Raw genomic sequence first — 115,343 nt, forward strand, 5'->3', positions numbered from 1 at the left:
CTTCTAAAATTACCGGAAAACCTCAAAGAGAAGACACGTTGAGCTATCCTAAAGTGGCGATTAGAGAAGCAGTTGTTAATGCAGTTGTGCATAGATCATATTTTAGTAAGTCCCCTATTCAAATTGAAATTTTTGATGATAGATTAACTATAATGTCACCAGGATCTCTACCCGGTGGTATTCAAATTAAGGCGGTTCTTGATGGACAAACGTTGCCTAGAAATTCTCAAGTGATAAAGATTCTTCATAGATTAAATTATATAGAGGATTACGGAACTGGAATTAGAAGGATAATTGGAAGCTACTCTTTGGAAGACAAACAACCTAGTTTTAATGCTCAAGAGGACTTTGTAAAAGTCAGTATGCCCGACTTAAATTATGAAGGTCACCTTGTTGAACAGAAATTCGTAAATGTTATTCCTGAAAATGAAGTTGATTCAGAATGGTCTGTTAAAATATTGGAATATTTAAATGAACATTCATATATAACAAGACCCGTTGTTGAATTGTTATTGAGTGTAAAAAAGACTCAAGCTAGTGATTATTTAAAAAATATGGCTAGTGATGGAATTCTTAAAAAAATAGGTTCTGGACCGTCAACCAGATATATTCGAATATAACCGGAAGATATCGGAAGATACCGGAAGATACCGGAAGATACCGGAAGATACCGGAAGATACCGGAAGATACCGGAAGATACCGGAAGATACCGGAAGATACCGGAAGATACCGGAAGATACCGGAAGATACCAAAAAAGGCTGTAATCTTATCGATTACTAGCCTTTTTTAGTTTAATGATTTAATTTGAAATTTTTCCGTCTGATTCTTGTACTGTTGAACGTCCATCAGCACGGGCATTCTTGATTGCTCTGATGATTTCACTATCACTCCAAGCTGGTACGTCTTTAACACCAGAATCGGTTAATTGTTGACGAGCTTTGGCGATATCTGCGTCGGTGATTGTTCCACCTTCTGCTTTTCTACTTTCTTTGTCAAAGTCTCCGTTGGCGGCTGGGTTGTCGCTATCGCTTGTGTCAGTAGATGCATCGTTATTTGTGGCAGTGGAATCTGAACTATTACTACTATTATTAGTATCTGCTGTCGTTTCAGATTTGGCCGTGCTCTTTGGCATGTCTTTTAAGAGCTTCTTAGCTTGTTTATAGATATCTGAGTAATACTTGCCTTTGATACCTTTAAAGCTTGTTATTTGCTTCAATAGGGTGGTTGCCTGATCAGTGTTATCTGACTTGATCAAATCTTTGGCTGTTTTGATATTGATCTTGAAGTTGGCACGATTTTTCATGATTACTTTAACTTGCTTCAAAAGTGTCTTAGCACGTTTGGTCATCTTTGCGTTGCCATTTTCTTGTTTCTTAGCTTTATTCAATGATGACTTAGCGTCTGAAAATTCACGTTTATTCATTTGTTTCTTTGCATTTACAAGGTTTTGAGCTTGTTTTTTGTATGCAGAAGATTTAGTGGTGCTTTTAGCTTCATTGGCTGACTTGTAGTAAGTCAATGCTTTGGAATAGTCTTTATCGTTTACGGCTTTGTTACCTTTAGACATATCCGTCTTGTAGTCGTTACTGTTATTGTTACTACTTGATGAATTAGAACAACCTACTACTAGAAAAGCAGCGATGGTTGCCATCATAAGCGTTAGTATTTTCTTCATAACTTAATTCCTCCATATTAATACTGCCAAGATTATAACATGTTAAAAGAAATTGAAAAAAGTATTTCCGTTTTTGGCATCCTCACTCGTTATTATTTATGTAAGTTACTTAAGTCGGCCGGCAAAGTTCCTTACCAAAAAAGAAAACGAGGTAGTTTTGATGGACTGGGAAAAAACATCTATTAATTTAACAATGACAAACGATAAGTATGCTAAAGGCAAGATGGTTAGAAGTTTTAACAATATTGTCGCTGATCCAACTAAAGAACAGATCGGCCTTTTAATAGAAGGTTTGATCATGTTGTCTGATGGGGATGCATTCCTGAAAGCTGAAGTTATCAAGCATGATGCGATGGTTACTGAATAAATATAAAAGGGGAATAGAATATGAAAAAATTACAATTAAGTTTTAAAACAGCAGCGGGTAAGAGACGTGATCTTGTATTGAACTATGTTAAAGATGATCTTGATCCGGTGTTGGTGAAAAGTGCCATGGAAAAGATCACTGCCAGTAAGATTTTTGAAAAAGATACTGTACAACTTTTTTCAGAAGTTGTTAGTGCCAAGTATGTACAACGTACTGAAAAGGAAATTTTCAAAAATAGCCTTCAGTAGCAATTTATTTAGCACTTTAGTGAAAATAATTAAAATTTTTGTATGATATTGCTTGAGCCTAATCCCGGAATCGTCTATTATGGGATTAGGCTCTTTTGAGGAACAATTATTTTGAGTTACTGTCATAAACGCATATATTGGTTAGAAATATTACAAATGTATTATTTTTAATACAGGAATGTTACAAATGGTGGTAATTCAGATTTAGGAGTTGATTCAAAAGCCGGAGTTTCATATAATGATTGTCAGTGGGATAGCCCACTAACAAATTAAAAAAATAAATTCTTGTAGTCCAGGGGAGGATTCACATTGAAAAAATCAATTAAATACGCTGGCGTAGCTGCTGCTACATTACTAGCTGTTGCACCCGTTGCAGCACCAGTTCTAACAAACGTTACTACAGTTCAAGCTGCTGATGTAGTATATCCAACAGCAGACCAAGCAACTGGTTGGGCAAACCAATTCCAAAATAAAGTTTTAGGTACAAAAGAAAATGCCGCAACAATGACATCAACAAACTATGGTACTGATCTTGATATTTCAGCATCAACTTTTGCTTCTGATCCATTGTTCGCATCAGTAATGGCAAATACAGTTAATGATACAACATTTGCTGATAACACTGATTCAAAAGTTACATCTGTACAAGCAACTGCTATTAATGGAGAAAACAAAGATACATTATCAGCAAATGATGTAAACAAGATTCTTTCTGGCAAATTGTTTGATGGTGTTACATTTACTGTTAACTATTCATATAAGACAGATGCTAACACAACAAAGACAGGAACAATTAACTTTAATGTAACATATGCTCCTACAACAGATACTACAACAGTTACAAAGGCTGCTGCTAAGTATACAACACCTATTAGTGTTGATTACAACTCACCAGTTGCTGCTACACAACTTGATAGTTCAGTTTCAGATGTTACATTGACAGATCAAGATGGTAACAATCTTGTTGGTAATTCTGATCAAGTAGCTTCAGTTTCTGCTGGTGATAACTACTATACTAACTTGAAGAATGCTATCACTAATGATGGTAAAACTGGTCTTGCTACTGACTTAACATCAGGTAAGTTTGCTACTGGAGATGCTACATATTATCAAGTAGTTACACTTACAGCTACACCTGGTAGTGCTTTGGATACATATTTGAAGACAGAACCTTCAGATGGTACATATACTATTAATGGCGTTTCATATGCAAACACAAATAATGGTACAATTGTTGCTGGTGATGATACTACAGGTGCAACAATTTCATTAGTACGTGAAATTAACGTTGGTTCTAAAGAAGCAGCTTCATGGACAACAACTGACGAAACAGGCGTTGTTACAACAAAGACTGATAAGACATATTACACAATGAAGAATGATGACAACGACACTATTACTAACCGTGCCCTTGCTGCAAATACTTCATGGAAATATGATCAAGTACGTACAAACGCTAACGGCGATGTTCAATATCGTGTATCAACACACGAATGGGTTCCTGCTGAAAGTGTTACTGTAAACGACGATAACAACAGTGGTTCAGAAACTCCAGAAGGCGCATTGACAGTTACAAACCTTGATACAAAGGGTGTTGTTAGCTTGGCTACACCAGGTATGACATACTTCGTATACAACAAGGAAGGCGTAATGTCAACAACACGTGCTCTTGCTGGTGGTTCATCATGGTTAGTTGATAAGACTGCTACTGATGCTAACGGCAACACTTACTACGGTGTTTCAACAGACGAATTTGTTAAAGCCGGTGAAGGTGTTTCATTTACTGCTTAATTAGTAAATGCTTAAATTAAGACTTGCGAAAGCAAGTCTTTTTTTTATGCACTTTTTTAAAATTAATTTATTTATTTATATATTTATAAGTATTAAAATAAAAGTAATTGGAGGGATTACTATGCAACTTAAACATATCTCGAATAAAAAACTATTCGCAATCTCCTTACTTTCTTTTTCTAGTGGTTTGGCTCTATTTGGAAGTGTCAATGTCGCCAACGCTGATACGGTAGGCGATGAATCTAATCAATCGTCCGTTTCTGAAGTGGGTCAAACTAATAATGCGGCTACAAAGGTACAGTCTAATCCTAGTACTTCTAATAAAACAGACGATAATGTCGATACTAATAATGAATCAAATGTAAATCAGGGTACAAAAGTAAATAACAATTCCGATTCAACTGAAACTAGTGCTCCGGTTCAAACTAGTGCTAATAGCAGAGCATCTATATCGCAAGCTGTTGCCCAAGCTCCAGTTTCAAATAATAATGCAACGACAGCATCAGATGCGACTGCACAAGCACCGGTTCAATCTGATGCTACTAATAGTACAAATTTTGAAATTCCAGAAGGTACTCCAGCAGATCAGCAAGGTACTTTACAAGGTGAAAATGGTGAAGTTGGTAGTTCTTGGTATTTAGCTGATGATGGAATAACTGATGATGATGTAGATAATGGTAAGGTCTTAAATATTGGCCCTGGTATAGTTGGTAATCCCATTTTTGACGATACTACTAAAGCCACTGAACCTGATTCTGATGGGGTTTGGGCAAATTATAAGTATGCCGGTGATATAACTAGCATAGACTTTCAAAAAGGTGCAATTGCAGGAACATCCTTGGCAAAATATTTTGGAGATCTGCAATCTTTGATAAATATTAATACCGCGGACCTAGACGTTTCCAATACTACTGATTTTTCTAGTATGTTTTTATATGACAAAAGTCTTAAAAGTTTAGATATTTCAAATTGGACAAATAATAAAGGGGCTACATTTAATTCATTTGCACAATATTGTGGATTTGAAAATGTTAATTTGTCTGGTGTATCTCTGACTAATATTAGTGCCTTAAGAATGTTTGCAGGTGACGGTAATTTAACAAATATTGATTTTGATGGTGCTTCGATAAGTGTGGCTAATGCTGGTAGTATGTTTTCTGAAGATGAAAACCTCAAGAGTGTTGATTTGACTGTATTTACAATTCCCTTTGGTACTGATGTTGATGGAATGTTAGGTGATTTATCTGGATTAAGATTTATTAAAGTTAATAAAGATACAATTATAGATAGTACTTTACTAGATGTAGACGAGATGAGCCCTTCTGAAGATCCAAATTGGACTAGTTGGACTGGTTGGACCAATGAAGGCGGTTTTAATTTGTTTGTTACAGATAAGGAATTATTTGCAGCTTATGATGGTACTGGTACAAATCCTGAGGCTACAACGACGACTTTGAGGCTTACGTCTGATCCGGCTGTTAGTTACACCGTAAACTATTATGATGATTCAACTAAAAAATTATTGGGTAAATTGGAAGGTACCGGGATTGAAGGCGGAGTTTTACCATTAAATCCTGATTATGAAGGCTATGAAACTACTGTAACTGATGGTTCTACTTCTGTTACATTATCCCCAGAAGATGGAACTTCTAACATTATTCGTGATTTTTACTTAAAGCCAATTCCTACTAATAATGGTGGAGGCTCAAATTCTTCAGGAAGTTCAACTTCAACAACGTTAAAAGATCAAGATATCAATACAACTACTAACGTTGTTAACTTATATGACGCTAATGGTAAATTGGTTACTAATCGTGGTTTGAGTATTAATTCATCATGGAAGAGTGATGTTGAATATTATTCCAATGGCGTACTTTACTATCGTGTTTCAAGTGATGAGTATGTTAAAGCAAGTGATGTTTATGTTTATACTGATAATCTTGCCAACATAAAAGTCAACGCTGATCAAAAGGGTGATTTGGTAGATTATTTAGGAGCAGAACTAGATCGTAAACTTGGTTCCGGTAGTGAGTGGAAGACTGACAAAATTGCTCTTATTAACGGTAAAAAGTATTATCGAGTTTCAACTGATGAATTTATTTTGGCTGATGAGGTTGCTGAATATTAATGAATCTCTTTAAGACTTACGAAAGTAAGTCTTTTTTTTAATATTTTATTTTGTATTCAGAATATAGTATTTATATTTTTATATTTTGCTTATATAGGAGTATGATAATAAGAATTAAGGAGGAGTCAAATATGAAACTTCAACCTATATCAAATAAAAAAGTGCTTTTAATATCATTATTATCTTTTACAGGTGGGCTAGCTTTGGTCAGTAATGCTAATATAGTTCATGCTGATACAACCAATGACTCTACAACTTCAGAAATAACCGCTAATTCAGCGGATAACATGGCTTCAAGTGAAACGAATGCTGATACTACTCAAATTAATTCTCCAACTGTCAAAAGTGAAGATACGACAAATTCCGAGTCGAACAATGTAACTTCAAATAATACAACTCAAAATAATTCTGGTAGTGATACCCAGAATTATTCTGCGACAACGACGACTGTACAACCAAATACTGAATCAACTACTGCTAATACTTCTTTAACTGTTCCAACCGATACGGCTGCTGATCATCAGGGTCAATTGTCTGGTGATGATGGCAGTTCTTGGTATCTTGGTACTGATGGAACTTTACATATTGGCTCTGGTACTGTTAGTGACCCAACCTTTGATGATACTACCGAAACTTCTGAACCTGTTAGTGATGGAGTTTGGAATAATTATAAGTATGCTGATGATATAACTAGTGTGTCCTTTGAAGATGGGGCAGTTGCTGGTTCTAGTTTGGCAAATTATTTTAGTGGTCTAAGCAATCTAAAGACGGCAGATGTTAGTAATCTAGATGTTTCTAACACTTTGAATTTTTCCAAGATGTTTTTTAATACAGTTAGTTTGGATAGTTTAGATATTTCAAATTGGAAATTTACTGATGGGGTTAATTTAAGTCAATTTGTTAGTGGTAGTGGGGTTAAGAATTTAAATCTATCCGGTATAACATTGACCAATCCTAATATGTATTTCTCATTTGGATATGATACTAATTTGGAAAGTATAAATTTAACGGATTTTTCTGCTACTAATGTTACTAATGCAACGGATTTATTTTATAGTGATTCTAATTTGACAGATTTAGATTTATCCGGATTTCACACAATAGCTATTAATAATTCTATGCTTGCTGGATTGACTTCTTTAAAGAGTTTGAAAGTTAATAGTGACACGGTTTTATATGGTAGTAATTTATTAAATCCCACTGGATACAAAGGTTGGACAGACGGGACTAATTTATACACGGCTTCTGATTTATCGGCTGTTTATGGTGACAATTCTAGTACCAATGAATCTGCTAGAACTTCAACTACTTGGACTGCTACTAGTTCGACTAGTGTTAACTACACAATAAATTACTACAATGATTCAACTAATGAATTAATTGATACGATAAATGGTACGGGAACGCAAGGTGATACGATAAAATTAACACCTAATTATCCTGGATATAGTGCAGTTACAGATGAGGGAACTACGTCTGTCACATTACCTACATCAGAACTTGGACAAACGGTTGCTGATCAAGTCTATAATTTTCACTTAGCACCTTTAGCAGCAAATGTTCTTACAGTTACTGAAAGTGACAAGAATTCGACTAATACTTTGTCTAGTCAAACAAAAAATTTGATCGATGGTGATACTGAAGCCAATTTAGCGGCAATTGCCGAAATTAACAGTAACTTAGATTCGGGTAGAACTTTAGATCTAGACGATACTTCAGTTGATTTTACTATTAATGGCGTAAATGTAAGTGGCAAAATGACTGATGAATCACTTCAAGGACTTACCGTGAGTCAAGTAATATTTTCATTAGCTAATAATGGTCAAACAAATCCTGATGGAACTTATCCAGAGTTACCATCTGATACGACTGCCGAGCAGCTAGTTTATTATTTAGCTGATATTCTACTTAGCTTTAATGGTTCTGGTTCGATAAATCTTGTGTATGAACCAGAGGTAAGTACTGGAGATAATTCAAATTCTTCGGGCAGTTCAACTTCAACAACGTTAAAAGATCAAAATATCAATACAACTACTAATGTTGTAAATTTATACGACGCTAATGGTAAATTGGTTACTAATCGTGGTTTGAGTATTAATTCATCATGGAAGAGTGATGCTGAATATTACTCTAATGGTGTACTTTACTATCGTGTTTCAAGTGATGAGTATGTTAAAGCTAGTGATGTTTATGTTTATACGGATAATCTTGCCAACATAAAAGTCAACGCTGATCAAAAGGGTGATTTGGTAGATTATTTAGGAGCAGAATTGGATCGTAAACTTGGTTCCGGCAGTGAGTGGAAAACTGACAAGATCGCTCTTATTAACGGTAAAAAGTATTATCGAGTTTCGACTGATGAGTTTATTTTGGCTGATGAGGTTGCTGAATATTAAAAATAATATCGCTCTCGTAATCTTTTATAAGGAACGTATGTGCGATATACTTAATTAAGGATACAATTACTTTTTGGGAGTGATACTTATGTACACTAAAGAGCAAATACTGAGGGCTGCAAAGGAAATTGGTTTGTCTGCTGAATTAATGCCTGAAGGGACCAAGGCCACATTTATTTCACCAGATGGTAGTATTTGTAGCAAACTAGAAGATAATCCTATTGAGGAATTCTTTTCAAGTGATGAGTATTCGTTAAATAATATTAAATTAGATGAACTAAATAAATAATTTAAAATTTAATCAATATCTATTAGAAACATATATTGTTAGTTTCTAATAGATATTTTTTGTTATTTAAGAAATTCTTTAGTATCTCGTTCTTCATTGATTAGAAAATTTATGACCAATATAATGTAATTAGTGGAAGTAGGCCTACCCTAGATTCCACTAATTTTTATATCTCGAGGGGGATACACATGAAAAAATCTATTAAATATGCTGGAATTGCAGCTGCCACCTTATTGACGGTTGCTCCAATTGCTGCACCTGTTGTTAATTCAGTGACAACAGTTCAGGCTGCTACTGATGCTTCAGCTGATGCGGACGCTTATGCTGCTGCTTTCAAGAGTTCAGCAACTTACAATAAAACTCAAGCTGGACAATTTTCAGAGGACTTCTTCTCCAAAGATAAAATCGGTGCAGCTGATTTTCTAAGTGATTCATTCTTCAGTAATTTTTTGAGTGATAAATATACTGGTAGTCTTAATAATTCAAATGCTAGTGTAAAATTATCTGCAACTGATGCCAATGACGCAGCTCTTGATGCTGCCGGTGTAACTTCTGCTTTAAAAGATGCTAAAGCGGTTAACTTTAAGGTTGTTTTAACTTACTTTACTGATAGTAACAACACTACAGCAACTAAAAAATTTACGATTGCTTTGACACCATCAAGTGATCAAACTTCGACTGTGACTTCTTTGAATGCTAAGTTCACAACGCCTTACAAAGTAAACTACGGTTCAAATACAGCCGACGCTAAAGCACAAAAATCAACTGATCTTTCTTTAACAGATCAAGATGACAATGCTTTATTATCAGATACTAATGAAGTAAGCAGTTATTCATTGGGTGGATTCTTTAACTCATATTCAGATGCTTTAAACGGTGGTTCAGCTGCTTCTGTTGGTTCAACTTTTACAACAACTGATGGCTCTGCTACTACATACTATTAACCAATTACAGTTACTGTTAGTGCTGATTCCGCATTGGCAGACTATCTAACAAATAATGCCAACAGTTCAAGCTACACTGTAAATGGTGATTCAAAAGCAACAACTGACAATGGTAAAGTTGGCACAGATGCTGACGGTAATAAGACGATCACTTTTGTACGTACTATAAATGTGGGTGCACAAAATGATTCTGACTGGACTGTTAAAGAAGTCTCAGGTGTTGTTAATACTAAGAGCGACAAAGCATTTTACACTTTGCACAATGATGATGATGAATTAGTTTCAAACCGTGCTTTGGATAAGAATTCTTCATGGCAGACTGACCAAGTTCGTACAAATGCTGCTGGTGAAAAACAATATCGTGTTTCAACACACGAATGGATTCCTGAAAGTGATGTTACTTTTGAAGGAACTGAAACAGATACTGATACTGGTTCAACAACTGATCCAGAGGGTGGTTTGACTGTTACTAAGTTGGCTAAGAATAAGATCGTTGCTGTTTCAACAGAAGGTATGGTTTATTACTTGTACAATTCTAAGGGTGTAAGATCAGATACACGTGCTCTTGGTGGCGGTACTACATGGCAAGTTGATAAGACTGCTGTTGATGCTGATGGTAATATTTATTATGGAGTTTCAACTGACGAATTCGTTAAAGGTGGAGAAGGCGTTGGTCTGATTGACTAGAGAGTGGAGAGGGCACGGTTATACCTTGAGCATTACCTAGATCAATGAGTATGGCGGTTTGTGCCATAGTCATTGATCTTAGCAAGCACAGAGGTATGTGTCCTCGTAACTAGTTTCAACTAAATATTCCGTCTCCGGTCAAAAATGACAAAATCCGCTGTGGGAACGCTTGGAGCCGTGGTCTCCAAGCTCGATTTTAAGCTTCGCAAGGTACGCGAATCTTAAAATGCGTCCTTTTTCACAGCGGGATTTTGTCATTTTTGATCTCCGACTAGTTTAATGGATAAAAAATAGAGCTACTATGAGAAATATTTTAGTTTCTCATAGTAGCTTTTTTGAAAACGGATCATATTTTGTCCTTTTTTAAGAAATTCTTTAGTATTTTAAACAATATTGTATTAAAAATTAAAGACTAATATACTTTTAAGCAGTGGGGTAGGCCTACTTAAAATCTTTTATATCTCAAGGGGGATATTATGAAAAAATCTATCAAATATGCTGGAATTACAGCTGCTACTTTGTTGGCTGTTGCTCCAGTTGCTGCTCCTGTTGTTAGTTCGGTTACAACAGTGCAAGCTGCAGATGTTGTATATCCAACAGCAACAGATGCTGGAAAATATAAGGACCAATTTCTGAAATCAGATACATATACACCAGCTCAAGCTAAGAGCTTTACGGCTGCTGACTATAATGCCGATAATTCAGATAAATTATCAACTCCAATTGGAGCAAAAGTTTTTCTAACTGATAATACATTTTTTAAACAATTCTTAGATAACAATTCCATTACATCTAAAATTGACGATACAAATGGTAAAATTACAGCCATTTCTGCATTTGAAAATGGTGATTCTACAAATGCATTAAGTTTTTCAGACGCACAAAGTATTTTGAATAATGCAAATGGTAAGGGTGTAACTTTCAATATCACTCTTACTTATAATAATGGTGCTGCAACAACTGATGATGAGATTATCAGCATTAGTTTAACACCTGCTAAGGAAGAAGCTGCAAAGACTGTTAGTGCCTTGAAAGCTACATTTACTACACCTTACAAGGTTGCTTATAACTCAAGTACATCAGATGCTAAGTTACAAAAATCTACTGATTTGGCATTAGCTGACCAAGATGGTAACAATTTGTTAACTGATTCAAGTGAAGTAACAAGTTACTCATTAGGTAACTTTTATGGATCATATGCATCAGCATTAAATAACGGTACAGCTGCTTCAGTTGGTTCAACTTTCACAACAACAGATGGTTCAGCTGCTACATATTACCAACCAATTACAGTTACAGTTGCTAAAGATTCATTGTTGGCAACTTACTTAACAAGTAACTCAAATAGTTCATCATATACTATTAATGGTGCTTCAAAGACAGAAAGCGATAATGGTAAAGTTAGTGGTTCAACAATTACTTTTGTACGTACAGTAAAAGTTGGCGCTGAAAATGAATCCGACTGGACTGTAAAAGACGCTAGTGGTGTTGTAAACACAAAGACTGACAAAGAATTCTATACACTACACAACGACAATGACGAACTCGTTTCAAACCGTGCTCTTGCAAAGGGTTCATCATGGCAAACTGATAAGGTTCGTACAAATGCTGCGGGCGAAAAACAATATCGTGTTTCAACACACGAATGGATCCCTGCTGAAAATGTTAACTTTACTGGTTCAGAATCAGGTACTGATACAGGTTCAACAACTGATCCAGAAGGTGCATTAACTGTTACTAAGTTAGACAAAAACAAGATCGTCAACATTTCAACATCAGGTATGGTTTACTTCTTGTATAACTCAAAGGGTGTAAGATCAGATACACGTGCCCTTGGTGGTGGTACTTCATGGCAAGTAGATAAGACAGCTACAGATGCTGCGGGTAATACTTATTACGGAGTTTCAACAGATGAATTTGTTAAAGCTGGCGAAGGTGTTTCATTAGCTAACTAAAATAAAGAGAGGTTATGATTTTTTCATACCTCTCTTTATTTTTGTCTTGATTTTTCTTTCAACCATTCAGCAATAGAAATCATAACAGTTTCACTATCCTCATTATTAGTTATAGTAAGGATAAGAGATTCTATTTCTTGTTCAGTGAATATCAGCTCATAACCATTAAGCTCAAGGAAAACACTTCCAGCCACCAATGCAGTTCTTTTGTTTCCATCATTAAAAATATGTTTTTTGGTAATCTTTTGTATGATAAATGCTGCTTTCAACCAAATATTTGGATATAGCTCTTTTCCAAATACCACTTGTTTAGGTTGTTCAATTACTAAATCCAACCCTTGAGTATATTGTACTCCAACATAATGACTACCAATTCTTGAAAGAATAAGTTTATTCATTGCAATCAATTCTTGTTTGGTCAAATATTTCATAGTTTAGCTAATCTTTTCATCAGTTCTTCATTTTTATCGTAAAAGTCATTTGTCATTTTTAGAACCTCTGGTCTAACTTTTTCGATTTTTTTGAAGGTAACTTCTTTACCATCCGGTGAAATTATTTTTTCAAATATAGTGTTTTCATCAACATTTAAAAATTCTCGATCATTTTTAGATATTCTGAAGGCGTAAGAATTACCGTTCTTGAACATTTTAACTTCTTTATTTAAATTTTCTGGATTAATCATATGCTTTCTCCTTTGTGAGTACATATTACAGTAAAGTATGTACATAGTACAATTTCAAGATGGCTTTATAAATAAAACTATTAAATATGCTGGAATTGCAGGCGCAACATTATTGGCTTTATCACCAATGATTACACCAATATTTACAATTACGAATACGGTTAAAGCTGATGTTGTCGCACCAGATAAAACTACCGTTGAGAATTTAGCAAAAGGAATGGGCGAAAATTTATCTGGTCAAGCATTGATGTATGACTTTGCGAATAATCCTACACTTCAAAGTAGTTTGGATGCTGGATTTCAAACGGCAATAGACAAAAATGAAACTGATGGATCGATTTTTGTGTCTGGAGTTGCTGGTATTTCTATTAAAGAGCTTGGCAATTCTACACCTTGGAATCGCGATCAACGAATGGAAGCTTATCAAATGGGCTCTGGCATTTATTCTACCGTTAAAATATATGATCCAGATGGTAATCAAGTTAAAACTGCAGCTGAATTAGATGCTGCAATCAGTAGTGATAGTACTTTAAAGGGTTATACGGCTGATATCGGTTTAGCTTATGCAAATGATGCATCGGGGAATAGTTATACTGAAGTTGACGCGGCTAAAGGACTTAAGATTATTGATTTAAATGCTATTAAGTCGGCTAGCATCAATTGGGATGCTCCGGATATAACGGTTCAACAAGGTAGTAAAGTTTCTGATATCGATACTTCCAATATGAAATTTACTGTTGTAGATGGAAATGGAGTTCAGTTTGGTAAATCAGTTCAATTTATTCCAAGATCACCGGATGGATCTGAATCCGAGTATTATGAAAATCTAGATGATGCAAGAACCGCATTATCACCTATTTCTTCAGATGTCAGTGGAGATACTTCTGATACTTTTGATAAGGTAGGAACTTTTTATGTGCTAGTTGATATTTACACTAGTAGCATGGCTGAAAATTATATTGAAGATTATAGAAATCCATCTATTGAAGCAAACGTATCATTAGATGTAAATGGAGAAGTTGTTTCAAAAAATCAGGTGGCCCAGGCTAGTCAAAACATTAAAATTGGTGGAGAAAGTTCTGGTGATGTGCTTCTTCAAAAGATTATTGTAACCCCTAAACCAAGTAGTAATTCCAACACTGGAAATGGTAACACCAGTATTTCCGGAATAGTCACGACCCATACGGATAAAGGCAGTTACTCTCTATACAATGACGACAATCAAAAAGTAGATAATCGTGCTCTAGTAAAGTCATCTTCATGGAAAGTTGATGGAATTAGAACGGTTGATGGTGTAAAACAATATCGAGTTTCTACACATGAGTGGGTCAACGCTTCTGATGTGGACTTCACTGCCAATGGTGAAGTTACAGAAGGGATGACGATTCAAAATTTGGATACTCCAAAAGAGATCACTTTATCTAATCGTCACGTTCGTTACAATTTACAAGATTCCAATAAAGTAGTTTCCACAACACGTGCTTTAGCAGGTGGAACAAGTTGGCTGGTAGACAAAATTGGAACTGACATGCATGGTGGAATTTACTATGGTGTCTCAACTAATGAGTTCGTTAAGGCTGATGATGGTGTATCGGTTGTTAAATAATTTAGTAATAATTTCAGCTTTCAATCATATCGCAGCAATCCAAAATTGGATTGCTGTTTTTGTTCACCTTAAGTTGTTTAGTCTATACAAACCTATTATAATTATTATTATGAAAGCCATTACAAATTAAGGAGTATGACATGAAAAAATCAATGAAATATGCAAGTATTTTATTTTCAGCCTCATTACTTTTAGCTCCAATATTTGCACCAGGATTAAACTATATAAATGTGGTTGAAGCGAGCGATACTGATACTGGTATTGATACGGAAAGATTACAAAGTATTGCTGACGAGATTAAATCAAATATTGGTCAGCCGACTTTTAAAAATTTTGGTGTTAGTTATACAAGTTTACCTGTATTTTTCGATAGTGGATTTGACACAGCTAAAGAAAATGGATTTCCTGGATCCGTATTTATGCAATATTACCATGCAAATGGTTTAGGATTTGTAGATACAGGTGTTTTTGACGATAATGACTATCTTTCTTCTGAAGATGCAAAGTATTTGCAGGATAATAATATTTACTTTCAAATGATATTTTATGATGCTAATAATAAGAAAATAACCGATGCAGGATACTACATTTCACAAGATGCCGTTACTATGGATTTAAATATGAAATATAAGGTTGATGGGCAGTCTTATTCTGGGAATATTCCTATTTTGGAAAAATCTAAAATGACTTATCTTGACCTAGATTTGGAAAGTGCTAAGTTACAATACCCAAAAGAAGTTACAGTTAAAACTGGCACGACCGAAAATGATATTCAAAACATTAAATATATGAATACAAAGTTAATAGATACTACTTCTGGATCAAATATGGCAATTGTTGGTGGTACAAAAGAAGCTTCTTCAGATGGATTACTTTTTGGTAATAAATCAGATGCGATTGCCAATTTAAATTCTGATACAACTGCTGGCGTGGTTGATGCGGGTGATCCTTTAGAAGATGGCATTTATTATCGAGTAGTCAGTGCTTATCTAACTCTTTCGGCTGTGAATTATATGGTGATTGCCAGCTATGGTGATGTTGATATTGATGTTGGAGCGGAGCCAGATGAATATATTTTACCGGAATATGATGATGCTCCCTTTAAATTTGTTCAAAAAATCACTGTAAAAACTCCATCTAATAATAACGGTGGTAATTCAGATGTTTTAAACGGAATCGTAACAACTCATACAGACAAAGATAGCTATTCTCTATACAACGATGATAATCAAAAAGTAGACAATCGTGCTCTGGCTGCTAATTCATCATGGCAGGTTGATAAAATTAGAACTATTAATGGTATAAAGCAATATCGAGTTTCCACACATGAGTGGGTCAATGCTTCTGATGTCGATTTCATCGATGGTGGACAAGTGACAGAAGGTATGACGGTTACTAATTTAGATATACCCAAAAAAGTAGATCTATCTTCAACGCATAACATCTATAATTTGCATAATTCCAATAAAGAAGTATCCACAACGCGTGCTTTAGCAGGTGGGACAAGCTGGTTGGTAGATAAAATTGGAACTGACATGCATGGTGGGATTTACTATGGGGTTTCATCTAACGAGTTCGTTAAGGCTGATGATGGTGTAAATTTAGTTAAATAATACTAAAAATGTTTGTTTAATAGCAGGTATCTTTTGGATTTTTAGGCGTATACTTAAATCATTAAGACTAATGGGTTACGGGGGATAAACATGAAAAAATCAATTAAATATGCAGGGATTATGTCGGCTGCCTTGATGGTTTTATCACCAATTGCAGTTCCAACTATTCATGAGGTTAAAGCAGATTCTACTGAGCAAATACCTTCTGCTTCTGGATCATTAGATATTACGATTCAAACAACAGATTATATTTCTACAGCTAGTACGTTTTTAGATGTTATGGGTCAAGTAGATTCCAGTACTTCAACTTTAAAGGATATAGTTTATTCAATAAAAGATAATAAGGGTAATTCATTGAATTCATATTCGGTTATTTCAAAAGATAATTCTGCTTTGTATGAAACAGAAGATGACGCTTTAAATGGTACTAAGCCCATGATTTTTTCTGATTTGGATGATTATTTAAAAAATGTAGAAGATGGTAAAACTTATTATTTGCCAATGACCATAGCCATACCTGGTGGGAATAATGAATTGATTCAAACCTTAAGTAATTGGGAAAATGATCCTTCAACAGTTTCGGTTACGTTAAATGGTAAAAAAATAGAAAAGCCTAATAGTTCAGATGAATTTGGGAAGGTATTCCCATATATTGACAAAACAGCAATTTCGTATATTCGTAAAGTAGTTGTAGGCACTCCACCTGCACCTGATACTGGCAATACGGGCAACCACACCACTAAACCAGCAGCTCCCAAAAAAGGGATCGTAACAACACATACCGATCAGAGTAGTTACAGTCTATACGACGAAAACAACGAAAAGATAGATAATCGTGCTTTAGTAGCCAATTCATCATGGAAGATGGATGGTACCAGAACTGTCGATGGGATTAAGCAATATCGTGTTTCAACTGATGAGTGGGTCAATGCTTCTGATGTTGATTTTGTGGAGAACGGCAAAGTAACTGAAGGAATGACTGTTCAAAATTTGGATACTCCAAAAGAGATCACTTTATCCACTCGTCACGTTCGTTACAATCTACAAGATTCAAATAAAGTAGTTTCCACAACACGTGCTTTAGCAGGTGGAACGAGTTGGTTAGTAGATAAAATTGGAACTGATATGCATGGTGGAATTTACTACGGTGTCTCCACTAATGAGTTTGTTAAAGCGGATGATGGTGTTATCATAAGTAAATAATTAACAGGACTCATGCAAGTGAGCCTGTTTTTTTTTGTATTTAGGGTATAATTAAACTAAAGCTTAAAAAGGTGGTAATACAATGCTAGAAAACGTAAACGGTATTGTTAAGGTAAACCAAGATGACCGCTACGTGGTCTTTTTATTCGATACATATGAAATGGATCGTAAAATGTTACAGGACAAGTTTGTCAAAGGACAAACAGCATGGTATACAGATGCCCGTGGAATCGGTGATGATGGTAAAGCCTTTTATCGTATTGCTAAAGATGGTGAATGGATCGAAGCAGAATACGTCGAGTATATTGACCGTAATGAATAAGCACCTCGAAATCTTAGTTGATTTTGAGATGTTTTTTTTGTCCAAAAAATACGGAGCATAGATTTGTTTCAGTTATGTTAATTTTTTTGCTCAAATGTTTAGAATTTATTACGGTTTAGTTGATTTTATTGAACAGAAAACCGTTACATAGTAGTCTGATATTAGACAAGAAATTTTTAAAAACAGGGGAAATTTAGACATGAACAAAAAATGGGTAGCATCAACCGCGCTAGCTAGTGTTCTGGCTGCAGTTGGTATTTCATCAAATACGTCCCACGTAAGAGCATCAGTTTCAGCTGATGACAAAAGTAACGATAATGACGCAGAAAAAATTGGTTCAAACGGTAAAGATAACAGTGTTGCTAGTGTTATGGATGAACAAGGAGCACCGGTTTCTGACTCAACTGACACACCTTCAGAAGGATCAGATGTTTCTGATGCCAAAGCAGCAAAGAGCAGTTTGTTAAAGGCACAATCTTCTGCTTTAACACAAGCAACGACCACGTCTGGTGCAACAAGTGCACAGCAGCAGGCATTTTTAGCTATGGCTGTTCCTATGGCTCAAAAAGCTTCATCTCAATATGGTGTTTATACATCTGTAATGTTGGCACAGGCTATTTTGGAGAGCGGTTGGGGAACCTCTGATTTAGCTACGGAAGGAAATAATCTTTTCGGTATCAAAGGTGACTACAATGGCTCATATATTACTATGAAAACTGCTGAATGGAATGCCTCACAGGGGTGGTATTACATTTACGCTAATTTCTGTAAGTATCCTACTTATTTTGAATCATTTGCGGATAACGGAAATAAGATCCGCAATGGTGTGTCATGGGATGCTAAGTATTATAGTGGTGCTTGGAAAGAAAATGCGGCTACTTATAAAGATGCTACGGCGGCTTTACAAGGTAAATATGCTACAGCACCAACTTATGCTGCTTCATTAAATAATATGATCGAATCTTATAACTTAACTAAATATGACGAAAAAAGCGAAACTGATGGTGGAGCTGAAGATAATAACGACAATAATAGTGGTGTTCAACAAGTGAATGGTACACAAACAGCAATGGATGATGTTGCTACTGTAACTAAAAAAGGAGCAGCACCGCTTTATACTGATGCCTATCCTGATCAACAAGTAGGTACTCGTGCTTTGGCTGAAGGAACTCCTTGGAAAGTAATTTCTAAAGTTGTGACTCCTGAAGGCGAAACTTACTATCAAGTTTCAACACATGAATTTGTTAAGGCTTCTGATGTTCAACTAAAATCTGAAGAAACTTCAACAACACAACCTCCAGTGGCAATTAGTGATACGGCAACAGTTTCAAATACAAATGGTGCGGTAGTTTATTCATCAGGTGATGCAAACTCTGCAACTGATCGTACTTTACCTTACAAGTCTTCATGGGTCACGACCGCCTATGTTCTTGGTGATGATGGTGCAAAGTATTATTTGGTCGGAACTGATTCTTATGTTAAAGATTCAGATATTCAACTAGCATCAGAAACTAATACTGATGAATCAGATCAAGATGTTGTGATCGACTATCCTGATGTGGTCCATGTAATTGCGACACCAAGTGCTAGATTATACAATTCTAAACATCAAGTAAGTACATATAGAGCTTTAGCATCTAATACCGATTGGAAAGTTGATAAGAAGTCAACTCATTCTGATGGATCGATTTGGTATCGTGTGTCTTCTGACGAATGGGTCAGTGCTAATGATGTTCAAGCTACTGGTTCAAATTATGTAACTTCAGTAAATGGGACCGTTAAGATCAACTATATTCCTGGATATGGTGTCAATGTTTACAATAGTCCAGCCTCAAATCATAAATTTACTGGTAAACGTTTAGCCGATGGAACTACTTGGAAAGTAACATCTAAACAAATCGTTGACGGAACCACTTGGTATCAAGTTGTTGGTGGTTGGGTCGATGGTAAATACTGTATTTATACTGCAGTTTAAGACGCTTAGGCGTCTTTTTTTTGTGGGAGCGGTTTCTCGTGTTTGGACCACAAAAAATATAAAACGGAGCTGTAAAGCATGCATAATATTTACCAGTTTTCAAACCAAGTGATCAATAAAGAATGGTTATTGAATCAAGGAATAAGACTCTTATATATTAATGATAATTTTATAGTTGATAATGATATTGTTGCTTTATTTGATATCAAAGATCATGGAGTGACTTACGGAAATTCGATTGTAGTTCATAAGAACAAAGGAGTTTTCTTTGTCGAAAGAACGACTAAACAATTGATGAACGAATTCCACCAAACTAATCGTGTTGGTTTTATGGTTTCCAGAGTTTTATCTAATTATTTTAAGTTCAAACATTATTTGCCAATGGTCCATGGGAACGTCGGGTACATGCCAATGACTGGTGGAAGTCGTAGTAATGCTGACTGGATCGGTTTACATTTCGTTGTTGGCTTTAGTCAGACGAATCAAACCGCAAACTTTGAATCTATCCAAGGTTACAATATCGAAATGGATTTTCCCAAAGGCAATCTTAGTACGAGAGTTCATGATGTAAGTGTCATGGCAGAATACTTTGTATCGTCGGCAAAAATTTACATGAAGTCGATGAATTTACAAATATCGGTTCTAAATGATGAATGTATTTTGACGGCGTTTTCCACTTGTATTTGTTCTAAGCATCTTAAGATCCCTCAAAAATATCAAGAAGTAGAGCATGGAGTTGATCAATTAGTAGATTCCGTCTTTTTAAAAATGTGTCGTGGCGAATTAGGGTATTTAGAAAGTGTGATCATCTATAAACAAAAAATAAGTAAAATTAAACGCAATTATTAAGACAAGTATCCGCTATGGATGCTTTTTTATTTTGGATGGGATAGTTCAAGCCGGAGAATACGATTTTAAATCTAGGAATGGCGACTAATATTACAAAAACATTATCGTTATTATTAGTACATTCACAGGCCTGTGAGTAAAAAACATTAGGAGCTTACTCACAATGAATGAACAAGGATTTATTTCAGCAATCGAGAATGAGAGATTGATTTACGGTGCTTTAAAGAGAGTTCATATTTATCCTACAAGGATTGATTATGAAGACTACTTTCAAGAAGCTGTAATTATCTATGCTTTAGGATATGAAAAAGCACAAGAGCAAAATAATCCCCAAGTTTACCTTTATCAAAGCTTAGTTTGGAAGCTAACTGACTTATTACGTAAGGAAAAAGTCTATAAGGAATTTCATTCGTTAGAGGAATTTGATTTTCAAAGAGTCGAATCTAAAGAAATACTCAATTTGATCAAGGATGTTGATTTAAATAATTTTACTAAAATAGAAATTATTTTATTGCAGGAACATTTCATAAATCAAGAATCTTTAGTAATATTGGCGAAGCGTTACAACTGTTCGACACGCAACCTCAGGTATTGGCGCAGTAAGCTTCGTGATAAATTGAGAATGATGGTAGCGTCATGAAGTTTACTATCTGATTACAGCTTTATTACTTTTGTCAATTTGACAAAAAATGTTGTTATAATTTAGTGGTTAAGAAATTTAACGTTGGGAAGGATAATTTATATGGTATCTAAAAAGAGATTAATGGCTACTTTAGCAACTTCAGTTGCTCTAGCCGGTGCGGGATATGTAACGGTGAACCAAGTGGTTCCCCAAGCATCAATTCAACAAACAGTAAAAGCTTCAGCAATTAATGACTATATTGCAGCAAATAATATTAAACCTGTTTCAATTCAAAATGAAGAAGGTACATTTAGCCAATGGTTTGGTTACGCTAATGGTGTTGGTAAGCCTATCGGTGTTGTTGTTCATGAGACAGCTACTCCAGGAGCTACAGCTCGTAACGAAGTAACTTACTTTAACCGTGAATGGCAAACAGCTCAAACTTACGTTCATGCCTTCGTTGATGCAAATGAGATCATCAATATTCACAATACTGACTATGGTGTCTGGGGTGCAGGACACACAGCCAATAACAACTATGTTCAAGTAGAGCTTTGTGAAGTTAACACAACTGACGAATTTGCTAGATCAGTTGCCAATGACGCTTATTATGTGGCTTCTAAGTTGATCCAATACAACTTGCCATTTACACCAGGCGTTACAGTTGTATCACATAATGATATTTCTCATATGTATGGTGAAACAACTCATACTGATCCTGTTGGCTACTTTGCTAACTGGGGTTACAGTATGTCACAATTCGACGACCTTGTTGGTCAATACTATAACAACCTAAAGAACAACGGTTCTACTGATGGCGGTGATAGTACAACTAACGGTGGCGGCGATGACGCAACTAACAATACTGGTGACTCAAGTGTTATCGGTGTAACACAAGTTAATAATCCTGATGGTTCATACGTTCCAATCTATATGTTCAATGAAGATACTGGAATGCCTGAAAAACAAACGGTTCGTGCTTTAGCTAATAACACCCCATGGGCTGTCGCTGAAACAAAGACATTCAATGGTCATGTTTACTATCGTGTATCAGTTAAAGAATGGGTAATGGATACTTATTCACAATATTCAGCGTTTTAGAGAGTAATTTTTAAGGAATCCCGTAAGGGATTCTTTTTTTATACTTTCAAACGGGCGTCACGTTGTATAATGTTTTTATATATATGAAAGGTTTTTAGGATATGAGGAAAAAACTTTTATCTATTTTAGCCGTGTTGGCTTTTTTTATCGTAATTTTTGGATGTAGCAAAAAAAACAATACGGTAGTTACTGCTACAAATCACACTTGGTATTTATATCAGGATCAGGGCGAAAACGACGTTGTGTCGGTTAAATTTTCCGATAAACGGGCGATTGTGAATGATATGTCCGCAATTGGCGATAAGGTCGGTATTCAAAGACTCAATATTCATAATAAGAGGCCTACTTTCACATTAGATAATAATGGTAAGACCATCACTATCAATAGTTCAAATAAATTGTCATTTACACTGGGGAAAGCTTATAAAGAAAACGTTTATGGGCGTCATATGAAAGGTTATTACGTAAACTATAAAGGCGATACTTATAAGTTTGCTTATATAACAAAAACAGATAAAAAATCTAAAGCAGTTCAGGAAAATAAGAGTCGTGCGCAAAAAATTAGTTATAAACAAATGAAAAATCATATTGTAGATATTGAATACGGAGCAGAAAACCTTAAAAACACCAATTTTGTTGGGACTTATGATTTTAAGACGATCATTGATTATCGACGTACGGATGGTAATTTAACTATCAATAATAATGGTACTTATCAGATGACTTTGACAGAACATGCTGCACAATCTTTGAGTGATACGACTGATAATCCAACGGTTATGACCACTTTAGTCTTATCAGGACAAGTAAAGAGTTTGTACGGTAAATATTATTTAGTGCCAAAAAATCTTTTGACGATCGAATATTATTTCCACGGTCAAAATCAAGATCATTTATTGCCAAAAAGTGTCAATCTGAAAGTTAATTCAAAATCGACCGGAAATCAGATCAATTTGGCTAGAACAAGAATCGAGCAGGATTCAGATCAACTGTATTTATTTTCAAGTGATTATACCGTTAGACAACAAGAGGGACAGTCTAATAGTAAGGGAAATCTTTTGACGAAATCCAATTCTAATCAGACTAAATTAAAAGATGCGATTACTCAAACGAATAATTATTACCTATCTTATTTAGCCGATCCGGTTCAGTCTAATGCTGATTTCATGCAATTAGTTGCAGCTATTTCTGATAATAATGATAAAAAAATTGGCAGTGTCGAAGTTGATTTTGGCGGAAAATACAGCACCAATCAAGATGTTAACGATTACAAAGGCGTTGATGTTGATGGGAATAGTCAGCCGGATATGCAATATGTATTCTTAGTTACAGCTGCTCAAAATGGGGATAATAGTCCAACTGTTACAACAAGTAAAGGGAAGTTCTTGGTTTATGGGATGCTCAATAATAAATTATATTTGTTGAGACAACCAGATAAAGATTCCACAACTATTACTTGGACTTTAGTTAAGAATATTTCCTTAAAAGTTCCAGCCTTGAAATTTACCGTAAATTAGCTTTTGGAGGGGATTTATGTTCTATTTTTTAGGAACAGTTGGTATTTTTGTTATAGAATTTTTTCTGATCAATCATGCGCGAGCGATATTCAGCCGCTTTCCAACTATATATATAATTTTGGATGGAGCCTTTTTAATAGCCCTAGGCTGGATGATCTTTTTTAGTGGCAATAAAGTATTTAGTAGTTTTGTAGCGATGATCTTTGGTATAAATTTAGTGTTCTTTATTTTGATGATCAACTATCTTATTAAAGTTTGGCTCTTTAAGGATTCAGCTATAAAAGATGTTGATTATATTGTTGTTTTGGGAACGCGCATAATGAGTTATCGTATCCCACCTAATCTTAAAGGCCGATTAGATAAAACGATTGAAACCTATCGTATTTTGAAATGTCGGCCTAAGATTATTGTTAGTGGTGGATATAGTTCTTCTAATCCGCAATCAGAAGCTAAGATGATGCGGGATTACTTGATTCAAAATGGGATTGAACCTGAAATTATTTTGACTGAGGATCGTTCTTTGAATACAATGCAAAATTTAGAATTTTCATCAGTAAAGATTCAAGCTGACTGGCAAAATAGTTATTTTCCACAGATTATGATCATAACTAGTGAGTATCATGTGCCTCGGGTAAACCGGTATTCTAAAGATTTATGCCTGCGTCCAAACTTTGTTCAAGCAAAAACCTTAGACTTATTTAAATATCCTGCTATGTTTCGAGAATTCACGGCGATTCTCTGGTATCATAGGTACACTCTAATGACGACATTTATAATGATGTTTGTTATTCTAGTTAGTACATTAGTAAGTTAGGGAGATTTTTATGTTTTCATATGATAAGTTCGTTGCCAATTTGAGGCTGAGACGAGTAACTTTGTTACTTGCGGTTATTTTAGTATTTTATCTTTTCCGCAGTATGATGAGTTTATTTCTTCTGACCTTTACTTTTACATTTTTATCCGTTCAATTTGTTAGATTTGTACAAAAGAAAATTAAGGTTAAGCCGGTTTGGATCATTGTGCCAGTCTATTTACTGATAATAGCTATGCTGGTTTTTGCGGTAACTAATTATGTTCCACAATTAGTTAGTCAGACTGTTAAAATGTTTGCATCCTTACAGACTTTCTATCAAAGTAAAGAAATGCGTTCAAATACGTATTTGAAAGTGATTTATGATTATTTGCAGCAGATAAATTTGGATAATCAAATAAAAGTCGCTGTTACGCAATTAGTCAACTATATTACTAGTGTTGGTGCCGTTGGTTTGAATATTCTTTTGTCATTCTTGCTTAGTTTCTTCTATACTAGTCAAGTAGAGCAAATGAATGATTTTGGACGTCAATTTTTAAATAGTAAGTATGGCTGGTTGTTTGATGACCTTCGTTACTATGGTCAAAAATTTGTTAATACATTTGGAGTCGTCATTGAGGCTCAATTGATGATTGCTATTGTTAATACGACTTTAACTACTATTACATTGATTTTTATGAAGATGCCTGGTGTTATTGCTTTAGCCGTTATGGTATTTATCTTGTCGCTTATTCCAGTGGCGGGTGTTATTATTTCCTTGATACCGTTGAGTTTTGTGGCATTTTCAGTTGGTGGGATCAAATATGTTATTTACATTATTATTATGATCATCGTTATTCATATGATCGAAACGTATTTCTTGAACCCACAATTTATGTCTAGCATGACTCATTTACCGATCTTCTTTACCTTTGTTGTATTATTAGTATCAGAGGAATTGATTGGAACATGGGGATTGATCATCGGTATTCCAATTTTCGTCTTCTTCTTAGATATACTAGGAGTTCATTCAATTGGTGGAAATAAGAAGAGGAAAAAAATCAAACTAAAAAATTATCGTAAAACTAAATAGAATTTATTGTTTATCGTATATTATAATTAGGTTATTGAGTATAGAGGAGACGCGCATATGTCATTTTTTGATAGGAAGAAAAAAGATAGTCCAGATACTGGCAACAATTATGAGCAGAATAATATGGAGCCTTATCAAGGATCACAATTTCAGCCAGAATTTAATAATGATCCTCAACAACAATTTCAGGCTCAATCACAAGAACAGCCTTATCCTCAAGGTCCGGAAATGCCCGGTTACTATTATGAGGAACAACCTGTCCCAGAAGCTGATAATGCCGATGACTGGCAATACACTGAACAAAATTTAGAAGACGTCTTAACACAAACTGATTCTTTAAAGAGTAAGTTGCGTCACGAATTATTGGCTGAAAGAAGTTATAGCAATCATATTTTGCGTAGCGCTGGGGTCGATGATAATGATCTTCGTGAAAATGCGGCTGCTAAAATCAAAACTATCAATGATTCATTACGTAAATGGTTTGATACTGATGAAATGGCAAATGAGATTTTCTTAGATCCTAATCGTAACTATTTCATTTTTACAGATCACTTGGAATCTGATCCAGGTCACCATGCAACCCAAATGTGGAAACAGATCAATCAAACTTTGGCAGAGAAAAATTTGATAGCCAATGCAATTTCTGTTTCTTATGATGATCACGCTAATGAGACTTGGATGGATTATCAAAATCAAGATATGGCTAGCAACAATGCCTACTTATTAAATATGTATAATGATCTTCAAGATAGAAATAATAACGTTCCGATCACACCAGCTGAAGTCCCATTTGAAGAAGACTATCATGTTGAACATTTAGATGATAATAAGGATAAAATTATTAATTCTAACAATGAAATGATAATGGAAGTTTCCAGAGATAGTGATCAGAATTTACAAGTTATTCGTCATTATAAGAGCGGTAAACTTTTGAGTCGTGATATTTTTGATGTTAACGGAGTTATTTCAGCCACTCAATTTTATGATCATCATGACCCTAATAAAGTTGTTCGTGAAAACTTCTATCGTCAAGATGGAACTTTAGTTTTGATCAAGAGTTATACAGATGAAGAACCACTGATTCAATTATTTACACCGGGAAATGTATTGATCAATACATTTGAATCAGATGATGAACTTATTGTTTGGTGGTTGAAGCATCAAGCACTACGCCAAGTTGCAGCAACTATTTTTGTATCGATCGATTCTAAGTATTATAAAGAATTGCTTGATTTAAGAACAGCTGGATTTGAAATTATTCCTGTAATTATGACACAAGATCAAAATGCTAAATCAATTTCTGAATTATTGAACGGAACTGATAAAATCACAGCCGTCTTTGCCGGAAGTGATAAAGTAAATGGCTATTTGAATAAGAATGCCAAGATCAAGATGGATATTTCAACATTGTCTGATGTTGAAACACCTGTTTATAAGCAATAACTATAAGAGTGCTATAAAATATGTTCAGCTTTCGAGCACTAAGGCTAAAGGGGCAGTAATCCGATTTTGGATTACTGCCCCTTTAGTTTTAAGCGGAAAAAGCTATATTTTATAGCACGTTTACGCTGCAAGTTTAATAAAGATAGTAGTTTGGGTGAAATTATTTTTTATTTTAAGCGGAAAAATTATTTAAACTAATAATGAAAACGTTCACAAAGACTGCTGAAATCCTGATATACTTAGCTTACTTAATAAATATTAATTTATATATTTTTTAGGGATGAAATTATCAATATATCAGGAGGAAACAATTATGCTCAATAACGGTAAGCACCCACCCCATGAATCTAGAAGGTCATCTAAAATTAGTAATAATTTGATACTAGCTTCTATGGCTACAATGGGGGTTGTAGCTGGGGTAACGATCAATCAAGAAACCACTTTAGCGGCTGCTGACGATACAGTTGGGACAACAATTACACAACCAGATACTTCAATCTCAGGTAGTGAAAATACTGTTGAACAGCCAGTTGAAGATAATACTGAGGAAGATGTTTCAGCAACCAAATTATCAGATCACTATACAAATGCCCAAGATCAAGTCGATGATGCCAATGGGAAGGCTAACGATGTAAATGATAGTTTGGCGAAACTACAGGAACTATTGAGTAGTTCTGATTTGACGTCGCAAACTGATTGGCAAGCGACTTTACAAAATGCTTTAAATGAATATCGAGATAATGCAACTGCGTTTAATGATACAACGGCTAAGACTCAAGAATTGATTTCAATGTATCAAGAAAAAATTAATCAAACGATCAAAGATCAGCCTAATGCTGTCGATCAGGTTACAGATACTAAAACAACAGGAACAAGTTTAACTGATTATCAACAATTAACGAATGACTTTCAAAAGAGTGTGTCAGATAACCTACAAACGGTTCAGAATAATCTTGATAGCTATGGTGCTTCAAGTCAGTTCAATCAAGTTAGTGCAAATCTTACTGAAGCTGCCAAGGCTTTAAATGAAGGTCTGGCCGATCCAAATAAGACAAGTGATGACATAATAAACTTAAAAGAAAACTACGATACTGCAGCAACCGCCTATAATGAGGCAGTTACAACATATAATAATAATTCTGGCTCAACGATGGCTACGATAAATTTTGATGATAATCCCGATATAACACAAATTTTGTCGGATCTTAAAACTAAAGAAGCCTATGACGCGGCAGTTAATAAGCATCAAGACGTTCAGGAAAGTGTCGAAACATATGAAGATGCAGTAAAATCATGGAAAAGTGCGGTTAAAGCTTATAATGATGCATTAAATTCGTTGTCAATGTCAGATATAACCGATGATAATGCTTTAAATGAAGCTCAAAAGGCAGTTGAAGATGCTGCTGATAAGATGACTTTAATGCAGAATGATTATAATTCAAATGTTTTAAATCCTGAAAAGCAGGAAATCATTTCAAATTATTTGAATGCTCCTACGGATTATGCAGATGAATTTCAAAATTATGAATCAGCACAAAGTAATTATGATGGTATATTAAAAAAACTAACTGGGTTACAAAAACAATTATCAGACGCACAAAGTGAAGGTCGACCAACAACTTATTTTGAAGGACAGGTTGCAACCCAAACAGAAAAATTAAATACAGCAGAAGAAGAACTGAATACTGCCAAACAGGCAGTAGACGAAATTGAGGGACCTTTAAAGCTAGCTTATGATGAAGTTATGCAAGCAAATAAAGAAGTTCTAAATTCGTATGATGATGCTTTGCTTGATCTACAAAATAAGTTGACAACTTGGCAGAACGCCTATAAAGCCTATAGTGAAGCAATTGCAAATGCTCCTGAGCAACAATTACCTGACTTTGAACAATTGCGAGAATCAGTTGATAGTAGTCAAACGGATGTACAAAGTGCGCTTGATCAAATCAACACTAGTCAGAGTGAATATAAAAAGGCTTTGGATCAATACAGAACGATGTTAGACAACAGTGGACTAACAGACCTTGAAGAGTCTAACGGAACTTTGCCAGATCTGACTGTTTTACAAGAAGAATTGACAGCTGAATTTAGTCAAAATACTGCTGTTATGGATGATACTCCTAAATTAATTGCAGTTATCAATGCAGAATTTCAGTTACAGCAACGTATTGTTCAAATAAATAATATTATTTTAGCGATCAATAGCGACCAGGAAATGCTGAAAACGATTTATGATGCGGCTTATCAAGGAGACGCTTGGCAAGCTTTGACCAGTGTCTTTAATAATATCGGGAATGATTTAGCAACAAAAGCAGCTGATTATCAAGAGGCAGTCATGAGTTATAAAGATCTAGTCGACGCTTTTGAAACTGCCAAAGATGCTTATGGTGCTGATGTTTCTTATACATATCCAGAAGTTAGTGATGTAAGCGATCAGTATGAGACATTTAGCACTGATTTTACAAATTTTGAGAGTAGTCGTAAGGATTTGGTAAAATTTTTAGCTAAGGGTCTGCCTGATAAGAAATATAATGATGCCGCCGTTGAAAGTATGAAAGATGGAACTAAACTATCTACCAATGGTGATACAACAAGTTTGGAAAATATTGAAGATGGTGGCACTACATTAAACATATATAAATATTTTGGTGGTTACTTGGCTTTCTTTATTGGTAAGAGTATTACATCCGGTTTAAGAGAAAATACAATTGGTGATGTTCAAAATATTATAATAGAAGAGCAAGCTAAGGAACCGGCAAAAAGTAGCTCTGGAACAGATTATTATAGTTTGAGCGCAGATAAAAAAGATGAATTGAATGAAACTTTGCGTGGGATGATTGTTCCATCTTATGAAAAGGATGGGGTCATTTACCATCTGACGGGGGTAATGGTCCCAGGAACAGGATTAGGTAAGGTAAATTATGTAAAGAATTTAAGTGATATTTATGTCTTTACCAGTCTAGATCCAGTCGAAGAACTTATGAATATGTATACTGGAGTAAGTGTTGATGTAAGAGCTAATCAGGAATTAAATTTCTACTATACGGCGTCACCGCAAAAAGGTATAGAAGATAAAACGGAACTGTCAGATGAAAAAACATTGCCAGCGCTGGATACTTTTACCGCTGAAACACTTGATGCTACTGGAGATTTGAGTAGTAGTTCGTTAGCGGCTACGGGTGACACTATTGCTACCCCTGATCCTAATGAGTTTGAGGTAAGCACTATTACCGGACAATATTCTGGTGGTGAAACGATTGATAATGCCTTTGATCCGCTGACCATTAAACTAGCACCAACGATCACACTTAATGAGGTTAAAGAGACAACGAACCCAGAAAATCCAGATACGACAGATCCAGAAGAACCGGATGTAACAGATCCAGAGAATCCAGGTACAACAGATCCAGAAGAACCGGATACAACAGACCCAGAAAATCCAGATACGACGAATCCAGAAGAACCAGATGTAACAGATCCAGAAAATCCAGGTACGACAGGTATAGATGGCTTCGATTATGAGGGGGCTGTTAATGTTCCATCAAATAATGATGATATTGTCTACATTCCAAAGACTGGCCAAATTTATGATTCAACTGGTACATCGCGAAATAGTCAAAATAATTTGATCAAGACTTCAGATAACGCTAAATTAGCTAAAGAATTTCCACAAACTGGACAAGAGAGTAAGGGAATCTGGTCGTTATTAGGTAGTTTTCTATTAGCAATTTTTGGTTTTTCTTTTATCAGTTCAAGAAAAAGAGATTAGGTAAACATCTGAAAACGTTTTTATAAGAAGAACATAACTTTTTTTTATAGTCTTTTTCGTGTAAAATGAGCATTGTATAAGAAATGAAAAGAGGATTTTTAAATGTCAAAATTAGTTTTCATTCGTCACGGACAAAGTGAATGGAATTTATCAAACCAATTTACTGGCTGGGTTGACGTTGACCTTAGTGAAGAAGGCGTTAAGCAAGCACAAAATGCTGGTAAACTTCTTAAAGAAGCCGGAATTGAATTCGACCAAGCATATACATCAGTATTGACACGTGCTATCAAGACATTGCACTATGCTCTTGAAGGCTGTGACCAACTATGGATCCCTGAAACAAAGACATGGAGACTTAACGAACGTCACTATGGCGCTTTGCAAGGATTAAACAAGAAAGAAACAGCTGAAAAATATGGTGATGAACAAGTTCATATCTGGAGACGTTCATATGATACTTTGCCACCATTATTGAAAGCTACAGACGAAGGTTCAGCAGCTAATGACCGTCGTTATGCAAACCTTGACCCAAGAATCGTTCCAGGTGGTGAAAACCTTAAAGTTACTTTGGAACGTGTAATTCCATTCTGGGAAGACGAAATCGCTCCTAAGTTGCTAGATGGCAAGAACGTTATCATCGCAGCTCACGGTAACTCACTACGTGCTTTGACTAAGTACATCGAAAACATCAGTGATGCTGACATCATGGATGTTGAAATGGCTACTGGTGAACCAGTTGTCTATGATTTGGATGATAAGCTACAAGTTGTAAGTAAGAAGAAGTTGAACTAATTTTAGAAATGCTTAGTGACTTTGTCACTTAGAATATCTTATGGGGCAGCCTTGGGTTGCCATATTCCATTAGTCTAATGAAAATACGACCGCACAATTTTGTGTTTGGTCGTATTTTTTTGTTTCCTTAAGACGTTGCGGATACCGTTTGGATTTTATACATTAGATATGGATCTCATTACCATACGTTTCGTAATGACTGTGGAAGATACAAAAAAATTGATCAGAACATTTGTCTGATTCCATTATTATTCTGAAAAATAATTTGAATTCGAAAAAGTATAAAGTATCATTGTATAATGAATAATAATATTTTCTGGTAGGTGTTTATAATATATGGATCTTAAAAGTCTTTCTGAAGACCAAGTTCAAAGGTTGTTACAATCTCTAAAGAAGTGTGTAAAGGCAATCCCAAATGATACTCCAATCATTGGAAGAATTAAGGATGATACCCCAGTCGTTGATTTTGAAAATCATATTGAGTATATTTTACATAGATATAGAAACAATATTGATAATACTAGATTTAGTTTGCATATACGATTTAAAGAAACTAATGAACAACTTATTAGGGTAGATATAAATAATGGAACACATATTAATCCAGACGGAGAAAAGATTCATCAGAATCATATGCACATTTATAAATATATTGATGGGCTAAGAAAAGATTCGTATGCGCATGACTTGCCAGATGAAATAAATGATATTGAAAGTTTGTTTTCGACTTTAGTACAATTCCTCGAGTATAGTAATACTGAAGACTATCCAAATTAATTGAAAGGAGGTGTTTATTTTGAAAGAAGGTTTAGATACTTTAATTTTGGAGAAGGAAGTAAAAGATTTTTACAATAAAAGTTTCTCATTCAGTAGACTTAACACCTCTTATATCAGAATAGATACTCCTTTTTTAGATAGGCATAATGATTCCCTGATTCTGTATGCTATAAAAAGTAGTAATGGTATAAGGTTAACTGATGGTGGCTATGTTTTGGATGATTTAGAATCTGAGGGAATAAAGATCATGCGTTCCAAAAAACGTAGACAAATTTTAGAAACCCAATTGAAGTCATATGCGGTTAATTTAGATGAAAATAATAATGAATTATATATAGAAACTAAAAGTACAGCGGGATTTCCGAGGGCACAGAACTTTTTGATCCAGGCAATGCTATTTATCAATGATATGTTTATGCTATCTGATTCAAATATTAATGACATATTTAAAAATGAAATTGCTAGGTTCTTTGAAGACAATGATATCCGTGTATTACAGGATCCAACATTTGTTAGTAATTCTGGTATGACGCATAAATATGATTTTACGATTGCAGGAATTAAGAATATACCTGATAAACTTATTAAGACTATGAATTCACCTCGAAATGAATATTACGCTAAGGCACTGGCAACAGATGTCAGGTTAACTAAGAGTGTTTTAAAGCGAAAAACTAAATTTTACACATTTATTAATGACAATGAAAAAAGTATTGATGCGAATATTATTTCCCTATTTGATAGTGAAGATATTAAAACAATACCTTATACTAAGCGCAATGATTTTATCGAAGAATTAGCTGAATGATAAATAACATTATCAATTAATACCCTGACAGTGCCAAGTACCAATACAACTAAAAATATCAAATTGATGAAATTCTTTAGTCTATTACCACATCAGAAATGATGTGGTTTTTTGTTTATCTTAAAATGAAATCATAACTAACTTCTTTAAATCCAAAAAGGGTATGATATAACCCATAAACGTACCAACAGGGAGAAAAAAATGAGTCTATTTTTCGGTATTATGATCATGCTTTTAGCGGTCGTACCCGCACAAATGCTATTTCAAAGATTTCCTAAAGTTCCACTAGCTTTTTATCAAATTGGGATCGGACTTTTACTGTCGTTTTTCCCACTTTATTCAGACTTTGAATTTCCACCAGAGGTCTTTTTATTAGTGGTTATTTCGACTTTAATGTTCAGTGATAGTCGGAAAATTAATTTGGGGGAATTCTCATATTCGTTAAGACCCACTTTATCGTTGGCGATAAACTTAGTTATCATGTCAATTCTTATTGTAGGGGCCTTGGCACACTTTATAACACCGGCATTAACTTGGTTTGGCGGTTTTATGCTGGCGGCAATATTATCACCGACTGATGCGGTTGCTTATAAGTCAATTACAGCTGCAGTTGAATTACCTGCGGGGGTTGATAGCGCCTTAGAAAACGAATCATTATTAAATGATGCTTCGGGTTTGGTGGCTTTCAATCTAGCTGCAGCAACTTTAGCAACGGGACATTTTTCGGTTGTTCAAGGAGTGGGGAATTTCTTATATGTCTTCATCGGCGGGATCGTGATGGGATTTTTACTTGGCTGGGTATTTATGTTCAGCCGTCGTTTGATGATCACTCACGAGATGAATATTAATGCTGTCATTGTTCCGTATATTTTAGCGGTCCCTTATATCATTTATTTTGTTGCCGAAGAATTGGGGATGTCTGGTATTTTAGCAGTTGTTGCCGCGGGATTATTGCGTACTTGGGAGCAGAAGAATTGGCAATTGACTACTGCTAGGATTCAAGATGCTACATTTTCGATCGAGAATATTATCAGTGAGGTTTTAAATGGGTTGGTCTTTGTTATTTTAGGTATCAACTTGCCCAAGATTATTCGTCAGTCTTTTGATGTTCACGTTCACTTTGGACTATTGCTTCTTATTGCCTTGAGCTTGTACTTAACTTTAGGAATATTGAGATTCATCTGGTTTTATTTTCGCATGGTTAAAATTAACGAATCACCGAATGATAATCATTTGATCAATAGTCTTTTAGCGAGTGTTAATGGGGTCCATGGAACGGTTACATTGATGATGGCGCTATCAATTCCAACTACCTTAAAAAGTGTTCCGACCAATTTGCGTGCGGCCATAATTTTAATAACCGTTATGGTAATTATGTTAAGTATGTTGATACCAATATTCATAACGCCGTTATTATTACCAACTATGGATAAAAAGATACTTGAAGATTCTGAAAAATTTTGGAATCAGATGGTCGATGATATGTTGATAAGTGTCAGAGATAGCGAGCTTGATCCATATATTAAAAACTATGTTACGCCCATATTAGTTACTCAAAGACGGCTCTTGGGGATGAACCAGAAAAAACTGAATAGTCTTTATCGTCAAACTTTAAAAATTGAAAAACAAGCAACTGATGAATTAATTAAAGCTGGAAAAATTTCTAAGCAGGTTGCCACTTTTCATTCTGATGTAGTAGTAAGAGATGTTTTGAACCAGCCGCTTAGACCATGGAACGCGCTGATTTATTGGATAAAGGTGTTGATCAGTAGTCATAGTCGAGTTGAATCAACAGAATCACAAAGAGAAATTGAAAGAGCAATTATTGAAGATGAGGTTTATTTACCAATTATGAATTTCTTAAATCAGCGGGATTCAACACATAAACAAGTTGAAATAAATACTCTAGCGAGGATTTACTCTACAAGACATGATGAGGTTATTTCAGAAGAAATGATCAATATAGAACGGTATCATGTGTTGCAATTATTTAAACAGGAAATGGATTATATGAGGGAAATGTACCTGAATGAAGAGATAACACTGCAACAAAGTCGAACTTTCATGTATGACATTAGTTTACAACAGACAATTTATATTAAACGTCATTTTTCTGAATAGAATCTTCAGTCATATACAACCCATAAATGATGAGTTGAAAAGTATTTCCTACTTTAGGTGCTAACCCAAACTTAGGAATGCACATGATATAATTGCTAAGAATTGAAAGTTGTAATAAGGTTTATAAAAATCAATAAGTCTCGATAAGTTGCAATAAGTCTCGATAAGTTGCAATAAGTCTTATAAAAATTAATAAGTCTCGATAAGTTGTAATAAGGTTTATAAAAATCAATAAGTCTCGATAAGTTGCAATAAGTCTTATAAAAAACAATATATTATAGTAGATTTTAATGACTATAAATAATATGGAAAGGAGCGTTTTAATTGATTCCTAATAATATTCAGAAGGAAATTAAAGAGGGTAAAGAAAACAAGTTTATTGAATTCAAAGCTGCTCAGGGACGTGACAGACTAGGTGAGATTCCCAAGGATGTTTATGAAACAGTATGCTCTTTTTCTAATCGTTATGGAGGAAATATATATTTCGGTATTCAGGATGATGGAACTATTTTGGGTATTTCATCTACAAGAATTAATGAAATGATAAAAAATTTTGTTACAGTAATTCAATCTGGAAAAAAGATAACCCCACCACTATATTTGGACGTTGATAAATATGAAATTGAGGGGAAAAATGTTTTACATGTATTTGTACCAAATAGTTCTCAAGTACATCGAATGAACGGACAGATTATTTTTGATCGTAATAATGATTCTGATATTGATATTACTAATAACACGAACCTTGTCCAACAGATGTATACCAGAAAACAATCTGAATATACTGAAAACAAAATATATCCTTATATTCAAGTAGAAGATTTCAAACATGAATTGATTGAATATATTAGGAAAATCAGTGTTAGTGGGAATGGTGAATTGAATCTCACCGGTAAAACTGATTTAGAAATTTTGAAGAGTTTATCTATGTATCGTAAAGACTATCTTACAGGGGAAGAGGGCTTTACACTAGCCGGAGTACTAACATTTGGAAAAGATGAAGTTATCCGTGGGATAATACCCTATTTTGCTATCGATGTATTAATAAGAATTGATGATAATGAAAGGTATGATGATCGCTTACGAATTTCAACGAATCTTATCGATAGTTATTCAAAAATTATGGATTTTATTTCTAAACACATCAATAATCCATTTTATTTGAAAAAGGATAAAAGAATTGAAATAAGGGATATTCTTTTTAGAGAAATAATAGTGAATATGTTGGTTCATCGTGAGTATTCTAATCCTTTCGTATCAAGAATAGAGGTTACCAGAAAGGATATTACTATTGAAAATGCAAATAAGCCAGTACATCCAGGTAAGCTGAAACGTGGAGAAATAAGACCATATCCTAAGAATCCAAATATTGCCAGAATTTTCCATATGATTGGACTTGTTGATGAAATTGGTTCAGGTGTAGGTAAAATATTTGATCTGGCACCTATATTACTTGGTGGAGAACCTATCATTGATAATGAAGATCATTTCACTGTAACGTTGCCTATTACAGGGAACGGTTTAAGTAATCTTTCAAATCAAACGGCCATCAATTATTTCGATAATTCTCAATATTCACTTACTACGGAACAGTTAAATGTATTAAAAATTTTAACTAGTCCAATGTCTGCTAAAGAAATATACAATTTATCTGAATATAAAAATAAGGGTAATATAAATAGTTATCGAGTAAGTGTTATAAATGTCTTATTAGAGAAGGGGTTGATCCAACGTACTATCCCTGATAAACCTAGAAGTTCGAATCAAAAATATTATAGAAATATAACACAGTAGAAACTTTCATGTATGACATTAGTTTACAACAGACAATTTATATTAAACGTCATTTTTCTGAATAAAACATCATATTTAAAAAAATATCACTTAAATATAATATCTTTTATTGCACTTTGTTCATCAGTGTTTTACAATTGAGTTGCGAATGAAACCGTTTACACAGCGTATTTTATTTGTTTTTCAACATTAAAGGGAGGTAATTTCATGAAAGATCGTGATACAGCAAATGTTTTATGGTTCGATGAATTACATCGTCAAGATGTTAACTTAGTTGGTGGTAAGTCTTCTTCATTAGGGGAAATGACTTCTTCGATGGATGTGCCAGTACCTTATGGCTTCGCTACTACAGCTAGTGCATACCGCTATTTTATGGAGACAACAGGTTTAAATGATAAGGTCAATGCCTTACTCAATGGCATGAAGGATTATGAAGATTCAGATGAACTGAGAACAATGTGTAAACAGATTCGTGATTTAATCGTTGGAGCAAAGATGCCAGACGATTTAGCAAATGATATTAAAAAAGCCTACGCAGATTTATCCGAAAAAATGGGTCAAGATGATCCATTTGTAGCTATTAGATCTTCTGCAACTGCTGAAGATTTACCGGATGCTTCATTTGCAGGTCAACAAGAGTCATATTTAAATATTAAAGGTGCTGATGATGTAGTTAATCGAGTACAAGAATGTTATGCTTCATTATTTACTGCTCGTGCAACATATTATCGTCATAAACAACAATTCCCATATGAGAAAGTTGCTTTATCAGCAGCTGTTCAAATGATGGTATTCTCAAAGGCTTCAGGAATTATGTTTTCTGTTGATGTAACAAATGGGGATGATTCCAAGATTATTATTGATGGGATCCGTGGTTTAGGTGAATATATCGTATTAGGTAAAGTAACACCAAATCATTTTGTTATTGATAAGAAGTCTTTAAAGATCGTTGAAAAAAATGTAGTTAAACAAACTATTCAGTTAAATAGAGTTGCTGATGGTGGAACTAAAGAAGAAGCAGTTCCAAAGGAATTACAAGATGAACAAGTTTTAACTGATGAACAAGTAATTGAATTAGCCGGTTATGCTAAAAAGATCGAAGAGCATTACGGATGTTATATGGATATGGAATATGCTCTTGATGTAAATACAAATCGTCTTTGGATCGTACAGGCTCGTCCAGAAACATATTGGTCACAAAAAGAAAAAGATAACGATACTGATACTGGAGATGATAACGTGGTTGCAGAATCAGATGCTAAAGTTGTTGTTCGTGGATTGCCAGCAAGTCCTGGTTTAGCTAGTGGAGTTGTACATGTTATTGACGATCCTAAAGATATTGATCAATTTAAGAAGGGCGAGATCTTAGTTACTTTGATGACTTCTCCTGACTGGGTTCCAGCTATGAAGAAGGCTGCTGCTATTATTACTAATAATGGTGGTATGACATGTCACGCAGCAATTGTTTCTCGTGAAATGCAGATTCCATGTATTGTTGGTACTACAAGTAAGGGATCATCTGCAACTGATAACTTGAAAAATGGTGACGTAGTAACCGTTGATGCTAAAAATGGTGTTGTTTATCAAGGTAAAGTAGAAGGAATCCTTAAAAAATCAGGTTCAGAAAGTCAATCAGTAGTTGCGGCAGAAACATTTGCACCAACAGCAACTAGAGTAATGATGAACCTAGGTGATCCAGAATTAGCTGATAAATATTCAACACTTCCAGCAGACGGAATTGGCTTGATGCGTGAAGAATTTATCTGGACATCATATATTCATGAACATCCATTATATTTAATTGAGCAAGGACATCCAGAAAAAGTTGTTGATATGCTTTCTGATGGAATTTCAAAAGTTGCCCGTGCTATGTCACCAAGACCAGTTGTATTACGTTTATCCGACTTCAAGTCCAGTGAGTATCGTAACCTTAAAGGTGGAGATAAATATGAACCTCATGAACCAGCAGACCTACTAGGCTGGCGTGGTGCTTCACGTTATTACGATCCAAAATATATCAATGCCTTCAAACTAGAACTAGAAGCAGTTAAAAAGGTTAGAAATGAATATGGATTAACGAATTTAAATATTATGATTCCATTTATTCGTACAGTGGATGAAGCAAGAAAAGTTACTGATATTATTAGAAATCAAGGTTTGGTCAGAGGTGCAGACTTCAAGATTTATATGATGGCTGAAATTCCTTCAAACATTATCTTGGCTGATCAATTTAACCAGTTCGTTGATGGTTACTCAATTGGATCAAATGACTTATCAATGTTGATCTTAGGTTGTGACCGTAATAATGATACAGTTGCTCCATTGTTTGACGAACGTAATTTAGCCGTTAAACGTGCAATTCGTCATCTAATTAAGGCAGCACATAAAGATGGCAGAACCGTTTCTATCTGTGGACAAGCTCCTTCAGAATATCCAGAATTTACTAATTTCTTGATTCAAAGTGGAATTGACTATGTATCTGTTAACCCTGATATGGTTAAAGAAACAAAACGTAACGTTGCCCACTTTGAACAAAGAATTATGTTGGATAAAGCAACAGGTAATGGTTTACAAGATCCAACTAATTATGAGTGGTAATAAAAAAAATCTCACAAAATGTGAGATTTTTTTGTTTGCTCTAAAGTGCATCCGATACGGTCCAAGTCAATGTACCAGTATATTGACCAGCCGGACTAAGTCCTAATTGTTTTAGGAGTAATCCTGTATCAGATTCCCATTTATCAGAAATATTATCTGTTGTAGAGGTACTGTATGATTCGTTATTTGTTGCAACAGTAAACGGTGTTTCACTAAGGCTTGAATAGTTAGATTGATCATCGTTTCTGTAAACTAATTCCATATTACTATTGATATCGTTGCTACTATCATAAAGTCCATTAGTTGTAACTGACAATTTCCAAGGCTCACGAAGACTGGTGACACTTAAATTAAATCCAGATTTTCGTTTAAGATAGGTAGACTTGTTACCAAAATGAATATTCTGGAATTCTAGACCATCAGAAACATTCAGGTGCAATAATTTATCAGGTTGGACAGTGACGTTATAAGTTAAAGTATTTGAAACTAAATCGTTAGTTCGATCAATTGCGGTTACTTTAACTTCTTGAGTGGAATCTTTTGGAAAAATATCCCAGAAATTATCGCCACTACCTTCAATAATTTGCATGAAATCCATTGTTGTTTTAGCAGATTGACCACTTTGAAGAGCTATATCTTCAGCCGCGGTGTATGTATGATTTCCTACTTCTATTTTGAAAATAGTATCGGAACTTGTTAAACCACTAGGAGCATTGTCACTGTAGCCTAAGTTGAGATCAGAAGTAAATGTTGTATCTGGATTATTATAAAATAAATTATAATCGGTACTAGAACTCGTACTTAGATTCAAACTGTAATCTTTTTTAGCTAAAATCGTAAATGCAGGCGAACTAGTCATAGCAATACTATTTGTACCAGTAAATGAAGCTGGTGCCTGTTTTACATTGATGTCACTTGAAGTGTCATTGTTGGCAGTCGCTGAAATTGAAATCTTAGCAACATTATTAGTATTTGTCAGATCTCTTTCCAATGCATATTGAATAGTACTATCTTGAAGAGCGCTGGCCGGAATATTCGTAGGTGATTGACCATCAGCATATGTAATAGTAGCAATGTTGCCATTTTCATCTGGACTAACAGTCAGATTGTCAGGAATCTTGATTTTTGAAATAACAGATTTCCAATCTTCATCACCACGAATGTAATTAAGATCGTAGTCAAGAGAAAGATCATCTCCACTAGCAACTGTTTTATCAGTCGCACCATCCGTAATCGTTTTGTTCAATGTTTTATCAGTAATTGATGCACTTGCGTCAGCATATGGAGATTCAGGAATAGAATCAAAGGCTACTAATTTGGTAGCAACGGAACTTGAAGTAGTATTAGATCCGGTGAATCCCCAACGAACTTTGTTTGAAGAAGATACATTCAATTTTGAGGTATCTATTTGGTTGCTTACTTCCTTAGCGTTGGGATTCTCTAATCCATCCTTACTAATATCATTATATGCATATTTTAGAGTGGCAATATTAGATCCAGAAGGAGCTGGCGTCCAATTGACGGTTAAATGATGCCAATAAATTGGATTATTATTAGCATCTTTATCATCTGTTAAATCCACATCAGTGGAGTTTGATTTAATCATTATAGTAGCCTTATCATAGCTGCCATAGGCGCTACTGGCACTAGTTAGACTACCTTTTTGATAGTAAGTAGAACTCAATGCAGGATAGGTTATGGCAATATTTCCGTTTCCTCCACCGTTACTACCATATGTTAGTTTACCGGGGATATCAGAAATGACTGGCGTTCCACCGGGATGGGTGTCAAAGCCATTTTGGGAATATAGTGTGCTATTAGAAGTTATTCCGGCGTTACTAAGCTGGATAGGAACGCCATTTTTAGATGCCCAGAATGAATTTAGTTTGGAGTCAATTTCCAAGGCTACACTATTTTGAACGGCCGTTCCTGCCATGTAACTTTCAGACTTGGAAGTATATGATGCTGGAATGATAATACTTCCAGGAATACCAGAAACTGTAGAATTATCAGCTCCAAAAACACCTAAACCATCAAGCCCAGCTCCTAATGCACTCATACCTCTAGTATCATTTTGCAACACAAAAGCAACACCTTCACCATTTATTTCATCTGATGCATCTCCTGTTCCAAAATATACCCAAAAAGAAATAGTTTGAGGCTTTGTAATATCAAATGTTTGATCCTTTGACCAAAGTGCACCATAGGTCGATTTACCATTAGCTAAAGAAATAATATTTCCGTTACTTGTTGAAGAAGAACCGTTACGATCAACTATTTGTGCAGAGTTAGTCGTATAAGGAAAATTTTTATCTGCCGTCGGTTTTGTTGGAGTATCTTGGCCCAAATAATCTCCGATGGAAATACCATTGGGAGCATCTTGTAAAACTGCTTTATCGGTGCTACTAGTTAAATCCGCCGAGACATTATTTATATTTGTTGTAAGTATAATAAAAATGCTCATGAGGAAGATAAATCCCCACAAGCTTACTTTGCATTTAGTTTTCATCTGTATTGCCCCCCTGTTAAGAACAATCACTACAATTCATTTTATAACTGTCTGATTATGTAATTATATCATACGATGAATAATTAAACATTATTGTGCTTATAAGGTAGGGGGTATTTTGCTGCTTAATTATTGGAAATTACATCAGCTATGGTCCACTTTAAAGTTCCAGTATATGTACCAGCCGGACTGATTTCTAACTGCTTTAAAAGTAACCCGGTGTCAGGTTCCCAATCTTCTGAAATGTTATCAGTTGTTGAAGTAGTATATGAATTATTATTGGTCTCAACTACTAAAGGAGTAGAACTAATTGGTGAATAATCAGAAGTGTCATTTTGTCGATATACAAGGGTCATATTGCCGTTAAGATCATTATTACTATCATAAAGTCCATTGCTAGTAACTGATAATTGCCAAGGTTCACGAAGACTAGTAACGCTTAAGTCAAAGTCCGATTTACGCTTTAGGTAAGTACTTCTATTACCAAAATGGATATCTTGAAATGCCAAATTATCAGAGACTTTTAATGCCAAAGATTTATTAGGTTGAACGGTAACGTTATAAGTTAATGTGTTTGAAACCATACCGTTAGTTCTATCAACTGCTGTGACTTTAACTTCTTTAGTAGAATTCAGTGGGAAAATATCCCAAATATCATCGCCAGATCCTTCAATAACTTTTAGAAAATCAATATTAGTAGAAGCAGGGAATCCACCTTTTAGATCGATATCTTGTGCTGATGTATACGTATGACCTCCGACTTCTATATTGAAGATGATATCTGAACTGGCAAGATCACTTGGTGCATTGTCACTATAATTTAGATTGAGGTCTGAATTCCAAGTAGAATTATCATTTTTATAAAGCAGGTTATAATCAGTGCTGGAATTTGTACTTAGGTTCAAACTGTAATCTTTTTTAGCCAAAATTGTAAAAGCTGGTGAACTAGTCAAAGCAATACTATTGCTACCAGTGAATGAAGCGGCTGCCTGTTTTACATTAATATCGCTACTAGTGTCGTTGTTAGCTGTTGCCGCTATTGATATTTTGGCTGAACTATTAGTATCGGACAGATCCTTGGCTAGGGTATATTGGAGACTTTCATCAATCAAATCATCTGAAGAAATTTGGACGGGATCTTTGCCATCTGCATATGTGATGGTGGCGATATTTCCGTTTGCATCTGGGGTGACAGTTACATTATCAGGGATTTTTATTTTTGCGGCGATTGCTTGTATAGGGTCATCACCACGAATGTAACTAAGGTTGTAGTCTAAAGATAATTTATCCCCATCAGCAACCGTGTTATCAGTTGCATCATTTGAAATGGTTTTATTCAATGTTTTATCGGTGATCGAAGCACTGGCATCCGAATAAGGTGATTCAGGAGTTGAATCAAGGGCAACTAATTTGGTGGCGGCGGAATCAGTATTTCCGTTAGCTCCAGTGAAGCCCCAGCGGACTTTACCTGAAGTAGTATTTAATTTACTTGTATCGATATCATTAGTGACAATTTTTTTCTTAGACGACGTATTCTCTAGTCCTTCTTCACTAATATCATTATATGTATATGTAAGTTTTGCCATATTGGATCCGTCAGCAGGGGTCCAATCGATAGTGACATGATGCCAATAAACAGGATCTCCAGAAGGCTTGTTTTCATTGATTAAGTTGGCGGCAGTTGGATTGGAGTGGACCATAACGGTTCCGTTATCAAATCCAGGGTAACGAGTGCTTGCACCTTTCATATCAGATATAGGTAACTGATAGTAAGTTCCGGCAAATGATGGATAAGTAACAGCGATACTACCGAATCCACCACCGGTACCATATGTTAAATTACCAGGTATCCCAATAGAAGAAGATGGCTTAGATCCTAAAGATGTATCAAATCCATTTTGAGAATATAAATCACCCAATAGGGGTATTCCCAATGAACTAAGGCCGATAGGTTTATTGTTATCACCGAAGAAATTATTCCTGGCGGTATCAAATTCAAGGGCAACACTATTTTGAATGGCGGAACCTGCTACATAAGATATATTTTTGGCATAAGAGTTAAAGACTAGCATTGTAGAGTTGTCAAAACCATAAACACCCATACCATCAAGTCCTGCTCCTAAAGCGGCGACACCTCGCTTGTCATTTTGTAGCACGAAAGCAATACCTTCACTGTTGACATCTTCAGAACCTTCCCCAGATCCAAAGTATAACCAAGCAGAAATCGTCTGTGGTTTATTGATATCAAATGTTTGATCAGTCGACCAAATTGAGCCATATGTTCCATTACCATTGGCTAATGAAATAACATTTCCATCTGGTGTGTTACTACCTGAATGATCGACTATTTGGGCCGAGTTAGTAGTATATGGATATCCAGTTATGCCATCAGGACTGACAGGTTTAGCGTTAGACATGTAACTGCTGACAGCAAGTCCAGTTGGAGCGTCTTTTAAAACAGCCAAATCTGTTGAGCTAGTTAAAGCAGCGAAAGCACTATTATTATTGATTATTAGAGTACTAAAAATGCTCATGAGAAAAATGAATCCCCACAAGCTTAATTTACGAATATTCCTCATAGATTGCTCCCCCTCAAGAACAATTATTACAAATTCATTTGTAATTATATGATAACTTCAGTATATCACATATTGTATAATTACTATATTAAGGAAATAATTTAACTTTTCAAATTTAGAAATCTTGCTTCCTATTTTAATCAAATATTAAACTACAATATTCCGATATTATCTTATTACTTCCTATATTGCATTGAATATTTTTGCTTATTGAACTATATTATAGCTGTTATAAGTATTTTTATAAAATCGTTGATGCATCATGGCACATAAGTGATCTTAGATCATTTAAGTAGTATTTTTTTTGCACTTATTGTCGTTAGCAAAACGGTTTATCTAAGCTAGGTGATTTAAGGGTGGTCACTTAAACGAAATTATCAAAAAATAGAATTTTTAAATAAGGGAAAAGAAAACTTTATTAGTGGGAGAGCTAATACAAGGGAGATTGAAATGTTGAGACAAAAAGCAACTAATGGGGATGTAAAAAAGAGATTCATATTATATAAGGGACATACTGGCTGGAAAATAAAGACACGTATTTTCGGTAGTTTACTTGTAAGTTTTTCGGCATTCGCAATTGCTGAAAGTACTGGGATCGTCGATGTTCATGCGGCGGCAACGAGCACGCAAACAACCATGTCAAACAGTGCAGCTGAATCGCCGACACCTGCACCTGCTGGTAGCAATACTAATAGCACTTCTGAAAATACAAATCAGGCAACACAAGCAAATCAAACACAACAAAGTACAACTGATGATTCCAATACTGCAACAACACAATATCCGGTTCTATCGCAAAATCAAAATGTCAGTGTAGGTGCTGATGAAACAGCCGTTAATTTAACAGCTGATCAAATCGGAGGGCACTTTACTGCAACTGTTGAAAATAGGGATGGTGGCGATCAGGATTATAATCCTACAAAAAATATCTACACTCAAACAATCAATGCAGATGGGTCTATTTCGCTTACAGCATTGGGTTCTCATACCGTTTACTCTTCATCGGGCAGTACTTCTAATGTGGCAGGACACCAAGCAGCACATGTTTCATTCGAACATGAAATTGATTTTGGTCACGACTTTTCAATGTCCGGTGCTTTAGGTATTGGTAGTAAGAGTAGCGGTGGTGCAGATAGTATCGGTTTTATTTTTGCGCCAGGTGATCCCGCAGAGGCCACTAAAGGTGGCTCTGGTGGACAATTGGGACTTGGTGGTTTGAGCAATGCCTTTGGTTTCATTTTCGATGAATATTATAATAATGACCTTAATGATCCTAGTAATTATTCAATTACTTATCCATACGTAGGCTGGAGAACAACTGACCAGTCTGGTAATTTGCAAAGTACCAAAACAGGTGATGTTCAATCCTCTGGTGCCCTTGGCTTAACACGTAGTTCCATTCCGGTTAATGACTTCACTATGAATTATGACGCTTCAACACAAATGTTAACCGTTGTTTTAAACGAAACTACCTTTAGTCGTCATATCGACGATATTAGTACTGGTTATTCACTTTCGATTGCAGCTTCAACAGGTGGAAGTTTGAATGATTATTCAGCTAAAATCAGTAAATTTAGTTATACTCCTAAGACAATTCCCTTAACGGTCAATTTTGTTGATTCCGCAGATGACTATGCTTTGTTGGATAAGACCTATGTTAAAGCCGTTGCCAATATCGGTGATACTATTTCTGTTTTATCTACTCAAGAAGCTGCCGCACGTGCAGTTGCAGCGGGTGAAGTCAATGCTTCATTGGTATCTGTTATACCAAAGGATTCCGCCGGAAATGTTTATTTGATCGATGGGGATAAAGTCGTTGCTAATAACAATGGAACTGTTCACGTTATTAAAGGCGAAGATAATATTGCAGATAGCACTTATTACAGTTATACGGTTACAGATGGTGATAATCAGCAGATGACGGTTCCTGTAAGATTAGCCTTTACAGCACACGTTACACCAGTTGATTCGACGACTAAACAGCCAATTAGTGGGCTACAACCGGTGACGGTTATTGCAGTTGAAGGCAAACCATCTTTAGTTCAAATACCGGGTTATACAACAACAAAAGTTACTCTAGATCCACCTGCTGATGGGCAGAACATAGCTGAAGACGTTTTGCCAATTGATCAAGGTACAACTCAAACTGATACATCCACGCCGACATCTAATACGGCTAATCCGGTTGGACATTATTATACTGGCAATGGTAAAACAATTGACGGAAAATCAGTCGTTGATAACGCCACCGTCGGAACAGGTCAATCTATTTCTGATAATTTGAATAAGCAACCTTATCAAGATTCTAAAGGCAATGCAATATCTAGTGGTGGAAAAGACATTGATAGTGCCGACTACTATTGGTCAGATGTTGGTAATGCTAACGCAACAGATTCGCTTGATAGTACAAAACCACAAACTGTTGATAGCATACTTTTGCCAACAACAGCTACTTTGGATTATTGGGAGCAACAAGCCGCTGATAATCAAACTACTGCGGACGGTTATAAATAAGAAGCTCAAGCTGCGTATAACGATTTTGTCGTGATATCTGGATTGACTGATGCTCAAAAAGCTTCAGCTTACAAATTGTTACAATCAGTTGCTGATATTTATGAACAAGTTTCAGATAAAAATGGTCAAGCCAAGACTGCTTTTGAGAATGCTAAAACGGATACCGTTGCTACAGATATTTACAAAGATGGTCAAACTGGATATGAAAACATAGAGGCAGTTCAAAATTTATTGGTAAGTTTCGAAGAAGACTTAGATTCCTTGAAGACAACTAATAAAGATGCTCAAAATAGTTTGGCAACATTTGATTCTTGGGTTGTTAATTACGGAGATGACATTGGATTTCCTAAGGTTAGCTTTGGCCCAGATTTTGGAACAGTTAGTTCTGATCAAATTAAGGAATTAAATAATCCTGACTACTATGAATTTTATACTTTTGGTGCTTCAGGTATGGGTGATACACCAGTGACGCCTAAAGATGTAGGCCGATATATCTTTAAATTAACTGATGCCGGACGTACCAAGTTAAAGAGTTTTAGCACTAATGAGAATGCTGGACTCTATGTTTCTGGTACTTTAACGATAAATCCAAAAGATGTTGTCGCTAATGTTAATAGCTCATCAGTGGTTTATGGTGATACACCCAAAATTAGTGGCGAATTAGATGGAACTGCTGTTGATTCAGCGGATTTTGAAATATATGATAATACGGCAAAAAAGGTAGTCACAGCCAATCAACTACAAGTTGGTGGAGATTATTCAATTAGATATACTAGTCAGGCTCAAGCTGATTTAAATAAAGGAAATTATGAGATTACTAAATTTAATACTGGAAAACTTACAGTTAACAAACGTCCATTGACTATAACAGCATCTGACAATGCTAAAACTTACGGTGATGATCTTGAGCCTGAATTAGTTGGTACAGCTGATAATTTAGTTAATGGTGATACTTTGGATAGTATCGGTGTTAAATTTGTGCGAGCTAGTGGTAAAGATGCTGGCCAATATGAAATTAATGCCGATACTTCAAGTGTTAAAAATTACCAAGTTACAGTAAACTCAGGTAATTTTATTATTGGTAAAAAACCAGTAACTGTAACCGCTGATCCGATCACTAAAGTCTATGGGGAGCCTAATCCTACATTGACCTTTACTGTAGAACCAGGTTCTCTTGTAGGTGATGATACAAAATCAGACTTAGGTGTTACTTTGACATGTGACTCAGATGTAAATTTTGGAAGTCATGATATAACCGGTACGAGCGATAGCGCAAACTATAATGTTACAGTGAATCCCGGAAAGTTAACGATTACTAAAGCCCCTGCTAATCTAACTATTAACAAAGTATCAATAACCTATGGAGATACTCCAACATTTACAAGCACAATTGATGCAAAAGATGCTACTAATAATCTAGAACAAAGCGATTTTGAAGTAGTCGATTCAACCGGAAAAGCAGTCGATTCAGGTTTTCAAGTTAGCGAGAATTATACTGTGCAATTAAAAGATGGAGTGTTTGATAAACTTCAAAAAGCTAATCCAAATTATGAATTTAGTACGCCTACTGGCGCCCAACTAACCGTAAATCCAAAGGACATTACAGTAACAGCAGCTGACAGTGGTAAGACATACGGTGAGGCTGATCCAGCTGAATATACTTTAACTGGTGATTCTGCCGATGGCTTAGTAACTGGTGATACCCTTGCAGACTTAGGTGTTGAATTAAGTCGTGTGCCTGGCGAAGATGCTGATGAATATAAAATAAGTGGTACAGCAGCTGATAGTAACTATAGGGTTACTGTAATTGATGGAACATTTACGATTAATCCAAAACAAATAACCGTTACTGCAGCAAACGATACCAAAGTTTACGGTCAGAAAGATCCTACATTTACTTTAAGTGCTGATTCAGCTAGTCAGTTGGTTAATAACGACAAACTTACTGATTTGACTCTTAATTTAACAAGTAATTCTAGTGGAGACGTTGGTGAATATAAAATAAGTGGCACAGCGGAGAATAGTAACTATATAATAAAGGTTACTCCTGGAACCTTTACAATCACTCCAGCTTCCGCAGATATTAAGATTGAACCCACAGAAGTTGTGTATGGCTCTACACCTGTATTTTCCAGTTATTCAACAACCAGTGATGTTACTGACAATCTTGATCAAAATGATTATGAAGTAGTGGATTCTCAAGGTAATGTTGTAACGACCAGATTACAAGTTGGTGAAACTTATAAAGTTCAACTAAAAGCTGGCGCTTTAGACAAATTACATGAGAAAAATCCTAACTATGACTTTAGTAATCCTGAAGCAAATACACTTGTAGTAACTCCAAAAAATATTACAGTCACTGCTGCTGACAGTGGTAAGACATACGGTGAGGCTGATCCAGCTGAATATACTTTAACTGGTGATTCTGCCGATGGCTTAGTAACTGGTGATACCCTTGCAGACTTAGGTGTTGAATTAAGTCGAGCAACTGGTAAAAATGTTGGAGATTATAAAATTAATCTAGCTAATCCTTCTGAATTAAATAAAAACTATAATGTTACTTTCAAGTCTGGTAATTTTAGTATTACTAAAAAAGCTGTAACCGTTGTGGCGGCTGATGGGCAGAAGACGTTTGGTGATCCAGAACCCACTTTGGAGTTAACCCCTGATTCTGCTAAAGTACTTGAACCAGATGATAATATTTCAAATTTAGATGTTACCCTAAGTCGTGAAAAGGGTGAAGATGCTAATGATTATCAAATAACCGGAACTTCTAATAGTCAAAATTATCAAGTAACAGTCACTCCTGGAACATTTACGATCACTCCAGCTTCCGCTACGGTAAATATTGATTCAGTAAATATGACTTATGGTGATCAACCTAGTTTTTCTGCCACAGTTGGTGTTGGTCAGATGACCTTTAATCAGAGTGACTTTGAAATTGTTGATGGAAATAAACAAGACGTTAATGTTTCTGATTTGCAAGCTGGGGGAAATTACAGTATTAAATTAAATGATGCGGCAATAAAGAGGTTGAATACTGAAAATCCTAATTATAAATTTGGTTCAATAACTCCGGCTAAGTTAAATGTGGCAAAACGTCCAATTATCGTTACGATTGATGGTCAATCTGTATATGTTGGTGAAAATGATCCGGAAAATAATGCTGTACTTGTAAAACCAAGAATTGGGGATGATAATTTACTACCTAGTTTGAATTTGAGTTACAACGAACCAGATTCAACGACTGTTGGTACCTACGATATTACAGCCTCAAGTGATAATCCCAATTTTGATATTACTTTCATTCCTGGAAAGTTAATCGTATTAGGCAAAGATGTTGATAAAGATGGCAACGTTACGATAACTGAAAAGGATAAAGATGGTAATGTAACTAAAGTTACGAAACAATGGAACGATGATGGAAATAAGGAAACCGTATATAATTATGATCCTGCAACCGGTACAAAAACTGTTACAGAGACTAATGACGGTAAAACTGTCGATCAGCAAACAATTGATCCAACTAAAGGCGAGGCGATTTTGCCAGATAGTGATGGAGCTGCAACTGTTGTAAGTACTGACGATTCTAATGAACCAAAAATTATTCATTATCAAGCCGACCCTGATAAAGATGGATTAACTAGTGCCGATGAATTAATAAAATATGGTACTGATCCTTTGGATCCAGATAGTGATAAAGATGGGGTTAGTGATGGTGATGAAGTTAAGAATGGTACCGATCCTTTAGTTCCTAACTATTCTAATCAAGACACAGCTAAAGTTGTAATGAAAAATCAAACCGTAGGAACAACTACTAAGATGGTTAAACTTTACGATAAAGATGGTAATTTGATAGAAGATAGAATGTTGGGTGTTAATACTGACTGGCGTAGCGATGAAGAATATACATTAAATGATGTGCTATATTATCGTGTTTCAACCAATGAATTTGTTAAAGCAAGCGATGTCTATGTATACCTTTATCAAGGTCCAACTTTTATCAGAGTATATAATGACGAAAAAGGTAATCTAGTAGATTATACTGGATCACCAGCAAGTCGAAGTTTAGCTCCAAGTTCAGAATGGAGAACTGATAGGATCGCAATCATAAATGGTCAAAATTATTATCGAGTTTCAACTGATGAATTTGTGCCCGTTGAAAAAGTTTATGAGTATCAGGATTCTGATACAGTTATAACAACTAATTCAGAAACCACTGCTTATAACGAACGAGGCAAGAATACCGATGTTATATTGCCAGCAAATACAGCTTATAAAGTAGATAAAGTTGTAGTGATTAATGGTGTTGTTAACTACCGTGTTTCGACTAACGAATTTATTAAAAAAGATATGAATTAAAAAAGTGAACACCTGTAAAATTGTTTTGTCTCAAAATATGCAGCATAAACGTGGAACAAAACATAGCTTTTTCCGCTTAAAACAATAGGTCCAGTAATCTTAGATTACTGGACCTATTTGCCTTAATGCTCGAAAGCTGAACATGTTTTGTCCCACTCTGTCCACTTTTTGTCTAAAAATTAATCATTGCTGACAATGATCTGTCCAAGATTGTGATTTTGTTCCATTAGATAGCGATGTGCATCTTGGATTTCATCTAACTTAAAAATTTTAGCAATTGGTATTTGGAGTTTATTCTTATTAATAATTTCAAACATTTCATTTAAAGTATCTATGTCAACATTTGTAGAATCGTAAAAAGTTGCGTACTTTCCATCTAGGTTCATAAATGGATCGAAGTCTTTCCAGATCCAATCGCCTGTTAACATCCCAACAAGTGTATAAATTCCATTATTTTTAAGATGTGACAGTGTATCTTCAACAGCAGGTACTCCAAGCATATCAATGACTCCATCAAATTTTTCGTCAGTATCTAGTTGATGGTCGTTATCTATGAAGACGTTATCTGCACCTAATTTTAGTAATGTATCTTTACGTTTTTCTTGTCTAGTGGTACTGGCAACTGATAATCCCATAGCTTTTCCCAAGACTAATGCCGCCATACCAACACCAGTTGTTCCTCCACGAACTAGCAATGACTGTCCTTTAGATAGTTTAGTAGCTTTTAGAGCACCAAAGGCGGTGTAAAATGTTTCTGGATAATTTGCTAATTCAGTCCAAGGACCATCAAATTCTACTGGGTAAATTATACTATCGGGAATTAAGGCATACTCTTGATAACTTCCATCAAATTCTCGACCTAATCCACCCATGAGGGTAACAACTTTTTGGCCTGTTTTTAAATTCCCTGATTCTGATGATCGATAAACTTCACCAACACCTTCAACCCCGATAACTCTAGGAAATTTTACCGATGGAGAACCACCAGCACGTGTTAAAGCTTCATATCTATGTACAGCAAAGGCGTGGATTTTAATGACCGATTTATTTTTAGTTGCTTTTGGGATCGGACGTTCTTCTATTTGAAGTGCTTCTGGTCCGCCAGCTTTTCTTACTACAACTGATTTCATATTTAAAATTCCTCTCTTCTAAAAAAGTCTTTATTTAGTAAGAATCTTCGCGCATTGATTCTGGCCAATCTTTAATTGAATGGTGACGATCGAATTTACGCAAACTGTTTATTTCTTCAGTAGTCAAATCAAAATTAAGCGATTCAAAATTAGATTTTATATGATCAAAATTGGTTGATTTAGGAATAGTGACAATTTTTTGTTGGGTCAGCCAACGTAGGAGAATTTGGGCTGATGAGACTTGGTACTTGCCGGCTAAATCACGTACTTCTGGTAGTTTCATCATTTCGCTTCCAAAGTTTTCACCTAATGGTGCCCAAGATTCGTGAACAATATCATGGTCCATAAGATAGGGATGCATTTTTTCCTGCTGCCAAAATAGATGAGTTTCAATTTGGTCAATTACGGGTTTTACATGACTATTTGCCAAAAGTTTATCAATTTGTTTGCTATTAAAATTACTTAAGCCAATGGCACGAACTTTTCCTGCTTGATAGGCATCTTCTAGGGCACGATAAGTTTCTAAACTATTATTTGTTGGCCAGTGGATGATCACTAGGTCAAAGTAGTCACTTCCAAAACGGTTAAGGGAATCATCTAATCCTTTGATAGTTTCATCGTAACCATCCGTCTGTGTTTTAGTAGTAACAAAAAATTGGTCTCGGGAAATTTTGCTATTCTTAATTGCTGAACCAACACCTCTTTCGGTACCGTAAACTTGTGCGGTATCGATACTTCTATAACCAATTTTTATTGCTTTAGCGACATTTTCTTCAGTAACTGCAGGTGGTGTTTGAAAAGTACCATAGCCTAGAACTGGCATTTTGACACCATTATTAAATATTACGTGTTCCATAAAATATCTCCTTTTGAGTGTTTTGTTTAGATTACTCGTAATTAATTAAAAGGTAAAATGCCTAAAGTAAAGCTTTTACAATACCTGAAATGCATATCTAGTCTGCAATACTCGAATCAGTTCAATCAATAGTGTTACACTTAATGTCCATGTGATAGGAGGTGGGGTGTGAAATGGCAATGAAACCTCAAAAAATCGTTAAGCTACTAAAGCAAAATGGATTTGTCGAAAAATCCCAAAAGGGATCACATTTAAAAATGTACAATCCAACTACTAACGTTACAGTTCCAGTACCCATTCATCACGATAAGGAATTGGAGCACGGAATTGAAAGTAAGATATTAAAGCAAGCTGGAATTGAGCAGTCTTCATAACTCCTTTGGAGTTGGAAGACTGTTTTTTTGTCTAACATGTAAATTTCAGAAAATATAATTGCCTTATTATTAAATAAAAAATTATATTTGGATGAATTTTCCCACATGTGAAAGTTAGCTTGTCCTAATTAAAAATAAGAACTCTAAAAATAATTTTTTATAAAATGAACCGATAATCAAATGTATATAATATGGTATATGTTGATATATAACAATTTTGGAATAACTTTTCGAATTTGAGTTTAATACCTTAAAATTGACAAATTGATCGATTTGATTTAAAAATACTGGTGAATCATCCAAGTTCTTTTTGTTAGCATTACCTAAAAAAATCTTTACAGATTGTTAATTTGTATTAGAATGGGAAACGTAGAAAGGGGCAGTTTACATGTCAAAAGAGAAAAAGGTTTTCAAAAGAGTTTTAGTAGGTGTTGATGATTCAGCTGACGCTCAACTTGCATTTAGATATGCAATGAGACGATGTATCAACGATAATTCCACGATGATAATTACTTCTATTTTGGAAAATGACGAAATGAATGTTTATCAAGCTTTGACCAAGGATTATGTTCACGGGGAAAGAAAAGAATTAGAAGAACATATCAAAGAATATCGTCAAGTGGCATTGGATGCCGGCGTTAAAAAGGTAGAGATGTTTGTCGCTGAAGGTGATCCTGGTGAAACTATCGTTAAAGAAGTTATTCCTGAAACTAAAGCTGATTTATTAGTTATTGGTTCTTTGTCAAAAAAGGGGATCAAAAAATATTTTGGTTCACAGGCAGCATACATGGCAAAGCACTCGCCAATTTCCATAATGATCGTTCGTTAAGGGAATCGGATCGTAATTTGTACTAAGGGAGATTAGTTATGACAAAAGAGAATGAAACTCCACGTAAGCATAAACTTATTCAATATGCGAATGGTCCTTCACTAGAAGAGATCAATGGTACAGTTTCAGTACCAAAGGATAAGGGATTTTTTAAAACATTATTAGCATATTCAGGGCCAGGTGCACTTGTTGCGGTTGGTTATATGGATCCAGGTAATTGGTCAACATCGATCACCGGTGGTCAGAATTTCCAGTATTTACTAATGTCAGTTATTCTAATTTCTAGTTTAATTGCTATGTTGTTGCAATATATGGCAGCTAAACTAGGGATTGTAAGCAGTATGGATCTAGCGCAAGCTATTAGAGCCAGAACGAGTAAGGCGTTAGGTATTGTTTTATGGATTTTAACGGAATTTGCGATTATGGCGACAGATATTGCCGAAGTTATTGGTGCGGCGATCGCACTGTACTTGTTGTTCCACATTCCATTGGTGATTGCGGTATTTATCACCGTATTAGATGTTTTAGTTTTGCTATTATTAACAAAAATCGGTTTTAGAAAAATTGAAGCTATTGTTGTTTGTTTGATTTTAGTTATTTTATTTGTATTCGTTTATCAAGTTGCTTTATCAGATCCTGATTGGGGTGCAGCAATTAAGGGATTACTTCCAACTACTAAGACTTTTTCTACTAGTGAAAAGGTTGCTGGTATGACACCATTGAGTGGTGCTTTAGGTATTATTGGTGCGACTGTTATGCCTCATAATTTGTACTTGCATTCAGCTATTTCACAAACACGTAAAGTTGATCATAATGATGAAGAATCAGTTGCTAGAAATGTTAGATTCTCAGCTTGGGATTCAAATATCCAATTGACGGCTGCATTCTTTGTTAATGCATTGTTATTGATCATGGGTGTTGCGGTATTTAAGACTGGTGCTGTTAAAGATCCATCATTCTTTGGTTTGTATGAAGCACTTTCAGATACATCTACTTTAAGTAATGGTATTTTGATCGGTGTTGCTAAATCTGGTATTTTATCAACTTTATTCGCCGTTGCCTTGTTGGCATCTGGTCAAAATTCAACTATCACTGGTACACTTACTGGACAAGTGATCATGGAAGGCTTCGTTCATATGAAGATGCCTCTTTGGTTGAGAAGATTGGTTACACGTTTGATCTCTGTTATTCCAGTTTTGGTTTGTGTTATGTTGACTAGCGGTAAAAGTGCTATTGATGAACATACAGCTTTAAATAATTTGATGAATAATTCACAGGTATTCTTAGCCTTTGCTTTACCATTCTCAATGTTGCCGCTATTAATAATGACTGATAGTGCCATGGAAATGGGTAATAGATTTAAGAATAGTCTTTGGATAAAAGTCTGTGGTTGGTTATCAGTTATCGGATTAACTATTTTAAATCTGATAAGTTTACCTGATCAAATCTTAGCCTTCTTTGGAGATAATCCTACAAATGGAGATATGGTGATTTCAAAAATTATTGCTTATGCTTTGATATTAGCTGTTTTAGCATTATTAGTTTGGACCGTGGTTGATCTTCATAAAGGTAATAAGAAGTTGGCAGAACAAGTTAGAAAAGATAAACTGGTTGCTGAAGAATAGAAATCAAAAAAAGCAGGATATTCATGAGAAATTCTTATGAATATTCTGCTTCTTTTAGTTAAAATAAAATTATGAAAATAATAATATCACCGGCTAAAAAAATGGTGGTTGATACTGATAGTTTTGACTATGAGCAACTGCCGCAATACTTGGATAAAAGTAAATTGATTTTGAAGGAAATGCGAAAATTAACTTATAAGGAAGCAAAAAAACTTTGGAGATGTAGTGACAAATTAGCTGAAGCAAATTTTCAATGGCTTCAAGAACTGGAAATAAGTAATCATTTAACGCCTGCTTTGTTAGCTTTTAGTGGAATACAGTACCAGTACATGGCTCCAGATCTTTTTACGGAGCCGGCACTTGCGTATGTTAAAAATAATTTGCGTATTTTATCGGGCTTTTATGGGATATTACGTCCGTTTGATGGAGTCGTTCCTTATCGATTGGAGATGCAGTCGAATTTAAAAGTTTCAGGGAGCAATCTTTATGATTTTTGGAACTCACAAATCTACCAAGCACTTGGTGGAATGGAAGATATTGTTAATCTGGCATCAAAAGAATACGCCAAAACGATTATTCCCTTTTTAGCCCCTGATCAGAAATTTGTCACGATAGTTTTTGGAAGCATTGTTGATGGTAAGTTAAAAACTAAGGCGGCTTTGGCAAAAATGGCACGTGGAGAGATGGTTAGATTTATGGCCGAAAATCAAATTACTAAGATTGAAGATATTAAATATTTCTCCCATCCCGATTGGGAATATTCTCCAGAACGTTCTACTAAAGAACAAATTGTGTTTGTTTTTCAAGGGTAGTTAAATATGACACTTTAAATATAAGTAAAACTAGCCTATTATAAATATCGTTACTTAAATTGTATATATAATATTAAAAAAATAATAAAAAAAGAAGGATGATAATGACATGGTCTAATTGGCAATTGCCGCCTTTTATAACTAGTGTCTTCTTTATCTTAGGCGTCTTTACTTTATATTGGGTCACATTTAACTGGCTCATATCTTGGGTACATTCTCGGCATATGGATGTTACAGATGAATTTGTTAATAATTTGTTCGGCGTGATATATATGCTGATATTTGTTTTTAGCATTCAAACGTTAGTTGTAGGTAAGACCGATTCTTGGATATTTATGAATTTCCAATTATTGGCGATCACTTTCTGTGCATACTATTTGAATATACATATTCCATACTATTTCTTTTTTCCAATAGTATTAGTTTATATGGTATTTAATCATTCTATTGGTTACTGGCAATCCTGGGGACATGCAATAACTTTGATGGCGTTCTTTTGGACGTTAAATGTTATTCGAGTAAGATTTCATGATAAAAAAAGTGCGCCGTGGATATATTTGTTAGTGACGACTGGATTTGGCGGACCTCTGTGGTTTTGGATGAGATTAAAATTCAATCTTACTTGGGGAACTTTCTGGCAAGAGTGGCTCTATATGATCATATTTGAGGAATTACTATATATGTATGTTTCGATGTTATCCCATGATGTTAAATTGAAATTGCAATTAACTAAATTTGCTAGTCATGATGCGTTGACTAAAACGGGAAATTTTGCGGCTTATACTGATGACATCAAGTGTTTCTTTGCGAATAGCCTCAAAAAGGATCTTCCCTTATCAATGATGATGTTTGATATTGATCATTTCAAAAATATTAATGATACATATGGTCATCTAGCGGGGGATCATGTTTTACAGCAAGTGTCTTCGGTCGTACAAACCGTTTTAGATGCCAACGATCCCAATGTTAAGTTTTATCGTACTGGTGGAGAAGAATTTAATATTATTTTCCCAGGTTATAAAAGCAAGGATACTAAGATAATTGTTAATCAAATATTCACAGCTATTAATCATTTGCAGATTCATTCAGGACTACAATTAATTAATATTTCTATATCGGTTGGTGTATCCGAAGTGACAGCTGATGATAAGGCACCAATGGATTTCTACAATCGAGTTGATCAAAATTTATATTATTCTAAGCGACATGGACGAATGCAAGTCACAGTTGCTTAATAGTTAAGGCCCTAGTTATAAGGGTCTTTTTTATTTGTTTAAACATATATTGCAATATTCATAAAAAAAATTATTCTAATGTGATGTTTAAACATCTTTTGAATATAGTATCTTATAGTTGTAAATAAGAACTAGGAGGTGTTTAAACATGGATAACACAACAGATATGCTGGCCCCAGTTGGGGGAGATCTCGTAAATATTGCTGAAGTTCACGATCCTATGTTCTCCGAAAAGGATATGGGTGAAGGATTTGGTGTTTTGCCAAATGACAACAAGATAGTATCACCTGTTTCAGGTAAGATCGTTTTAATTGCTAGCACCAAACATGCAATTGGAATTGATTCCACAAATGGAATGGAAATTCTATTGCATATGGGTGTTGATACAGTTGATCTTGATGGCGAACCTTTTGATATCTTGGTTAAGGAAGGTGACAAAGTTGAAGCTGGACAACAACTTGCCACAATGGATATTAACCAGATAATAAAGGCTGGAAAGATAACAGATGTTATTGTTGCTATTACCAATACTGCAATGGTTCTAAAAGAAATTGACGTTCATCCCGGCAAGGTTAAAGCTGGCGATCAAGCTGCAACAGTTAGCCTTTTGGCACAGGGTGAAAGTGAATCCGTAGCTGATGCGAGTACAGAAAAAGTTAACTTTGATGAACTTGCTAAAGATATAATAAAGAACATTGGTGGACCGACTAATGTCGATAATGTTATTCACTGTATAACGCGTGTCCGTTTTTATTTGAAAGATGAATCAAAAGCAGATGACGCGGCAATAAAAAATTTAAATGGTGTCTTAGATGTCGCCAAAGCAGGGGGCCAATATCAAGTTGTTATCGGACCGGCTGTTGAAGATGTCTTTGATGCAGTAGTTGATCACTTAGGGCCAGGTATCGGAACTAACGATAATGAGTCAAAAGTGAAAAAAGAACCAGTTCCTAAGGGAGTCTGGCCTAAAACTAAGTATTATGCTAGTTCTTTGATTGGTGTTATCACAGCTAGTATGATGCCAGTTATTGGATTATTAGCTGCTTCAGGTATTCTAAAGGGATTATTATCTCTGATAGTTTCCGCAAATTGGTTATCCAATACAAGTAGTACATACATGATAATTAATGCTATGGGCGATTCTGTCTTTTATTTCTTGCCCATTTTAGTAGGATTTACCGCTGCAAAACGATTGGGAGCTAATCAAATAATTGTTGGTGTTATTGGTGGGGTATTAGCATATCCAACCTTAGTACAATTAGCTTCTAAAACTAGTTCAGTTCAAATGACAATGAATGCGGATTTCTTCGGAATTCCAATACATGTGGCAAATTACACTTACTCGATTTTTCCAATGATTGCAGCTGCATGGTTAGCATCAATTGTTGAACCATGGTTAAAGAAACATATCGCTGCTACTGTCAGAATGATCGTCAGTCCCTTACTAGAGGTGTTCATAGTAAGTGCAGTTATCTTAGTTGTTGTAGGACCGATCATTACTTTGATGAGTTCATATTTAGCCGAAGGAATTGTTGCTCTGTTAGGATTTAGCCCGGCAATATCAGGATTCATCATTGGTGGATTTTATCAGTGCTTAGTTATCTTTGGATTACATTGGGCTGTAATACCGGTAGTTGCTAGTCAAATCGCAACCACTGGACATAGCGCTTTAAATGCCATTATCTCAGTAACTATGGTCGCTCAAGGTGCCGCAGTTATGGCTGTATTCTTTAAAACTAAAAAGAATATTGCGATGAAACAAATTGCTGGTGCGGCAACAATTTCTGCTTTTGCAGGAATCACAGAACCCGCAATGTATGGTATTAACTTAAAATACGGAAGAGTATTCTGGACTGCCAATATTGGTAGTGCGATCGGTGGATTGCTCACAGGTTTACTTCATGTTGATATGTGGGGATTTGCTGGATCATTGATAGGATTTGCCTCATTTATCAATCCTAAAGGAATTGATAGTAGCTTCACAGGATTCTTAATTGCTTCAGTTGTTGCTTTAGCTGTATCGTTCACATGTACTTACTTCTTTGGATTTAAGGAACAAGATCTCGAAGTCGGTGTACATGCCGTTGAAAAAGTAAGATTGGGAAGTAGAGAACCAGCTGTAAAAGATGCAGAAGTTTAGATAATTGAAAGGAGAAAGACTAATGATAGTATGGGACGATTTAAAGGATGGTACTACTTTGATATCAGAAGATGAAATGAAGGTAGTAAAAACCTTGTCGAAATTACATAATAGTCGTTTAAAATTAGGAGTAACTCAAAAGGAATTGGCTGATAGAATAGGGATGCAACAACCACAATTAGCTAAAATTGAACGTATGGATTCAATGCCAACATTAGTTACCCTGAATAGATATGCACGTGGTTTAGGACTAGAGATTAAAATGTCGTTAGTCTCTTCTAAATAAGTATTAAATATTCAGCTCCAGTAATCTGATTTTAGATTACTGGAGCTATTGGTTTTAAGCGGAAAAAGCTATGTTTTGTTCCACGTTTATGCTGCATTTGTGTTGAAACGCGTACCATAAGGCAGTGACCTCCGCTTAGCTACGGATGGCAAACAATTGAAAGTGCACAATTATTCGCCATCCTAGGCTATGCTCGGTCTCTAACCGCCTTATGGTACGCTCTTTTTGTTACAATCTCGTTATTTATTTTTATAAATATAATTATTTAAAAAACATGTAGTATACTTGTAAAGAACTGCTATTATATATGACAGTCAGTTTAATATAAAAATAATTTAGAGGTATGGGATGAGAGCACAGCTAGAAGCTGGTATTTTTCAAAGACTTTTGAATATAGACGCTAATATCAATGCCATTATTATTGGTTTGATAACAGTTGGTCTTATTACAATTTTAACTTTTATGTCTTATTATTTTGAGGATCTATCCCGAAAGCACACTAAAAGATCATTTAATATAATCTTAGGGATAATTGAGGCTGGTACGCTAGTAATTAGTATGATTTTGGTTCAGCATATTTTCAAGGCGATCAATTCAGGAAGCTCGACTAATTGGTTTTACGCGACTACCCAAATGACCTTATTACTATATTGTCTTTATACAATGCAAAATCACTTTATAGATGGAGTTAATATAATTGCTCCGTTGTATATATTTGGACATCATTTGTCTGATGAAAGTATGGGATATAATATTTTCTTTGTGGCGATTTTGATTGCTATGGCAATAACGGTTATGTACATTGCTTTTAATAAAAATAGTATTAGAAACACTGAATGGAAGTATATAGCTCTACAAATTATTTATGGTGGTATTTGGTGGATCTTAATTTGGTCGATTTATAAATTCTCACTAGTAAAAACGGTTTATATGCTGATCGGCTTTGTAATTTACATGTGGATCATCAGATTATTTTCCAAATGGATCAGAACTTCATTTAACGACTATAATATTATGTCGAGAAAAGTTAACTATGATGAGTTAACTGGTATTAGAAATCGTGCTAATTTAGATCAGACCATAGATGAGATCTTTAAAGTTTACAGTAAAGAAAACAGTGATCCCTTAACGATGGGAATGTTTGATATTGATAAATTTAAAGAATTTAATGATAAATACGGTCATTCAGCCGGTGATAAAGTATTGCACCACGTTGCCGAAGTATTCCATCATCAACTATTTAAACAAACGTCTAAGGGACAAGTATATAGGTATGGTGGTGAAGAGTTTGTTGTGATTTTTAAAGGGATGAATGTTGAAGATTCTTCGGCTATTATTCGTCAAATTAGAAATCAAATGATAAATGATCCATTGTATTACGAGGGTAATGAATTAAACGTTAGAATTTCCTTTGGTGTTTCAGAGTTGTCACCTGATGATAAGGATATAAATGATTTATTACGTCGAATCGATCATTATTTGTATCAATCAAAGAGATCTGGAAGAGATCGTATTACGGTTGAAGATAAGACATTTAAGTTTGAAATATAGAATTAAAGAGTGGAACAAAGCATGTTCAACTTTCGAGCATTAAGGCCAATAGCTCCAGTAATCTGATTTTAGATTACTGGAGCTATTGGTTTTAAGCGGAAAAAGCTATGTTTTGTTCCACGTTTATTTATGTGTGCTGAAACGCGTTAATTAAGGCAGAGACCTCCGCTTAGCTACGAGTGACGAGCAATTGAAAGTGCACAATTGTTCGTTACTCTAGGCTATGCTCGGTCTCTAACCGCCTTAATTAACGCTCTTTTTATTTGTTCTTAATACGTTTAGGACTTTCCCAAGTACCTTGACCATGTCCCATAATAGTTCTTATTGCAGGTATAAAGGTTGTAACAACTGAGAAGGCATTTACTTGCCAATAAACTAAAGTATAAAAAGGCATAAACATTAAATATTTAAACTTTCTACCACGTTCATCAACTATTAAAGCGGCTCCAAGTTGAATGATTCCTGCTAACATCTCAAAAGTAATAAAGACAAATGACATTGCAAATAAGAAAATTACTTGTTTAAGGTCACCGGTAAAGATAAATCCTGCTAGTGATCCTAAAAATAAAACTAAACTTATAAAATAGAAGAACGACCAAATAATACTGAAGGTTTGATCAACTAAGAACGCAATTTGTCTGGTATATCTTAGTGGGTGGGAAATTATCTTCCAAAAGTTTGAAAGCCATACTTCCGTACCACCTTTAGCCCAACGTTTTCTTTGATGGTACAGGCTCTTTAAAGTATCGGGTACATTCATATAGAAGATGATATTTGGTGCAAATACAGTAGACCAGCCACTGATCTGGTGATCCCAAGCGATACTAATATCTTCAGTTGCTCTGTCTTGTCTGAATAATCCCACATCGATCAAGGCGTCACGACGATACATTGTGTTAGCACCACTGTATGCATACATATTGCCAAAGACACCGACTTGACTACGTTTGATAACTCCAACAATACTTGAAAATTCAACGGTTTGTGATTTAGAAATGATCGTGTTACGGTTTTGGACATCCATATTAGCAGTAACAGCGGCAATATTTTGTCCTTCTGACGTGTTAAAGTAATTCATATATTTCCATATTGCATCTGGTTCTGGTAAAGAATCGGCATCATTACTTAAAATAAATTCACCTTTAGTAAAGGCAATACCGATATTAAAGGCATGAGCTTTACCTTGATTTTTTTGAATACGGATTACTTTTAGATTATCGTATTTTAACATTAAACGTTTTAGTATTTCAGGTGTACTGTCAGTTGAACCATCATCAGTAACTAAAACTTCATAGTTAGAATAATTTAAATCGTTCATTAAATAATTGATCGTATCTTCGATCATGACTTCTTCGTTGTGTGCGGGAATCATGATGGTAACAAAAGGTTGAACACTTTTATCTATTTTTTTATAGTTTACGATTCTGTGTTTGTAAATAAATTGATAACATATCATACCAATTAACCAACAAAATGAACCTAAAATTGGATAAGAGATCAGGATCAATAGTAGAAAGTTGGCTACAGCATCGAAACCGGAAATTCCTGTATTAATCATAATTTTGTATCCTCGAATTTACTGTAAATTTTGTCGATAGCTTTAATCTCGAAATTATTTTCTGGTGTTACGACATAATATCTAATATTGTTACGACGGTGATAACGTTCACCAAATTTAGATGAATAGAAATCCTTAATAGCTTCACGTCTTGCAAAAAGCTTTTGTTCATCATAAATTGCATGGCGCTTTACGTGATTTTTGGTGTAGTAATTATTGTATAGAGTAAATGAAACAGTAATAATTGCCAGGATAATGAATGCATAGGATAGGAAATGTTCAAAGAAGTTGAACAGATCCTTTCCTTCTGGAACTGACCAAGGCTGTCCTTTTAAATCTTTATTAAAGAATACAGTTATTGATAAAGTCCAATAGATGGGAATCAACATTATTACCCAAGCTATAATAGTAATTAAAATTTGTCTGATTTTTAATAGCCAATGACCTTGTTCAAAAAAAGCATCATGGATGTAATTTTGCATAGGGTTATTATTTTTTCTTAATTTCATTTTCGTCACCCATAACTTTTTATCCATTTGATTATTTAAATTATATTAATTAAATAATCCCTTTAAAAAACCCAAGAGTTAAAATATATGTATTTTCAATCTCTGTGTGATGAAATAATAGGCTATTTAGTATACATATATTTATAATCAATATTTATGAATTCAATTGAAGAATCCTTGAAATCACTGATATGAAGCCCTTTGATTTCCTCTAATGGTAATCAGATATTAAATTTTTTCAAGAAAAGTGAATTAAAAAATCAATCGTGTTTTTTGGATTTTTTGGTTGATGTTTTGCAGCATTCTTGCATTTAAGAGGGAATAGGTTTATAGTGTACTAGTAAACTAATACACTAGAGAGGAAAAGGAAAAGGAAAATGGATTTTGACGATAAGGTTCCAATCTATTATCAAATTAAAAATCATCTCTATCATCAAATAGTTACGGGTACGCTTGTCCCTGGTGCTAAACTGCCATCAGTGAGACAATTAGCTGTCGATGTAACTGCAAATGTTAATACAGTGCAACGTGCTTTATCAGAGATGACGGATGAAAAAATGATCATACCTCAACGTGGTAAAGGTAATTTTGTTACTGATGACGTTTTAAGTATTAAAAAATTAAAAGATAAACTTATTAATGAACAACTTTCTTTGTCATATCAAGAGTTACATGACTTAAATTTAACTGACGATCAGATCTTAGATGAGTTTGAGAAATATATAAAAAATAGGAGTGAAATTCATGAGTGATTTATTGAAAATAGATAATTTGAATTATAGTCATAGTTTAAAGAATATTTTGCATGATGTTAATTTGACGATTGAAAGTGGCAAGATCATTGGATTACTAGGTGAAAATGGTGCTGGTAAGACCACTTTGATGCGTCTGATCACGGGCAGTGCTCACGGTAAAGGTGAAATTACTGTTAAAGATGCTACAACGGCTAGCCAAAGAAAAAGTTATGTCAGTTTTACCGAACATCTAGGCGGATTTCCAAGTGGAATGAGAATCGAAAAATTACGTGATTTTTATAAAAATGTTTATCCTGACTTTGATGAAAATCGTTTTGATGAATTACTAGATTTTTCTCAGTTAGATAAAACTAGTAAAATCTCTGCTCTATCAAAAGGTATGAAGGAAAAATTGATCATTACATTAACTTTGGCACGAAAAGCTGATTTATATTTGTTAGATGAACCTTTTGGTGGAATTGATAGTATGAGTCGTAAAAAGATCATTAGTAGTATTTTAAAATGGAAATCAGAAGATTCGACAATGATTATTAGTGATCACTATGTTACTGAAATTGCTCCAATTTTGGATGAAATTGTAGTAGTCAAAGATAAGACAATCAATTGTCATAAGAAGACAGACGAAATTCGTGAAAAGTCTGGTCAAAGTATTGAAGACTTCTATGAAAGCTTATACGAGGAGGGTAATCAAAATGACTAGTTTTGGAAAATTATTTAAAGTTACAATAAATGAGAAATTCAAGGCAATGAATTTTATCTTATTGATAGATTTGATTGCCATTGCAGTAACTTCAATTTGGGTAGCAATAACGGGCACTTTAAATTCAGCCGTATTTTCTAGTATCGTATTTTCTTGGTCTTCGATCGTATATTTGGTAGCTTTTATCCGCTTGTCAGTTTTACAAGAAAAAACTTTTACGCGTGATAGTTATCGTTTGATACCAATTGGAGATATAAAATTTTATCTTAGCAATTTAGCATCAACAGTTGTTTCATTCTTATATGTATTTGTAGTTCAAGTTGTTCTTTACGGAATTGTTGTGGCTATGAATTGGCATGATGTCAAAGATATAATGACTTATATGAAATTAATGAATCCTGGGACTGAATTCAGTGCTATGAATATAACTTTGGCAGGATTATCGGTCGTTATGCTGACTCTTGCTATGACAGTTTTAGGTTGGACAACGATCAATTTGATCCACTTAGTCGGAAGAGCAGCTGGGAACTTTTTACCAAGTACCGGACGTAAGGCTTTAAACGTCGTAATGTATATTTTAGTTATCTGGTTAGTTCTTAGAGTTGTCAGTTTCTTAAACACACAAATTGGTAATTCAATGTCACTAATTAGTAATTCAAATGATACATTAACGTTCTTCTTAAATGTGGCGGCGTTCTTAGTAGTTGCCGCAGTTGAAGCCGCAGTAAGTATTTATCTATTGAATAGATGGGTTGAAACAATTACCGAGTAAAAATACGCTCATAAGATACGATTTCAAGTATCTTAAGAGCGTATTTTTTGAAATTAAACGTATAATGATACGTATGAAAGGAATGATTCCAATGGCAACTATTTATGATTTTTCAGAAACAGAAATGAACGGTGACAAAATCGATTTTAATAATTATAAAGGTAAAACATTATTGGTCGTTAATACAGCCAGTAAATGCGGATTAGCTCCACAACTTGAGGCTATCGAAGCATTATACAAAAAATATCACGAGCAAGGATTAGAGGTTCTTGGGTTACCGTCTAATCAATTTCATCAAGAATTAGGTTCAGATGAAGAAACTAGTGAATATTGTCAAATGCATTATGGAGTAACTTTTCCAATGACAAAACAAGTTAAAGTTAATGGGGAAGACGAAGATCCTTTATTTACTTACTTAAAAGAAACGGCCGGTAGCGGTCGTATCAAATGGAATTTTACTAAATTTTTGGTTAGTCGTGATGGTAAAACAATCAAACGTTTTGCACCGGTCACTAAGCCGGAAAAAATAGAACCAGAAATTATTGAAGATTTGAAAAAGTAGGGTTACGTTAGGTTTAAAATCATGGGCTACTAGTCGATATTTTCTTTACCAATCTAATTTTTACGCTCATATTATGATCTCCTTTTGTGTGAATGTGTTTTTAGATGTGATGTGAGTTAAATATTGTGTATTTCTTGATAATTCATTTACGAAAAAATACCAGTTACCTCCAATTCGGAGATAACTGGTATTTTAATTATCCTTCAGCGTTATGTACATCATCTATAATATTATCTTTAGAAAAATCGTGATTCATATATTCTTTATTATTAGTAGGTAAATGCTGTTCTAAGGTATCGAATTGTTGGAAAGATACTACTCCAGATACTGTATCAAAGTTTAAAATATGTCCACCAAAATTATGATCATCTGACAGAAAATGACTGTGGAATCCACTGACCGCAGCACCATCAAATAGTGTTGGAGAATGGTAACTGATCAAAGTTCCGGTTACTTGATCTTTGTTAAACATATTTTGTTTCTCAGCAGTTTTTGAAAGTGAATCGTAAGGTGAAGATGACTTTCTAACAGCTCTAGTTGTCATATTTTTAAAAGTACCGGTTATTTTGATAGAAAAGAAAGTATTATCACTATTTGCGGCTTCTTTAATTTGTGACTGAAGATCCTCACGTGCTATATTTTCAACTTCCATCATTTCAGCATAATCAGCAAAATGACTATTAGCGAATGGCATAGTAAAGTTGCCATCAAGAATATTTATTTTACCATCGCCATCTAATTGATAAGGAGTGCCATCAAGAATGATTAATTCACCATCTAGACCTTCACCAGTACCGATACCGGTATCACCGTGTTTCAATAATTCATCCATGGTCAAAGTCCCATCAAGTAGTCCAGGAACTAATAATGCTAGAGTTCCATGTTGATAAAGAATATTTGTATTTGACATAATAAATTCCTTCCTATTAGTTCAATACGTCTTCAAGTAGAGTGGAAACAAGTTTGATATTATCACTGTAATCAACAGGGATATCAATTACGACTGGGCCTGATGTCTTAAAGGCTTTGTCCAAACTATCTTTTAGTTCGTCAGCTGTTTCAGCGTGCATACCAGTTGCACCAAAACTTTCAGCATATTTCGCAAAGTCGACTTTACCTAATTTAACACCGGCGTTACGACCGTACTTAGCTTCTTCTTGGAATTTAACCATGTCATAATATCCGTCATTCCAAACTAATTGAACAATGTTTAGATTTAGACGGACTGCTGTTTCAAGTTCTTGTCCGGAGAATAAGAAACCACCATCCCCAGCAACAGAAACGATCGGTTGACCAGGACGTTCCAATGCTGCTGCAATTGCCCAAGGAAGTGCTACACCAAGCGTTTGCATACCATTACTAAATAGTAAATGTCTTGGTTTGTAACTTCTAAAATGTCTTGCCATCCAAATATAGTGACTACCAACATCAACGGTCACAGTAGTATCATCATTAACTTGATTTTGAAGAGCATTGATAATTTCTAGTGGGTGCAGACCCTTACCAGAAGTTTCACTAGGAACCTCATCTTGAGAAACAAAACTTACTTGCATGTTGTGTAAATGTTCTTTTAAATCATCACTTAAACCAATGTCATCAGGAAGATTATGAGCTAGATCTTTAATAGTTTTAGCAATATCTGCTTGAACAACTAAATCAGGTTGATACTCGTTAGAAATTTCAGGAGCAATACTGTCTAAATTAATGATTTCGCCTGTACGGTCAACATTCCAAATTCTTGCTTCGTATTCAACGGGATCATAACCAATCGCAATAACTAGATCACTTTCTTTAAGCATGGCATCACCGATTTGATTTCTGAATAAACCAACACGTCCGTAATAATTCTTTTCTAGGTCACGTGAGATAACTCCAGCACCTTGGAAAGTTTCAACAACTGGGATTGAGAATTTATGTAAGAAATGGTGAATGGCTTCAGTTACTTCTTCACTTGATGAACGCATACCGGCTAAGATAACAGGTAATTTAGCGTGTTTGATCTTATCGATAATTTGAGCAATAGTGGCGCTATCAGCTCCACCTTGTTGAATAGGAGAAAGTGTTTTGATTTCGTCATCAGTAACAGCATCATCTAAAACATCTTTTGGCAAAGAAATAAATGTTGCACCAGATTTTGGAGCCATGGCTGTTTGATAGGCGTTGGCGAATGTTTCAGAAATGTTATTGGCATCTTGTACTTCAACACTATCTTTCGTAGCTGAATTTAAGAGCTCTTTACTTGGAATACTTTGATGTGTCAATCTTGAAACATCATTACGAGGAACTTGTCCACCTAAAGCTACAACAGGATCACCTTCAGAAGTTGCAGTGATCAAGCCAGTTGCTAAGTTTGATACACCAGGTCCTGAAGTAGTTGCTACCACTCCGGGTTTTCCAGTTAAACGACCAATACCAGATGCGATAAAGGCAGCGTTTTGTTCGTGGCGAGTAATGATAAGTTTAGGAGCTTTTGGATCATTGCTGTATTCTAATAGGTCAAAAAGTTTATCAACCTTGGCACCAGGAAGTCCGAAAACATATTTGACTCCTTGATTTACCATGGAATTGAATAAAGCCTCAGCACCGTTTTTTTCAGTTGACATTAATGTATATCCTCCTTGAGTATCTTGGGTTGTGATGTTATTGTAGTTAATATAAATCGTTGGTGTTGATTTGTCAACACATAATACTTGGAGAAATTTGAAATGAAAAATATTGGATATTTGGCCCAAGATATATCGATCCTGCATCGTAAATATTATAAAGATACAAAAGAAGAATTTGATGAATTGAAGCTTAACCCAACAGCAGCGTGTATTTTATTGTCGATCGGTGACTATAAAGAAGTCAGTCAAAATCAGGTTGCTAGGTTGTTAGTCGTTGATAAAGGATTGGCTACTAGAGAGATCAATAAAATGCAGAAGCTGGATTATTTGAGCAAAGTTGATGGAGCAGGTAAAACTAAAATCCTCAAGTTGACAAGTACAGGTGAAAAAATTGTTCAAAAAGTTCAACAGATAAGAATCGATTGGTGGGAAAAGAGATTTTCTGATACAGGGATAAAAGCTGATAGCCCACTGGTTGAAGCAATTGAGAATGTTGTTGATGATATTGTTGATCCTATTGAGGAATGATTGGGTCACCAACGGCTTTAAAATGGAAAATTATGTAACAAAATCGTTATTTTTACTAAATATGCAGCATAATCGTATATTGAAACATAGCTTTTTCCGCTTAAAGCACATAAGCCCAATAATCCAAGATCGGATTATTGGGCTTATGTGCCTTAATGCTCGAAAGCTGAACATGTTTCATAACACACTCTCACTTTTTTCCTATATCAAAATTCCCTCTAAATGATCCATTTCATGTTGAATAATTTCAGCAACAAAATCACTAAATTCTTGTTTTTGAGGTTTAAAGGATGCATCTAAATAGGTAACGGTAATATTTTTATAGCGTTTAGTTTTCCTTTGACCTGATAGTGATAAGCATCCTTCTTCGGTATCGTAAGGTTCGCTTTTTTTGATAATTGTTGGATTTATTAAAGGTATTGCCATATTGCCTAGTTGAAAAGCGATGATTCGTTTATTTATGCCGATCATATTAGCGGCCATGCCGACACAATCAGCTTGGTGTGATTTCAATGTATCAAGCAGATCGGTTATAACCTGACTATCTTTAGGGGTAGCGGGTGTTGATTTTTGTGAAAGCAAGGTTGTGTCTTTATTAATTTGTTTGATCATAATTTACTCCTTTTAGTGAATTAATCATAACAAAAATAAATCGTGAGCAGGATATTTGACTAATAAAATTTCGGCAAGTAGACTTAATATATAATAAAAGAATTAATATTATATATTATAAGAATAGTAGAGGGTGCTTTAATGAGTACAAAAATTGGAATAATTTTAGGTAGTGTGCGTGGTGACGCTTTGGGAAGCAAAATTTTTAAACATTTAAAATCTGTTATGAAAGATACTGCTGATGTTGAATATACATGGTTAGATCTACATAATTTTCCTTTACCAGTTTATGATCATGAGGAAATTCCTTTAATGGCAAAGGTTTCAAAAACTACTGAAATGGAAGACAAATGGCTTAATGCAGTTGAAGAGCAAGATGGTTATATCATGATGACTCCTGAATATAATCATGCAATTCCTGGTGGATTTAAAAATGCTTTGGATTTGGTGGGATCCCAAGTAAGTAAAAAGCCAGTTCAAATTCTTAGTTATAGTTGTTTCAGTGATGGTGGTATGTTAGCTGCAGCATCAATGGTTCCGATCCTACAAATTATGGATATGATGGTTTTACCAAAGCCAGTCTTAGTTTGGAATGCAGAACCAAACTTTGAAACTGATGGGACTTTGAATAGTGATGTTGAGAATAGTGAACATTTTGAAAAACGATTTAAAGAGGCATTCCATGATATTGAATTCTATGCCAAAGTTTTAAAAGATAATCCTTATAAGTAACATATAAAAAGCTGGCCAGAACTTGGTCAGCTTTTTGTTATACTTATTTTAGAGGTGGGATGATATGAATCTATTATTTGCAATTGATGATAATGTAGTTAAGCAAATGCTGACGACGTTATACTCGATCAAAGAAAATACCAAAGGTGACTTTGATGTTTATGTTCTTCAAAAAGATAAATTGAAAGAAACGACTAAGATCCAGAACTTTTGTGACAAAATGGGGATGAATTATCATCCTGTCATTGTAGATGGTTCGCGTTTTAAAGATGCACCTATAACAGACCGTTATCCGGCAACTATTTATTATCGATTATTGGCTCATGAGTATTTGCCAGATATTGACCGAATTTTATATTTAGATGCGGATATTTTAGTTATAAATGATTTACATACGCTTTATAATTTGGATCTTGGTGAAAATCTGTATGCAGCTGCCAGTCATTCGGCATTGACTAGTAACATGACAGAAACATTTAATAAAGTCCGCCTGGGGAATTATGAGGCTGAAAGTTATTATAACTCCGGAGTATTGTTGTTTAACTTGCCAAAAATTCGTCAAACTATTAAAGCAGAAGATATTTTCCATTATATTAAAGAGAATGAATTGACGTTATTTTTACCAGATCAAGATGTTTTGAATGGACTATATGGCCATCAAATAATGAAAATTCCAGATGAACTATATAATTTTGATGCTAGGATGAGTGCTTTATACTTTGCCATCGGAGATGGGAAATGGGATCTTGATTGGGTGATCGAACACACCGTTATACTGCATTTTTGCGGACGTGATAAACCTTGGAAGCCTGAATATCGGGGGAGATTTTCGGGATTATATAAACACTATATGCGAAAAGCCTTATTGTAAGGCTTTTTTTGTTTAAAAGATATTGCACTGCAAGCGTTATCAGAATATTATATAAAGGTTCGTGAACTTTAAATCAGGGGGGATTCTATGCACTTTTTAACACCTCCAGTCGCCAATAAAAAAGTTGAGGAATCTAAAGTTGATCCAACGTATAAGAAATTACGCTGGCAAGTTTTCTTTGGTATTTTTATTGGTTATGCTGGGTATTATTTATTACGAAATAATTTTTCGATTGTTATGCCAAAATTAATTAATGAAGGATTTTCTAAAACTCAATTGGGATTTGCTTTTTCAGCAGTTTCAATTGCTTATGGATTTAGTAAATTTTTTATGGGAATTGTTTCTGATCGCAGTAATGCACGGATATTTCTGCCTTTAGGGTTGATTTTAACGGCATTGATCAACTTGGCTTTTGGGTTTATTCCTATATTAACTAAATCTATCACTTCAATGTTTATTTTGTTGTTTTTGATCGGTTGGTTTGAAGGGATGGGTTGGCCACCATCTGGTCGTGTCATTACACATTGGTATTCTGTTTCTGAACGTGGTTCTTGGACATCGGTTTGGAATGTTGCCCATAATGTTGGTGGGGCATTGATGGCACCGTTAGCTGCTATTGGGATCGCTTTTTTTGCAACAAATATCCCAAGTATGAAATCATATAATGGAGCATTCATTATTCCTGCTTTGGTCGGTATAATTATTGCGATCATAGCTTACATTTTGATTCGCGATACTCCAGAATCACAAGGATTACCGCCAATTGAAGAGTACAAGAACGACTATCCTAATGAAGAACATATTATGTACGAAAAGGAACTAACTGCGAAAGAAATTCTTTTCAAATATGTACTAAATAATAAGTGGGTTTGGATAATTGCTTGTGCCAATATTTTTGTTTACTTCGTTAGATATGGAATAGAGAATTGGGCACCGGCTTATTTAACAGAAGTTCGTCATATTTCTCTAGCATCTAGTTCAGGTTCTTATTTCTTGTACGAAATAGCAGGGATTCCGGGAACTATTTTTGCTGGTTGGGTATCAGATAAATTATTCAAAGGCCGCCGTGGGCCAGCAGGATTTTCTTTCATGTTAGTAGTGACCTTTTTTGTATTCATGTATTGGCGTTCAACAAATATTATGATGGTCAATATTGCTTTATTCATGATTGGATTTTTGATTTACGGACCAGTCATGCTGATTGGATTACAAGCCTTAGATTCGGTTCCTAAAAAGGCTGCAGGAACGGCCGCAGGATTGACGGGACTATTTGGTTATCTCTTTGGATCAGTTGCCGCCAATGCCATTATGGGGGTCATTGTTGATCACCTAGGTTGGAATTCTGGCTTCATTACGGTTATGGCGTCTTGTATTATTGCTGCAGGATTATTTGCTTTAACTTGGAATCTTCGAGGCCAAGAAATTATTAAATAAAATAGATTATTTTCAGAAATATTACTTTTTCATTTCTGAATTTTAATGTTTAATCACCAAAAAGAACACCACCAGTGATCCGATCTTGGATTACTGGTGGTGTTCTTTTTTCTCTAATTATCGTTTTCGTCTTCCACAATATGTTCTTTAGTTTGATTAAAGATAGTAATAATATGCTGATCACTAAGACGATAGTGAATATTACGACCTTTTCTCATGCTTGAAACTAGATTTAGCTGCTTTAACAGGCTTAATTGGTGAGAAATAGATGACTGGCTCATCTCTAATGAGTCGGCAATTTCGCCAACACTTAGTGGTGTTTGTGACAGAGCCAATATGATCTTAACTCTGGTCATATCACCGAAAGCTTTGAAGACGTTGACCATGGCTTCTAGTTCGTCATTATTGGGGATTTCGTTATTCAAATTGTTTAGAGATTTTATGTGTTCTTTTTCAAAGTTGTTCTCTGTCATAAAATCACCTTTCTTACTCTAGATGGTTGAAGTTTACCACAGAATATTATATTATAATTGATGTATGAATGATTGCTCATATATTCATGTAAACGCTTTACACAAGGAGGATATTGCGATGAAATTATACAAAGTCGAATCAGATTATCAAACTAACAAAAAAAATCATCGAGTTAAAAATGCTTTGACCAAAGAATCAAAGATGACGATTGCTAAGTTAGTCTTATCTGCAATTTTTTTGATACTCGCTATGAATGATTCATTTGCTGATTCGGTTTCGATCGGACTTTATTTAATTGCTTTCGCTATCATCGGTGGAGAGATCGTTTTTAATGCTGTTAAGAATCTTTTTAAAGGACAAGTCTTTGATGAGAATTTCTTAATGAGTATTGCCACCATAGGGGCATTGATCATTGGTCAATATCCTGAGGCTGTTGCTGTTATGTATTTTTACAAGGTAGGAGATCTTTTCGAGGATATTGCTGTTAACAGATCTAAACGTTCAATTTCAGCACTATTGTCGGTAAAACCTGAGTTTGCGACTATCAAAGATGGTGCTAAAACTTTGGTCGTTCGTCCTAACCAAGTTAAAATAGGTCAGATAATTTTAATTAAACCCGGAGAAAAAATTCCGCTTGACGGAAAAGTTATTTTGGGACAATCAAGTGTTGATACATCAGCTTTAACTGGTGAATCAATGCCTCGTGAGATCACAATTGGCGATGATGCCTTGAGTGGTTCAATTAATCAAAGCGGCGTTCTTCAAGTTAAAGTCACCAAGATATATGATGACTCAACCGTCGCTAGAATCTTAGATTTAGTTCAAAATTCAAGTAAACGCAAGGCTAATACCGAAAAATTCATTACTAGATTTGCTAAGATCTACACACCCATAGTTGTTGCTATGGCACTAGTTTTAGCTTTAGTACCACCATTAATGTTTCAAGGTGAATGGAATGAGTGGGTATATCGTGCCTTAGTATTCCTAGTTATTTCTTGTCCTTGTGCGTTGGTTATTTCTGTTCCATTAAGTTTCTTTGGTGGAATTGGAGCTGCTTCAAAACAAGGTATTTTAGTAAAAGGTAGTAACTATTTGGAATCAATGAACAAGGTTAACACAATTGCTTTTGATAAGACAGGAACTTTAACTAAGGGACAATTCTCAGTTACAAGTGTTAATCCTAAAAACATTTCAAAAGATGAGCTGTTAGAAATTGCTGCTACGATTGAAAGTAATTCTAATCATCCCATCGCTCAATCAATCGTGACTGCTTTTGGTAAAGAAATCAAGTCACAAGTTAAAGATTATAAAGAGACTGCTGGATATGGTGTTAGCGGTGTAATTGAAGGTCAAATGATCACTGCCGGTAATTTTAAAGCAATGCAGGCTAATGGAATCGATGTTGTTGAATCAAATGATGTTGGAACGATCGTATATATTAGTAGAAATAAACAATATTTAGGTAATATAGTTATTGCTGACAGTCCTAAATCAGATGCTAAAGCAGCAATTGCTAGTTTGAAGAAGCGCGGCATTAAAACAGTCATGTTAACTGGTGATAATAAGGCAATCGGTGAAGATATTGGTGGTAAGTTAGGACTAGATGAAGTCTATACAGATTTATTGCCAGAGGATAAAGTAGATATTGTAAATAAATTAATTGATAAAACTGATAACAAAGTTGCCTTTGTCGGTGATGGAATTAATGATACACCAGTTTTGACACAAGCCGACCTTGGTATTGCCATGGGTGGTTTAGGATCAGATGCGGCTGTTGATGCTGCTGATATGGTTATCATGAGTGATGAACCATCTAAAATATCTAAAGCAATGGATATAGCTAGAAAGACTAAAGAAATTGTTATTGAAAATATTACTTTGGCCTTAGTAATAAAAGTTTTATTCCTATTACTGGGAGCCATCGGTATTGTCGGCATGTGGCAAGCGGTTTTTGCTGATGTTGGAGTTACGATCATCGCTGTTTTGAATGCGGTCAGGTTACAGTTGAAAAAGTTCTAAATTCAAAAATATTTGAAAAAGCCCAACCAAGAAGAGTATAGTGTTAATGTAATCGTTTACAATGTGGTGTGCAAACTGTTTTAGGTGGGTGATTACCGTGTCCAATAATAAAAATCAAAAGGATTTAAATTCACTCTTAGAATGCAAGTCGATCGATGGCTTGAATAAGTCTATTGACCATTTATTGGAACAAAATAACATTGACGATATACTTTTAGATAGTTTAATTCAAAAAGTTGAAGTTCTAAGAGATAAGAGCTCGTAAGCTACGAGCTCTTTTTTTTGTTGCTTGTGAAATCGGATACACTATTAAATTTGAAATTAACCCTTAATTTCACTACCACCAAAGTAGTAAACTTATATTGTTTACTTACTAAAATTTAGGGGATGTACTTAAAGTTTTGAAGATAAAATCTATTCTATATATAATCATACCGATGTTTTTGTTCAGTTCGATGGAAATTGCCTTGAAGATAGCCGGAGGACAATTTAATCCGGTTGAATTAAATTTCATTCGTTTCTTGATCGGTGGTTTAGCACTTTTACCATTTGCTATCATGCATTTGCGACAAAATCATATTAAGCTGTCAACAAGGGATCTATTACTTTGTGCACTGACGGGATTTGTCATTGTTGTTGTCAGTATGACGCTTTATCAATTATCGATCCAAATTTCTAAAGCATCAGTCATTGCGATTATCTTGAGTGCTAATCCAATTTTTGGCTTGATGATCGGATTTATTTTTCTCCGCGAAAAACTTACTCGTACTAATACGTTTGCATTGGTCTTAACTTTGATTGGATTATTAGTTATTATTAATCCTTTCAATTTAAGTAAACCAACAGGAATTATTTTGGGACTACTTTCTTCTATTATTTTTGGATTATATGGCGTTATGTCCAGAATTTACGGGGGTAAAATTGGTATCAATGGTTTGTCGATGACCTGTCTAGCATTTTTATTTGGTGCGGGTGAGTTGGCTATCTTGATGGGCTTGACACATACTAGTTTAGTTAATAATCTACCTGCTCGTTATAGTGAATTTGTTAATGTTCCCTTCTTTAAAGGACTTACTTGGCAAACATTGCCATTAATTTTATATATATCAATACTTGTGACAGGGGTAGCGTTTGGACTTTATTTCTTGTCAATGGAAAAAGTTGGTATTGTTCAAGCTTCACTGATCTTTTTGATTAAGCCAGCTTTAGCACCTGTCTTGTCATTATTTATTTTAGGCGAGGCTATAAATGGTCGAACAATCGTCGGAATCGTTATTATTTTAGCCGGTTCAGCTATTACACTTGTTGGTGAAGATATTGCTTACCGTGTTATTGCCTTGGTTAAACGAACTACCAATGGTTAAAAATGAGTATCTGTTAGAAACTGATCTATAAAAGTTTCTGATGGATACTTTTTTTATTATTAAAAAACTAGTTGCTTTAGTAATACTTCTTTCTTTAAGATTGAAGTATTATGATTCAAAAATTATACTAACTTTAATGAAAACGAGGTGATGTTCAATGAGTGACAATGATGAGAATATTAATGAGGTAGTTGACACTTGTCTTTTGGCAGGACGATTGATGATCGAAGGCGGTTCTGAAATGTATCGTGTTGAAGATACTGTTAGAAGAATTGCTTATAATTCTGGTCAAAAAAATAGTGCTTCATTTACTACTTTAACCGGTGTCATGATGAGTATCAGGGGAAAGTCAGTGACACAATTCAGGTCGGTGAATCATCGTGGGATCGATATGGAAAAGGTCGATCGAGTTAATACACTGTCTCGGCGATATGGAAATAAGGAATTGACGTTAAGTCAATTAAGATCTGAATTGGATAAATTAGATAAAAATTTACCAACTTATCCTATGTGGATGCAGTTATTGGGAGCATTTTTAGTAAGTACCACTATGATGATCGTTTTCACGCAACAATACGACTGGTTTGATATACCTTTAGCGGGCGTAACTGGAACTATTGGTTATTTAGTCGCATTTTATGTTACAAGAACGACCTCGATTCGTTTTATCAGTGATTTCTTGGGATCATTTATCTTGGGAGCTTTAGCGATGTTAGGAGTTCACTTTGGATTAGGACATAATTTGAACAGTATCCTTATTGGTGCGGTCATGCCATTAGTACCTGGTGTGGCGATCACAAATGCCTTACGTGATATGTTGGCGGGACATTTATTATCTGGTCTAGAACGGGCATTAGAGGCTGGAATGAGTGCATGTGCAATTTCAGTCGGTATTGCAGTTTTATTCAGGTACTTTTAGGAGGTTATTATGAGCTATTTTTTAAAATTAATAATTCAAGTCGTACTTAGCTATATTGGTACCGCCGGATTTGGTTTGATAATAAATATTCCTAAAAGAGCTTTGAATCTCGCCGGCTGGTCAGGTGCGATAGGTTGGTTAACGTATTGGGTTTTATTTGAAGCGGGTTCTGGCAGGATGTTTTCCAATCTGGTTGCAGGTATAAGTGTTGGTATTTGTGGAATTATTTTTTCGCATGTTAAAAGAATGCCGGTCATCTTGTTTAATATTCCGGGATTAGTTCCATTGGTGCCTGGAGCAACAGCCTATCAAGCTGTCAGTAGTTTAGTGCTTGGTAATTTTGATCAGGCGATAGCTTTGGGAGTTAAAGTATCGATGGTGGCAGGATCCATTGCCACTGGCTTTATGATTGCGCAAATAATAGGAGAATGGTATTACAAAACTCAATTGAAATTATAGGGAGATATGGGGATGAATTTTATATTAAAGTTGGCAGAAATAATTTTTATTATTTTGACGATCTACTATGGGGTAAAGTTTTTTCGCTCTAAAAACAGGCGTGGGCAGGGTATTAAGAAAAGGTTTTTAACTAGTTTGTTTGTATTTGTATTACTATTCTTATTTGGTAATCAGTCTAAAGAAGTTAAGTCATCCACTACAGATAATGTAAAAATTGTTAAAAAATATGTAGGTAAAGACAAATATAAGATTGCTAAAAAAGAACATTTAGCACTACTTGCCAAAAAGGCTAAATTAACTAAACAGGCTGATGACACTCAGGATAAAAAAGACGATTTAGTCGCAAAAAAAGATAAAGAAAAAGAAGATGCGGGTAGAGAACAGGCTCAACAAGCACAACAAGCAGAACAAAATCAAGCCCAAGCATCACAGCAAAAACCAGAATCAAAACCAGAGCCAAGCCCAGCTAGTAAAGGTGATATGAATACCGCTAGTTCCGGTCAAATTGTAGGTAATAAGAATTCACACATTTATCACGTTCCCGGACAAAGGGGCTACAATATGAATTCTTCAAATGCAGTTTATTTTCAATCGGAACAAGAAGCAATTGCGGCTGGATATAGAAAGGCGAAGGTATAGTTATGAAGAAATCATTTAATATATTTATCGTATTTTTAGCCTTATTTACTTTAGCCGGATGCAGTAGCTCTCAAACTGAATCGGCATCTAAAACTAAGATAGTTAAAAACTATTCATATCAGAAAAAAGCTGCCAAATTAAACAAGCAAAATGATGAACTAAAATCAGATATTAAAGATCTTCAAAATAAAATTACGAAGGATCAAGACTATTTAGCAGAAAATGATCAAGGAACTTTTAGCAATAATAGTTCTGATACAGCTAAAACTAATCTAGCAAATCTTGATTACACTGGAACACAAGAGATCATTGTAAATAATAATCAACCGGAATTTTCTGATCAGGATAAATCAACTAGTCAAGGTGCTTGGCAGACGTATGGAGATTTAGACAATTTGAATCGTGCCACAGCAGCCAATGCACTATTAAATTCTTCACTGATGCCGACCGCAAAAAGGACTGGTCTAACTTGGAATCCAACCGGGTGGCATAATAAGAAAATCAGTTCAGGATGGCTTTACAATCGTAGTCATTTGATCGGGTATCAGTTAACAGGCCAAAATAATAATCCTAAAAATCTTATGACTGGAACTCGTTCTTTGAATAGTCCAGAGATGCAGGCACATGAAATGGATATTGCTTATTATTTAAAACAAAGTAGTAGCCATTTTGTTAGATATCGTGTCACACCCATTTTTCGGGGAGACGAATTATTAGCACGCGGAGTACAAATGGAAGCACAGTCGATCGGTGATAATTCTATTCAATTTAACGTTTATATTTTCAACGTGCAATCAGGTGTAACTTTGAATTACAATGACGGAACTAGCCAAGTTGGTTAAATAAGAGCATCTGAGACAAAACTATTTTGTCTCGAAATATACAGCATAAACGTGCAACACAACATAGCTTTTTCCGCTTAAACTAAACAAGCCCAGCAATCCACTTGGATTGCTGGGCTTGTTTACCTTAAATTACTTGTCGATTTGCCTTAACAACGGCGACAAGACCTTTATCTATTAGATTTCGTTCGATAAATCGGGCAATTTTTTTACCACCACATTTAGATGTATGGATATGATCGCCACTATCAAATTCATAGGCCAACCTAGTTTGCGAAGCGTCGCTAACGAAAGGAGCTAGATCAACGGCATAAGGAAATGATTGAATAATATATTTATTAAACTCTTGTCGAATAACTTCTTTTTTAGGATTCCAAGCATAAATACCATTATTGATATTACCTCTAAACGGGGTAACCGTCATTGGAACAAAGATAATGTTATTTTGCGAACATTTTAGATTTAACTCGTTGATCCCAGCGATTAATTCTTTACTGGTAGGAAGTTCACTAATAGGACTACCTGCACCGGGATGTAGTAAGTCATTAACACCTTCCATAAAAATGACGATGTCAGGTTGAAAATCCATTAACATTTCATCAAATCTATCAACACCAGCCGGTCCAAAGCTTTGAACCCATTGGGATTTGCCACTACCTGGTCTTAATAAACGATTACCTGAAATACCATAGTTTGCGGTCACGATTCGATTGATATAAGTTAATTCCTTCGAAAGTGGGGCGCTGAAGAATCCTTGGTTAGTTAAAGAGTCTCCGAAAAAGGCAATCTTAATGGGTTTTTTTTGGACCTGGGCTTGGACTGCTGATATGCCAAAGAAGAAGCCGTCGTTTCGATTACTAAAATTTTTAACTTTAGTAAATGATTCTGATAAATTTGATCCCAGTGAATGGATAGTTTTGTTGGGAGAATAAATGTTAATTGTTAAATAGTCATTTGCCTTGATGTCAATATTTAGCCAATCTGTCCATTGCGTAGTTTTTGGTGCTATTTCAAAATTACTTTGACCATTAACTGTAACCACCATTGGTTTATGTCCAGGCTTATTTAAAGTTAACTTTGTGATTTTTAAAGGAACGTTGTCATAAAGGTTATTTATCAATAAACGAATTTCTTTAGTGGCTAAAGGTTTAAAAATAGTGATCTCTTGATGTCCTGATTCATTGATATTATAAATATTATGGTAATCCGAGAATTCCTGTAACCATGTGTCAGTAGTAATCATAATTATCACCTTTGATCATTTGATTTTTTTTGAGTTCCCCAAAAGTAGACTAGAACAAAAGTAATTAGTAGTGTACTTAAATGTGCGATAATCGCATTTAAAAAGTTAGTATTGATACCTACGTTAGGATCAACAAAAGATAATATCCCGACAAGCGAACCGGTTAAAGCATAATTATTTACATGTAATAACCCACAGATCAAACCACCGATTCCACTGCCGATATTGGATAAAACGAATATACGTTTATGTTTTAAAATGAATCCGTAAAGTGCAGATTCAGTGATCCCACAAAATGCTGAAACAGATGCTTTGAAAGTTTTATTACGAACTGTTTTATCATGAGTTTTTATTGCTAATGCTAGTACAGCGCCACCTTGTGCCACCATAGTTATGGACAAAAGAGCATTCAAGTAACTGTGGCCGTTTGTAGCTAAATCGTTTAGTGCCACTGGAATAACGATCCAATGCAGTCCCATAGTTATTAAAAATTGATAAAATCCATCAACTAATAATCCAATAAATCCAGGATTCCAATTATACACAATATCGACACCATCGGCTAGTTTATAACTAGCAACAAGAATGATTGGACCAGCAATAACGGTAATTATCAATAATAAGATTATTATTTCTATTATTGATAAAAACATAGTCTGCAATATTTTAGGTATCGTCTTCTTTAATAACTTTTCCAACGGTTTAGCGATCCAAGCCGCAAAGATTATTGGAAAAATTGATGACGCATAATTTGTAAGGATGGTGGGTAACGGCAAATAAGTAGCAACGGTAGAAAAGTAGACTAGTATCGCACCAACCACCGCTAAAATTATTGGATTGGAATGTAATTTTTTTGCTGCCGTATAGCCTAGAAGTACCGGAATAAAATAAAAGACACCTTTAGGAATCGAATTAAGCAGTAAGTAAGTAACACTAGCTTTATTCATGATATTAAACTGGACCAAAATTGCCAAAATACCTTTGAATACACCAGCTCCTCCTAATATCCCCACTAAAGGAGCAATCGATTCGGTAAGAACACTTAGAAAGCTCGATAAACCTTTTTTCATTTCTTGAGTGAAGGTAAAATGTTTGGTCGAATCATTTTTAATTGGTTTATTGGCAAAATCAGTTCCGATTTGTTTTATTATTTCGTTATAAATATTGGTGACTTCTTGACCGATAACGACCTGATATTGTCCAGCACCATGTGCGATGTCGATTACTTTGGGGATACTTCTAATGGCTTTATCGTTGGCGAGTGATTCGTCTTTCAAGTAAAAGCGTAATCTTGTTATGCAATGAATCAATGATTTAATATTTTCTTTACCACCTACATTTTTAATGATCTCGGTTGCAATTTGAGAATAGGAAATGTTGGGTTTTTCTTTAGGCTTAACTATTTTTGGAGTGACAAGTGCTGCAGTTTCTGTGGCATTTTTTTTGCTAATTTCTACTTTAATATCTTTCAAATAGTCTTCAGTATTTGTAATTGCCACTACGACAGTTGTCGGACGTCCGGAATTCTTTATTTTTTGAATATCCATTGAGCCAACTTCTTGTCCAGCGGTTATACTTTGTCCGACGGATATGTTGAGTGTGAATGGTGCTCCTGATAATTCCACAGTATTGATCCCCATGTGTACCAAAACTTCGGCACCATCTGCTGTCGTAATTCCAAAAGCATGCAAAGTCCCGGCGACATAGGCAACTATTCCACTCACTGGAGCAAAGATTTTATTTTTATCGGGTTCAACTCCAAAACCTTTTCCCATTAATTCTTGTGAAAAAACGGGATCATTTACCTTTGTAAGAGGAATTATATTTCCAGATACCGGTGACAGTAAATTTAAACTAGTCGTATTAGGCATAATATTCCCTCCATATCAATAAAAATGAGGTTTATAGTTTATAATAAATATATATTAGAATAGATAAAATTAAAAAAAGGGTTTCATTGATAACGCTTTCACTGTTATTATAATACCATGTTTAAACATATTATAATACTGTGTTTAAACAAATAATTCTTTTACAATCTAAGTTGAGGAAAATCTGATGCCAAAGAAGTTATATACAGAGATTTATGAAACGTTAAAGAAAGAAATACAGACAAATGTATATCAACCAAAGAGCTCACTTCCAAGAGAAGAAGATCTTTCGGCCCGCTTTGACGTCACACGGAATACTGTCCGTCGTGCCTTGAAACAATTACAAGAAGAGGGTCTGGTATATGCTGTAAAAGGACGAGGGGTTGTCGTTTTAGAACCAGTCCGCAGTGATCAAGTAGTTTTCTCAGCTAATAATTCTGAGGGATTTCAAGGATTACGTTCATTTCCACAAAATAAATTTATTCAGGAATTGGACACTGACGTTTTAAGTTTCAAAGAAATAATGATTGATGAAAAAACAGCTAATCTAACCTCATTTAATATCAATGATAAAGCTTTTTATCTAGAAAGGTTACGTTTATTTGATGGAAAAGGATTAGCGATTGATCATAGTTACTTTAGAGCTGACGCTTTAAAGGGATTTACTAGAGAAGACGCGGAAGGATCTGTTTATCAATATATTCGAGATAATAACTTATTCAAAGTTGCGGCTCAAAGATCTATTTCATCTGTTGTTTCAGCTAGCCAAAGAGACAATGAAGTTTTAGAACTAGGCAGCTTAAACTGTGTAGGATCTTTAATTAAATTCGTTTACACTGATGCCGGAAGCCTTTTTGAATATACAGAAACACGTTATGTTCCCAATAACTTTGCAATGTTAGGATTTCAATATTACTAGGAGAAACTGATATGAAATACGAGTGGCGTAAGCAGGAAAAAAGTCTTTATTTGCCCAAACAAAAACCAGTAGTGTTAAATATTCCAAAGCAAACTTTCATTTCTCTACCGGGACAAGGCGATCCTAATGGTTCAGATTTTAAAGAACGTCTGCAAGTTTTGTATCCTATTTCCTATGGTATAAAAGCAGCTTATCGAAAATTTTGCCAAGATAAGGATGTAGAATTTGATGATTATGTTGTTTTTCCATTAGAAGGAGTATGGTCGTTAACCGAAGCTGGTCAAAAAATGGATCACTTAGATAAGAATGAATTTGTTTACGATATTATGATGCGTATTCCAGATTTTGTACCAGAAGAAGTTGTTCAGGTTGCTATTAAGAATGTTAAAGAAAAGAAATATCATCCATTAATTGAAGAACTAGAACAAAAGACTTATCAGCCTAAGCAAGTTATAGAGATTTTACATGTTGGAAAATATGATGATGAACCAGCTAGTTTTAAACTCATGGATCTTGAATGTCAAAAACTTGGTAAAACAAGAGCTTCAATGATTCATCGTGAAATTTATTTGTCAGATGCTAGAAGGGTAGCGCCTGACAAATTAAAAACAGTTTTAAGATATGAAATTAAATAAGTTAAATTATTTGCTATATTAATAAAGCTTTGGTATTGTCAAACGTGATTCGATGATTATCTAGCGAGACTTCCTCACAAAAAATAGAGGAAAAGGTATTTTTTATGGCAAGAAAAGCAAAAATTGAGCGTGAAAAGAGATTACAGGAAACTGTTGCTAAATACGCAGATTTACGTCAAGAACTAAAGAGTTCTGGCAATTATGAAGAATTAAGTAAGCTTCCAAGGGATGCTTCACCGACTAGATTACGTTCTCGTGATTTAATTGATGGCAGACCAAGAGGCTATATGAGTAAATTCAAAATGTCTCGTTTGAATTTTCGCTCTTTAGCACATGCTGGACAAATTCCAGGTGTCAAAAAAGCAAGTTGGTAAAAATGTGTTCAACTTTTGAGCATTAAATTAATAAGCGTAGTAATCCGGTTTAGGATTGCCACGCTTATTTTTTTGAAAATAGTAATTAATTTGGGTAAAATTCCATTTTCTTATTTTGATATAAATAATTTAATATTTTTTGATAATGCCTGGAAAGCCTTATAGCACAATAATTGTATAATTTTATTCCAACTTTCGTAAGATTGGTTTACGAAAAATGGAATTTTTCGTTGTAATTTACTTTCTATGTGTGTAATATAATATTTGAAAAGAGATTAACGTGTGTGGTTTATCTCTTGTGTGTATATGAAATAATGTGTGGTTATTTTGTGTACGTTATATCGTAACTTAAATAATAAAGTCGAGGGTACAAACATGAAAAAGACATCTATTTTGTTTTTAGCTGCATCCGTTTTGGGAGTCGGAGCAGCATTTGCAGCACCAACAACAGCGGAGGCTCATTCAGTTACCGCTAAGAATTACACTGCCGAAGTTTCATCAGAACAGGCTACACTTTATGATGAATCTGGCGACCAAATTGACGTTGCCTTACCAGCTAACAGTACATGGGCTGTCGGTGAAGTTAATAATGTAAATGGCAAAGACTACTACGAAGTCTCAACAGGGGCATATTTAAGCTCAGATGATAGTTATTTGTACAAAAAAAGACCCGAGGTTATCAAAGTAGCCTCAGATCATTCAGTTCCTATTTATAATCATAACTTCGAAGAGAGAGATGATTTATCTGTTACTCCAGGAAGTTCATGGTATTCAGACTCAGTTATCACTAGTCAATCTGGAATACCTTATGTACGTATTTCTACTGATGCTTACGTTTCAATGTATGATGTCATTGAACAAAAAGTTACATCTTCAATTTCGTAATATTTAAAAATTAATGTGTGTGTGTTGTGTGTGTGGGAAGCCTGCTGATGTGTGGTCAGTGGGCTTTTTATATTACTTATATGTGTGTACGTTACTTTTTTTCTTTCGAGGGTTAACATCTATTACAGTTATTACTATACAACCATAAGTGTATTTATATATCCCATTTTTTGAAAGACATTCTTACAAAAAATGGGATATTTTTGTAAAGGCCTATAAATAGGCTTTTACAAGGTATAAATGATTGATATATCGTTGGAAAATAGTAATTGTTTTTGTTGTTTTCGGTAGATTTTCGAGTTTGACAAAAACTATTAAAAAAAGCCAGCATTCTGTGCTGACTTTTTTAACTCTCTAATATTTGTCTTCGTTTGGTCTTTGAATATTATCAGGGAAAGGATGCTCTCTTGCTTCCTTATTAAATTGTGGCATAGCGATTCCTGGCAAGGCTCCTTTTGGCATTGGTTCTTTGTAGTTCTTGCCGCATGATTGATAATCTGGTAGTAAACCTAATTTAATAAAGATCGTTTGTTGATAAGCAATTTCAGCATTCCATTCTAGTGTTTCCATTACTCTTGTTGCTACGTGTAGATCAGTAGTTGTTACTAAGATTCCGTGACTATTTAATAGGAAAACATTTTCCATGGCTTTGTCACCGATCTTTAATAATGCATCATGAACTGTATCTGCTAATTCTTGAGTACATGCTGGTGCGTATGGTAGACATTTGATCTCTCCTAATTCACGTGTTACTTCGGTGACGTTTGGCATATCTAATCCAGATGTTGCCCAAAACATTGCTTTGGGTGCGTGTGAGTGGTAGACACAACGGATTCCGGGATGGGCTGTATATGCCTCTTCGTGCATATTAACTTCTCTAGTGACATCTCCAACACCATCAACTTTTTCGTAAGTTTCAGCATCAATAACCATGATTTGTGCGGGATGCAAATCAGCATAGAAAGTTTCAGACATAAATGTTGGTGTCATCAAAATATAAGGGTGATCGTTTTGATCAAAAACCTTAATTGACATATTTCCACCGGCAATATTTGTATCTTTTCTATCGAACATTTTATGAACTGTGTTGGCTAGATCCTCACGTTCAGTTTGAAACATCATTTTCATAATAAAAGACTCCTTCAAATGAAATATTATTTTTGTGGATAAAATACAACATTTGATGTCAATGCCCATTATATCCTGCTAGGATTAAATAGGAACAATGGTTAAAAAGATTGAATAAAGTTCAGATGGTAACCAATATGCAGTTCATATGTGTTCATAAAAGTTCAGAAAATAGGGGGGCAATAATTCATGTATCGAAAAGAACGTTTAGATAAAATAATGGAAATAATGAATAAGAAAAAAATTGTGGATATGAAACTTTTGGAGGAACTTACTTACGAAAGCCGTTCTACTTTAAGAAGAGATTTAATCGTTTTGGAAGAGGAACATAAGATCAGTCGAAACTTTGGACAAGTTGAATTAGTTAGTGATAATAATGTTGAATTTGGCTATCAAGTCAGAGCTGGTGAAAATTTAGATTGCAAAAAATATATTGCCAGTATTGCCGAAACATTTATAGGAAATAATCAGGCTTTAATAATTGATTCCAGTACAACTGCTTCCTATTTAGAGCCTTATTTAAGTGAACGTAATAATCTCGTAGTCATTACTAACGGACTGCATCTAGCAATGAGCTTAAATGGAAACCCTAAGATCAAAACTTTTATCGCTAGTGGCAGGTTACGTCCTTTTTCAGGATCAATAATTGGCGATTCTGCTAGGAAGTTTATGGAAGGTTTTCATGCTAATATTGCAATTATTTCCTGTGCCGGTGTAGATGCAAACGGAGTTTATATGGCGAGTGATGAGCAGTCAGCTGTCAAATCTCAGATGATGAAGCAAGCTGAAAATACAATTTTACTTTGTGACCATACTAAGATAAATCGAGTTGACTACTATCGACTTTGTGGTCATGAAGATATCGATATTATTGTGACTGACAAAATGCCACCGGAAGATTTTTTACAGGCAGTTGAAGGTCAAAATGTGGAGATAGTGTATTGATGAAATGAACCGGTATGGAACAATCATCAATATCTGTTCAAAATTTGAACAGATAAAAGGAGTGATTTATGCACTTTATTCAAAAGTGCTGGAATCCATTGAATGAACTGATGTAAGCGTTTTATACTCTAGGCGTGGATGAAGTACAAACACAAAAAATGGAGGGTTTACATTATGTTAAAAACTGAATTTCCGAAATTGGGTATCCGCCCTACAATCGATGGACGTAGACGTGGTATTCGTGAATCACTCGAAGATCAAACAATGGAAATGGCAAAATCAGCTGCTAAGTTGATTGAAAGCACATTAAAATATCCAGATGGAACTCCTGTAAAAACTGTTATTGCCGATACAACTATTGGTGGCGTACATGAAGCTGCTATGGCAAAAGCAAAATTCGATAAAGAAAATGTTTGTGGTACTTTAACTGTTACACCTTGCTGGTGCTATGGTAGTGAAACAATGGACATGACAAAGACATTGCCTCATGCAATTTGGGGATTCAATGGTACAGAACGTCCAGGTGCTGTTTACCTAGCTGCTGTACTTGCTGCTCATACTCAAAAGGGTATTCCAGCATTTGGTATCTATGGTGAAGATGTTCAAGATGCAGATGACACTTCAATTCCAGATGATGTCAAAGAAAAGATCATTCGCTTTGCTAAAGCTGCATTTGCTACTGGTATTATGCACAATAAAGCATATCTATCAATTGGTAATGTTGCCATGGGTATTGGTGGATCAATCACAGATGCTGATTTCTTCCAAGATTACTTAGGTATGCGTAATGAATATGTAGATATGTCAGAAATCGTTCGTCGTTGGGACGAAAAGATCTACGATCCAGAAGAATTCAAGAAGGCTCTTGCATGGGCTAAAGAATATACACCAGTTGGACCAGATGTATATAACGAAGATGATCCTAACAAGTTTAGTGATGAAGAAAAAGAAGCTCAATTAGAAAAATGTGTCAAGATGTACATGATTGCTAAAGACTTAATGGATGGTAATACAACTCTTGAAGAATTAGGATTCAAAGAAGAGTCAGAAGGCCACTATGCAATCGCTGCCGGATTCCAAGGTCAACGTCAATGGACTGATCATTTCCCTAATGGTGACTACATGGAAACAATGATGAATTCACAATATGACTGGAACGGAATTCATGCACCACACGTATTTGCTACTGAAAATGATAGTTTGAATGGTACATCAATGTTATTCAACTACTTACTAACAAATACACCTCAAATCTTTGCTGATGTTCGTACATATTGGAGTGCAGATGCTGTTGAAAGAGTTACAGGTACTAAATTAACAGGTCTTGCAGAAAATGGATTCTTACATCTATCAAACTCAGGTGCTCAAACACTTGATGCAACTGGTGATGAAAAGATCGATGGCAAACCAGCTATCAAACCATTCTATGACTTAACAGAAGATGAAGCTAAAGCAAATCTTAAAGATACACGTTGGATCCCTGCAAATATCGGCTACTTCCGTGGCGGTGGTTTCTCAAGTAACTATGTTACAAAGGGTGGACCAGAAGGTATGCCTGTAACAATGTCACGTATTAACCTCGTTAAAGGTGTTGGACCAGAATTACAAATCGCTGAAGGATACGCTGTTGACTTACCAGAAAACGTCTTTGATGTTGTTAACAAACGTACTGACCCAGGCTGGCCTTCAACATTCTTCGTTCCAAAATTAACTGGTAAAGGTGCATTCAAGTCAGTATATGACGTAATGAACAACTGGGGTGCAAACCACGGTGCAATTAGTTATGGCCATATTGGTGCCGACCTTATCACATTAGCATCTGTTCTTCGTATACCAGTTAACATGCATAACGTTGATGAAGACAAGATCTTCAGACCACGTTCATGGGCTTCACTTGGTACAGCTAACCTTGAAGCTGCTGACTTTAATGCATGTAAGACATTTGGACCACTATACGACTAAAAATGAATGGATGTGTATCTAATGAAACGAAATGTGATCGCAGTTGATTTAGGTGCAAGTTCAGGAAGAATAATTTCAGCATCTTTAAAAGATGGAAAAATGGAACTGAAAGAACAGTTCCGTTTTTCTAATCAACCGATAGAATTGACCGATTCTCTATATTGGGATTATTTAAAAATATTCCAAGAAATCAAATACGGATTGATGATCGCCCAACGTGACCTCAAAAAAATTGATAGTCTAAGTGTTGACACTTGGGGTGTTGATTATGGACTACTAGGACGCGATGGGAAGATGCTTTTAACTCCTCATAGTTATCGTGATACACGAACAGAAGAGTTTGAAAATAAACTTTATGAAAAACTTACGCCTAAAGAATTGTTTGCTTTAACTGGTGTACAACCTAATTTAATTAATTCTAACTTCCAATTATTTGCGGATATGAACTTACATCCATATCTAAAAGACGAAGTTGCTAATATCATGTTTATGCCTAACTTGGTAGAGTATTTCTTCAGTGGAGTTAAATCTAATGAATTTACAATTGCTTCAACGAGTGGACTCTTAGATGGAGTCAGCCGTGATTTGAGTGATGATGTCTTCAATCGTTTAGGATTTAAGAAAGAATGGTTTGGAGATATACAACATGGTGGACATGTTCTTGGTAATGTATTGCCAGATATTGCCAAAGAAGTACATTTGGATTCTGACATTAAAGTTATCGACGGAATTGGGCATGATACAGGTGCCGCAGTTTATTCGTTACCTATTTCAAATCAGGAAGCTAAAAATGTTGCCTTTATCAGTTGTGGTACTTGGTCGATCGTTGGTCAGCAAACTGATAAACCAGTTGTAACTGAACAAGCTTTTGAAGCTGGTTTAACTAATGAGGGATGTTTTGACGGTGGAAATCGTCTACTTCAAAATATCACTGGATTATGGATAGTCCAGGAGCTTCAAAAAGAATGGTCATTTGAAGGCGAAATGGTTGAATTCAGTAAGATGGTTGATGAAGCTGAAGATGCTGAACATATTGGTAGTTATATAAATCCAAATGATCCATTATTTGCTACACCAAGTAATATGGAAGAAAAAATCATTAAGTTCTTAAAAGAAACAAATCAAAAACTTCCTAATTCACGTGGTGAATTGCTACAAATCGTATTTGAAAGTTTAGCTTTAAGCTATCGTGATACGATCAATAATCTTGAAAGTATTACTAATGAAGAAATTAAACGAATTTATATGTTTGGAGGTGGGATCAAAAATAGGTTGCTTGTACAATTAACGGCTAATTTCTGTAAGAAAGAAATTCAAACCGGACCAACTGAGGCCAGTGTTACAGGTAACGTACTAGCTCAATTTAAAGCACTTGGATATTTCAAAGATGATGCAGAACGTTTAAGCATCGTTAAGAGTTCTTTTGACACTAGAATAATAACCCCACAAGCTATGGATTCAGATGAATTAAATAGTCGAATCGACGGTTTTACAAAAATCTTGAAGAAAGAAATTGTTAATTAGAGGGGGTTAAATCATGGAAGAAGTCCAAGATACAGAAAAGAAAATCAAAACAGCTCCAATAGTTTACGTCTTTGCTATTCTTGGTGGATTTGCCGGATTACTTTATGGTTATGATTCAGGTGCTATTTCATTGGCACTTCCATCAATTACTAGTGCATTCGGCTTGAATGCTGCAGAAAAAGGGCTAGTTGTAAGTTTCCTTTTGTTCGGTGCTTTACCATCGATCGTTGTCTTTACGGCACTAGAGAAAAAAATTGAACGGCGAAATGTTTTGATCGTTGGAGGTATCGTCTTTATTATTGGTAGTATTATGTCGGCCATGGCTGGATCAACAGCATTCTTAATGTTTGCCAGATTGGTTCTAGGTGTAGCTGCAGGTATTGCTAATATGTACGGATTGATTTATTTATCAGAATTAGCTCCTAAAAATATTCGTGGTTTAATGTCATCGCTTTATCAGTTAAGTGTTAACATCGGTATCTTAGGTGCATACGGTGTAGGTGCTTATAACCTTGAAAATAACGCTTGGCGCTGGACTCTAGGACTTGGAGTTGTTCCAGCTGTTATCTTTACTGTTGGTATGATGTGCAGTCCTCAAAGTCCACGTTGGCTTATCAGAGATGGACAAGTTGATAAAGCTAGAAAAGTTTTAAAGAAAGTTCGTGTTACAAATGAAGAAGTTGAAGGCGAAATTGTTGATATTCAAAACAGCTTAAAGACTAAAGAAGCTGGTTTGGGTGAATTATTTGGTAAGTTTAGACCAGTATTGACTTTACTATTCGTCTTAACAGCTTTCCAAGTATTTACAGGTATCAATGCTGCTGTTTACTATGCACCAGAGATTTTCCATAACTTAGGATTAGCACATGCAAGTATTATTGCTGACTTTGGTGTTGGTGCAGCGTTAGTTATTTCAACTTTAGTATCATTGCCATTCATTGACCGCTTAGGTCGTAAGAAACTGCTCGAAATTAGTTTAGGTGGACAAGTATTACCTGCCATTGCCATGTGTATTTGGTCAGATAATGCTACAATCGCTGTTATTTCGATCTTCCTATATGTATTTATGTTTGGTTTTGGTTTAGGACCTGTTTTCTGGTCATATGTTCCAGAAATTCTTCCTCTAAAAGCCAGAGCATTGGGAATGGGTGTTATCACCTTTACACAATACTTATTTAACGCTTTATTCTCACTAGTTTTCCCAATTATTTTGGAAGCTATCGGAATTAACATTTTCTACTTCTTTGCTGCCTTATCACTATTTGCTGTTTGGTACATTCATAAGTATGTGCTTGAAACAAAAGGTAAGTCACTTGAAGAAATTGAATCATATTGGGAACACAAGGAGGCTTAAAATATGTTAAATAATATTCCTAAAGAATTATCTCCAGAACTTGTTAAATGTCTTATGGAAATGGGACATGGAGATGAGATCCTTTTAGCTGATGGAAACTATCCAGCTTTGACAAATAACGATCGTGTTATTCGTGCCGATGGATTAGGTGTACCAACGCTATTGGAAGGAATTCTTAAATTAATGCCACTTGATACTTATTCAGACTATCAAGCCATTTTAATGGAAACTGTCGAAGGTGATCCTCGTCCAGATATTTGGGACACATATAAAAAGGATATTGGAGATGCCTTTCCTAAATACAATATTAAAACTATTGAAAGACAGAATTTTTACAAGTATTCTAAGGGATGCTTTGCAATTATTCAAACCGGTGAAACAGCTCTATATGGAAACTTGATCCTTAAAAAAGGTGTAGTAATTCCAAAAGATTAATAAATTTGCATAATTTGCTTTCTACATATGAGGACACGACGGAAAACGTGTCCTCTTTTTTTGTTGTCAGATTGTCAAATATGCGGAAATATTTAATTTGGCATAAAATGCTTAATTACTGACGTTAGTTAGTTGTTTTTAACAATAAAAATTCTTGAAAAAAGATGAAAATAATATATTTAAAGAGTTGCCGTTTCGCCAATAAGCTTGAAACAGGCAAATATTTAGATAGAATTATTCTTGTCGATGTTGCTAGACGCGGGGAATACCTTTGTCTAGGTGTTTGTCTGCAGCACGATAATTCAAAGAATGATTTACAGAAAATAATCTGTTTAATATCGAACTAGGGATTTATAAACCCAATTTGGGTGGGGCAATAAAAGATTTACCTCAATAAAATAATATTAAATTATTTGTTTAAACAAATAACGATAAAATCCCTAGAGAGACTAAGAATGCGTCAAAAACCGCAAAATTAATTTACAAAAAAGGTCTCTTTTACAAGAGGCCTTTTTATTATAATGATTATAAATCAGGTGAATAAATCGATTTCTACTTGATTAAGATCTATATATTTTGAATGGTTAGATAGTTTTTACGAAAGGATTCTCCGAAGAGGTGTAGATTATGAAAAATAATTTATTTATTTTTTTAAAAAAGCCAGCTACGATCTTCGTTATTAAAACTGTTGCTTATTTCGTAATTTTCATAGTGCTTTTGTACATCTATGGATATAGCGGGGTCGGATCTGCCAAGTTTATTTATAACGAATTCTAGCAAGAAAGAAGGGGAAACACATGAACAAATTAGTTGAAAGAATCACTAAAACAGCTATAACAAATCCTCATGGGATCTGTTATCAAAACGGTTCTGAAAAAAGAACCTATCAAGAATTGATCGAAGAGTCAGATCGAATCGCTAATCTTTTACAAGAAAAATTTCTTCCTAAGAAAAGTCCCATCATAATCTACGGTGGTCAGCAATTTGAAATGTTGGTAATGTTCCTGGGTGCAATAAAAGCTGGACATCCCTACATTCCTGTTGATGACGCCTCAGACCCATCGAGAATCATTCAAATTAACTCAGTTGCACATCCAGTATTAGTTCTAAATTGGAGTGAGGTTGATAATTTTCATATCGATACTCCGATTATTACTAAAGCAGAAATAGAAAATGCTTTGAATTCCGAAGATGATATTTATGATTCTGCTTTAAGTATTGGTGATGATGATAATTTCTATATTATTTTCACTTCCGGAACTACTGGTACTCCTAAAGGTGTTCAGATTACTACTCATAATTTATTAGACTTTGTCGACTGGGCTTGCGCAGAGTTCGACTATGATAATAATCGCAAAATAATGTTACAAGCACCGTTCTCCTTTGACCTGTCTGTTTTTAGTATTTATCCAGGTCTAGTAAGTGGATCAACTTTAGATGTAGTTGATAAAGATACAACAAAGAATTTTGGTAAATTAGAAAAGGCTATTTTAGACTCCAACTTTGATACTTGGATATCTACACCATCATTTTTTGAAATGTGTCTGCTATTTAGAAATTTTGATCATGAACATGTCCAAAATCTTCATAAGTTTATCTTTTGTGGGGAAGAGTTAACTCATGCCACAGCACAAAAGCTACTTAAAAGATTTCCTAAGGCTAAGCTCTATAACACATATGGTCCAACCGAAAATACGGTTGCTATAACCTCAGTTCAGATAACACCAGAAACCTTAGTAAAATATGATCGTTTGCCAATTGGTTATTTAAAGGGCAACATGCATCATTTCTTAGATAATGCGGTAAATGATGCCAATGGTTATCAAACTGGTGAATTGATGGTTAGTGGCCCGGATGTTTCTAAAGGTTACTTAAATAATCCACAACAAACAAAACGTGCTTTTGAAGAGATTGACGATAGAATTTACTATCATACCGGTGATATGGTCAATGAATCGCAAGACGGCATGCTCTTTTATAAAGGACGGACTGATTTTCAAATCAAAATGCATGGTTATCGAATTGAACTTGAAGAGATCGACTCGTTGTTAGGTAATCTGGCTCAAGTTAAACAATCCTGTACCGTGCCGCTTTACAACAATAAGAAACAAGTCAGCAAGATAATCGCTAATATTGTTTTGGAAAATCAGTTTAAAGAACTTGATCAACGAGAACTCAACATTCAAATTAAAGACGAATTAAGAAAGACGACAATGGAGTACATGATTCCAAATGTATTGCAATTTGTTGAAGATCTACCAATTAGCAGCAATGGGAAAATTGATCGTAAGGCTTTGATGGGCGAAGTTAATGCATAATATCACTCCATATAGTAGCCCCGCTTACTTTATTTACTTAACCGTATTACTACTTCCCATAATGATCGGATTGTTATTCGGCAAACGGTTCAAATGGTATGAAACCATTGCAACTTTGATTATTTTGTCGATTACTTTCTTTGGAGATAAGTCACTGCAAGGTATTTCTCTTATTTTCTATATTTTATTTGAAATGTTGGTCATATTCTCGTATCTAAGGTATCGCAGAAATAAAAATAATAAGAACAGCTTCTGGATCTTTACATTATCAGTTGTTCTTGCAATTGTCCCATTAGTATTTGTAAAAATTGATCCACTAATAAAAAATCCTACAATCTCTTTATTTGGTTTTCTAGGTATCAGTTATTTAACCTTCAAATCAGTTGAGATGATCATGGAAATTCGTGATGGTGCCATTAAAGAAGTTAAGGTGACAGAATTCTTGAGATTTATTCTCTTCTTCCCAACTATTTCTTCTGGACCAATCGATAGATTTCCCCGTTTTCAAAAGGATGTTTTAAATATACCTAGTCGTGAAAAGTATTTAGGGATGTTAAAGAGTGGAACTAACAAGTTAATGCTCGGTTTGGTCTATAAATTCGTTCTAGGATACTTTTTTGGAACGTTGTTATTGCCGAAAGTTTCAATTTTGGCTTTATCATATCGTGACCAAGCCCCACTAGGTATTTCATGGGCGTTATTAGCCTATATGTATGTTTACAGTATGTATTTATTCTTTGACTTTGCTGGATATTCACTTTTTGCTGTCGCAATTAGTAATTTCATGGGTGTTAATACTCCAATGAACTTTAAACGTCCATTCCAGTCAGTTAACATAAAAGACTTCTGGAATAGATGGCATATAACTTTATCATTTTGGTTCAGAGACTTCATTTACATGCGTTTGATGTTCTTCATGATGAAGAAAAAATTGATCAAGAGTCGAATCACAATGGCAAATGTTGGTTATTTAACATTATTTCTTATCATGGGATTTTGGCATGGTGAGACTTGGTACTACATCGTCTATGGTATTTTCCATGCTACGGCGATGATCACTAATGATGCATGGCTAAGATATAAGAAAAAACATCGTAAACAGATCCCAAGTAATAAATTAACTAAAGCATTCGCAATTTTTCTAACGTTCAATGTCGTATGTTTCAGTTTTCTGATTTTCTCAGGTTTCTTAAATACACTATGGTTCCAATAAAAGGAGAACAATTATGGACGAAAAAAAAGAAAAGATTATTAGTATTTTAAAAGATGTAACAGGTTTGGACAATGTCGGCAGTGATCCAGATGAAAATTTATTTGCTGATGGTATTTTGGACTCAATGGCAACGGTTGAAGTACTCGTAACATTACAGGATGAATTTGGTATTCAAGTTCCAGTTTCAGAATTTGATCGTTCACAATGGTCAACAGTTAATAAAATCTCTGATCGTGTTACAGAATTGGAATAACCTATGAAAAAAAAGTTGTGGATGACTTTTGGACCTGTAATAGTTGCTGCCATAGCCTTATTGGTACTTTTATGGACGCCCATCAAATTTAAAACAATTACACCGACAAAAATTGATCAGGCGTCTACCTCTTTAGATGTTCGTGTCTTAAAGGGAGAGGATGTAAAGAATGCGGCTGAAAAGGAAAACTACATTCCGATTATTGGATCATCTGAACTTTCCAGAATGGATCCATTTCATCCATCTTCGATGGCACAAAAATATCACTGGAAAAATAAACCCTTCTTATTAGGTAATCCCGGAACAGCTTCATTAACCCAAGCATTCAACGTTAATGGGATGACTAATTTAAAGAATAAAAAAGCGGTTTTTATCATTTCTCCGCAATGGTTCACTAAAAAAGGGATTAGAACGGATGCTTTTAAATATTTCCTATCACCAATGCAATTGAGTGGATTTATTTTAAATTCTAATCACGGTAATAAAGAAATGAATGAATACGTTGCCCGTCGTGCAATTGATTTGGGAGTTAAAGAAGGACCGATTGAGAATCAAGCTCTTCAAAGAATTGCTAATGGACAAAAAATTACTGAAACTCAGCGTTTTTACGTCAAACATTTCACTAGAGCAAGCCTCGAAAGCCAAGATAATTTATTTGGAACAGCCTTTTTGAATGATCATCAAGAAAAAATAGATGAAGCAGCATCCAAACTTCCAGATGATTATGATTATAAGAAACTAAATAAATTAGCGGCTAAAATGGCAAAACAACATTCACATGAGAATGATTTACAAATTGGTGATTCATTTTATAAGAAGCAATTGATGAAACGAATCTATACATATAAGAATTCTCATCGTCATGCTGATTATCTGCATTCACCTGAATATAATGATTTCCAAGCTCTACTGTACATGTTCAAGCAAAATCATGTTCAAGTAATGTTTGTTATTCAACCGGTTAATGAAAAATGGGTTAAGTACACCGGTATGCCAAAGAGTGCCTTGATCAATTTTGATAAGAAGATAACTTATCAACTCAAATCTCAAGGTTTCAATGACATCGTTGATTTAACCAATGTTAAAAACAAAAACTATATTGCTGAAGATACTATTCATATGGGATGGCGTGGATGGTTAATGCTAGACAAGCATTTGAAGAATTTTTATAAGGATAAAAATGCCGATCCAAGTCAAACACAGTATCGAATGAACAATTATTTCTTAACCGACACATGGGCTAATAATACTAAATTTTAACTTCCCAAGCCTGGCAGGTAAGGGAAGTAAAGCCCGCAATAATTGGATACTGTGTTTCCCCTCAAGCAATGTATCCAGAAAAGTCTGTGACTAAGTCGCAGGCTTTTTTTATCTCCATGAAGTTAATTTGATATAATTTAAGAATAATAAATAATATATTATTTTTATTTACATTTACGAAAGTATGTTATATGATGTGTCTATAAAGTTAAATTCAGAAACCATAAAGAACCAAGATATTTTTTTGCTCAAGTATGTGAAAAAATTAACAAAAAGGAGAATTACAATGGACCAAAAAACAATCAGCCAAGATATTTTACTTAGAATGGTTAAAGCATTCGTAAAAAATGAAGTGGCTCCTTACGATATGGAAATAGATCATACACGTTCTTACGTAAATAACTTGTGGTCAAAAGTAAAAGAGAATGACTTTTTGAGTTTGATGTTACCCGAAGAATATGGTGGTGCCGGCTTTAATGGACGTACTAGTGCCAAAGTCATCAATGAGATCGCTAAGGGTAATGCCAGTCTAGCAGTTACTTTAGAAGGTCATTTCAAATCAGTTGATCAGATTGTGAAATATGGTAATGATGAACTAAAAAATGAATATTTACCACAGGCGAAGAATCGTATTATTGCCTTCTCGATGACAGAACCAAGCGGTGGTTCTAATCCGATGGGAATTAATTCACATGCTGAAAAACGTGGTGATAAGTGGATCATTAATGGAGATAAAATTATGATCACTAATGGTGGTCTTGCCGAAATCTATTGTGTGCTTGTCAAAACTGCACCAGATGAATTGTCATTCTTCGTTGTTGATAACGAAATGGAAGGCTTTGAATATGGCAAACAAGAAAACTTCTTAGGTCTGACTGGTGTTCCAGTTGGTGAGATCGTTATGAATAACATTGAAGTTGATGAGTCACATTTACTTGGTAAAGTCGGTATGGGAAAAGAAATCGGTGATAGTGCCCATGATGATGCCCGTGTGCTTATGGGAGCTGTTTTAACAGGAATCATGGAACATGAATTGGATTTAGTTACTGATTATGCAACACATCGTAAAGCAATCGATACACCTATCATTCAAATGCAAGGTATTCAAAGAAAAATCGCTGATATTGCTATTTCTAAAGAAACAACTAAGTTACTTTATCAAAAGGCTGCCTGGATGAAAGATCACGGACAAGATTATGAAGAAGAAGCAGCAATGGCTAAAGCCTATGGTTCAAGAAGTGCTGTTAAAGCTGGTGATGATTCATTACAAATTCTTGGTGGTTATGGATATAGTTTGGATTATCCAATTGAACATTTGATCAGAGACGCCCGTGCTATGGAAATTGCTGAAGGTACCGTTGAAAAGATGAGAACAGCAATTGCCCTAAAAGAAGCAGAAAGTCGCGCTTAGGAGGATATTATGAAAATAGTTGTAGGAATTAAACAAGTACCAGAAACAACCAACGTTAAAATCAATGAGAAGACTAAAAATATTGACCGTCGCGGCATCAGTGGTGTCATCAATCAATATGATCGCCACGCCTTAGAAGCTGCTTTTGAGATAAAGGCGAAAACAAATGCAGAAGTTATTGTAATGACAATGGGACCAGATGATTTTGTAGTTTCATTGCAAGAAGCTTTAGCATTGGGAGCAGATTCGGCAGTTCTTTTATCAGATCGTGCCTTTGCGGGTGCCGACACACTTGCCACAGGATATGTTTTAAGTGAAGCAATTAAAAAAATCGGCGATGTCGATTTAGTATTGTTGGGTCAACAATCTGTTGATGCTGATACTGGTCAAATGGGACCAATTATTTCAGAATTCTTAGATATTTCTCAAGTTACATACGCAAGTAAATTGGATGTTGAAGAAGGCGGCCTAAGAATCAAACGTTATCTTGAAAATATTGAACAAGATATTACTGCTAAATTACCAGTTTTAGTCACAGTTACTGATCAAGCCAATGACCCTAAATACGTTAATATTGTTGAGATCGCCAAAAGTTTTGAAAAAGAAGTTACAACTTGGCATGCTAGTGACTTAAATTTAGATGCTGATCGCGTTGGACAAGCAGGATCGCCATCAGTAGTTAGAAGTATTTCATCACCTAAAGAAGTCGTTAAAGATAATTACAAACTACCTGATAATCCTCAAGATGCAGCTGATGAATTAGTTAAGATCTTAAAAGATAAGAATATTTTAGTGGAGGACAAGTAAATGGAATTTTTAAAAGAAAATTGGATTTTTGCTGAAGTTGATTTGAATAAAGTTAATCCGATTACATATCAATTAATTACAAAAATGAATCAAATCAGTGAATTGCCAGTAACAGTTGTCCTCGTTGAAGGAAGTTCTGAATCTTTAGAAGAAGACATCAAAGAATATGGTCCTGATAAAATCATTACTATTAAGAATGATCAACTTGTTCAAGGTAATGATTTAGAAATGACCAATGCTTTGGATACTTTAATAGAAAAAACAGGTCGTCCTAATAGTTTTGTTTTTGCAGCTACAGTTGTTGGACGCTCACTCGCACCACGCTTGCAAGCAAGATTAAGAACAGGATTAACGGCAGATTGTTTAGATCTTCATTTTGAAGATGATGGTACTTTGGTACAAACTAAACCCTCATATGGTGACAATATCATGTGTGAGATCGTTGTTCCTAATCATCGTCCACAAATGGCAACAGTCCGTTCAAACGTTTTTGAAGCTAAGAAACTTAATAATCCTATGACAAAGGTTATCAACATTACTAACTTGAAAGTTGTTCAGGATAAACAGTTAACTATTTCAAGCAAACCTTTACCACAAGAGAGTGCTGAAAGTATAACTGAAGCTAATCGAATCGTTGCCATCGGACGTGGAGATAAGACCGAAGAAAACTTAACTAATGCAAAAAGATTGGCTGATAAATTGCACGCTGTTATCGGAGTTACTCGTCCATTAACAGACCTTGAAGAATTTGATATCAACGATCAAATCGGACAAAGTGGTCAAAGTGTATCACCTGATATTCTTATTAATCTAGGTATTTCAGGAGCAGTTCAATATACAGCAGGTATTTCTAATGCTAAAACAATTGTCTCTGCTAACACAGATAAAGATGCTCCGATCTTTAAGCATTCAGACTACTACTATGTAGGAAATGCCGAAGAATTTTCTAAGGCCTTGGAAAAGGCGCTACAATAACAGATAAAGCGGTTTTCATCAGATGATGGAAATCGCTTTTTTCAGTTTAGATAAGTTCTATTATTTGCAAACATGATATATTTTTGTTAGTGTAAAAGCGTGCTGCTATTATTTATAACTTATGAATAATAGCATTTTTATTTCATAGGATGATAATTTGTAAGGTTAATTTTAAACCTTAAATTAACGATATTATGACTAATAATATTTGAACGTAAAGTTAAGATTAGTTACTAAAAGGAAACATATATCAGAATAGGGAAGAAGGATTTAATGAGCGTAAAAGTTGAAGTTAAAAATTTAACTAAGATTTTTGGTAAACATATTGGCCGAGCAAAAGAACTTATTAAGCAAGGCAAAACTAAATCGGAAATTCTGAAAGAAGCCGGCGCCACTGTCGGTGTTGATCAAGCCAACTTTAAGATCGATGATGGTGAGATCTTTGTTATTATGGGCCTTTCCGGTAGTGGTAAATCTACATTAGTTCGTATGATCAATCGGTTGATCGAACCAACTGACGGAGAAGTTTTAATTGATGGCGAAAACTTAATGAAGATGGATAAAAAGAAACTTCGAGAAGTTCGCCGTAAAAAGATGAGTATGGTTTTCCAAAATTTTGGTCTATTACCTAATAGAACCATTATTGAAAATGCCGAATATGGATTAGAGATTCAAGGCGTTGATAAAACTGAACGTCGTAAAAGAGCCAAAAAGGCATTGGAACAAGTAGGAATTACGGGTTATGACGATGAGTATCCAGATCAATTATCTGGTGGTATGCAACAACGTGTTGGACTTGCCCGTGCATTAGCTAATGATCCACAAATTCTTTTGATGGATGAGGCTTTCTCAGCTCTTGATCCACTGAATAGAACCGATATGCAAGATCAGCTCCTAGATATTCAAGAAGGACTAAAGAAAACAATAATTTTTATTAGCCATGATCTAAATGAGGCCTTGAAATTGGGTGATCACATTATGATCATGCGTGATGGTGAAGTTATTCAAACGGGAACACCTGAAGATATTTTGACTCATCCGGCTAATGATTATGTTGAAGAATTTATTGAAAACGTTGATCGTAGTAAAGTTCTTACTGCTGGTAACGTCATGATCAGACCAGTAACTATCAATATTGATAAAGCCGGTCCAAGACTTACTTTGAAACGAATGAAGAATAATGAAGTTTCAACGGCTTATGTTGTTGATAATAAACGTAAACTGATCGGTATTGTCGATGCTAATGATGTTATTGGCTTGGTTAGACATGATAGTAGTGATCTTCGCTCAGTAGTTAAGACAGACGTTCCTACTACTAATGAAGAAACACCTATTTCTGATTTAATGGATGATATTTCGCAAACAGGTATACCATTTGCTGTTACTAATGATAAAGGACAGCTTAAAGGAATTATTGTTCGTGGTGCTGTTCTTGGTGCCTTGGCAGGAAATGAGGTGAGTGAATTTGAGTAGTATCCCACAAATACCATTGGCTAGTTGGATCGACAGTTTTGTTGACTGGTTAGTACAATTTACAGGGTTTTTCAATGCGATAACTAATTTTATTGGTGGAATCAATAATGCCTTTCAATGGGTATTTGACCTTATTCCAATTTGGTTATTCATTGTTTTAGTATTAGCTTTAACATTTTATGTTAATCGACGTGATCAGCGTTGGGGTTTACTTATTTTTGAATTTCTAGGTTTACTTTTGATTTGGAATCTGGATTTTTGGAGAGATATGACACAAACTCTAACCTTAGTTTTAACATCTAGTTTGATTGCTTTAGTTATCGGTATTCCTTTAGGAATCTTGATGGCTAAGAGTCATGTAGCAGAAGTTATTTTAAAACCAATTCTTGACTTTATGCAGACAATGCCAGCCTTTGTTTATTTAATACCAGCTGTAGCATTATTTGGAATTGGAATGGTACCAGGTATTGTTGCCTCAGTTATTTTTGCTATGCCTCCAACAGTTAGAATGACCAATATGGGTATTCGTGAAGTTCCAGATGAACTGATCGAAGCCGCTGATTCTTTTGGTTCAACTGAATGGCAAAAATTATTCAAAGTTGAATTACCAATAGCTAAGACAAGTTTAATGGCCGGAGTTAACCAAAGTATGATGTTATCTCTATCAATGGTTGTTATTGCTTCAATGATCGGTGCCATGGGTCTTGGTACTAAAGTTTACTTTGCCGTTGGTAGAAATGATGCTGGTGGCGGATTTGCTGCCGGTTTAGCAATTGTTATCTTAGCAATTATTTTAGATAGATTGACACAATCATTAACAAGAGATCATAGAGGATAGGAGGGATTGTTTGAAGAAAAAATTAAAGCTTTTAGGTCTTTTCTTTGTAACATTACTGATTATTCCAGTGATCACAGCTTGCAGTTCACAAACAAAACCTTATGATAGTAAGGAAAAAATAGGTCCACAAATAAACTATACGGTTACTGGAATTGATGCTGGTGCAGGTATTATGTCGTCTGCTCAAAAAGCTTTAAAAACTTATGGACTAGAAGATAAAAACTGGCAATTACAGACCAGTTCAACAGCAGCCATGACAAGTACTTTGGATAAGGCCATTAAAGACAAACGCCCAATAGTCATCACTGGATGGCAGCCGCATTGGATGTTTACTAAGTATCCCATCAAATTCTTAAAAGATCCTAAAAATGTTTTCGGTAAAGCAGAAAGCATTCATACGATCGTCCGTAAAGGATTAAAGGAAGAAAAACCTGAAGCATATACAATTTTGGACCGTTTCCATTGGAAACCCGCTCAAATGTCAGAAGTTATGCTAAAAGTTAATGGTGGTATGGATCCACAAAAAGCCGCTAAAGAATGGATCAAAGATAATCCTAAAATAGTTAATGAATGGACTAAAGACGTTAAGAAAGTTCATGGGAAATCCCTAAAAATGACTTATGTAGCTTGGGATTCTGAAATTGCTTCTACCAATGTGATCGCACAAGTATTACGCGATCAAGGTTATAAAGTAACCATTCAGGCCATGGAACAACAACCAACCTGGGCTGCCATTGCAACCAAAGCAGCCGATGCTCAAGTAAGTGCATGGTTACCTAAGACGTCTGGATTGTATTATAAGGATTATAAAGGACGCTTTGAAGATTTAGGACCTAATTTAAAGGGCGCTAAAGTTGGATTAGCAGTACCTAAGTATATGAAGAATATTAATTCAATCGAAGATTTAAAAAATAAGTAGAGCGCTCATATCTGCCCAAGGCGGACGTGGGGGCTCTTTTTATATGTTAAACAGAAGAAGTAGTGTATTTTAGCAGTAAATTTTTGACTAAAAACATATCCAGCTAAGAAAATAATACTCAACAGGAATAATAAATATACCCATTTAATATAATTATTGTATATTTAAATAAATGCCAAGATCTATATGGTAAGCGATTACCGATGAGTATATAATTCTAGATATGGGAATATTATATTTTTATATAGAGGTGTTTGCCGAATGAACATACAATATTTTGTAGATAGAAGAAAAAAATTAGGGCTATCACAGAGAAATCTTAGTGATGGAGTTTGTACCCAAGCAACTCTAAGCAAGTTTGAGAATAATGGTCAAATTCCATCGTTACGAATCTTGATTCAATTATGTAATCGCTTGGATATTTCATTAGATGATATTATGGGTATAAATGATAGTACCTCTAAAAAAATTGTTACTTCAATGAATGACGTAGAATTCAACTTAATAACTAGTGAATTTAAAAAGTCTCGAGAAATTATGAAGAGTATTGATGTTGATCTTTTGAAAGATGACAAAGATGCATTGATGCAGTATTACTATTTGAAAGGTTATTTGAACATTCTCGATAAGTTAGGAGATCTTTTTGAAGCTGTTTTTGATTTTAATCAAATTTTGACGGATTTAGATCCTGATGGTAAAACTATTTTTACTTTCTTAGCTTATACAGGAATGGGAATGGTATACGCTAAACAAGAAGATTCTGATAAGAGTGAATATTATTTCAGCAAAGTTTTCAATGACATCTATGGTATGCCGATCGATGATGTTAGTAAAATTTGGCGTTATATAAGTATCATTTTCTATTGTGGAGTTTACTATTCTAATCAAAAAGACTATGAAACAGCTAATACTTTATTAAATTATGGTATTAAAGTTTGTGCCGATAATCATGTGACTTATTATATTGCTAGATTGTATTTACAGTTGGCAGTTAATGTTTGTGAGACTAAGGGCACAGATGAAGAAGTTCATGGGTTATTGAATCGTGCTAAAGTATTTTCAGAATTTAATCGTAATCATAATGAATTGATTGAGATCGATAAAATGATTGAGGAATGTGACAGATAAAATTAAAATTGTTCTTAGATAAGAAATAAGTTAAATTTTTTTAGTTTATTTTTTTTTGCTTTCACAAGCTAATAAAATTACGAATCCTGACATTTAAGTATGCGCTTACATTGATAGCCAAAAATAATCACAATCTATATATTATAAGAATTTAATTAACATAAAATGGTGTTTACAAATCACTGAAATGCCTATATTCTAGGGATATAGTTAATCTTTAAATTAATTTGCGTTCTTCATTTGAAGAATAAAATATACAAATTATATAACTTTTTTATATATAAATAGTTCCTGGAGATAATCAACATTGTTTGTAAATTGATTTACATTTATGCAACTTAATTTAAGATTGATGAATTGTTTTTAGGGGGGATCATATGGCTTCTTATAAGAAGTTGAATAAAATTTTGCTATTTGTTTTAGTTATAGCATTTTCTATTCTAATAGCCGGTGGTTTATTGATTTTTAAGAATGAAGCACCAAGACCATCAAGAATAGTTACTAGTTCTGGGGAAACAGTTGTAACAAAAGCTGAATTAGTTTCAGGACAGGCAGTTTTTGAGAAGTACGGTTTAACCGATTATGGGACTTATCTAGGAAACGGTACTTATTTTGGACCAGATTATACAGCGGAAGCACTTCATATTTATTTAAAAGGTATGGATGAATATTATGCCAATAAAGAATATGATACTGACTTTAAAAAGCTTTCTACAGAACAGAAATCTGGTATTAAGGGTGTTGTTAAAAAGGAAATTAGAACCAATCGATACAATGAGAAAAAGGATCAATTAGTTTTGACTACAGCTCAAGTAGCTGGATTAAAGTATCTTACAAGTTACTATCGGGATGTATTCAAAAATAATCCGGATGAAGCCGGACTTCCTGAGAATATGATCAAAAATATGACTAATGACTTTATGAAGTCAGGTAATAAAGTTGATCAAATGACATATTTCTTCTTTTGGGGGGCATGGTTATCGTCAACAAACCGACCTGATCGATCGTATTCATATACGAATAATTGGCCATATGATCTGGACGCCGGTAATGTGATGACATCAGAAGCTATGCTTTGGACCGCCATGTCAGTAGCTTTACTGGTCGCGGGTGTGGGAATAGTAATTTATTTCTACAAACGTTATCACTTAGATATGCAATATACTTTAGATTATAAAGATATAAAGAAAATACGAACTGATGAGCCAATAACAAGCTCTCAAAGAAAAGCTGCTAAGTATTTCTTGATTGTAATGCTGATGTTCTTTGTTCAAGTTCTCTTAGGTGAGTTATTAGCGCATTATTATGTTGAAAATTCATTCTTTGGAATACCGTTGCAAAATATTTGGCCGTTTAATCTAGCCAAGACTTGGCACTTGCAACTAGTTATTTTCTGGGTAGCAACAGCGTGGTTGGCAACGGGAATATACATTACACCAAGAATTATTGGACGTGAGCCAAAACGTCAAGGCTTACTGGTAGATATTTTATTTTACGCATTACTAGTAGTTGTTGCTGGTTCAATGCTTGGTGAGTGGGGCTCAACTTTAGGTATCATTAATGACAAATGGTGGTTGTTTGGACATTATGGATGGGAATATGCCGAGATGGGTAAATTCTGGCAAATTCTCTTCATAATTGGAATGGTTTTATGGGTAATTATCCTATTAAGAGGATTTTTACCAGCTATTAAAATTAAGAAAAATTTGGACCGTTCACGTCTTCTACAATTGTTACTTTGTGGTTCGATCGCAATTCCAGCATTTTATTTGGCTTCACTGTTTATTCTTCCCAATTCACATGTAACATTTGCTGATTATTGGAGATGGTGGATCGTTCATCTTTGGGTTGAAGGTATTTTTGAATCATTTGCGGTCATTTTGATTGGTTACTTATTAGTTGATATGAAATTAACAACCATTAAATCAACCATTAGAGCCTTGTATTTCCAGCTTATTTTATTACTAGGTACAGGTGTTGTCGGAATGGGACATCATTATTTCTGGCAAGGTGATCATTCGATTTGGCTGGCACTTGGATCAAGTTTCTCTGCACTTGAAGTAATCCCACTTTGTCTATTAGTTTGGGAAGCTTATACTCACTATCGAGTTTATAAGGACAGTTCAACTGACTTCCCATACAAAGGGACATTTATGTTCTTAGTATCAACTGGTCTATGGAATGCAATTGGTGCTGGAGCATTAGGATTCTTGATCAATGCACCAGCAATTAATTACTTTGAGCACGGAACACAATGGACATCTGCCCATGCACATGGATCAATGGCAGGAGTTTATGGATTCTTCTCAGTGGCAATTATGTTGTTTGCAATTAGACATTTAACTAAGACTGAATTTTGGACTGAAAAAGTAGAGAAATGGATCAAATGGGCATGTATTACAATGAATGTTGGTTTGGCTGGTATGGTATTTGTCACATTAATGCCAATGGGATTCTTACAACTAAAAGATGCTCTTGAGCATGGTTATTGGCATGCCAGATTGGCAACCTTCTATCAAGATCCTGTAATTATGGGACTTACAATTGCGAGATCAGTACCAGATCTTATCTTCACTTTTGGAGTGGTTGTATTATTAGTAATCTTCTTTAGAGCAATGTTCCACCTGAAACCAGCTTCAAATAAGATAGATCCAGTTGATTATGAAATTAAATAGTCATTAAGAACTTTAAAATCGCAGTCAATGGATTGCGATTTTTCTTTGTCTTGTTTTATAAATTCAGATCTTTTTTTGCTCGAAATTAGTTGAACTATATGATACGATAAATATCCTTTTGGCAAGCTTAAAATATTGGAGGATGAAAATGACTGATACACAATTTATTGAAATAGTGAATGATCGAGAAAACAATTTAAAAAATATTAGTTTAAGAATTCCTAAGAACAAATTGACCGTTTTTACTGGAGTTTCAGGATCAGGTAAATCATCAATTGTCTTTGATACTATTGCTCAAGAAGCTGGTCGACAATTAAATAGCACTTATAATAGCTTTACCAGATTATATTTACCTAAATATAAACGTCCTGATGCTGATGAAATACATAATTTGTCTACGGCGATTATTATTGATCAAAAGCCGCTAGGAGGTAATGCACGTTCAACTTTAGGAACAATTAGTGATATCAGTCCATTATTTAGAATCTTGTTTTCTAGATTTGGTCAGCCTAAATATGGTAATGCCAGTAATGCTTTCTCTTTCAATGACCCCGAAGGAATGTGTCCGCAATGTGAGGGTATCGGTCGAAGCTATGTAGTTAAACTTGATACTGCTTTAGATTACGATAAATCCTTAAATGACGGAGCAATCTTATTACCAGGGTATTCTAAGAATTCATTTTATTTACAAACAGTCCTGAATTCAGGTCTTTTTGATAACGACAAACCTGTTAAAGAATTTAACGATGACGAAATGGAAAACCTTTTAAACGGAGAGACTAAAATAACTGTCGATTATAAAGGTAGTTCAATACAAACAAGTTATGAGGGGATCATTAAGAGATTTTACCGTACTAATATTCAGGAAAATAAAACAATGAGTGATGGTGCCCGTAAGAAAATTGAAAAGTTTGCCGAAATGTCTACTTGTACTATGTGTCACGGAACTAGATTCAACAAGAAGGTTTTAGATTCCAAGATAAATGGGTACAATATTTTTGATTTAACTAACATGCAACTTGATAATTTACAGAAAACATTGAATGAATTTACTGACGAATCAATGAAGCAACTGATCGATAATCTACAAGAACGAATTTCTAGTTTGATCAATATTGGTTTAGATTATTTGAGTTTAACTAGGGAAACTTCCACCTTATCAGGTGGGGAAAGTCAGCGTGTTAAAACAGTTAAATATCTTTCCAATAGTTTAACTGATTTGATTTATATTTTAGATGAACCTAGTACAGGGTTACACCCGCGTGATGTTCATCGTTTGAACGATCTTTTATTAAAATTACGCGATAACGGTAATACTGTTTTGGTAGTCGAACACGACCCTGATGTTATTAAAATTGCTGATTTCATAGTTGATGTAGGACCTAGAGCTGGGATTCATGGTGGAGAAATTCAATTTACAGGTAGTTATCAAGAACTGTTAAAATCAGATACTTTGACGGGAAAGTATTTATTAAATAATTTACCAATGAATAATCATCCAAGAACTGCAAAGCAATTCATAAGCAGCTCTAAAAGCACTCTGCATAATTTGAAAAACGTACAGCTAACTGTACCAAAAGGACTATTCACCGTTATAACGGGTGTCGCTGGTTCAGGAAAAAGCACTTTGGTGGAACAAGTTTTCGCAGAAGAAAATCCAGATGCTATCGTGATAGACCAAAGCCCGCTTCATGCAAACAGCCGCTCAAATTCAACTACATATACAGGCGCTATGAACGATATCAGAAAGTTATTTGGTTCTAAAAACGATGTTGAAGATGGCTTGTTTAGTTATAACTCTAAAGGAGCATGTCCAAAGTGTAACGGTAAAGGTGTAATTGAGTTGAATATGTCCTTCATGGAAAATTCAGAAATAGAGTGTCCAACCTGTCATGGAGGCAGATTTGCACCGGAAGTTTTGCAATATAAATATAAAGAAAAAAGTATTGTTGAGGTTATGGATCTAACGGTTGAAGAGGCGGTAGATTTCTTTGATGATAGTAAAATAAAATCTAAATTACAAAAAATTCAAAATGTTGGATTGGATTATTTAACATTGGGACAATCATTAAGTACGATCTCTGGTGGTGAAAGCCAGCGTTTGAAAATTGCTAAAGAATTAAGTAAAAAGGGAAACATTTTCATACTAGATGAGCCGACCACCGGATTACATGTTTCTGACACAAAGAATTTAATCAGAATTATCAATGATTTAGTGGACAAAGGAAATACCGTTATTGTGATCGAACACAATGTCGATGTTATGCGCAGTGCTGACTGGATAATTGATATTGGTCCAGATGGCGGTTCGCGTGGTGGCGAGATTATCTATCAAGGTTTGGTTAGTGGTCTAGTCGATAATGATGAATCAGTTACAGCCAAATATCTTTACTTTTCTGAAACCTATAACTAAAAAGTTATAGGTTTTTGTTGTTATATAGGGCTTAACGTCCATTTTTTATAAGAATTAATATTCCAAAATGACAAGCACTTATTACATATTTAATATAATATTATTAATATAAGATATTCTAAAATGATTTTGATTTATTTTGGAAATGATTCATGTATATATGGGGTGGTAATATGATTAAAACAAGGAGACTTTTATACCCTCTTTTATTTTCTTTAATTGGTTTAATAACTTTGTTTATGATAACTGGTTTACAAGTTAAAGCGGATGACAGTAAGGTTTCTATTAGTGTGCAGGATGCAGTTTTAACAGCAGACACTAATGCATATGTTGTTGATCAAACGACAAAATCAAAAATAAGTAATAATACTTCAATTATGGACAGCCAGGCTCAGTCGTATGTTGATACCGATTCGGTTAACCCCGGCGATAAATTGGAATTCAATTATATGTTTGTATTTAACAGCGGTGAAGCAACTGCCAATATGCAAGCAACCATTGCTTTGCCCAAAAATGTTACTTTTAGTACTGGAACTATTGGGAAGATAGTTTATACGTCAAGTGATGGGAAAAAGACTACAACAACTGATATTTCAGATAGCGCAGTTGATTCCGATAATAATTTAACGACTTCAATTGATGACTTGGGAACAGGTAAAGATTACGCTTCAGCAAGAATTGTTTTGAATGCTACAGCAGGTGATGCAGGCCAAACAGTTGAAAAATCACAAATTTCTTACGAGGCTGATAATTATGATAATGTAGATAATACGCCTGAATTTGATATTAAAGATCCAGCAAATTCAATTGTTGCCGCTACTGATAGTAGTTCCCTTCAAACATATGATGGGGATACTTTTAATTTAACCGGAACAATGGATTATAAGAACGATGACGGTATAGCTTTTAAAAATGAAAATATGTACATTTACACCAATATTGATGGAGTAGATCAGCTACCAGTACAAGATACCGCAAGTAGTGACAAGAATTTCTCATTGATCATGCAACCACTTGCAATAGGAAATCATACGATCACTGTTCAAATTGTTCAGAAAAACTATAACAGCACCGGTGAAACAATTGTTTCTAACATATTGACTTATAACGTTGAAGTTTCTGCCAATTCATTGATCATTACTAAAGATAAATCATTTGATGGCGACGGCTATACAGTTAATGATGATGATCCTGTTAATATTAAGGGTACCTACAAACATGCGGACGGCAGTGAAGCCCATGGAACGACAAGTGGTTTGACGTTAGATTATCAAATAACGTCACGAGCAGATACCGATGATCCAAATGTTCAAGATTCACAAAGCGCAACCTATAATGATAATGGAACCTTTAATTTTGCGGTTGATCCAGTTGTTTACAAGATGATGGGTGGGAGAAGTCCCCTAATAGAACAAGCCTTCACGTATGACCAATACATAGCAAAACACGGATATAAGGGCCTAGAAGTAGGTAAAAATATTGTGACGGTTACTTTAAAAGATCAGAATGGTCACGTATCAGATCCAACACAGTTTGTAATTAATGTTCCAGATGTTCAACTAAACTTGAGTTTAGGAGCTAATGATATAGGGTCTTATAATCCTAATGCTTCCTTAGGTGGGACTTATAATATACCCATCAGTTTGTCTTACTCTGATACAAACTATCAATTCTCTGAGGAAAGTGTCGCTGCTCTTAATACTTTAAATAATGTTGAGGCTAGATCAAATTTCGCCGCAGGTGATGATTTAGTTAATAGATTAAATGGGGATCAAAGCATAGCAATGGAGAATTCGGGAAAATCATATTATGGTTTTAGTAGTCCTGATAATCTTGTAATTTCAGACAAGGCGTACCCAGCTTCTATTTATTATGTTGATACATATGGAAGAAAATCCAATACAGTTGATTATAATGTAACTTTCCGTTCTAAATATGTCGAAATCAAAACTGAAGATAATTATAAGTTTAAAAGCTTTAAAAATGCTGACAGCGAAGCTCCTATGAGAGATGGTGACTGGAATGTTAAGGTTGAAAGTTATAAATCTAGTTGGACTTTAAGAGCTAGTGCCACACCATTTTATCAGTACTTTACCGATGGTAGAAAGCCAGTTGAATTAGGTGGACATCTGTTTTATAACACACCGTATGACGACGGACAGTCAGCCTCATTACCGATGGAAAATCAACAAGTTGTTATAGACAAATATACAGCTAATTTAAATAGTGATCATGTTATAACTACTGATGTTGCTTCTAAATGGGATAATAATACGGGTATATTGCTGAGTGTAAGAGGTCCAAGTAACAGCTATGCCGGTACTTATACTTCTACTATTTCGTGGGAAGCAACAGACAGTATTTAAAAGTTTCTGTGAATAATTTTAAATTAATGTTGAATTCTCTAATTTTAAGTGCTAGTATTACACCAATCAAAACAAAAGGAGGTTAGTGAATATGTTTAATAATAGTAAAGTACAAATAAACAGATCTCTAGCTTCCTTATTAGCCTTATTACTCTAACGCAGGACTCTGACAATTAATGTCGAGCCCTATTTGCGTTATTGGATGGGGCTCTTTTTTTACACCTCATCTAATTGATGAGGTGTTTTTTGTTTTTGTATCGGAGGAGGAGTAAATGAAAAAATATCAAATTGCTGTATTAGCTGGTGATTATATTGGACCAGAAATAATGTCTGCGGGATTAAGAGTTTTAAAAGCGGTCAGTGAAGATAGTGATTTTGAGTACGAATTAAGAAAGCTGCTCTTTGGTGGAGCGGCAATCGATGAGGTTGGTGAACCTTTACCGCAAAATACTTTAACAACTTGTAAAAATAGTGATGCAATTCTTTTAGCCGCTATTGGCGGGCCAAAATGGGATCATGCTTTAAAAAGACCAGAAGAAGGTTTACTAGCAATTAGAAAAGAATTAGGATTGTTTTCCAATATTCGTCCAACTAAAATCGATCGATCAATGATCTCATATTCACCGATAGAAGTTACCGATTCAGTGGATTTTGTCATAGTTAGGGAGCTTACTAGTGGTATCTATTTTGGAAAACCTAGTGAATTAACTGAAAATGATGCTTTTGATACTATGCGTTATAGCGCTAGAGAAATTAGGAGGGCTGCAAAAATTGCCTTTGAAATGGCAATGAAACGAAAAAAACATGTCACCTTAGTCGATAAGGCAAATGTTTTATCAACTAGTAAATTGTGGCGTCGGGTCGTAAAAGAAGTCGCTAATCATTATCCAGAAGTAACTTACGAT

At 34.9% G+C, this 115,343-nt stretch carries 95 protein-coding genes (2 of these 95 cut by a window edge); 79 read left to right on the top strand and 16 right to left on the bottom strand.

The window, feature by feature from the left end; genetic code table 11:
- Positions 1-620: the end of an ATP-binding protein gene (locus EKM77_RS05920; protein ID WP_164507728.1), read on the top strand. The gene continues 715 nt to the left of window position 1, outside the view; the window shows 620 of its 1,335 coding nt (coding positions 716-1,335); its start codon lies off the left edge, out of view; the stop codon is at positions 618-620.
- Positions 621-801: 181 nt separating this feature from the next.
- On the opposite strand, the gene EKM77_RS05925 is transcribed toward EKM77_RS05920, so the two are convergent.
- Complete coding sequence (locus EKM77_RS05925) at positions 802-1,677, bottom strand: outer membrane protein assembly factor BamD (RefSeq protein WP_125593142.1); 876 nt, start codon at positions 1,675-1,677, stop codon at positions 802-804.
- 160 nt (positions 1,678-1,837) lie between these two features.
- On the opposite strand from EKM77_RS05925, the gene EKM77_RS05930 reads away from it, so the two are divergent.
- The 9 genes from EKM77_RS05930 to EKM77_RS05970 all read left to right on the top strand — a co-directional run bounded on the left by EKM77_RS05930 (position 1,838) and on the right by EKM77_RS05970 (position 12,482).
- Positions 1,838-2,044, top strand: a complete 207-nt coding sequence (locus tag EKM77_RS05930) for a hypothetical protein (RefSeq protein ID WP_125593143.1) — start codon at positions 1,838-1,840, stop codon at positions 2,042-2,044.
- Between the two features lie 20 nt (positions 2,045-2,064).
- The gene (locus tag EKM77_RS05935; RefSeq protein ID WP_125593144.1) at positions 2,065-2,292 is read left to right on the top strand and encodes a DUF2922 domain-containing protein; all 228 of its coding nucleotides are present in this window, start codon (positions 2,065-2,067) and stop codon (positions 2,290-2,292) included.
- A gap of 309 nt (positions 2,293-2,601) precedes the next feature.
- On the top strand, positions 2,602-4,083 hold the full coding sequence (locus EKM77_RS05940; protein ID WP_125593145.1) for an SLAP domain-containing protein: 1,482 nt from the start codon (positions 2,602-2,604) through the stop codon (positions 4,081-4,083).
- 121 nt (positions 4,084-4,204) lie between these two features.
- On the top strand, positions 4,205-6,211 hold the full coding sequence (locus EKM77_RS05945) for an SLAP domain-containing protein (RefSeq protein WP_164507729.1): 2,007 nt from the start codon (positions 4,205-4,207) through the stop codon (positions 6,209-6,211).
- A 131-nt stretch (positions 6,212-6,342) separates the two neighbouring features.
- A complete protein-coding gene (locus EKM77_RS05950; RefSeq protein WP_164507730.1) occupies positions 6,343-8,607 on the top strand; it encodes an SLAP domain-containing protein in 2,265 nt (754 codons plus the stop codon).
- Between the two features lie 88 nt (positions 8,608-8,695).
- A complete protein-coding gene (locus EKM77_RS05955; RefSeq protein ID WP_125593148.1) occupies positions 8,696-8,896 on the top strand; it encodes a hypothetical protein in 201 nt (66 codons plus the stop codon).
- Between the two features lie 188 nt (positions 8,897-9,084).
- The gene (locus EKM77_RS05960; RefSeq protein WP_125593149.1) at positions 9,085-9,840 is read left to right on the top strand and encodes a hypothetical protein; all 756 of its coding nucleotides are present in this window, start codon (positions 9,085-9,087) and stop codon (positions 9,838-9,840) included.
- Between the two features lie 33 nt (positions 9,841-9,873).
- Positions 9,874-10,527 (top strand): SLAP domain-containing protein, encoded by a 654-nt coding sequence (locus tag EKM77_RS05965; RefSeq protein WP_125593150.1) that lies wholly within the window; start codon positions 9,874-9,876, stop codon positions 10,525-10,527.
- A gap of 476 nt (positions 10,528-11,003) precedes the next feature.
- On the top strand, positions 11,004-12,482 hold the full coding sequence (locus EKM77_RS05970; RefSeq protein ID WP_125593151.1) for an SLAP domain-containing protein: 1,479 nt from the start codon (positions 11,004-11,006) through the stop codon (positions 12,480-12,482).
- 35 nt (positions 12,483-12,517) lie between these two features.
- Here EKM77_RS05970 and EKM77_RS05975 read toward each other — a convergent pair whose 3' ends face one another.
- Positions 12,518-12,913 carry a type II toxin-antitoxin system death-on-curing family toxin gene (locus tag EKM77_RS05975; protein WP_125593152.1) on the bottom strand — a complete coding sequence of 132 codons (396 nt, stop codon included), beginning with the start codon at positions 12,911-12,913 and terminating at the stop codon, positions 12,518-12,520.
- On the bottom strand, positions 12,910-13,164 hold the full coding sequence (locus EKM77_RS05980) for an AbrB/MazE/SpoVT family DNA-binding domain-containing protein (RefSeq protein WP_125593153.1): 255 nt from the start codon (positions 13,162-13,164) through the stop codon (positions 12,910-12,912). Before EKM77_RS05980 ends, EKM77_RS05975 begins: the two co-directional genes overlap by 4 nt.
- 37 nt (positions 13,165-13,201) lie before the next feature.
- Here EKM77_RS05980 and EKM77_RS05985 point away from each other — a divergent pair, with 37 nt between their 5' ends.
- The 19 genes from EKM77_RS05985 (at position 13,202) to ppsA (ending at position 39,957) form a co-directional block, all read left to right on the top strand.
- Positions 13,202-14,770 carry a hypothetical protein gene (locus EKM77_RS05985; RefSeq protein WP_125593154.1) on the top strand — a complete coding sequence of 523 codons (1,569 nt, stop codon included), beginning with the start codon at positions 13,202-13,204 and terminating at the stop codon, positions 14,768-14,770.
- 140 nt (positions 14,771-14,910) lie between these two features.
- A complete protein-coding gene (locus tag EKM77_RS05990; protein ID WP_125593155.1) occupies positions 14,911-16,383 on the top strand; it encodes a hypothetical protein in 1,473 nt (490 codons plus the stop codon).
- 90 nt (positions 16,384-16,473) lie between these two features.
- Complete coding sequence (locus EKM77_RS05995; RefSeq protein ID WP_125593156.1) at positions 16,474-17,586, top strand: hypothetical protein; 1,113 nt, start codon at positions 16,474-16,476, stop codon at positions 17,584-17,586.
- An 82-nt stretch (positions 17,587-17,668) separates the two neighbouring features.
- Positions 17,669-17,908 (top strand): hypothetical protein, encoded by a 240-nt coding sequence (locus EKM77_RS06000; protein WP_125593157.1) that lies wholly within the window; start codon positions 17,669-17,671, stop codon positions 17,906-17,908.
- 199 nt (positions 17,909-18,107) lie between these two features.
- A complete protein-coding gene (locus EKM77_RS06005; protein WP_125593158.1) occupies positions 18,108-19,883 on the top strand; it encodes a glycoside hydrolase family 73 protein in 1,776 nt (591 codons plus the stop codon).
- Positions 19,884-19,961: 78 nt separating this feature from the next.
- The gene (locus EKM77_RS06010) at positions 19,962-20,732 is read left to right on the top strand and encodes a hypothetical protein (protein WP_125593159.1); all 771 of its coding nucleotides are present in this window, start codon (positions 19,962-19,964) and stop codon (positions 20,730-20,732) included.
- 163 nt (positions 20,733-20,895) lie between these two features.
- Positions 20,896-21,372, top strand: coding sequence for a sigma-70 RNA polymerase sigma factor region 4 domain-containing protein (locus EKM77_RS06015; RefSeq protein WP_125593160.1), 477 nt, complete (start codon positions 20,896-20,898; stop codon positions 21,370-21,372).
- A gap of 102 nt (positions 21,373-21,474) precedes the next feature.
- Positions 21,475-22,455, top strand: coding sequence for a peptidoglycan recognition protein family protein (locus EKM77_RS06020; protein WP_125593161.1), 981 nt, complete (start codon positions 21,475-21,477; stop codon positions 22,453-22,455).
- Positions 22,456-22,556: 101 nt separating this feature from the next.
- The gene (locus EKM77_RS06025) at positions 22,557-23,972 is read left to right on the top strand and encodes a hypothetical protein (protein WP_125593162.1); all 1,416 of its coding nucleotides are present in this window, start codon (positions 22,557-22,559) and stop codon (positions 23,970-23,972) included.
- Between the two features lie 16 nt (positions 23,973-23,988).
- Complete coding sequence (locus EKM77_RS06030) at positions 23,989-24,786, top strand: YdcF family protein (RefSeq protein ID WP_125593163.1); 798 nt, start codon at positions 23,989-23,991, stop codon at positions 24,784-24,786.
- A gap of 10 nt (positions 24,787-24,796) precedes the next feature.
- Positions 24,797-25,855: an AI-2E family transporter gene (locus EKM77_RS06035; protein WP_125593164.1), complete on the top strand. Its 1,059-nt coding sequence runs from the start codon at positions 24,797-24,799 to the stop codon at positions 25,853-25,855.
- A 57-nt stretch (positions 25,856-25,912) separates the two neighbouring features.
- A complete protein-coding gene (locus tag EKM77_RS06040) occupies positions 25,913-27,298 on the top strand; it encodes a hypothetical protein (RefSeq protein WP_125593165.1) in 1,386 nt (461 codons plus the stop codon).
- Positions 27,299-27,611: 313 nt separating this feature from the next.
- Positions 27,612-31,067, top strand: coding sequence for a prolipoprotein diacylglyceryl transferase (locus EKM77_RS06045; protein WP_125593166.1), 3,456 nt, complete (start codon positions 27,612-27,614; stop codon positions 31,065-31,067).
- Between the two features lie 102 nt (positions 31,068-31,169).
- Entirely contained in the window at positions 31,170-31,859 is a 690-nt protein-coding gene (locus EKM77_RS06050; RefSeq protein ID WP_057765471.1) for a 2,3-diphosphoglycerate-dependent phosphoglycerate mutase, read from the top strand.
- Positions 31,860-32,195: 336 nt separating this feature from the next.
- Complete coding sequence (locus EKM77_RS06055; RefSeq protein ID WP_125593167.1) at positions 32,196-32,636, top strand: DUF6978 family protein; 441 nt, start codon at positions 32,196-32,198, stop codon at positions 32,634-32,636.
- A gap of 19 nt (positions 32,637-32,655) precedes the next feature.
- Complete coding sequence (locus EKM77_RS06060; protein WP_125593168.1) at positions 32,656-33,444, top strand: DUF1828 domain-containing protein; 789 nt, start codon at positions 32,656-32,658, stop codon at positions 33,442-33,444.
- 201 nt (positions 33,445-33,645) lie between these two features.
- Entirely contained in the window at positions 33,646-35,565 is a 1,920-nt protein-coding gene (locus EKM77_RS06065) for a cation:proton antiporter (RefSeq protein ID WP_125593169.1), read from the top strand.
- A gap of 324 nt (positions 35,566-35,889) precedes the next feature.
- A complete protein-coding gene (locus tag EKM77_RS06070; protein ID WP_125593170.1) occupies positions 35,890-37,359 on the top strand; it encodes an RNA-binding domain-containing protein in 1,470 nt (489 codons plus the stop codon).
- Between the two features lie 207 nt (positions 37,360-37,566).
- Entirely contained in the window at positions 37,567-39,957 is a 2,391-nt protein-coding gene (gene ppsA / locus EKM77_RS06075; RefSeq protein ID WP_125593171.1) for a phosphoenolpyruvate synthase, read from the top strand.
- Between the two features lie 40 nt (positions 39,958-39,997).
- Here the strand turns inward: ppsA and EKM77_RS06080 are convergent, their stop codons facing one another.
- Both EKM77_RS06080 and EKM77_RS06085 read right to left on the bottom strand, forming a co-directional pair.
- Positions 39,998-42,466 (bottom strand): L-type lectin family protein, encoded by a 2,469-nt coding sequence (locus EKM77_RS06080; protein ID WP_125593172.1) that lies wholly within the window; start codon positions 42,464-42,466, stop codon positions 39,998-40,000.
- Between the two features lie 125 nt (positions 42,467-42,591).
- Positions 42,592-45,045, bottom strand: coding sequence for a hypothetical protein (locus EKM77_RS06085; RefSeq protein WP_125593173.1), 2,454 nt, complete (start codon positions 45,043-45,045; stop codon positions 42,592-42,594).
- Between the two features lie 450 nt (positions 45,046-45,495).
- Here EKM77_RS06085 and EKM77_RS06090 point away from each other — a divergent pair, with 450 nt between their 5' ends.
- Entirely contained in the window at positions 45,496-47,559 is a 2,064-nt protein-coding gene (locus EKM77_RS06090) for a lectin-like domain-containing protein (RefSeq protein WP_125593174.1), read from the top strand.
- Positions 47,560-47,601: 42 nt separating this feature from the next.
- Complete coding sequence (locus EKM77_RS06095; protein ID WP_125593175.1) at positions 47,602-51,921, top strand: MBG domain-containing protein; 4,320 nt, start codon at positions 47,602-47,604, stop codon at positions 51,919-51,921.
- A gap of 179 nt (positions 51,922-52,100) precedes the next feature.
- Here the strand turns inward: EKM77_RS06095 and EKM77_RS06100 are convergent, their stop codons facing one another.
- Both EKM77_RS06100 and EKM77_RS06105 read right to left on the bottom strand, forming a co-directional pair.
- Positions 52,101-53,051: a zinc-binding dehydrogenase gene (locus tag EKM77_RS06100; protein WP_125593176.1), complete on the bottom strand. Its 951-nt coding sequence runs from the start codon at positions 53,049-53,051 to the stop codon at positions 52,101-52,103.
- Between the two features lie 34 nt (positions 53,052-53,085).
- Positions 53,086-53,907 carry an aldo/keto reductase gene (locus tag EKM77_RS06105; RefSeq protein WP_125593177.1) on the bottom strand — a complete coding sequence of 274 codons (822 nt, stop codon included), beginning with the start codon at positions 53,905-53,907 and terminating at the stop codon, positions 53,086-53,088.
- A gap of 173 nt (positions 53,908-54,080) precedes the next feature.
- On the opposite strand from EKM77_RS06105, the gene EKM77_RS06110 reads away from it, so the two are divergent.
- From EKM77_RS06110 to EKM77_RS06145, 8 genes are all read left to right on the top strand, one after another.
- Complete coding sequence (locus tag EKM77_RS06110) at positions 54,081-54,281, top strand: type II toxin-antitoxin system HicA family toxin (protein ID WP_125593178.1); 201 nt, start codon at positions 54,081-54,083, stop codon at positions 54,279-54,281.
- A 388-nt stretch (positions 54,282-54,669) separates the two neighbouring features.
- Positions 54,670-55,110 (top strand): universal stress protein, encoded by a 441-nt coding sequence (locus EKM77_RS06115; RefSeq protein WP_125593179.1) that lies wholly within the window; start codon positions 54,670-54,672, stop codon positions 55,108-55,110.
- 38 nt (positions 55,111-55,148) lie between these two features.
- A complete protein-coding gene (locus tag EKM77_RS06120; protein WP_125593180.1) occupies positions 55,149-56,735 on the top strand; it encodes an Nramp family divalent metal transporter in 1,587 nt (528 codons plus the stop codon).
- Positions 56,736-56,806: 71 nt separating this feature from the next.
- On the top strand, positions 56,807-57,547 hold the full coding sequence (gene yaaA, locus EKM77_RS06125; RefSeq protein WP_125593181.1) for a peroxide stress protein YaaA: 741 nt from the start codon (positions 56,807-56,809) through the stop codon (positions 57,545-57,547).
- Between the two features lie 104 nt (positions 57,548-57,651).
- On the top strand, positions 57,652-58,782 hold the full coding sequence (locus EKM77_RS06130) for a GGDEF domain-containing protein (RefSeq protein ID WP_125593182.1): 1,131 nt from the start codon (positions 57,652-57,654) through the stop codon (positions 58,780-58,782).
- Between the two features lie 148 nt (positions 58,783-58,930).
- Positions 58,931-60,922 carry a glucose PTS transporter subunit IIA gene (locus EKM77_RS06135; protein ID WP_125593183.1) on the top strand — a complete coding sequence of 664 codons (1,992 nt, stop codon included), beginning with the start codon at positions 58,931-58,933 and terminating at the stop codon, positions 60,920-60,922.
- Positions 60,923-60,944: 22 nt separating this feature from the next.
- A complete protein-coding gene (locus EKM77_RS06140; protein ID WP_125593184.1) occupies positions 60,945-61,208 on the top strand; it encodes a helix-turn-helix domain-containing protein in 264 nt (87 codons plus the stop codon).
- 348 nt (positions 61,209-61,556) lie between these two features.
- Complete coding sequence (locus tag EKM77_RS06145; RefSeq protein ID WP_125593185.1) at positions 61,557-62,759, top strand: GGDEF domain-containing protein; 1,203 nt, start codon at positions 61,557-61,559, stop codon at positions 62,757-62,759.
- A gap of 259 nt (positions 62,760-63,018) precedes the next feature.
- Here the strand turns inward: EKM77_RS06145 and EKM77_RS06150 are convergent, their stop codons facing one another.
- Together EKM77_RS06150 and EKM77_RS06155 are read right to left on the bottom strand one after the other, a co-directional pair.
- Positions 63,019-64,317, bottom strand: a complete 1,299-nt coding sequence (locus EKM77_RS06150) for a glycosyltransferase family 2 protein (protein WP_125593186.1) — start codon at positions 64,315-64,317, stop codon at positions 63,019-63,021.
- Entirely contained in the window at positions 64,314-64,826 is a 513-nt protein-coding gene (locus tag EKM77_RS06155; protein ID WP_125593187.1) for a hypothetical protein, read from the bottom strand. Before EKM77_RS06155 ends, EKM77_RS06150 begins: the two co-directional genes overlap by 4 nt.
- A 377-nt stretch (positions 64,827-65,203) precedes the next feature.
- Here EKM77_RS06155 and EKM77_RS06160 point away from each other — a divergent pair, with 377 nt between their 5' ends.
- The 4 genes from EKM77_RS06160 (at position 65,204) to EKM77_RS06175 (ending at position 67,615) form a co-directional block, all read left to right on the top strand.
- Positions 65,204-65,578 (top strand): GntR family transcriptional regulator, encoded by a 375-nt coding sequence (locus EKM77_RS06160; protein WP_125593188.1) that lies wholly within the window; start codon positions 65,204-65,206, stop codon positions 65,576-65,578.
- Positions 65,571-66,281 carry an ATP-binding cassette domain-containing protein gene (locus tag EKM77_RS06165; RefSeq protein WP_125593189.1) on the top strand — a complete coding sequence of 237 codons (711 nt, stop codon included), beginning with the start codon at positions 65,571-65,573 and terminating at the stop codon, positions 66,279-66,281. Before EKM77_RS06160 ends, EKM77_RS06165 begins: the two co-directional genes overlap by 8 nt.
- Entirely contained in the window at positions 66,274-67,053 is a 780-nt protein-coding gene (locus EKM77_RS06170; protein ID WP_125593190.1) for a hypothetical protein, read from the top strand. Before EKM77_RS06165 ends, EKM77_RS06170 begins: the two co-directional genes overlap by 8 nt.
- Before the next feature lie 91 nt (positions 67,054-67,144).
- Positions 67,145-67,615 (top strand): glutathione peroxidase, encoded by a 471-nt coding sequence (locus tag EKM77_RS06175; RefSeq protein WP_125593381.1) that lies wholly within the window; start codon positions 67,145-67,147, stop codon positions 67,613-67,615.
- Between the two features lie 196 nt (positions 67,616-67,811).
- On the opposite strand, the gene budA is transcribed toward EKM77_RS06175, so the two are convergent.
- On the bottom strand, positions 67,812-68,525 hold the full coding sequence (gene budA / locus EKM77_RS06180; RefSeq protein ID WP_125593191.1) for an acetolactate decarboxylase: 714 nt from the start codon (positions 68,523-68,525) through the stop codon (positions 67,812-67,814).
- A gap of 16 nt (positions 68,526-68,541) precedes the next feature.
- On the bottom strand, positions 68,542-70,218 hold the full coding sequence (gene alsS / locus EKM77_RS06185) for an acetolactate synthase AlsS (protein WP_125593192.1): 1,677 nt from the start codon (positions 70,216-70,218) through the stop codon (positions 68,542-68,544).
- A 102-nt stretch (positions 70,219-70,320) separates the two neighbouring features.
- Here alsS and EKM77_RS06190 point away from each other — a divergent pair, with 102 nt between their 5' ends.
- Positions 70,321-70,749, top strand: a complete 429-nt coding sequence (locus tag EKM77_RS06190; RefSeq protein ID WP_125593193.1) for a MarR family winged helix-turn-helix transcriptional regulator — start codon at positions 70,321-70,323, stop codon at positions 70,747-70,749.
- A gap of 201 nt (positions 70,750-70,950) precedes the next feature.
- On the opposite strand, the gene EKM77_RS06195 is transcribed toward EKM77_RS06190, so the two are convergent.
- Positions 70,951-71,361, bottom strand: coding sequence for a peptide deformylase (locus EKM77_RS06195; RefSeq protein WP_125593194.1), 411 nt, complete (start codon positions 71,359-71,361; stop codon positions 70,951-70,953).
- Between the two features lie 141 nt (positions 71,362-71,502).
- Here EKM77_RS06195 and EKM77_RS06200 point away from each other — a divergent pair, with 141 nt between their 5' ends.
- The 3 genes from EKM77_RS06200 to pgtP all read left to right on the top strand — a co-directional run bounded on the left by EKM77_RS06200 (position 71,503) and on the right by pgtP (position 74,398).
- A complete protein-coding gene (locus EKM77_RS06200; RefSeq protein ID WP_125593195.1) occupies positions 71,503-72,093 on the top strand; it encodes an NADPH-dependent FMN reductase in 591 nt (196 codons plus the stop codon).
- 64 nt (positions 72,094-72,157) lie between these two features.
- The gene (locus tag EKM77_RS06205) at positions 72,158-72,964 is read left to right on the top strand and encodes a glycosyltransferase family 8 protein (protein ID WP_125593196.1); all 807 of its coding nucleotides are present in this window, start codon (positions 72,158-72,160) and stop codon (positions 72,962-72,964) included.
- Between the two features lie 87 nt (positions 72,965-73,051).
- A complete protein-coding gene (gene pgtP / locus EKM77_RS06210; protein ID WP_125593197.1) occupies positions 73,052-74,398 on the top strand; it encodes a phosphoglycerate transporter protein PgtP in 1,347 nt (448 codons plus the stop codon).
- Between the two features lie 113 nt (positions 74,399-74,511).
- Here pgtP and EKM77_RS06215 read toward each other — a convergent pair whose 3' ends face one another.
- Positions 74,512-74,871 (bottom strand): ArsR/SmtB family transcription factor, encoded by a 360-nt coding sequence (locus EKM77_RS06215; RefSeq protein WP_125593198.1) that lies wholly within the window; start codon positions 74,869-74,871, stop codon positions 74,512-74,514.
- A gap of 202 nt (positions 74,872-75,073) precedes the next feature.
- Between EKM77_RS06215 and EKM77_RS06220 the strand changes: the two genes are divergently transcribed.
- The 7 genes from EKM77_RS06220 (at position 75,074) to EKM77_RS06245 (ending at position 81,114) form a co-directional block, all read left to right on the top strand.
- Positions 75,074-76,891, top strand: a complete 1,818-nt coding sequence (locus tag EKM77_RS06220; RefSeq protein ID WP_449720067.1) for a heavy metal translocating P-type ATPase — start codon at positions 75,074-75,076, stop codon at positions 76,889-76,891.
- 97 nt (positions 76,892-76,988) lie between these two features.
- Positions 76,989-77,156, top strand: a complete 168-nt coding sequence (locus EKM77_RS10955) for a hypothetical protein (protein WP_164507731.1) — start codon at positions 76,989-76,991, stop codon at positions 77,154-77,156.
- Between the two features lie 136 nt (positions 77,157-77,292).
- Positions 77,293-78,255 (top strand): DMT family transporter, encoded by a 963-nt coding sequence (locus tag EKM77_RS06225; protein ID WP_164507732.1) that lies wholly within the window; start codon positions 77,293-77,295, stop codon positions 78,253-78,255.
- Positions 78,256-78,412: 157 nt separating this feature from the next.
- On the top strand, positions 78,413-79,174 hold the full coding sequence (locus tag EKM77_RS06230) for a threonine/serine exporter family protein (RefSeq protein ID WP_125593201.1): 762 nt from the start codon (positions 78,413-78,415) through the stop codon (positions 79,172-79,174).
- Positions 79,175-79,183: 9 nt separating this feature from the next.
- Positions 79,184-79,633 carry a threonine/serine exporter family protein gene (locus EKM77_RS06235; RefSeq protein WP_125593202.1) on the top strand — a complete coding sequence of 150 codons (450 nt, stop codon included), beginning with the start codon at positions 79,184-79,186 and terminating at the stop codon, positions 79,631-79,633.
- Between the two features lie 12 nt (positions 79,634-79,645).
- Complete coding sequence (locus tag EKM77_RS06240; RefSeq protein WP_125593203.1) at positions 79,646-80,272, top strand: sunset domain-containing protein; 627 nt, start codon at positions 79,646-79,648, stop codon at positions 80,270-80,272.
- 2 nt (positions 80,273-80,274) lie between these two features.
- Entirely contained in the window at positions 80,275-81,114 is an 840-nt protein-coding gene (locus tag EKM77_RS06245) for a DNA/RNA non-specific endonuclease (protein ID WP_125593204.1), read from the top strand.
- A 127-nt stretch (positions 81,115-81,241) separates the two neighbouring features.
- Here EKM77_RS06245 and EKM77_RS06250 read toward each other — a convergent pair whose 3' ends face one another.
- Both EKM77_RS06250 and EKM77_RS06255 read right to left on the bottom strand, forming a co-directional pair.
- Complete coding sequence (locus EKM77_RS06250; protein WP_125593205.1) at positions 81,242-82,357, bottom strand: SGNH/GDSL hydrolase family protein; 1,116 nt, start codon at positions 82,355-82,357, stop codon at positions 81,242-81,244.
- A 5-nt stretch (positions 82,358-82,362) separates the two neighbouring features.
- A complete protein-coding gene (locus EKM77_RS06255) occupies positions 82,363-84,228 on the bottom strand; it encodes a glucose PTS transporter subunit IIA (RefSeq protein ID WP_125593206.1) in 1,866 nt (621 codons plus the stop codon).
- 187 nt (positions 84,229-84,415) lie between these two features.
- On the opposite strand from EKM77_RS06255, the gene EKM77_RS06260 reads away from it, so the two are divergent.
- From EKM77_RS06260 to EKM77_RS06275, 4 genes are all read left to right on the top strand, one after another.
- Positions 84,416-85,147 (top strand): GntR family transcriptional regulator, encoded by a 732-nt coding sequence (locus tag EKM77_RS06260; RefSeq protein ID WP_125593207.1) that lies wholly within the window; start codon positions 84,416-84,418, stop codon positions 85,145-85,147.
- 11 nt (positions 85,148-85,158) lie between these two features.
- Complete coding sequence (locus tag EKM77_RS06265; protein ID WP_125593208.1) at positions 85,159-85,782, top strand: GyrI-like domain-containing protein; 624 nt, start codon at positions 85,159-85,161, stop codon at positions 85,780-85,782.
- A 104-nt stretch (positions 85,783-85,886) separates the two neighbouring features.
- The gene (gene rpsN, locus EKM77_RS06270) at positions 85,887-86,156 is read left to right on the top strand and encodes a 30S ribosomal protein S14 (protein WP_125593209.1); all 270 of its coding nucleotides are present in this window, start codon (positions 85,887-85,889) and stop codon (positions 86,154-86,156) included.
- A gap of 375 nt (positions 86,157-86,531) precedes the next feature.
- A complete protein-coding gene (locus EKM77_RS06275) occupies positions 86,532-87,041 on the top strand; it encodes an SLAP domain-containing protein (protein ID WP_125593210.1) in 510 nt (169 codons plus the stop codon).
- A 354-nt stretch (positions 87,042-87,395) separates the two neighbouring features.
- Here EKM77_RS06275 and EKM77_RS06280 read toward each other — a convergent pair whose 3' ends face one another.
- Positions 87,396-88,169: a class II aldolase/adducin family protein gene (locus EKM77_RS06280; protein WP_125593211.1), complete on the bottom strand. Its 774-nt coding sequence runs from the start codon at positions 88,167-88,169 to the stop codon at positions 87,396-87,398.
- Positions 88,170-88,358: 189 nt separating this feature from the next.
- On the opposite strand from EKM77_RS06280, the gene EKM77_RS06285 reads away from it, so the two are divergent.
- The 21 genes from EKM77_RS06285 to leuB all read left to right on the top strand — a co-directional run.
- Positions 88,359-89,114, top strand: a complete 756-nt coding sequence (locus EKM77_RS06285) for a DeoR/GlpR family DNA-binding transcription regulator (RefSeq protein WP_125593212.1) — start codon at positions 88,359-88,361, stop codon at positions 89,112-89,114.
- A 174-nt stretch (positions 89,115-89,288) separates the two neighbouring features.
- A complete protein-coding gene (locus EKM77_RS06290; RefSeq protein WP_125593213.1) occupies positions 89,289-91,076 on the top strand; it encodes an L-fucose isomerase in 1,788 nt (595 codons plus the stop codon).
- A 21-nt stretch (positions 91,077-91,097) separates the two neighbouring features.
- Complete coding sequence (locus tag EKM77_RS06295) at positions 91,098-92,600, top strand: rhamnulokinase (protein WP_225425198.1); 1,503 nt, start codon at positions 91,098-91,100, stop codon at positions 92,598-92,600.
- A gap of 13 nt (positions 92,601-92,613) precedes the next feature.
- Entirely contained in the window at positions 92,614-93,954 is a 1,341-nt protein-coding gene (locus EKM77_RS06300) for a sugar porter family MFS transporter (protein ID WP_125593215.1), read from the top strand.
- A gap of 3 nt (positions 93,955-93,957) precedes the next feature.
- The gene (locus EKM77_RS06305) at positions 93,958-94,389 is read left to right on the top strand and encodes an RbsD/FucU family protein (protein ID WP_125593216.1); all 432 of its coding nucleotides are present in this window, start codon (positions 93,958-93,960) and stop codon (positions 94,387-94,389) included.
- Positions 94,390-95,016: 627 nt separating this feature from the next.
- Positions 95,017-95,166: a teichoic acid D-Ala incorporation-associated protein DltX gene (locus EKM77_RS06310; protein ID WP_125593217.1), complete on the top strand. Its 150-nt coding sequence runs from the start codon at positions 95,017-95,019 to the stop codon at positions 95,164-95,166.
- Positions 95,167-95,186: 20 nt separating this feature from the next.
- A complete protein-coding gene (gene dltA / locus EKM77_RS06315; protein ID WP_125593218.1) occupies positions 95,187-96,707 on the top strand; it encodes a D-alanine--poly(phosphoribitol) ligase subunit DltA in 1,521 nt (506 codons plus the stop codon).
- Positions 96,700-97,920, top strand: a complete 1,221-nt coding sequence (gene dltB, locus EKM77_RS06320) for a D-alanyl-lipoteichoic acid biosynthesis protein DltB (protein WP_125593219.1) — start codon at positions 96,700-96,702, stop codon at positions 97,918-97,920. The genes dltA and dltB overlap by 8 nt, the downstream gene beginning before the upstream one ends.
- A gap of 13 nt (positions 97,921-97,933) precedes the next feature.
- A complete protein-coding gene (gene dltC, locus EKM77_RS06325; RefSeq protein ID WP_125593220.1) occupies positions 97,934-98,173 on the top strand; it encodes a D-alanine--poly(phosphoribitol) ligase subunit DltC in 240 nt (79 codons plus the stop codon).
- Between the two features lie 3 nt (positions 98,174-98,176).
- Positions 98,177-99,433, top strand: coding sequence for a D-alanyl-lipoteichoic acid biosynthesis protein DltD (dltD, locus tag EKM77_RS06330; RefSeq protein ID WP_125593221.1), 1,257 nt, complete (start codon positions 98,177-98,179; stop codon positions 99,431-99,433).
- 286 nt (positions 99,434-99,719) lie between these two features.
- Positions 99,720-100,844 (top strand): acyl-CoA dehydrogenase family protein, encoded by a 1,125-nt coding sequence (locus EKM77_RS06335; RefSeq protein ID WP_125593222.1) that lies wholly within the window; start codon positions 99,720-99,722, stop codon positions 100,842-100,844.
- A 9-nt stretch (positions 100,845-100,853) separates the two neighbouring features.
- Entirely contained in the window at positions 100,854-101,651 is a 798-nt protein-coding gene (locus tag EKM77_RS06340; protein WP_125593223.1) for an electron transfer flavoprotein subunit beta/FixA family protein, read from the top strand.
- Positions 101,652-102,626, top strand: a complete 975-nt coding sequence (locus EKM77_RS06345) for an electron transfer flavoprotein subunit alpha/FixB family protein (protein ID WP_125593224.1) — start codon at positions 101,652-101,654, stop codon at positions 102,624-102,626.
- Between the two features lie 273 nt (positions 102,627-102,899).
- Positions 102,900-104,099, top strand: coding sequence for a quaternary amine ABC transporter ATP-binding protein (locus EKM77_RS06350; RefSeq protein WP_125593225.1), 1,200 nt, complete (start codon positions 102,900-102,902; stop codon positions 104,097-104,099).
- Positions 104,092-104,937, top strand: coding sequence for an ABC transporter permease (locus tag EKM77_RS06355; protein ID WP_125593226.1), 846 nt, complete (start codon positions 104,092-104,094; stop codon positions 104,935-104,937). Before EKM77_RS06350 ends, EKM77_RS06355 begins: the two co-directional genes overlap by 8 nt.
- A 10-nt stretch (positions 104,938-104,947) precedes the next feature.
- Positions 104,948-105,856, top strand: a complete 909-nt coding sequence (locus tag EKM77_RS06360; protein ID WP_125593227.1) for a glycine betaine ABC transporter substrate-binding protein — start codon at positions 104,948-104,950, stop codon at positions 105,854-105,856.
- A gap of 261 nt (positions 105,857-106,117) precedes the next feature.
- A complete protein-coding gene (locus tag EKM77_RS06365; protein ID WP_125593228.1) occupies positions 106,118-106,984 on the top strand; it encodes a helix-turn-helix domain-containing protein in 867 nt (288 codons plus the stop codon).
- Positions 106,985-107,361: 377 nt separating this feature from the next.
- Entirely contained in the window at positions 107,362-109,659 is a 2,298-nt protein-coding gene (locus tag EKM77_RS06370; RefSeq protein ID WP_125593229.1) for a nitric-oxide reductase large subunit, read from the top strand.
- Positions 109,660-109,807: 148 nt separating this feature from the next.
- Positions 109,808-112,072: an ATP-binding cassette domain-containing protein gene (locus tag EKM77_RS06375; RefSeq protein WP_125593230.1), complete on the top strand. Its 2,265-nt coding sequence runs from the start codon at positions 109,808-109,810 to the stop codon at positions 112,070-112,072.
- A 173-nt stretch (positions 112,073-112,245) separates the two neighbouring features.
- The gene (locus EKM77_RS06380; RefSeq protein WP_125593231.1) at positions 112,246-114,438 is read left to right on the top strand and encodes a hypothetical protein; all 2,193 of its coding nucleotides are present in this window, start codon (positions 112,246-112,248) and stop codon (positions 114,436-114,438) included.
- A gap of 272 nt (positions 114,439-114,710) precedes the next feature.
- Positions 114,711-115,343: the 5' portion of a 3-isopropylmalate dehydrogenase gene (gene leuB, locus EKM77_RS06385; RefSeq protein ID WP_125593232.1), read on the top strand. It continues 444 nt past the right edge of the window; the window shows 633 of its 1,077 coding nt (coding positions 1-633); its start codon is at positions 114,711-114,713; its stop codon lies off the right edge, out of view.

Origin of the sequence: Companilactobacillus baiquanensis (assembly GCF_003946605.1) — a bacterium.
Lineage (GTDB): Bacteria > Bacillota > Bacilli > Lactobacillales > Lactobacillaceae > Companilactobacillus > Companilactobacillus baiquanensis.

What these genes read in the sequence shown, in the direction of transcription:
- EKM77_RS05925 (WP_125593142.1), bottom strand. Translation starts at nt 1,677, where the DNA reads ATGAAGAAAATACTAACGCTTATGATGGCAACCATCGCTGCTTTTCTA.
- EKM77_RS05930 (WP_125593143.1), top strand. Translation starts at nt 1,838, where the DNA reads ATGGACTGGGAAAAAACATCTATTAATTTAACAATGACAAACGATAAG.
- EKM77_RS05935 (WP_125593144.1), top strand. Translation starts at nt 2,065, where the DNA reads ATGAAAAAATTACAATTAAGTTTTAAAACAGCAGCGGGTAAGAGACGT.
- EKM77_RS05945 (WP_164507729.1), top strand. Translation starts at nt 4,205, where the DNA reads ATGCAACTTAAACATATCTCGAATAAAAAACTATTCGCAATCTCCTTA.
- EKM77_RS05950 (WP_164507730.1), top strand. Translation starts at nt 6,343, where the DNA reads ATGAAACTTCAACCTATATCAAATAAAAAAGTGCTTTTAATATCATTA.
- EKM77_RS05955 (WP_125593148.1), top strand. Translation starts at nt 8,696, where the DNA reads ATGTACACTAAAGAGCAAATACTGAGGGCTGCAAAGGAAATTGGTTTG.
- EKM77_RS05960 (WP_125593149.1), top strand. Translation starts at nt 9,085, where the DNA reads ATGAAAAAATCTATTAAATATGCTGGAATTGCAGCTGCCACCTTATTG.
- EKM77_RS05970 (WP_125593151.1), top strand. Translation starts at nt 11,004, where the DNA reads ATGAAAAAATCTATCAAATATGCTGGAATTACAGCTGCTACTTTGTTG.
- EKM77_RS05975 (WP_125593152.1), bottom strand. Translation starts at nt 12,913, where the DNA reads ATGAAATATTTGACCAAACAAGAATTGATTGCAATGAATAAACTTATT.
- EKM77_RS05980 (WP_125593153.1), bottom strand. Translation starts at nt 13,164, where the DNA reads ATGATTAATCCAGAAAATTTAAATAAAGAAGTTAAAATGTTCAAGAAC.
- EKM77_RS05985 (WP_125593154.1), top strand. Translation starts at nt 13,202, where the DNA reads ATGTACATAGTACAATTTCAAGATGGCTTTATAAATAAAACTATTAAA.
- EKM77_RS05990 (WP_125593155.1), top strand. Translation starts at nt 14,911, where the DNA reads ATGAAAAAATCAATGAAATATGCAAGTATTTTATTTTCAGCCTCATTA.
- EKM77_RS05995 (WP_125593156.1), top strand. Translation starts at nt 16,474, where the DNA reads ATGAAAAAATCAATTAAATATGCAGGGATTATGTCGGCTGCCTTGATG.
- EKM77_RS06000 (WP_125593157.1), top strand. Translation starts at nt 17,669, where the DNA reads ATGCTAGAAAACGTAAACGGTATTGTTAAGGTAAACCAAGATGACCGC.
- EKM77_RS06005 (WP_125593158.1), top strand. Translation starts at nt 18,108, where the DNA reads ATGAACAAAAAATGGGTAGCATCAACCGCGCTAGCTAGTGTTCTGGCT.
- EKM77_RS06010 (WP_125593159.1), top strand. Translation starts at nt 19,962, where the DNA reads ATGCATAATATTTACCAGTTTTCAAACCAAGTGATCAATAAAGAATGG.
- EKM77_RS06015 (WP_125593160.1), top strand. Translation starts at nt 20,896, where the DNA reads ATGAATGAACAAGGATTTATTTCAGCAATCGAGAATGAGAGATTGATT.
- EKM77_RS06020 (WP_125593161.1), top strand. Translation starts at nt 21,475, where the DNA reads ATGGTATCTAAAAAGAGATTAATGGCTACTTTAGCAACTTCAGTTGCT.
- EKM77_RS06025 (WP_125593162.1), top strand. Translation starts at nt 22,557, where the DNA reads ATGAGGAAAAAACTTTTATCTATTTTAGCCGTGTTGGCTTTTTTTATC.
- EKM77_RS06030 (WP_125593163.1), top strand. Translation starts at nt 23,989, where the DNA reads ATGTTCTATTTTTTAGGAACAGTTGGTATTTTTGTTATAGAATTTTTT.
- EKM77_RS06035 (WP_125593164.1), top strand. Translation starts at nt 24,797, where the DNA reads ATGTTTTCATATGATAAGTTCGTTGCCAATTTGAGGCTGAGACGAGTA.
- EKM77_RS06040 (WP_125593165.1), top strand. Translation starts at nt 25,913, where the DNA reads ATGTCATTTTTTGATAGGAAGAAAAAAGATAGTCCAGATACTGGCAAC.
- EKM77_RS06045 (WP_125593166.1), top strand. Translation starts at nt 27,612, where the DNA reads ATGCTCAATAACGGTAAGCACCCACCCCATGAATCTAGAAGGTCATCT.
- EKM77_RS06050 (WP_057765471.1), top strand. Translation starts at nt 31,170, where the DNA reads ATGTCAAAATTAGTTTTCATTCGTCACGGACAAAGTGAATGGAATTTA.
- EKM77_RS06055 (WP_125593167.1), top strand. Translation starts at nt 32,196, where the DNA reads ATGGATCTTAAAAGTCTTTCTGAAGACCAAGTTCAAAGGTTGTTACAA.
- EKM77_RS06065 (WP_125593169.1), top strand. Translation starts at nt 33,646, where the DNA reads ATGAGTCTATTTTTCGGTATTATGATCATGCTTTTAGCGGTCGTACCC.
- ppsA (WP_125593171.1), top strand. Translation starts at nt 37,567, where the DNA reads ATGAAAGATCGTGATACAGCAAATGTTTTATGGTTCGATGAATTACAT.
- EKM77_RS06080 (WP_125593172.1), bottom strand. Translation starts at nt 42,466, where the DNA reads ATGAAAACTAAATGCAAAGTAAGCTTGTGGGGATTTATCTTCCTCATG.
- EKM77_RS06085 (WP_125593173.1), bottom strand. Translation starts at nt 45,045, where the DNA reads ATGAGGAATATTCGTAAATTAAGCTTGTGGGGATTCATTTTTCTCATG.
- EKM77_RS06090 (WP_125593174.1), top strand. Translation starts at nt 45,496, where the DNA reads ATGTTGAGACAAAAAGCAACTAATGGGGATGTAAAAAAGAGATTCATA.
- EKM77_RS06100 (WP_125593176.1), bottom strand. Translation starts at nt 53,051, where the DNA reads ATGAAATCAGTTGTAGTAAGAAAAGCTGGCGGACCAGAAGCACTTCAA.
- EKM77_RS06105 (WP_125593177.1), bottom strand. Translation starts at nt 53,907, where the DNA reads ATGGAACACGTAATATTTAATAATGGTGTCAAAATGCCAGTTCTAGGC.
- EKM77_RS06110 (WP_125593178.1), top strand. Translation starts at nt 54,081, where the DNA reads ATGGCAATGAAACCTCAAAAAATCGTTAAGCTACTAAAGCAAAATGGA.
- EKM77_RS06115 (WP_125593179.1), top strand. Translation starts at nt 54,670, where the DNA reads ATGTCAAAAGAGAAAAAGGTTTTCAAAAGAGTTTTAGTAGGTGTTGAT.
- EKM77_RS06120 (WP_125593180.1), top strand. Translation starts at nt 55,149, where the DNA reads ATGACAAAAGAGAATGAAACTCCACGTAAGCATAAACTTATTCAATAT.
- yaaA (WP_125593181.1), top strand. Translation starts at nt 56,807, where the DNA reads ATGAAAATAATAATATCACCGGCTAAAAAAATGGTGGTTGATACTGAT.
- EKM77_RS06130 (WP_125593182.1), top strand. Translation starts at nt 57,652, where the DNA reads ATGACATGGTCTAATTGGCAATTGCCGCCTTTTATAACTAGTGTCTTC.
- EKM77_RS06135 (WP_125593183.1), top strand. Translation starts at nt 58,931, where the DNA reads ATGGATAACACAACAGATATGCTGGCCCCAGTTGGGGGAGATCTCGTA.
- EKM77_RS06140 (WP_125593184.1), top strand. Translation starts at nt 60,945, where the DNA reads ATGATAGTATGGGACGATTTAAAGGATGGTACTACTTTGATATCAGAA.
- EKM77_RS06145 (WP_125593185.1), top strand. Translation starts at nt 61,557, where the DNA reads ATGAGAGCACAGCTAGAAGCTGGTATTTTTCAAAGACTTTTGAATATA.
- EKM77_RS06150 (WP_125593186.1), bottom strand. Translation starts at nt 64,317, where the DNA reads ATGATTAATACAGGAATTTCCGGTTTCGATGCTGTAGCCAACTTTCTA.
- EKM77_RS06155 (WP_125593187.1), bottom strand. Translation starts at nt 64,826, where the DNA reads ATGAAATTAAGAAAAAATAATAACCCTATGCAAAATTACATCCATGAT.
- EKM77_RS06160 (WP_125593188.1), top strand. Translation starts at nt 65,204, where the DNA reads ATGGATTTTGACGATAAGGTTCCAATCTATTATCAAATTAAAAATCAT.
- EKM77_RS06165 (WP_125593189.1), top strand. Translation starts at nt 65,571, where the DNA reads ATGAGTGATTTATTGAAAATAGATAATTTGAATTATAGTCATAGTTTA.
- EKM77_RS06170 (WP_125593190.1), top strand. Translation starts at nt 66,274, where the DNA reads ATGACTAGTTTTGGAAAATTATTTAAAGTTACAATAAATGAGAAATTC.
- EKM77_RS06175 (WP_125593381.1), top strand. Translation starts at nt 67,145, where the DNA reads ATGGCAACTATTTATGATTTTTCAGAAACAGAAATGAACGGTGACAAA.
- budA (WP_125593191.1), bottom strand. Translation starts at nt 68,525, where the DNA reads ATGTCAAATACAAATATTCTTTATCAACATGGAACTCTAGCATTATTA.
- alsS (WP_125593192.1), bottom strand. Translation starts at nt 70,218, where the DNA reads ATGTCAACTGAAAAAAACGGTGCTGAGGCTTTATTCAATTCCATGGTA.
- EKM77_RS06190 (WP_125593193.1), top strand. Translation starts at nt 70,321, where the DNA reads ATGAAAAATATTGGATATTTGGCCCAAGATATATCGATCCTGCATCGT.
- EKM77_RS06195 (WP_125593194.1), bottom strand. Translation starts at nt 71,361, where the DNA reads ATGATCAAACAAATTAATAAAGACACAACCTTGCTTTCACAAAAATCA.
- EKM77_RS06200 (WP_125593195.1), top strand. Translation starts at nt 71,503, where the DNA reads ATGAGTACAAAAATTGGAATAATTTTAGGTAGTGTGCGTGGTGACGCT.
- EKM77_RS06205 (WP_125593196.1), top strand. Translation starts at nt 72,158, where the DNA reads ATGAATCTATTATTTGCAATTGATGATAATGTAGTTAAGCAAATGCTG.
- pgtP (WP_125593197.1), top strand. Translation starts at nt 73,052, where the DNA reads ATGCACTTTTTAACACCTCCAGTCGCCAATAAAAAAGTTGAGGAATCT.
- EKM77_RS06215 (WP_125593198.1), bottom strand. Translation starts at nt 74,871, where the DNA reads ATGACAGAGAACAACTTTGAAAAAGAACACATAAAATCTCTAAACAAT.
- EKM77_RS06220 (WP_449720067.1), top strand. Translation starts at nt 75,074, where the DNA reads ATGACGATTGCTAAGTTAGTCTTATCTGCAATTTTTTTGATACTCGCT.
- EKM77_RS06230 (WP_125593201.1), top strand. Translation starts at nt 78,413, where the DNA reads ATGAGTGACAATGATGAGAATATTAATGAGGTAGTTGACACTTGTCTT.
- EKM77_RS06235 (WP_125593202.1), top strand. Translation starts at nt 79,184, where the DNA reads ATGAGCTATTTTTTAAAATTAATAATTCAAGTCGTACTTAGCTATATT.
- EKM77_RS06240 (WP_125593203.1), top strand. Translation starts at nt 79,646, where the DNA reads ATGAATTTTATATTAAAGTTGGCAGAAATAATTTTTATTATTTTGACG.
- EKM77_RS06245 (WP_125593204.1), top strand. Translation starts at nt 80,275, where the DNA reads ATGAAGAAATCATTTAATATATTTATCGTATTTTTAGCCTTATTTACT.
- EKM77_RS06250 (WP_125593205.1), bottom strand. Translation starts at nt 82,357, where the DNA reads ATGATTACTACTGACACATGGTTACAGGAATTCTCGGATTACCATAAT.
- EKM77_RS06255 (WP_125593206.1), bottom strand. Translation starts at nt 84,228, where the DNA reads ATGCCTAATACGACTAGTTTAAATTTACTGTCACCGGTATCTGGAAAT.
- EKM77_RS06260 (WP_125593207.1), top strand. Translation starts at nt 84,416, where the DNA reads ATGCCAAAGAAGTTATATACAGAGATTTATGAAACGTTAAAGAAAGAA.
- EKM77_RS06265 (WP_125593208.1), top strand. Translation starts at nt 85,159, where the DNA reads ATGAAATACGAGTGGCGTAAGCAGGAAAAAAGTCTTTATTTGCCCAAA.
- rpsN (WP_125593209.1), top strand. Translation starts at nt 85,887, where the DNA reads ATGGCAAGAAAAGCAAAAATTGAGCGTGAAAAGAGATTACAGGAAACT.
- EKM77_RS06275 (WP_125593210.1), top strand. Translation starts at nt 86,532, where the DNA reads ATGAAAAAGACATCTATTTTGTTTTTAGCTGCATCCGTTTTGGGAGTC.
- EKM77_RS06280 (WP_125593211.1), bottom strand. Translation starts at nt 88,169, where the DNA reads ATGAAAATGATGTTTCAAACTGAACGTGAGGATCTAGCCAACACAGTT.
- EKM77_RS06285 (WP_125593212.1), top strand. Translation starts at nt 88,359, where the DNA reads ATGTATCGAAAAGAACGTTTAGATAAAATAATGGAAATAATGAATAAG.
- EKM77_RS06290 (WP_125593213.1), top strand. Translation starts at nt 89,289, where the DNA reads ATGTTAAAAACTGAATTTCCGAAATTGGGTATCCGCCCTACAATCGAT.
- EKM77_RS06295 (WP_225425198.1), top strand. Translation starts at nt 91,098, where the DNA reads ATGAAACGAAATGTGATCGCAGTTGATTTAGGTGCAAGTTCAGGAAGA.
- EKM77_RS06300 (WP_125593215.1), top strand. Translation starts at nt 92,614, where the DNA reads ATGGAAGAAGTCCAAGATACAGAAAAGAAAATCAAAACAGCTCCAATA.
- EKM77_RS06305 (WP_125593216.1), top strand. Translation starts at nt 93,958, where the DNA reads ATGTTAAATAATATTCCTAAAGAATTATCTCCAGAACTTGTTAAATGT.
- EKM77_RS06310 (WP_125593217.1), top strand. Translation starts at nt 95,017, where the DNA reads ATGAAAAATAATTTATTTATTTTTTTAAAAAAGCCAGCTACGATCTTC.
- dltA (WP_125593218.1), top strand. Translation starts at nt 95,187, where the DNA reads ATGAACAAATTAGTTGAAAGAATCACTAAAACAGCTATAACAAATCCT.
- dltB (WP_125593219.1), top strand. Translation starts at nt 96,700, where the DNA reads ATGCATAATATCACTCCATATAGTAGCCCCGCTTACTTTATTTACTTA.
- dltC (WP_125593220.1), top strand. Translation starts at nt 97,934, where the DNA reads ATGGACGAAAAAAAAGAAAAGATTATTAGTATTTTAAAAGATGTAACA.
- dltD (WP_125593221.1), top strand. Translation starts at nt 98,177, where the DNA reads ATGAAAAAAAAGTTGTGGATGACTTTTGGACCTGTAATAGTTGCTGCC.
- EKM77_RS06335 (WP_125593222.1), top strand. Translation starts at nt 99,720, where the DNA reads ATGGACCAAAAAACAATCAGCCAAGATATTTTACTTAGAATGGTTAAA.
- EKM77_RS06340 (WP_125593223.1), top strand. Translation starts at nt 100,854, where the DNA reads ATGAAAATAGTTGTAGGAATTAAACAAGTACCAGAAACAACCAACGTT.
- EKM77_RS06345 (WP_125593224.1), top strand. Translation starts at nt 101,652, where the DNA reads ATGGAATTTTTAAAAGAAAATTGGATTTTTGCTGAAGTTGATTTGAAT.
- EKM77_RS06350 (WP_125593225.1), top strand. Translation starts at nt 102,900, where the DNA reads ATGAGCGTAAAAGTTGAAGTTAAAAATTTAACTAAGATTTTTGGTAAA.
- EKM77_RS06365 (WP_125593228.1), top strand. Translation starts at nt 106,118, where the DNA reads ATGAACATACAATATTTTGTAGATAGAAGAAAAAAATTAGGGCTATCA.
- EKM77_RS06370 (WP_125593229.1), top strand. Translation starts at nt 107,362, where the DNA reads ATGGCTTCTTATAAGAAGTTGAATAAAATTTTGCTATTTGTTTTAGTT.
- EKM77_RS06375 (WP_125593230.1), top strand. Translation starts at nt 109,808, where the DNA reads ATGACTGATACACAATTTATTGAAATAGTGAATGATCGAGAAAACAAT.
- EKM77_RS06380 (WP_125593231.1), top strand. Translation starts at nt 112,246, where the DNA reads ATGATTAAAACAAGGAGACTTTTATACCCTCTTTTATTTTCTTTAATT.